This window comes from Flavobacterium arcticum, assembly GCF_003344925.1.
GTDB lineage: Bacteria > Bacteroidota > Bacteroidia > Flavobacteriales > Flavobacteriaceae > Flavobacterium > Flavobacterium arcticum.
Genome location: NZ_CP031188.1, coordinates 2,251,030 through 2,366,372, shown reverse-complemented (window position 1 = coordinate 2,366,372; position 115,343 = coordinate 2,251,030). Strand labels below are relative to the sequence as shown.

Below are 115,343 nucleotides of genomic sequence, written 5' to 3'. Positions count from 1 at the left end.
TATAATCTCTTTTGTGATAGTAGAACAGGACACTATTGTGAATAGTTTACCTTCAAAAGAGTGCGCTGCCGCGCGTATTTTTATAGCCTCTGCCATATTATAATCTGGCGGAGCAACTGGTAATGAAATATAATTAGCTACATGTATTAATTCGCCTTGTGAAAGCAGCGCATAGCGTGCCAAGGTATTGGTATTCTCTCCACAAGCTAATGTTCCTATAGGACCAATCTCTGTGTTATATACTTTAAGTGACGAACCATCGCCACCTGTCCATGTTAATTTTTCTGCCCAAGTAGGTACTAACTTGCGGTGCTTGCCTATTAGTTTTCCTTTATTATCTATAATAAGGTTGGTGTTATATATTTCGCCCATACTTTGCCCGCGTTCATTAACACCAATTACCACATGGCAATTATGTTCTTTTGCAGCTTCGCAAAGTCTGTCTGTTTCAGGACCTGGTACCGTTATAGAATTTAGATATAACTTTTCATACCATTTGCTACCCTGTATAGGTGTCATAATCCAGTTCCAGTAGGGATAGCCTGCTACAAATACTTCAGGAAATGCTACTAACGAAGCCCCATTTCTTGCTGCTTCGGCTATTATAGCACACGATTTTTCTACCGTTGCATCTACATCAAGAAAAACAGAAGAAGCTTGTACTGCGGCAGCTTTAAATTTTGGTAAATCTAACATTGATTATAAATTTTAAATCATACCATCGAACTGTATTCGTGGTACTATTATTTTTATCACTATTAAGTAATAATATATTTTTCTAATATTGTACGCATATCATCAGGGAATCCGCTTGCTTTTATGCCTTTTCTATCATCTGAAAACTCTACACGAACTAGGGTTACTTCTCCTTCAAGACAAGTAGAACCATCTTCATGTTCAAATTTAAACCCACAATGCATAGAAGCTCCACCAAGATTCTTAATCCAAAGAGACTTTGTTAGTTCATCGCCTAATCGTGCTGCTTTTTTAAATTGTATTTTTAAATCGACGGTAGGTATTCCGCCTGTTTCATGTAAATTTTTGAAAGGCATATTTAAAGCCTCTTCATAAAAATCTTCTACTAAGCAGTTCAACATCTCTAAAAAGCGAGGATAAAAAACTATCCCTGCATAATCTACATGCTGAAAGCGTACTTTTTCTTTTTTTATAAATGCGTTTTCCATTACGCTTGTATTATTTTTTTAAGTTTAAATCGTTGAATTTTTCCTGTCTCTGTTTTTGGTAATGCTTCCATATAACATATCTTTCGCGGATATTTATAAGGTGCTGCCGATGCTTTAAACCAGTCTTGTATTTCTTTTGTAAATACATCGTTAGCCTTGTCCTTTTCTTTAAGTACTATATAAGCACATACTAGCATACCGCGTTCCTCATCAGGTATTCCTACAACAGCACACTCTGTAATGGCATCGTGCATTAGTAACACATTTTCTACCTCTATTGCCGAAATATTATAACCTGACGAGATAATCATATCGTCGCCACGTGCTACAAACCAGTAATAACCATCTTCGTCTTTACGGAAAATATCTCCTGTAATATTCCATCCGTTTTCTACATATTTTTGCTGTCGCTCTTCATTAGCTAGGTATTTACAGCCTGTAACGCCACGCACGGCAAGCCGTCCTGCTTCTCCTGTAGGGGCTTCATTACCTTTAGCATCTACAATTTTGGCTTCATATCCACGAATAGGCAAGCCTGTGGCTCCTTTTCGCATCGTTTCTTCGTTCGAAGATATAAAGATATGGAGTATCTCGGTAGCACCAATACCATCTATTATTTTTAATCCTGTGGCATCGTGCCAGTCATCCCAAACTTTTATTGGTAATGTTTCACCTGCCGATACACATTTTCGTAATGACGAAATATCATAATCAACTACCTTAGTAGTAATTACACGCCAAGCAGTAGGGGCGGTAAAACAAATCGTTACCTTATAATCTTGTATTGCTTGAAGCAATGAATCAGGCGATGGTTTTTCTAGTAAAAAAGTAGATGCCCCAAAATAAAATGGAAACAATACCAATCCGCCAAGTCCGAAGGTAAAACCAAGTGGCGGGCTGCCTATAAATACATCTTCTGTTGTGGGCTGTAACGAATATTTAGGGAATGCCTCACATATCAATAAAATATCTTTATGATAATGCGCTGTCATTTTAGGTTTCCCTGTAGTACCCGATGTAAAACCGATTATCGCAACCGAATCTGATTTTGTAGTGTAGTTATTAAACGTTTTGGGTTTATTACCCATTAAAACCTCTAGTTTTGAAGTTCCTTGTCCAGTACCATTAAAAGAAATAACATGCTTTAAAAAAGGCGATTTTACGGCAAGTATATCATCTTCGAGTCTATAATCACTAAAGGCATGCGATATTTTGGCACTTTCAGTCATTACGCTAAGTTCTTTTTCGCGTAACAAAGGCATCGTTGCTACTACAACTCCGCCAGCTTTTAATATACCAAACCAACAGGCTACATACATAGGGTTATTAGCTGAACGTATCAATACTCTGTTTCCTGAAACAAAACCAAGATCGTCTTTTAATACATGTGCAATTTGATTCGCTTTTTCATATAAATCGTTATATGTCCATGTAATATCAAAAGTGCGAATAGCAACTTTATCTCCATTGCCTTCAGCAATATGTCTGTCTAGTAATTGCTCTACACAATTTAAGTTATCAGGAAATTCAAAATCTGAATGCCCTGTAAAACACTCTGCTTGTAATGAAGCGGGCGGTAAATTATCATGCGTAAAATTATCGTCGTAATGTTTCATCACTTTGAGTGTTACTTTTTATGCGTTAATGGTTTCAATGCTTTTTTCATGTTTTCAGCATTTCTACGTTGTCCCGCTATATATGGGTACAAGTGAGGTGTTGCCGACATATATGGTTTAGGTATTCCTAGCTCTTCTAAGTTTTTAGCCTTATGCTGTTCATAAGCTTGTGCATTACGCACAAAATAAGGATCTAATAACAGTGTTTTACCTAATGCTACTAAATCAGCACGACCATTAAGTAATATAGTGTTAATTTGATCTATATCTTGTATGTATCCTGCGGTAATAGTAGGTACATTTACCTCATTACGTACCATATCAGAGAATGGTGTTTGCCACATTCTACCAATAGCTGGTTTTTCATTTTCTACAGTTAATCCTGTAGATACATTTATTATATCTGCCCCAACTTGTTTAAAAGCTTCGGCAATAGCTAGGACATCATCTTCTGTTATACCATTTTCAGCCCAATCAGATGCCGAAATACGTACAGACATAGGCTTTCCTTTTGGGAATATTTCTCGCATGGCGTTAAATACTCGTAATGGGAATTTTAATCGGTTTTCGATACTTCCACCAAACTCATCCGCTCGAATATTAGTTAATGGAGATAAGAAAGAGGCTAATAAAAATCCATGATGCGCCTGTAGCTCTATCATATCAAAACCTGCTTCATCTGCATTTTTAGCAGCGTTAACAAACTCAGCAGTTATAGTATCCATATCAGCTATAGTCATCTCTCTAGGAATAGCCATGGTATCACTAAATGGAATAGGGGAAGCTGATAGTAATTCCCAAGCATTATCGATAGCTTTATTTTTAGCATCCCAATAAAATTGCATTGCGCCTTTTCGACCAGAATGCCCAATTTGTACCCCTATTTTAGCAGTACTATTTTGATGTACGAAATCAACAGTTCGTTTCCATGCAATAACCTGTTCTTTAGACCATATGCCTGCACAGCCTAAAGTTATTCTACCAGTAGGAGATATGGCAGTAGCTTCGGTTAAAATTAGACTCAAACCACCTGTAGCGCGCGAACCATAATGCATTAAATGCCAGTCGTTAACCAAGCCTTCTTCAGCAGAATATTGCTCCATCGGGCTCATTACAATACGGTTGTCAAGCGTCATATCTCGTAATGAAAATGGTGTGAATGCTGCTGTTGTATTAGGGTTTTTATTCCCTTCTTTCTCGTTAAATTCTGCCAGTACTTTTTGAGTAAACAAAGCATCGCGCAAACCTAAGTTTTCGAAAGTTACTTTTTTAGCACGTGTCATGGTGCTAAAAGCAAACTTCATAAAATCGTGTTGCATGTGCCTATCCATATGCTCAAACCAGTCAAGCGATACGTTAGCAGCGTGCTGTATCATTTCTACACGATTACGGCGTAGTTTTTCGTAATTTTCAAAAACAGCGGGTATATCATTTGTATGTTTTATTACTGAATCGGCTAGTGCAATAGCGCATTCCATAGCCAGCTTAGTACCCGAGCCTATAGAGTAGTGCGCCGTAGCCTTGGCATCGCCTAGTAATACTATATTGTCTTTATGCCAATTTTTATTAGTAACGGCAGGAAATTGTCTCCAATGTGAATGATTAGATATTAAACCGTGTCCGTCTAACTCTTCTTTAAATAGTTCTGATAATTTGGCAATGGTGTCTTCTTCATTGGTAACATCAAAACCAGCTTTTTGCCATGTTTCGTCTGTAGTTTCAAATATCCACGTACTCATACCTTCTTCATATTGGTAGGTATGGGCTACAAATGTACCATAAGGTGTACTTCTGAAAAAATAGGTAAACGCATCCAATGGGCGAGTAGAACCCATCCATACAAAGCGATTGCTTTTCATTTGTACTTCTGTGCCAAAATCGTCAGCATATTTCTCGCGGATGTTACTATTTATACCATCGGCAGCCACAATAATATCAGAATCTGAGAATTGAGATAAATCTTTTACATTAGCTTCAAAATTGAGGTTAACACCTACCTCTTTACAACGTTGCTGTAATAATTGTAATAAGGTTTTACGCGAACACCCACAAAAACCGTTACCGGTAATGCGTACTTTTTCGCCATCGCGTGCCACATCCAGTTCGTCCCAATAGGCAAAGCGACTGCGAATGAGGTCATACGAATCAGGGTCTCGGGTAAGGAATTCACTTAGGGTTTCATCAGAGAATACTACGCCAAAACCAAAAGAATCATCGGCTTTGTTACGTTCGTAAACACTTACATCATAATCAGGCATTGCCTTTTTCAAAAGAATGGAGAAATATAAACCTCCGGGACCTCCGCCTATTACTGTTATTTTCATTGTGTTATATTGGTCTTTTTATTGAAAAAATATCTCCCAAACCTGAGTAGTTAGACCCTGCTAATCGGGCAACAGGTTTGTAGGTTTCCATGTTTATTTTAAAGTCATCTAGCAGTATCAATTCATCTATATGAATCATTACAATCCTGCCTATCATTATTGTAGCACCACCGTTTTGATGCCCTTCAAGGCTGTAATGGTGTACCAGTTCGCACTCCATACTTACAGGGCTTTCCTGTACTCTGGGTGGTTTTATAACTACTGATGGCGCAGGAGTAAGCCCTGCAAAATCGAATTCGCTTTCGTTAGGAGGTAAGTTTGCCGAAGTATCATTCATTTTCTCGACAAGGTCTACCGTTGCTAAATTGACTACAAATTGCTTTGTGGCAAGTACGTTATTAAGTGTGTCTTTGTTTTTGTCGCCCGTGCGTACAGTAGAGAACATAATATGTGGCGGATCGTCGCCTACCATATTAAAAAATGAAAACGGGGCAAGGTTGGTTATCCCTTCTTCGCTGATGCTGGATACCCATGCTATGGGGCGCGGAATTATAGCTCCTGACAGGATTTTATAGATGTTTCTTTGACTTGTTTGCGACGGGTCAATTTGCATATACTTTGTATTTCTTACAAATTAAAGAAATTTTATTAGGTATATGTAAATTATATGCTAACTAAATTGCATTTTTTTAATTTTTCTGCAAACGGGATTGCGGATATTGTGGAACGCAGATAACACGGATCAGGCAGATGAGCACAGATTTTTGTTGAATAATTATTTATCACTTATACTTCTTAATTCACTTAATACAATATTACCTTCTTCAAATAGAGGAAGTAATAAAGAAGAACTATTTTCGAAATTTCTCATTTCTTCATGTAGCATAAAAATACCTTTATTAGTAAGTATATAAAATATTATATAGTCTTTTACAGGTAGTGGCATCTTTATAGCAGGTTTTTGTTCTACTATATAGTTTTCCGCTAATTCTACGAATTTTTTAGCAGCAAAATTAACATTAGTGTGTTGCCCTCCTCCGATAATACCTCCTCCAGAACTTAAATAGAGGCTTGCATCTCCATTTTTAAAAGAAACAATTGTAGCAATGGTATTATCATCTATTCCCCAATCCATTACTATACCATAAACAACTATGGAATCTTCCGGAATATCAATGCCCAATTGTTCAGGTTTAACAGTAAGTGCTCCATTTCTCATTTCATTATAAGAATTATCTTCTTTAAGAGATGCTTCTGCGGATTTTCCCTCTTCTTTTTTGCTATTGGATTTTCCTGAACAACCAAAGAGTGAAGAAAGACTCGTTAAAAAAATAAAAATTAAAGATGGTTTTGGAATATTCATATTTCTCATATTAGTTTAAATCTTCTCCTGTAACTCTTTAATCTCATCTCGCAACTTAGCAGCTTGTAAAAAGTCAAGGTCTTTAGCGGCTTTTTCCATGCTTTTACGCTTTTCGCGTATCAGCTTTTCTATATCGCCTTTAGCCATATAGGTAGTGTCGGGTTCGGCAGCAACTTTTGGGCTACTGTCATAATTATAAGCCACACTATTCCTACCCAGTGAGTTTTCTATTTTTTTGTTTAATGCCATAGGCACTAATCCGTGTTCAATGTTATAGTTATGCTGTTTTTCGCGTTTGTAGGTGGTATCATCCATAGTGCGTTGCATACTGTCGGTAATTTTGTCGGCATACATTATGGCTTTACCGTTCACGTTACGTGCCGCACGCCCAACGGTTTGCGTTAATGAGCGTGTACTACGCAAAAAGCCCTCTTTATCGGCATCCAGTATTGCTACTAATGATACTTCAGGTAAATCTAACCCTTCTCGTAGTAAGTTTACCCCAATTAGTACATCGAATATTCCTTTACGTAAATCTTGCATAATTTCTACCCGCTCTAGTGTATCTACTTCGCTGTGTATGTATCGACAGCGTATTGACAATTTCGTAAGGTATTTGGCAAGCTCTTCCGCCATACGTTTGGTAAGTGTGGTTACCAATACACGCTCGTCGAGTTCTACACGTTGTTGTATTTCTTCAATAAGGTCGTCTATCTGGTTTAGGCTGGGGCGTATTTCTATAATAGGGTCAAGTAATCCTGTAGGTCGAATTATCTGCTCTACATACACACCACCGCTTTTTTGCAGCTCATAATCGGCAGGAGTGGCACTTACATAAACCACTTGGTTTTGCATGGCTTCAAACTCCTCAAATTTTAAAGGGCGGTTATCCATAGCCGCAGGCAAGCGGAAACCATATTCAACCAAGTTTTCCTTACGGGAACGGTCGCCGCCATACATGGCGTGTACTTGGCTAATGGTTACGTGGCTTTCATCAATAACCATTAAATAATCGTCAGGGAAGTAATCCAGCAAACAGAACGGACGTGTACCGGGTTGCCTCCTGTCCAGATAACGTGAGTAATTTTCGATACCCGAGCAGTAGCCTAGTTCGCGTATCATTTCGAGGTCAAAATTGGTACGTTCTTCAAGGCGTTTTGCTTCGAGGTGTTTGCCTATTTCTTTAAAATAATCGACTTGTTTTACTAAATCCTGTTGTATTTCCCATATTGCCCCCTGCAATACATCGGGGCTTGTTACGAACATATTGGCAGGGTAGATGTTTAGTTTTTCATATTTCTCGATTACCTGTGATGTTTTTGCATCAAAAGCTTCGATTTCTTCGATTTCATCGCCAAAAAAATGAACACGGAACGGGTCGTCAGCATAACTTGGGAAAACCTCAACAGTATCGCCTTTTATACGGAATGTACCTGGTAAAAAGTCAGCTTCCGTACGGGAGTATAAACTTTGTACTAAACGGTGCAGTAGTTTGGTACGGCTTATTACTTGGTCACGCTCTATAGAAACTACGTTTTTTTGAAACTCGACAGGGTTACCAATACCATATAAACAGGATACTGATGCGACTACAATTATATCTCTACGCCCTGAAAGTAGGGAAGAGGTCGTGCTAAGTCGCATTTTCTCTAGCTCTTCGTTTATCGAAAGGTCTTTTTCTATATATAATCCGCTAACGGGTATGTAGGCTTCGGGTTGGTAGTAGTCGTAGTAGGATACAAAATATTCTACGGCATTATTCGGGAAAAACTGTTTGAACTCACTATATAACTGGGCAGCCAGTGTTTTGTTGTGTGCCAGTACCAGTGTGGGTTTTTGTACCTCTTCTATAACATTTGCCATAGTAAAGGTTTTACCTGACCCTGTAACCCCTAATAGTGTCTGGAATTTTTCTCCTGTATCGATGCCTGCGCTTAGTTGTTTTATTGCCGTAGGCTGATCGCCCGTAGGTTTATAATCTGATACTACCTGAAATTTCATATTTTCTTTTCGTGCTTTAGAACAAAGATAGCGAATAGTTTATAGTTGTAGTAGTCAGTTTTAAGTAACAGTAAATGGTTTTTTAGTCAAAGCACTCCATAAGTAATAAGTTACCCTCACGATGTTCTATTGTAACAATACCATCGTTTAAAGCTTCGTTGCTACTGCCTGTGCGATGCCCTATGGTTAAGGCTTCATCATTAAGCGGATATTTTAGGTTTTTTGTTATAATACCTTCTGCTTTACCAATGGGTATTAGTGATATTGGTGTAGCAGCAGTGTACCATTTTTCGAACTTTTTAGGAAGTTGAAAAATTTTGCTGTGATCGTCTAGCATTACAATTTTTAATTTTTCGCGATAGCGTACTATATTCGTAATATTAGTAATAGTATGGTCAGCACGACGTCCTGTTGCCCATATTACATTTACGGCAGGAAAACCACGATTTATAAGATAATCAAAGGCTTTTTCGAGATCGGTTTTATTTTGATCAGGTGTATGTACTATTTCAAGTGGGTATTGCATGTCGCGATACTGTTCAGGGTCAAAATCCCGATCAAAATCACCTAGTAGAACATCTATTTTAATACCTAAGTTTATCACGCGTTTTATAGCGCTATCTAGCACAATAACTAAAGGTGACCACTCTAGTAATTGCCCCATGAGTTCTTCACTGCATTCGGCCCCATTAGCTATTATTAATGCGGGTTCTTGGTCGTCGCGTACTATGTGGTGAGATGACATATTTGTTTAGTTTTTGTAAAAATAATACAAATAAAATTCTATATACTATAACGGCTATTACCAATTTATTGATAATAGCCGTTTTTTTGATACAAAAGTATTTTGAATAGTACTATTTATTGTACAGTATATTGTATATAATCTACTTCTGAAATATGGAAATAACCGTAAGGATAGTTATTTGTATTTGTTTGGTTTACAAAGTTTCCGCGAACAGCAGCAGGAGTTGTTTGGAATGGTCCGCTACCAGCTCCTCCTTCTATAATGGTAATAACTAATTCCATATAGTCATAATACCTTCTAGATGTTCCTGCTAGTCTAATATCTAACACATCACCTGTTTCTAAATCATCATCAATATAAAGTACCGACATTAAGTTACCATTGTTAAACTCATCATCTAGTGCAGTATATTCAGGATAAGGATATATATCGGTGTCAAATCGTGCTAGATAATAATTTTCTGTTATAGCATCATCTTGAAAAAACACTTCGATTTCCATAGAACTACCATCAAAACCACTTTCGTCGTCTTGTGTTATATTTTCTATACTAGGCACAGGATACATTTTTTCGGTAGCTATATATGTTTCGCCGTCATATATAACGGTGAGTTCATAATTATTATTTATAATAGGTTCAAAGTTAGTACATACATATTCTCCTGTACCCAGTACTGTTTCAACAAAGTTAAAAACAGCTCCGTTATCAGTATTAACAATAAAAACGGTTGCATCTGAAACAGTAGGTACTGTGGTTTCGTAATAACCAGCAGAGGTTGTAAGTTTTACTACTTGCTCATTACCAGTTGTACCTTTAACCCATATTATAGACGCATCTATTACAAGTTTTGGGTCTTCGGTATCTAAATCAAGATGAACTACTTCTTCACACGAAATGAAGAGTATAGTAGTTACAAATAATAAGATGAGTTTAATATTTTTCATAGTTATATATTTGAAATCCTTTTCTTCGATTTTATATTATTTAATCGAAGAAGAGGGGTGTTATTTAAAATTTAAAATTATAAGTTATACTAGGCACAACTCCAAAAATAGATGTTTTAACAGATTCGTTTATCCCTGTATTCTCATTTTGTCTAAATGTCATAGAAGCAGCATTTTGCCTGTTGTATAAATTATAGATACTAAACACCCATTCGCCTTGCCATCCTTTTTTCTTTTCAGGTTTTGGAGTATAGGTTGCAGAAATATCTAAGTGATGATATGCAGGAAGGGCGTCTCCATTTCTATTTCCGTAAATAGGGATGTTTACATCTCCATAGGTGTATTGTCCTTTAGGGTAAGTGGTAGCTCGCCCAGACTGTAATGAAAATGTTGTTCCAAACGACCATTTTTTATCTAACTCATAAGAAGCTGTAACCGAAAGATCATGTAGTTTATCAAACCCTGTTCTATACCAGTCACCATTGTTTATACCTACTTCTTCAGCAGTACGCCCCGGTGTTCTTTGTTCTGAACGCGATAATGTATAAGCAATAAAACCAGTTAATTTACCTTCGTTTTTGCGTAATAATAGCTCAAGTCCATAAGCTCTTGCTTCACCATTAAGTATCACTTGTTCTATAGCTTCATTAGCAATTAAGTCAGCCCCATCAATATAGTCTAATCTATTTTTTGTCTTTTTGTAAAATGTTTCTACTTCCAGACTGTATTTATCATCACTAAAGTTTCTGAAATAGCCTAGTGCTACTTGATCAAGTATTTGAGGATCTATATATAAACCACTAGGAGTCCAGATATCGAGAGGAGTAGGGGATGAAGTGTTCGATACTAAGTTAAGGTATTGAACCATTCGGTTATAACTTGCTTTTATTGACTGATTGTTGTTTAACTCATAAGCAAATGTTGCCCGTGGTTCTAGATTATTAAAATCAGCAATAGTTTGTCCACTACTATATCTTTTATTGCCTATCGGGTCTGCTTTTTCGTATATTTTGAGATCAGAGTCATAATTAACTGCCTGATTGTTTTCATATAAGTTAATAGTTTGAGCACCTAGTCTATAAAACATACTATAACGAACACCATAACTCATGGTTATTTTATCACTCAGCCTATGCTCTGCCTCAAGGTATATAGCGGGCTCAAAAGCATATTTCTTTTCCAGTTGTCTCTCGTTTATAGATGATTGACTGCCCGTTGGGGTTATTTTACCTGGGTTAAAGTCATAATAAATAGCATTAACACCATATTTTAATTTAAAATTGTTAGAGATGTAATGCTTTAGGTCGTACTTGAAATTATAATTTTTAATTCCAGAATCCCATTTAAAGTCTAAAATTCCAAGTTCTAGCCCGTAGTAATAATCGCTATATATAGTAGAAAAATTTGAGAACAACCTATCGCTAAATAAGTGATTCCAACGTAAGTTTACTACAGTATTACCGTATGTATTAGAGAATAAATCATCAATTTCAAAAAGGTCTCTACCAAAATATCCTGATAGGTATAAGTTGTTATTTTCGTTAAGTTTATAACTTAGTTTAGTGTTAAGGTCATAAAAATAAGCAGAGTTATCTTGATTAGCTAGTTTTAAAAACAGATGCGCATAAGAGGCTCTTCCGGCAATAAGAAACGATCCTCTATCTTTAGAGATAGGACCTTCTGCCATAACCCTACTAGATATTAGACCTATACCACCATTCATGTGAAATTCTTTACTATTACCTTCTTTTTGGTATATTTCTAATACAGATGATGTTCTTCCTCCAAAGCGTGCAGGAATACCACCTTTATAAAGTTTAATATCTTTAATAGCATCTGAGTTAAATACAGAGAAAAAACCAAATAGGTGAGAAGAATTAAATATGGTAGCCTCATCTAGTAAAATAAGGTTTTGGTCTGCACCACCACCACGTACATTAAAGCCCGATGCTCCTTCACCAGCATTGGTAACTCCAGGTAGTTGTAATAACGATTTTAATACATCTACCTCTCCGAGTACTACAGGCATTTTTTTTATTTCTTCTACAGATAGTGTGTTAACACTCATTTGAGGCTTTCTAATGTTTGCTCTCTTTTTATTTTCAGTGATAACTACTTCATTAAGTTCTTGAGTGTCTGTAGTAAGCTGGTAGTTTTCACGAATGTTTTGGTTAAGTATTACAGTTTTTTGTATTGTACTAAAACTAACATAGCTTATTTGTATAGTATAAGTACCTTCGGGTAGCGATATAGAGTAAAACCCATATTCGTTGGTAGAAACTGCTTTTTGTACTTCTACAATGTAAACACTTGCCCCGATAAGTGTTTCGTTACTTCCGACATCAGATATTGTGCCGCTGAGTGTAAATTTTTCCTGAGCAAATGCTACAGAGAAAATAAGCATAAAAAGTACAGTTAAGTACCTCTGTTTTAATAATGTCATGATGATTTGATTGTTTGTTTCGTTTTTTGATTAATGATTGATTTTTAAATTATTAGAATTCCTAACGGTCTCATAAACTATTTGTTGTACTTTTTAGGTTAAATATTATCTTACAATTTTAATATATTATAAATGCAGCGCAAAATTATAAAATACTATAAGTTAAGATTTATTATACTCGATTATTATTACTCATTTGTTATATTTAATAGACAAGTTGTATAATACTTGAGATAAACTGTATAGAATGAATAATCTATTTACAGTATCATTGCGACATAATCTTATTATTTATTATAAATAGCATAGGGGTATTGCATTATAATAAACCACTTTTATATTTAGGAGCAAATGTAAAATAAAAATTAAAAGTGAGAATTGACTTATATTAATTTTAGGTTTTTATTTTAATTTATTTCTTATACGACTTAAACGTTGAGGAGAAATACCTAAATAAGATGCGATATACTTTAATGGAATTTTATGTATTTCCTCTTGTTGCCTTTTATGTAATAAAAGATATATATGTTCGGCAGTATAAATTTTAAATTCGAGGTGTCTTTTTATTAATATCTCGGTATATCTGGCAAGCAAGTTCAGTATAAAATTATCCATTTCAGGATTTTCTGCTGCCAAATTATCAAAAGTACTTCGATGTATTTTTATAATCTTACTTTTTGTAATAGCTTCAATATTCTCTGTACTATGCTGTTTATTAACAAATGCATAGGGAGCTGTGTCTATATCTCCTTTAAATGAAAAGCCTATAATTACTTCATGATCATTAATATATCTATATGCTCTAAACGAACCCGAAACAACAATAAAAAAAAAGTCGCATAACTGTCCCTCTTTTATAATTGTTTGTCCTGACTCAATAGTCATTTCGGTTCCTGCTTCTTTAAGTAAATTAATTATTTTTAAAGAAACAACGTCTCCTATACTGTCAAATTGATTATTTGGATTAATATACATATACGTTTTGATTGATTATTGATTGATGATAGTACAAACGTATATTAAAACAAGGTATTGTTATCATAAAAAAAGACAGTCTTAAGACTGTCTTTTTAGTGTTATTAAAGTATGCGATTACTATTTTGTTAGCTTAGCAAGTATTTTATTAAGTGTCTCACTTGGTCGCATAGCTTTATCTGTTTTGCTAAAATTAGGGTGGTAGTAACCATCAATTTCTTGCGGTTTGCCCTGAGCAGCAATAAGTTCTTCGTTTATTTTAGCTTCGTTTTCGGTAAGATCTTTTGCAATTTCTTCAAACTGAGCTTTAAGTTCCATATCTTTAGTTTGTTTTGCTAAAGCCTGTGCCCAATACATAGCAAGGTAAAAATGTGAACCTCTATTATCGATACTGCCTAATTTACGGGCAGGTGATTTATCATTTTCAAGGAATTTCTCTGTAGCATCATCTAACGCTTCGGATAATACCAATGCTTTTTTATTGTCAAAATTTTGACCTAAATGCTCTAATGATACACCTAGTGCAAGGAACTCACCTAGTGAATCCCAACGCAGGTAACCTTCTTCAATAAATTGTTGTATGTGTTTAGGAGCAGAACCTCCTGCGCCTGTTTCAAACAGTCCGCCACCATTCATTAACGGTACTATAGAAAGCATTTTTGCCGATGTACCTACTTCCAGGATAGGAAAAAGGTCAGTAAGGTAATCTCTTAATACATTACCAGTTACTGATATTGTATCTTCTCCTTTAATAATTCTTTCTAATGTAAAGTTGGTAGCATCTATAGGGTTCATGATATGAATATCAAGTCCTGTAGTATCGTGATCTTTTAAGTATGTGTTTACTTTTTCTATAAGTTGTACATCATGCGCTCTATTTTCGTCTAACCAAAATACAGCAGGAGTGCCAGATAATCTTGCTCTTGTAACGGCTAGTTTAACCCAGTCGCGTATAGGAGCATCTTTAGTTTGACACATTCTAAAAATATCACCTGCTTCAACATTTTGTTCCATGAGAACAGTACCACTATTATCAGTAACACGTACTACACCATCAGCTGCAATTTGGAATGTTTTATCGTGAGATCCGTACTCTTCGGCTTTTTGTGCCATAAGCCCTACGTTTGGTACACTCCCCATTGTTGATGGGTTAAACGCACCATGTTTTTTACAAAAATCAATTGTAGCGCTATATACACCTGCATAACATCTGTCTGGTATAATAGCTTTAGTATCTTGCTGATTTCCTTCTGCATTCCACATTTGTCCAGATGTACGAATCATTGCTGGCATAGAAGCATCAATAATAACATCTGATGGTACATGTAGGTTGGTAATTCCGTTATCAGAATTTACCATTGCTAAATCTGGACTGTTTTTATAAACTTGGTCAATAGCAGCTTTTACTTCAGCTTCTTGTGGAGTACCAGCTATTTTAGCATATACATCGCCAAGACCATTACGGGTATCAACTCCTAATTCTTCAAATAATTGCCCGTATTTTTCAAATACATCTTTAAAAAACACTTCTACAAAAGCACCAAAGATGATAGGGTCTGAAATCTTCATCATGGTAGCTTTTAGGTGAACCGAAAATAGTACACCTTGTTGCTTAGCGCTTTCTACCTCTTTAGCAATAAAGCTTTTTAGGCTTTTCATGCTCATAACAGAGCTATCTATAATTTCGCCAGCTATAAGTGGAGTACTTACTTTTAATACAGTTACATTTCCACTTTTGTCAGTAAGCTCAATTTTAACGTCATTATTATCACTTACAGTAACTGATTTTTCACTTCCGTAAAAATCGCCACCGTTCATGCTTGCTACGTGAGTTTTAGAGTCAGATGACCAAGCTCCCATTCTGTGTGGGTGTGCTTTAGCATAATTTTTAACCGCCTTTGGAGCTCTTCTGTCAGAGTTCCCCTCACGTAATACAGGGTTTACAGCAGAACCTAATACTTTAGCATAACGAGCTTTTATAGCTTTCTCTTCGTCAGTTTCAGGATCTTCAGGAAAGTCAGGTATATTATATCCTTGCGATTGTAATTCTTTTATAACTGCTTTTAACTGTGGTACAGAGGCAGATATGTTTGGTAGTTTTATGATGTTAGCTTCGGGAGTTTTAGCTAGCTCGCCTAGTTCGCTAAGTGCATCATTTATTTTTTGGCTTTCAGTAAGATGATCAGGAAAGTTTGCAAGTATTCTTCCAGCAAGCGAAATATCTCTTGTTTCTAACGCAACACCTGCCGGTGCGGCAAAAGCTTGTACTATAGGCAGGAAAGAATGGGTTGCCAGCATAGGGGCTTCATCAGTTATCGTATAAATGATTTTTGATGCTTTTGACATTTTTTCAGTTTTTTTAAATTCCCCACCTTTAAGTAGAGGCAGGCAGATTATTAAATGAATTTAGATATTGTTTTTTAGCAGTTTTTAGAAATAAGTATTTTATATAATGATAAAAAACTTAAACTAAAAGCAAGGCTCGCAAATATAGCAAAATATCAGCATATTGCGTAGTGCGAATATGGCAAAAAAACGTTGTAGTTAGATTACTATTTTTAATATTCCTTGTTTTTTTTACTTAAATTAAAAACAATAAAAAAATCCCTTCGCATTGCGAAGGGATTTTATATAGATTGCAAAAAGAAAAATTATCTTCTTCTTTCTTTAATTTTTGCTTTTTTACCAGTAAGTTCTCTAAAGTAGAAGATACGAGCTCTACGTACTTTACCTCTTTGGTTAACTTCAACTTTTTGTAATGCTGGCATATTCATAGGGAAGATACGCTCTACACCTACAGAACCTGACATTTTACGGATTGTGAAGGTTTGTGTGATACCTGCACCTCTTTTTTGGATAACTACTCCTTTAAAGAACTGAGTTCTTGTTTTTTCACCCTCTTTAATTTCGTAGTACACAGTTATTGTGTCACCTGCATTAAATTCTGGGAAATCTTTTTTTGTTACAAATTCGTCTTGTACAAATTTTACTAAATCAGACATTTTGCTAATTGTTTAAGTTTGAATCAGAGTAACATTCACGAGTCTCGCCAGAGGTTAGTCCGAATTGGGTGCAAATATATAAATTATTTTAAAGCAACAAAGAAGTTTTTATATTAGTTTTTAAACTTTTAAGAACACTTTTTGATCGATTACTCTAGTAAGTCAGGTCGTCGGTTCTTAGTGTGTTCTAGTGCTTTATCTTCGCGCCATTGGTCTATCTTAGCAAAGTTACCACTAAGTAATACATCTGGAACTTTCCAACCTTTATACTCTGAAGGGCGTGTGTAGATAGGAGGGGAGAGCAAATCATCCTGAAAACTATCAGTAAGTGCCGATGTTTCGTTACTCAACACACCTGGTATAAGCCTAATAATAGCGTCAGATACTACGGCTGCTGCAAGCTCACCACCTGATAGCACAAAATCTCCAATAGAAATCTCTTTAGTTATATAATGGTCACGCACACGCTGATCTACTCCTTTATAATGACCACAAAGTATAATAATGTTTTTTAGTAATGACATTTGGTTTGCCATTCCTTGGTTTAGGGTTTCGCCATCAGGTGTCATATAAATTACCTCGTCATACTCGCGCTCTGCTTTTAGTTTGCTAATGCATAGGTCTATAGGTTCTACCATCATTACCATACCTGCGCCACCGCCAAACTGGTAATCATCGATACTTTTTTGTTTGTTGGTGCTATATTCTCTTAAATTATGAAAGTGTACTTCTACAAGTCCTTTATCTATAGCTCTTTTTAATATAGAGGTTTCAAAAGGACTTTTTATTAATTCGGGCAGTACAGTAATTATATCAATGCGCATATTATTTTTAATCAAAAAATTTTATAATTTGCAAATGTAACAATTCTGTAGCTACATTAAGAAGTTGATTAGTTATTACGTTTAAACCCCAAATTGTTTTAGATGATGGTCAAGGTGTTTCCATTGTAATATATCCCATTCTTCCATAGTCATCTCTCCAAAAAATGGATGTTTCGGGTTTTTTATACTTGCGTGTCCTTCGTTAGTAAAGGCTATAATTAAATCAATCAATTCTTTTTTAGTAGATTCAAAGTCAGGCTCATGTGCTATTCTAAATTCTTTTACGGTTGGCATACCATGTGCAAATGGTTTTGACTCTAACAGCTTTTTTTTCATCATTTTACCAAAAAGAAAACTCATCCAGTTAGACTTTAAGTTAAGTGTGCCATTAGCCACCTTTATAGGTTGCTGGCAATGTTCCATCATTTGACTAACAGTCATTTTACCCCACTGTGATAGTGTAATAGGGGTTAGTTTTTCTATTCTTGCAACTATTTTTTGATTACCCTGAGTATCGAAAACACTTTCCATAAGTATAATTTTTGAGTCAAATATAATGAATTATTACTATGGTTTTTTAGCGAGTAGGGCATATACTAAGGGTAATTTATCTACCATTTTTTTAATCCTAAATTTTCCTTTTTCTACTTCTTCCATACCTTCAAGGCAATTATAAGGACTATAATCATACTCATTAAGTACTTTTATTTGTAACCCTTTACTTATCAAGTTACCTACAACTTCGGCTATACTATGGTTCCAAGATATAATTTCGGTAGTAATATTAGCTTCATTATCAGTATAAGTCCCGTTTACTGTTTCATAAATGATTTCTTTATTAAAATAACTGTAAACAATCGAATCAAAATTATCATCAAACATCCAAACTACAGGGTGAAACTCTGCAAAAACAAATTGTCCTCCTGTTTTTAGGTAACGGTTTATAATACCTGTCCATTTTTCAATATCAGGTAGCCAGCCGATAGTGCCGTAACTGGTAAAAACAATATCAAATTCTTCATCCAGATAGTCGGGAAGGCTATAAATATCACAACAAATAAAACGTGCAGGTATATTTAGCGAGGCAGAAAGTTCTTCAGCTTTTTCAATTGCTTTGTCAGATAAATCTACTCCTGTTACTATAGCTCCCATTCGGGCTAAGGATAGTGTATCTTGCCCAAAGTGACATTATAGGTGCAATATCCTTTTATCTTTAATATCTCCAAGTAAGTCAAGTTCAATACTATTTAAACTAGATTTGCCTGCCATGAAAGAGGGCATATCATAAAAATCAGAATCAACATGTATAGCTGTTTTGCTGTTCCAAGCTTTTTTATTGATAGCTAAATAATCTTTTTCCATAATAATGTAAATAAGTACATTCAAATTTACATTATTGTTATGATTTATCGACTGGGCAGGTAGGAATTTTATTCGTAAATTTGCGGTTTACAAACAAAAACATTCATAATGGAAAACGGAATTTACGCAAAATTCAATACTACAAAAGGTGCTATACTGGTAAAACTTACATATGATAAAACCCCTGGTACAGTGGGTAATTTTGTAGGACTTGCTGAAGGTAACCTTGAGAATAATGAAAAGCCACAGGGTAAACCCTATTATGACGGATTGAAATTTCACCGTGTTATACCTGATTTTATGATACAAGGTGGATGCCCACAGAGTAGTGGTACTGGCGGACCAGGGTACAACTTTGATGATGAATTTCACCCAGAATTAAAACATGACAAGCCTGGAGTACTTTCTATGGCTAATGCAGGACCTGGTACTAATGGTTCTCAGTTTTTTATTACGCATGTAGAAACTCCTTGGTTAGATAATAAGCATACTGTTTTTGGTCATGTAATAGAAGGACAAGATATTGTTGATGCTATTGCACAAGGCGATACTATAGAGAACCTTGAAATAGTAAGAGAAGGAGAAGAAGCTAAAAACTGGAATGCTATAGAAGCTTTTAGAACATTTGAAGGTTCGCGTGAGAAACGTCTTGCTGAAGCTAAACAAATGGCAGAAGCAGAAATGGAAAAGCTAGCTGCTGGTTTTGATAAAACAGATAGTGGACTTCGTTATAAAATAATACAAAAAGGTGACGGTAAAAAAGCAGAGAAAGGTAACAAAGTATCTGTGCACTATAAAGGAACGCTTGATGATGGGCAAGTATTTGATTCATCTTACCAAAGAAAACAACCTATTGAGTTTCAATTAGGAGTAGGTCAGGTTATACCAGGTTGGGATGAAGGTGTATCTTTATTGCATGTAGGTGATAAAGCTCGTTTTGTAATACCATCAGATCTTGCTTATGGTTCACGTGGTGCAGGTGGTGTTATACCTCCAGATGCTACACTTATTTTTGATGTAGAATTAATGGATGTAAAATAAACATCGATACAATTATATTTAAAAAGCCGCCAGTGATGGCGGCTTTTTATTTGGAATACTTTTTGAAAGTAAGCATTTATAGTACTATTTTTACCAATATTTATTATAAGCTATGCGATACATTATTATATTTTTGTTATTATTTACGTTCTCTGCCAAGGCGCAGGTAATGCACTGTGGTTACGATTTCACATCTTATATTGTACTTGATGTGCATGAAGCAGGAAAAACAGAAAACATTAAGAATTTAAAAATAACCATTGTAGATAGTCTTGGCAGGAACGTTATAAATGTTAACAACCTTTATAGTTTTAAAAATGCTAATGCTCCATTACAATTTACATCGAACTATAAAATAGGGGATGATAATAAAAGACTTAAAGAGGATGAAGTAGCCAAAAAAGAACGTTGGTTTTTCCCTTTTGCTAAAGATAACTACCTGCTTTCTGTAGCCAATACTTTTCCTGCCGATAATTTTAGTATAAAAATTGAAGACATTGATGGGGCAAATAATGGAGGTGCATTTAAATCTGTAACGGTGCCATTATATAGTTATAACATGTATGTGTTATGCTCTAACGAAAGCCAGCAAGCAGCGGTGAAATTTGGGCGTAAAATGAACCGACCTATAGATGTAGTAGTAGAAAAAGAGTAGTTGTTTTTTTCTAGTATTAAATTAATAAAAACAGAATAATTAAATAGTATTATGCTTACTTGGGAAGAATTTGAAAAAACAGAAATGCGTGTAGGGACTATTATTGATGTAAATGATTTTCCTGAAGCACGAAAGCCAGCATATCAATTAACAATAGACTTTGGTACAGAAATAGGTATTCGTAAATCGTCGGCACAGATTACAAAACGATATACTAAAGAAGGTCTGCTAAACAGGCAAATTGTAGCAGTAGTAAACTTTCCTAAAAAACAAATAGGAAAATTCATGAGCGAATGCCTTGTTTTAGGAGCTGTAGGAACAGAAGGCGATGTAATATTACTCGCCCCAGACCTTAGGGTAGAAAATGGGTTACGGATATTATAAAAAAACAAAAAACTGCCATATGGCAGTTTTTTTATTTATATATCATCAAAGCTTATATCTGTAAAGCTTTCTGTAGTAACCGTTTCTTCATTTTTTTCACCAAATAACTTTTTAAAGTCTTTTTGATGTCTTTCAGATATTACTTCTTCGCCTTTATGGTCTAGCACGTAAGTAGTCATCTCTTCAAGAATTTCTTTGAATGCAGTAAAGTCTTCTTTGTAAAGATAGATTTTGTGCTTTTTGAAATGGAAAGAACCATCTTCTTCAGTAAACTTTTTACTTTCGGTAATGGTAATGTAATAGTCGTCAGCTTTTGTAGCTCTTACATCAAAAAAGTAAGTTCTTCTTCCTGCCCTTAGAACTTTAGAAAAGATCTCTTCCTTTTCCAACATATCATTTTCTCTCATAATCCTTGGTTTGGTTTGTATGATTTATGTACCAACCAAAAATCTAAAAAAAAACTATATAATCCAACGATTTACTGAATTTCTTTTTCTGAAAGTTGTTTTAGGTATAATTCTTTATAATAACCTTCGGTGTTTACCATTTGGTTGTGAGTACCTTGTTGTACTATTTTACCACCTTCTAGTATAATTATTTTATCGGCATTTTTAGCAGATGATACTCTATGGCTTACAATTATTGTGGTTTTATCTTTACAAAATTCTAGTAAGTTATTTAGTATAGCTTCTTCAGTTTCAGTATCTACTGCCGATAGTGAATCGTCTAGTAATAGTATAGGAGCATCTTTTATCATGGCTCTGGCTATAGATACTCTTTGTTTTTGCCCACCTGATAGGGTTATACCTCGCTCTCCTAATACTGTTTTGTATTGTTTATTAAAATTAATAATATTGTCGTGTACTACTGCTTTTTTAGCAACAGTAACTATTTCATCGTCTGTAGCATATTCATTACCAAATTTAATATTGTTTTCAATGCTGTCAGAGAATAAAAAGGCATCTTGGGGTACAAAACCCACGCTGTTCCGCAAATCGTTAAGGTTAATGTCTTTTATATTTTCGTTATCAACGAGTATCGCTCCTTTTTCTACATCATACAATCGGCTTATTAATGATAGTATTGTAGATTTTCCCGAACCTGTTTTTCCTAATATAGCGAGAGTTTCACCTTTGTTTACGGTAAAAGATACATCTTTTAATGCTGTGATATTAGTATCATCATAAGTAAAAGAGACATTATCAAAAGCAATTTTTCCTTCTATAGTAATGTGTTTCTCTTGATTATTTTTAATATCTGGTTCAGTTTTTAAAAATTCATTAATCCTTTTTTGCGATGCTTCTGCCTCTTGTACCATAGATGATATCCAGCCTAGCGATGCTACAGGCCAAGTAAGCATATTAATATAAAGGATGAACTTTGCAATAACTCCAATGTCAGGTATACTACCATTTATATACATTACGCCACCTGCATATATCACTACAAGGTTGCTAATACCTATTAGTAATATCATTAACGGTCCAAACTGTGCATTAACTTTAGCAAGGCGCATATTTTTCTTTTTGCTATCGCGTGATAGCTCAGTAAAATCGGTTTGCTTTTGCTTTTCTAAAGCATAGGCTTTTATAACTCTTATCCCCGAAAACATTTCTTGGGTAAATGTAGACAGGTTTGATAAGTTTTGCTGGTATGATGTACTACGTTTATTAATTTCTTTACTTATTTTAAAAATACTATACGATAGTATAGGTAGGGGGAGTAGACTATATAATGTTAGCTTTGGCGATATAATGTACATCTGTGTCATTACCACCGCAAATCGTATTATTGTATTTAAAGAGTACATTACCGCAGGCCCTACATACATACGCACCTTGTTAACATCTTCGCTAATACGGTTCATTAAGTCGCCTGTACGGTTACGTTTATAAAAACTTTGAGATAGGTTCTCATATTGCCTGAAAATTTCATTTTTAAGATCAAACTCTACATGGCGCGACATTACGATAAGTGTCTGACGCATCAAGAAAGTAAGCGCACCAGCAATAAGGGTGGTGGCAATAATAAGTAATATGTTAGTTAGTAGTTCATTTTTTATTACTTCGGCAGATATTCCTCCTTTATTTGTGAATTCTTCAATCGATTTAATAGAATTACCAATAAGTTCAGGGGTGAATAATGAAAATATCTGTGCTATTATAGTAATGGAGATTCCTATAAAAAATCGAAATTTATATTTTACAAAATACTTGTTTAAATACTGTAGTTCTTTCATTTAAATGTTAATATAAAGGTGTTTTTTTGTTTATTAATGTTAAAATAAAGGTTTTTTTATTAATTGTAGCTATCAGTAAATAATGCTTTAAATTATTGAATACATAAAAAAAAGCGTTTATATTGCTATATTTTAATTATATATGTATTTTTGTGACTTGTTTTTTGAATAAATTTCAATATTTAAAATTATTATCATGATAGCAGAAGTTATTAAAGCCAACGATCTTGCAAAAGTTGATCCTGTTTTTGGGCAGGCATCATTTAATGACCACGAACAAATTGTTTTTTGTCATGACAAAGATACTGGATTAAAAGCAATAATTGGTATTCATAATACCGTTTTAGGACCCGCACTTGGTGGTACGAGGATGTGGAAATATGCTAACGAATGGGAAGCTCTAAATGATGTTTTAAGGCTATCAAGAGGAATGACATATAAATCTGCTATTTCTGGATTAAATCTAGGTGGTGGTAAAGCAGTTATTATTGGTGATGCTAAAACAGAGAAAACTCCTGAGATGATGACACGTTTTGGGCAGTTCATACACTCACTTAGCGGTAAATATATAACAGCCGAAGATGTAGGTACTACTACACCAGATATGGATATTATTCGCGAAGTTACACCTCATGTAACAGGTATATCAGAAGCTAAAGGAGGATCGGGTAACCCATCTCCTGTAACAGCTTATGGTGTATATATGGGTATGAAAGCTGCTGCTATGTACAAGTTTGGTACAGATAAGCTACAAGGTAAAAAAGTATTAGTACAAGGTACAGGTCACGTAGGAGAAACACTTATAAGTTATCTTGCTAAAGAAGGCGCTCATGTAGAAATTACTGATATTAATGAAGTGAAAATGCAAGAAGTAGCAGCCAAATATGGTGCTCATATATATACAGGCGAAGATATTTATAGCGCCGATGTAGATATTTATGCTCCATGTGCTCTTGGCGCTACAGTTAATGATGAAACGATAGAGAGGCTAAAAGCTAAAGTTATAGCAGGTGCTGCCAATAACCAGTTAGCTAATGATGAGATACATGGTAGAATATTAAAAGAAAAAGGTATTGCTTATGCTCCTGATTTCTTGATTAATGCTGGAGGTATCATAAATGTATATGCTGAAATTGTAGGATATGATAAAGCAGAAGCAATGCGTAGAACAGAAAATATATATAACACTACGTTAGAGATATTTAGTCATGCAGAAGCTAATGGTATTACTACTCAAAAAGCTGCAATGTCTATAGCACAAAAAAGAATTGACGAAAGAAAGAAAGAAACCGCTAAATAATTAGCGATAAAAAAAATATTATTTTTAATTTTGCGAAGCGAAAGAATTTTTCTTTCGCTTCTTTAATTTTTAAAGTTCTTATAGACGAATGTTAAACAGAAGACATATTCGAGTTAAAGTGATGCAGTCAATATATGCTATGCATCAAAATGATTCAGACAATATGGAAAAGGAAGAAAAATTCCTTTTTCACAGTATAGAGAACATTCGAGACTTATATCTTATAATGATTTCGGCTCTTGTAGAGATAAGAGTTAGCGAGGAAGATTATATTGAAAAATCGTCTAAAAAGCATCTTGCTACAAGCGAAGAGCGTAATCCTAATAAAAAATTTATTAATAACGAAGTATTGCAACTGCTAGAAGAGAACAATTCGCTAAGTGTTGCAATGGCAGAACGTAAGATAAATAACTGGAAACAGAATGACGATTATATACTGGTTTTGCTTGAAGCAATTAAGCAAAGTGAAGTATATAATGACTATATAAAGGACAGCGAAAGTAGTTTTGAAAAAGACAGAGACTTTATAGCTTTACTTTTTACAGAAGTTATTGCGCCTAATGAGAAGTTGTATGAGTACCTAGAAGATTATAAGTTAACTTGGGTAGACGATATTCCGTTAGTAAATACAATGATAGCCAAGCAGCTAAAACAAATAAAGCCAGACGGTAACTCATTTTTTGTGCCAAGGTTATATAAAGATGCTGATGATAAGGATTTTGTAAAAAGCTTGTTTAGAAAAACAGTACTTAATGACAGAGAGCTAGCAAAGGAATTTATAGATAAAACCCCAAACTGGGATACTGAGCGTATAGCCGAAGTAGATGCTATAATATTAAAAATGGCAATATGCGAATTTTTAAAATTTCCGTCGATACCAGTAAAAGTTACTATAAACGAATATCTTGAGATAGCAAAAGAATATTCTACACCAAAAAGTAGTATTTTTATCAACGGAATATTAGATAACTTAATTAAGGATTATCAAACCAATAATAAATTAATAAAAACCGGAAGAGGTTTAATGTAAACAATTTTAAAACTATAGTTATGATAAAAAGAACAGCAGCTATGTTCGCCATAGCATCTTTAGTACTTACAACATCATGTAAAGAAAATGCAGCTTTGCGTATTGACGAAGAAACAGCTAAAGAGGCTGAATTAGCACATGCAGAAGCAGGTAAAGTAGCCGTAATGAAGTTTGAAGATACAAATTTTGACTTTGGGACTATCAATTCTGGTGATGTAGTAGAGCATACTTTTACTTTTACTAATGCAGGTTCATCTGATCTTCTTATAAGTGAAGCTAAAGCAAGTTGCGGTTGTACTGTACCGAGTTATACTAAAACGGCTGTAAAACCGGGTGATACTGGTGAGATAAAAGTATCTTTTAACTCTGCAGGAAAAAGCGGAAAACAAAACAAATCTGTAACTGTTACAGCAAATACAGAGAGTGGTAGTGAAGTACTTAAATTTACTGCTGATGTTACACCAAAAGCTGGTGTAGGCGTTAAACAAGAGAAAAAATAATATATGGATCAATTATCACAGTTTGCCCCGTTATTACTAATGTTTGTGGTTATCTATTTTTTAATGATTAGACCACAACAGAAAAGGCAAAAACAAGAAAAACAATTTGAAAGAGACCTTAAAGTAGGAGATAAGATTATTACTAAAAGTGGTATTCACGGCAAGATAGCTGAGCTTACAGAAACTGCTACGGTAATAGAAACTATGGCAGGGAAGTTAAAAATGGAGCGCTCGGCAATATCGCTAGAACTTAGCCAAAAATTAAACGCTCCTGCAAAATAAGATTAATACAATTAAATATAAAAAGTCCTCATCAGAAATGATGAGGACTTTTTATATTATTGTAATGAGGGGATATAGGTATTATTAATAAGGTTAATATTATCTGTATTTATCATTTAGCCCTTTACCTTCTAATATCATAAGACTACACTTTTCAATTCTAGAAAGTTTAGTAGCCTCTCTTTTTGCACTATCTATATATTCGCAATACTCACGTTGTTTATATGGTGATAAAGCATCGAAAGCCTTATTTAACTCAGTAGAATTATCAAGAACTATTTGTAAATGTTCGGGTACTACTGTCTGTTTTTTTTCGGGTTTTATTTCTAATCCATTTTTTTCCACTTCGATAGCTTCATAAATATATTGTAAAACCAGCTTTTCGTTTATCTCATCTTTAGATGTAAAACGCCATTGACGAAGCGATTTAGTGTTTTCTTCATTAGCATTAATTAATAAGCCGCCCTCGTCTTTAAGAAAAACACCTTTAAAGAACCAGATAGTAAAAAAATCTTTAAACCCGTTTACACCTAAAACATTCTTATTATTATAAGTAAAAACAGGACTATCCCATTTTGTGGTTTCAACTAGCCCCGTTTTATGTATTATAGATTTTAAAAAATCAAGCTCTTCTGCCCATAAGTGCGAGCTATCCAAGCTTTTTCCTTTTTTATCCATTGTATTTTATAGCAGTAAGTTCAGCAATTTTTACAATTACATCAGTAGCCTTTTGCATACTCTCTGCAGGTACATACTCATATTTACCATGAAAGTTATGACCACCAGCAAATATGTTAGGGCAAGGTAAGCCCATGTATGATAATTGGCAACCATCAGTACCGCCACGTATTGGCTTGATAAGTGGAGCTATTCCTAAATCTTTCATTGCTTGTTCGGCAATATCCACAATATGAAATACAGGTACTACCTTTTCTTTCATGTTATAATATTGATCTTTTATATCAGCAATTACAATAGGTTCGCCAAATTGTTTAAGGTAGCTTGCATTCATTTCTTCAGCAATTCTTGCTACATTTTCTTTTCTAGCCTCAAATTTTGCTTTGTCATGATCACGTATAATAAGTTGTACTGTACTTTCTTCAATACTTCCTGTAATACCTACTACATGATAAAAACCTTCATATCCGCTAGTACGCTCAGGAACTTCATTTTCAGGTAATGCAGCTATAAACTGGTTAGCAAGTAACATAGAGTTTATCATTTTACCTTTTGCATAACCAGGGTGTACACTTTTACCTTTAAAAGTAACCTTAACCCCAGCAGCATTAAAGTTTTCATATTCTAATTCACCTATTTGGCTACCATCCATAGTATAAGCCCATTCAGCACCAAATTTAGCAACATCAAATTTATGAGCACCACGACCAATTTCTTCATCTGGAGTAAAACCTACACGTATTTTACCGTGTTTAATTTCAGGATGCTGTATGAGGTACTCCATAGCACTAACAATTTCAGTAATACCTGCTTTATCATCAGCTCCTAATAATGTTGTACCATCGGTAGTGATAAGTGTTTGTCCTTTATACTGTAACATATCTTTAAAGTAAGAAGGAGAAAGTACTATGTTTTGCTCAGCATTAAGTACTATATCACCACCATCATAGTTTTTAACTATTTGTGGTTTTACGTTAGCTCCTGTAAAGTCGGGTGTAGTATCAAAATGTGCCACAAAACCAATAACAGGTACATCATGATCAACATTAGATGGTAAAGTTGCCATTATATAAGCATTTTCATCTATAGTTACATCTTCCATACCAATAGTTTTAAGTTCTTCTACCAGTTGGTTAGCAAGATCCCATTGTTTAGCGGTACTTGGTGTTGTTTCAGAGTTTGGATCAGATTCAGTGTCAACGGTAACATAGCTGACAAATCGGTCTATTATGTGCTGCATTTTTACGTTTTTATTAATAATGAAGCACAAATTTACAATTTATTTGAGAGTATTTTATATTTAAAGCAATGCTAATTCTTTAGCAATATTATTTCTAGCAATATCTTCATATTTATCTCTATAATAAGAGCTTTTAAAGATATAATCCATGTCAAGAAAGTGTTGTAATACCTTTTTACGCCCGGGGTTGTATAAAATGTCAGGATATATAGAATATTCTTTTCTTACCTGTCTATAATATTCAGTATAGTTTTCCCAATTACTACCTAATATAGAAAGGTCAATATCAGTAAAAAGATCAGTATCGTTATCACCAGTTGTTATATGGCTTTTTGTAGCAAGTATCTGTTTGTTACAATTAGAGATTCTTTCTTTATCAAAACCAATTGTATTTAATCGTTCTATTGCTATAATGGCGCTTTTTTCTTCATTATCTTTTTTCGTAGCATTATAAATAATATCATGATAGAATAGTGAAAATAGGATAGTATCCCAATCATTTATGAGTTCATGGCATTGGGTTAACTCATTATACATATTTTCTAAGTGCTTAAGTGTATGATAATGCCTTTTACTGTTAGAGTATTTAGTCTCTATTTCAGTCCAAAGTTCTTCAATCACATTTTTGTCACTGGTGTAGCTGTTTAATAGGCTATAAAAAGCATCTTTTATCATAAAAATGATATATGAATTATGGGTTTATATCAAATGTATTAATTATTGAGAAGATAATGCTATTTTTGCACTCACAACACAACAACTATGTACAAATCAGTTATACGACCATTGCTTTTTCGTTTCGATCCAGAAAAAGTACACCATTTTACATTCGATTCTATACGATTCATTAATAAAATCCCAGGTGCTTCTTCATTTTTAAGAGCTAAATACGGGGTTAATGATCCTCGTTTGGAACGTGAAGTATTTGGATTAAAATTTAAAAACCCAGTGGGTCTTGCAGCAGGTTTAGATAAAGATGCTGTGTTGTATAAAGAACTATCTAATTGCGGATTTGGATTTATAGAAATAGGTACACTAACTCCAAAACCACAAGATGGTAATCCTAAAAAAAGACTTTTTCGTTTACGAGAAGATAATGCTCTTGTTAACAGAATGGGCTTTAATAACGGAGGAGTACAAGATGCGGTAAAACGATTAAAATCAAACCCAAAAGGTAACGGTCATGTACTAATAGGAGGTAACATTGGTAAAAATAAAGTTACTCCTAACGAAGATGCAGTACAAGATTACGAAATTTGTTTTGATGCATTATACGACTATGTAGACTATTTTGTAGTAAATGTAAGCTCACCAAACACACCAAATTTACGTGAGCTGCAAGATAAAGAGCCATTAACAAGGTTATTACAAACATTACAAAATAAGAATGCTGCAAAACCAAAGCAGAAACCTATTTTACTAAAAATTGCGCCAGATCTTACTGATGAACAATTATTAGACATTATAGATATTGTAAAAACAACTAAGATAGCAGGAGTAATAGCTACCAATACTACTATATCTAGAGAAGGATTACAGTCTGAAAATAAAAAAGAAATGGGAGGGCTTAGTGGTAAACCATTGGCTAAACGCTCTACTGAAGTTATACGCTTCCTTTCAGAGAAAAGCAATAAAGCATTCCCTATCATAGGAGTAGGAGGGATTCATACCCCCGAAGATGCTATTGAAAAACTAGAAGCAGGAGCAAGCCTAATACAACTTTATACAGGTTTTGTATATGAAGGTCCAGCATTGGTTAAAGCTATCAATAAAAAGCTATTAGTAATGAATAAATAAGAAACTGATAAAGTACTCTTGTTTATTGAAGGGGATTTTACAGATATCATAAAAATAAAACGTTTTCGTAAGCGCTAAATTTTATATCTTTGAAATCTATGGAGCCAGTAAAAATTATCGAATGTCCGCGCGATGCTATGCAGGGCATTAAGACATTTATTCCTACAGAAAAAAAAGTAGCCTACATACAATCGCTATTGCGTATTGGGTTTGATACCATCGATTTTGGGAGCTTTGTTTCGCCTAAGGCTATTCCGCAAATGCAGGACACTGCCGAGGTATTGGCGCAACTTGATTTGTCTGAAACACGGAGTAAATTACTGGCTATTATTGCTAATACCAGAGGGGCAGAGGCAGCTTCGATACATCCTGAAATACAATATCTAGGTTACCCATTTTCTATATCAGAAAATTTCCAGATGCGTAATACCCATAAAACCATTGCTGAATCTATAGTTACATTACAGGAAATACTCAACATAGCTGATAAATCGAATAAAGAAGTAGTAGCCTATCTTTCTATGGGGTTTGGTAACCCGTATGGCGACCCATGGGATGTAGAAATAGTAGGTGAGTGGACAGAAAAACTGGCTGCTATGGGAGTAACGATACTTTCATTATCTGATACAGTAGGAAGTTCTACACCAGAAGTCATTAATTATTTGTTCTCAAATCTTATACCTAAATACCCTACTATAGAGTTTGGTGCGCACCTGCACACTACACCAGATAAATGGCATGAAAAAGTAGATGCAGCCTACAAAGCAGGCTGTACACGTTTTGATGGAGCTATACAAGGCTTTGGCGGTTGCCCAATGGCAAAAGACGACCTTACGGGTAATATGCCTACTGAAAAAATGCTTTCTTACTTTACAGCAGCCAAAGCAACCACAAATTTAAATGCACTTAGCTTTGAGAGTAGTTATAATGAGGCTACAAAACTGTTTGGGGAGTATCATTAATAGTATATACTATGACTTTACATGAAGCAATTATATCAATTTTAAAAGAAAATAGAGGAGCAATGACTTCAAAAGAAATAGCAGATAAGCTTAATGAAAAAAATATATACTTTAAAAGAGATAAATCTTCAATAAGTTCGAGTCAAGTTACTGCAAGAGTAAATAAATATTTAACTTTATTTGAAAAAGATAACTCTGTAAGCCCCTTGAAGATTTCATTAAAATAGTAGTACTTTTATTATTCTTTATTTCAATTATCATTAAAAAGCAGTATATTTGCATGCAATTTAACTACAAATTGCAACATGAAAGCACACATAAATAAAATCATCGGCGAAGGTCTTACTTACGATGATGTTTTGCTAGTTCCAAATTACTCCGAAGTACTACCACGCGAAGTAAGCATACAATCAAAATTTTCACGAAATATAACGCTAAACGTTCCTATTGTCTCGGCAGCTATGGATACCGTTACAGAGAGTGCTATGGCTATTGCTATGGCTCGCGAGGGTGGTATTGGTGTATTGCACAAAAATATGACAATAGCGCAGCAAGCTACAAAGGTGCGCAAAGTAAAACGAGCAGAATCGGGTATGATAATCGATCCTGTTACCTTACCACTTACTGCTAATGTAGGCGATGCTAAAAATGCGATGCGTGAATATAGTATTGGCGGTATTCCTATTGTAGATGAAAACGGAATATTGAAAGGTATTGTTACCAATCGTGATTTACGTTTTGAAAAAGTAAACAATCGTTCTATACTTGAGGTAATGACTTCTGAAAAGTTAATTACAGCAGGAGAAGGAACAACACTAAATACAGCCGAGAGCATACTACAAGAGCACAAAATAGAAAAGCTACCTGTTGTAAATGACGATTATAAACTAGTAGGGCTTATCACTTTTAGAGATATTACTAAACTTACCCAAAAACCGATAGCTAACAAAGATAAATTTGGTAGGCTTCGTGTTGCTGCTGCACTTGGCGTTACAGCCGATGTGGTAGAGAGGGCAGAGGCTTTAGTAAATGCGGGTGTAGATGCTGTAATTATAGATACAGCGCACGGGCATACGCAAGGGGTAGTAAAAGTACTAAAAGAGGTGAAAGCAAGGTTTCCTGAGCTTGATGTAGTAGTAGGTAATATTGCTACTCCAGAAGCTGCTTTATATCTTGCCGAAAACGGTGCTGATGCTGTAAAAGTAGGTATTGGTCCAGGGTCTATATGTACTACACGTGTTGTGGCAGGTGTAGGCTTTCCGCAATTCTCTGCGGTGCTAGAAGTAGCTGCAGCATTAAGAGGTACAGGTGTTCCTGTTATTGCTGATGGTGGTATCCGTTATACGGGTGATATACCTAAAGCAATTGCAGCGGGAGCAGATTGTGTAATGCTTGGGTCATTATTAGCAGGTACTAAAGAGTCGCCAGGTGAGACAATTATATTTGAAGGTAGAAAGTTTAAATCCTATAGGGGTATGGGGTCTGTAGAGGCTATGAAAGAAGGTTCTAAAGACCGTTATTTCCAAGATGTAGAAGATGATGTTAAAAAACTTGTACCCGAAGGTATTGTAGGTCGCGTTCCTTATAAAGGAGAATTAGTTGAGAGTATGCTACAGTTCATTGGCGGACTTCGTGCTGGAATGGGGTATTGTGGTGCTAAAGACATTCCGACACTACAGGAAACAGGTCGTTTTGTACGTATTACATCAAGTGGTATATCCGAAAGTCATCCGCATGATGTAACTATTACAAATGAGTCGCCTAATTATTCAAGATAATTATTGAAAACATATTATATAAAAAAAGCAGAAGTACTACTTCTGCTTTTTTTATTACTGATTATTTCTTGCTGCTGCTTCTGCTTGTTCTTTTTTAAGTTCGTCGCTTTCCCAAGCATGGTCATTAGCCCCTAACTGTGCATAAAGGTCATTTTTTATAAGTTGCTCTTGCAACTCTATTTCTTCTATTGCAGTAATAAGGTATGCTTTTTTATCATGACGTTTATGTGCCAACCTAAAGGTAGCTTGCTCATCATATTTAATAAAGCGTTGCCCTTGCCTTGTTGCAGTATAACGCCGATGTCCCATTGCTACCAATGCATCTACACCCAAGTGAACGGCACTATACAGGTTTTCTCTGTAAAAATTTTGAATACCCAAATCGACCATTTCAAAAGCATCGTTACGATTTCGCGCGCGCGCTAGTATTTTTAAGTGCGGGTAGTGTTTTTTTATCTTCTCTATTACGGTTAAATTCACACGAGGGTTATCAATAGCAGCAATAAATATTTTAGCATTTTCACATCCTGCGGCTTTTAATAACTCCAGTCTGGTAGCATCACCATAATATACTTTAAAGCCCATTTTTCGTAATGAATCTACACGCTCTGAGTTCATGTCTAATACCGTAGCAGGTATTCCGTTACTTTTAAGCAGTCGACCTATGGTACTACCAAAGTTTCCAAATCCTGCTATAATAACATCATTTTGTTCATCTTCATCAATAGTATCATACTCTTTTTTCGATTTTTTATCTTTTTTACCACCAAAGTGAGGGTCAATCCATTTTTCATTAATCAGGAGTAGAAACGGAGTTCCTATCATACTTATAGCAATAACAGCCATCATTTGGTCTCCTAGTACAGTAGGTATTAAGTTAATTTGATTAGCAAAAGCTAATATTACAAAACCAAACTCTCCTGCTTGGCTAAGCGCAAAAGCAAAAAGTAAATTTTTACTAGGGCCTTTTTTATATAACTTCCCTATACCAAATAGTACAAAGAATTTTATAGTATTAAAGATAATCGAAAATACAATAATGAAAGCAGGGTCGGCAATTATCAAACTAAAGTTAATAGATGCTCCTACACCTATAAAAAACAAGCCGAGAAGCAAGCCTTTAAAGGGTTCAATATCGCCTTCTAGTTCATGTCTGAATTCGCTATTCGCTAATACTACGCCTGCCATAAATGCGCCTAATGCAGGGCTAAGCCCTACGAGCTGCATTATAAAAGATACCGACATTACTAGTAAGAGTGCCGATGCAGTAAAAAGCTCTTGCAAGCGAGTTTTGGCTATTACGTGTAGTAATGGCACTATAATATAACGTCCGCTAAAGTATACTGCTGCTACTGTACCAATTACTATAGCGGCTTGCAACCATGCCGAGAAATCGCTAATAAGTGATTCTGAAAGGTTTTCATTCTGAATTTCCCCATCTGCCAAAAAAGGTAGTATAGCTAGTATAGGAATTACTGCAATATCCTGAAAGAGCAATACTGCAAAAGATGACCGCCCCATTGAGGTCTTGGTTAGGTTTTTCTCTTTTAGGGTTTGCATTACAATAGCTGTAGAGGATAGTGTTAATGCTAATGATATAGTAAGCGTTGTTTGCCATGTCCAGTCTAGTACAAGCGAGCAAGCCAGAAAAAGTATAACAGTAGTAGCTATAACTTGCAATCCGCCCATGCCTAAAATAAAACGTCGCATTCGCCAAAACTTATGCGGATCGAGTTCTAATCCAATTATAAAGAGCATCATAACCACACCGAATTCGGCAAAGTGCATAATGTCTTCGCCTTCCTGTCCTATAAACCCAAAGACATAAGGTCCTATAATAATACCTGCAAAAAGGTAACCTAATATAGAACTAAGCCCTAATTTTTTGGCAATAGGAACACATATTACCGCTGCGGTAAGGTAAATTATTGCCTGAAAGAAAAAACTGTCTTGCATAATTACCCGAGTTTAGTTTTAAACCAATCATTAAAATAAGTATATCCTGAAAGCTCATTAAGATTAATACCTCTGTTTTCAAGATATTCTAATAATGTATGGTAGTGTTTACCTGCTTTTTCATAATCTTTAGCCTCCATAGTATGTGTGCCATGTACTACATAAGGAGGGAGGTAGGTCAAGTTACATACTTTGGCGGTTTGGTTAAAGGGTTCTAATAGTTCCATTACAGTAAAGCGATCGCGCCCCATGGCACTATAGTTTTCTTTTTGCCCACCTGTAGTTATAACTTGTAATAATAGTTTACCCTTTAAAGCTTTACCTCCTTTACCATATGCCCATCCGTGTTCTAGTACAATGTCTATCCATTGTTTTAAGAGCGGAGGACAATTGTACCAGTACATAGGGTGGTGCCAAATAATAATGTCATGTAGCATTAGTAGCTCTTGCTCTCGTTTCATATCCACATCAAATTCCGGATACTCTTGGTATAAGTCATGGAACGTAATGTTAGGAGAACTAGGTATGTGCTTTACTAGTGCTGCATTAGCATTCGATTTTTCGAACAACGGGTGTGCAAAAAGAATGAGTATTTTATTTGGCATATATACATTTTACTGCTTTTAAAATTATGGATTTATTCCCAAATAATTAGCAGGAGTTATATGTAATAACTCTTTTTTAACTTCTTTAGATACATTAAGGTTGTTAATGAAGGTATGTATAGCATTTTTATCGATTACTGTATTGGTACGTGTAAGGTCTTTTAATGCTTCATACGGGTTCGGGTAGCTTTCACGACGCAGTATAGTTTGTATCGCCTCAGCCACTACCGCCCAGTTTTTTTCTAAGTCCTCAGCAAATTTACTTTCGTTAAGCAATAATTTGTTAAGCCCTTTCATAGTTGCTTCAAAAGCAATAAGCGTATGCCCTATGGGTACACCAATATTACGTAATACAGTACTATCGGTAAGGTCACGTTGTAGTCTTGATATAGGTAGTTTTGCCGATAAATGTTCAAATAAGGCATTAGCAATACCTAAGTTACCTTCTGAATTTTCAAAATCGATAGGGTTTACTTTGTGTGGCATAGCCGACGAACCTATTTCGCCTTCTTTTATACGTTGTTTAAAGTAATCCATAGACACATACGTCCAGATATCTCTATCGAGGTCAATTAATATTGTATTGATACGCTTTAAGGCATCAAAAAATGCTGCAAAATGGTCGTAATGTTCTATTTGTGTAGTAGGGAAGGAGTGTTTTAACCCCAGTTTACCTTCTACAAAATCATTTCCGAATTTTCTCCAGTCGGTAGCAGGGTATGCTACAAAATGGGCATTGAAATTACCAGTAGCACCACCAAATTTGGCTGCAAATGGTACATTGAATAACAAACGTAGTTGCTCTTCAAGGCGTTCTACAAATACACCAATTTCTTTGCCTAAACGGGTAGGCGATGCGGGTTGCCCGTGTGTACGAGCCAACATAGGAACATCTTTCCACTCTACGCTTAATTGTTTTAGTTTTGAGATAAGACCAATAAGCGATGGCATATATACATCTTCAAAAGCTTCTTTGGTAGAAAGCGGTATAGCCGTATTGTTGATATCCTGAGAGGTAAGCCCGAAGTGGATAAACTCTTTATAGGCTTCTAATCCTAATTTGTCAAAAGCTGATTTTATAAAGTACTCAACCGCCTTAACATCGTGGTTGGTTGTTTTTTCTATTTCTTTTATCTGAAGTGCATCCTCTGAAGTAAAGTTTTTATAAATATCGCGCAATGCGCTAAATGTATTTTTATCTACACCTTGCAGTTGTGGTAATGGCAACTCGCATAGCATGATAAAATATTCTACTTCTACCAATACGCGGTAACGTATTAGTGCTTCTTCAGAAAAATAGGCTGATAATGATACAGTTTTGCTTCTATACCTCCCATCTATAGGGGATATGGCATTCAGTTCAGATAAAATTTGCATTTGTTGTGTATTATAAATATGGTATAATCGCAAAGATAAGTTTTTATGCTGATTAATGAAATGGAGGAGTTTATAAAAAAATGTTCTGTGAAGGCCGAACACGAATTTTGTAGAAAGTTTACATTATTATACTTCCTATATTATTTAGGTAAACTTTGATTTTTTATATCATTTATTGCTTCTAAAAGTTTTATTGTTGCATTTCCATCGAGTGCGTCTCCATCATACCTGACCTCAAAAAGACCTTGGAGATTAGATGGTAGTTTTATCCCTTCTTTAACAAGTAGTATAAATCTCCTACCGTATAATGCCATCGCAGCCCCGATTTCAATTAATACATTGGGATTTATAATTACGTGTTCATTGGCTTTATCATCAATAAGCTTTAATTCATCTTCTACATGTATAATAGCTGAACCACATGATCTCATATCGTTCATTACTTTATCAGGAACAGGTTGAGAAATAGTTGTTTTTTCTACAGAAACCAAAGGTTGTAATTCTCCAAAACTCAATAATTTTTTGATTGGATCAATGAATTTTGTGTTTTTACCATGAGTTATAAATACTTTTTTTATTTTTTCATCATGTTTATTATCCTTATTTAAAGGGGGTACTTCTTTCTCATGTATATTACTATTATCAACATTTTCTTCCAAATTCTTAGGAAGTAAACTATCATCAGAAATATTAGTTTTAATATCTTTACTTTCTGTAGAATCAAAATTCTTAACTTCAAGTTGAATATACTTCTTACCTTTTAAATCAATGATTAAACCAAGACTTTCGCCTTCTAAAATCATTGACTCAAGTACGCTATTTGTTTTATCACTTGGGACACCTATTTGCTCTAAAACATTCTTAGCAATATCATCTCTGGGAATTGCAGCTCCATTATAACGATTGAAGAATTCATTAAATACTCTCGGTTTTAAAAATGCTTCTATTTTAGCTGTAATATCTTCGTCTTCTATTGTTGGCTTTAGTATTTTATTTGCTAATGGCTCTAATGAAATTTCTGATGCGTTATATCCCCCCTTTGTTAAACCATATGCTATAGATGCTCCACAGAGCATTCTAAAACCACCAGAACTAGGGGTAACGTTTAATGCTTGAGCTAATTGCAAAGGCTTTATGGGGGCACCCGCATAATTATCTATAATTGCTTGTGATACTTTTAGTGCTTTATCCAGTGTAACACTAGGTACGTCTGTCTGATTTAGACGCGCGGATTTTTTTGTTATATTCTTTTTCTCTTCTTTTTTAGAGTTTTTTTTATTTGTCATTTAATTATCAATTTTTTAGCTTAAATACAAATATAATAATATTTTAACAAATTATTTAATCTAAAAAATAAATATTTTAACGCTGAGTTGTTAATAAATGTTTACTTATAACTTCCATCCCCTCACTAGCCTTTAAAGGAAATATCTCAAGAGGATTTCGCAAATTAGGTATATGTGCGGGTTTAAGGTCTATGTAGTAAATAGGAGCATTGGGTGAAGCATAATCTATAAGCCCTGCTGCGGGGTACACTTGCATACTCGTGCCTATTACAATAATATAATCAGCCTGTTGTACAACTTCCATAGCAGGCATTATAGCGGGTACAGCTTCACCAAACCATACTATGTGTGGACGTAGCTGTTTTGGGTAGCAGGGTGCAGTGTGCCTTCGGCTATGTCGCCTGTCCAGTCTATAATTGCGGTTTCGCTTGTAGTACAACGCGCCTTTAGTAGTTCGCCATGCAAGTGCAGTACATTGGTACTTCCTGCACGTTCGTGTAGGTCATCTACATTTTGGGTAATAACAGTTACGTCAAAAGTATTTTCAAGTTCGGCAATAATAGTATGAGCTTTATTGGGTTGCACTTCTTTTAGCTGCTGTCTTCTTTTATTATAAAAATCTAGCACAAGTGCGGGGTTTTTACGAAAACCTTCGGGCGATGCTACTTCCATTATATCATGACCTTCCCATAAACCGCCTGCATCGCGAAAAGTATCTATACCGCTTTCGGCACTCACACCTGCACCGCTAAGCACTACGAGTTTTTTTTTCATTCGTTTTTATGCTTTATTTGATAAAAGATTTTGTTTCTGTTTTTTGTAAATTTGTCCTAATTTAATAAAAGATTTATAACATTGGCATTTATAATGAAAAATACATTTGATATTGATTACCTTACTTATATTGAGAGTTTTATTACAGAAGATAGGCAACAGCGATTTCTGGATGTATTAAAAAATCGTACTAAACACTTTACAGTAGCTATAGAAGATGTTTTTCAGTTACATAATACTAGTGCTGTAATGCGTACTTGTGAAGTGTTTGGCATACAAGAGCTTAATGTGATAGAAGAGAGATTTGGTAAAGATATTGATAAAGAAATAGCTATGGGTGCCCAAAAATGGGTAGATGTAAACCGTTTTAATAGTACCGCTGCTTGTATAAATAATTTAAAAGAAAGAGGTTATAAAATAATAGCTACTTCGCCACATGAGAGTTCAAGTCCACTAGATACATTTGATATAACTGAGCCTGCTGCTTTGTTTTTTGGTACAGAAAAATCGGGGCTTTCGGATGAAGTTATTAAAGCTGCTGATGGTTTTGTACATATACCTATGGCAGGTTTTACAGAGAGTTTAAATATATCTAACTCTGCCGCTATAATTATACAAGATATAGCAAACAGATTGCGACAATCTGATATTAAATGGAATTTATCTGAAAAAGAGATAATAGATAAACGTATTGACTGGACACGAAAAACAGTAAAAGATATTGATTTTATTACCCAAAAATATCTAGAAGGAGTAGTTTAGTTATCTCTGTTAAGTACTTTATACTCTTCATAACAACCGCTTATGGCATCCATAATTTGTAGGTCATTAGCTGTGGTTATAAAAGCTTCGGAGTAGTTACAACGCTCTAATATATCGGCTATTTCATCTTTAGTAACACCAAGTAATGCTGCAAGTGTTTCTCTGTCAAATTTAGAAGCCAATGCGTTCCTCACGGTATCATCTTTTTTCATTTCCCTTAGCCTACGCATTTCGGCAGGTTTTTTACCAAATATATTATGTAGTAAATCGGCAGGGTTAAGCACAGAGCTTACAATACGCTTAAAAGCATTAGGTGAATTTTGTCCGCCCTCATAGCCTTGCGGTAATCCTGATATACTATAACGGTAATTATTCTCTTTAATAGGTGCTAATTTAGAGTCAATTTGCAAATAGCCTGTAAGGTTATATTTGTTTATAATTACTTCCTCTAAAGTATAAGCCCTTTCTGTAAGTGGTATTTTGGTTGTAGTGGTATTGTTTATCCAGTCATTAGTTACTCTCACTTTTATAGACTGGTAACCTATTAAGGATATATGAAGCGTGTCATTTACACTTGCTTCTATGGTAAAGTTTCCTTTTAGGTCGGTAAGAGTTCCTTTAACCTTATTAATATTAATAATATTAACGTTAACTGCTGGTTTTAGTGTACCATCGTTAATGATAATCCCCGAAACGGTTTCTTCCTGTTGCGCAAAGCTGCAAATAGAAAAACTTAAAAATAAAAAAACTACAAAATATCTCATTGACTGTTTATATGACGTAAAAGTAATAAACAAACGCGATATTTTGTAGTTAGTATACAATTATGAAGAAATTTTTATGTTAACTTCTTCTTGGTCTTCTTTCTCTAGAGTCACTTCTGCCTTCACCTCTTCTTGCAGGACGCTCAGAAGAGCTCTCTCTTCTATTACTTTTTCCTGCTCCAAAAGACTGGCTTCTACGACCTCCGCCGCCACTTCCACTTCTTCCGTTGTGGTCCCTACGTCGGTTGTTAGATCCACCATCATTTTTGGATATTTCAACATTTATTTTGCGTCCTTCAAGTTGCACGCTGTTTAAAGTATCTAAAACTGCTTGTGTATGCTCAGCATTCGTATTAAAGAAAGAAAAACCTTCTTTTACATCTACTTTAAATACATCATCACGACCTAAGCCAAGTGTATCACGAAGGAAATCTTTAAGACTCATCCAGTCGAAATTATCTCTCGACCCAATGTTTACAAAATAGCGAACTGCTCCGCTATTGTTGCCTATATGGTCGCCACCATCACGTCTGTCGCCAGCAGCTTGTGTAGAAAGATCTCTATTTTTCTTGTAGTAGTTAATAAATCTATTAAACTCTACCGATACTATTTTCTGAATAAGTTCTTCTTTAGAAAGATCTTTCATTACTTCATAAATAGCAGGAAGGTAAGAGTTTATTTCATGATCTACTTCTACGTCTTTTATCCTATTGGCTAAATGAAATAGTTGTATTTCGCATATTTCCATACCTGATGGTATAGTCTTTTCTTCAAACTTTTGCTTAATTATTCTTTCGATAGAAGTAATCTTGCGTAGTTCGCTTTTAGTAATAATAACAATAGATGTACCTAATTTACCAGCACGACCTGTACGTCCACTACGGTGGTTGTAAGTTTCTATTTCATCAGGAAGTTGGTAGTTAATAACGTGTGTAATGTTATCTACATCTATACCCCTTGCAGCAACATCAGTTGCAACAAGCATTTGTATTTGTCTATTTCTAAACGATTTCATTACTGAGTCACGCTGTGCCTGCGATAAATCACCATGTAATGCAGCAGCGTTATATCCGCTATCAATTAGTTTTTCGGCAACAGCTTGTGTATCTCTTTTTGTACGACAGAATACAACCGAGAAAATATCTGGGTTAGCATCTGCAAGACGTTTTAATGCTTCAAAACGGTCACGTGCATTTACTAAGTAAAATTCGTGAGAAACGGTAGATGAACCTGAGTTTTTATGTCCCACTGTTATTTCGAGTGGTTTTCTCATGAACTCTTTTGCAATACGCGATACTTCTTGTGGCATTGTAGCCGAGAATAACCATGTACTCTTATTTTCTGGCGATGTAGAAAGTATCGAAACGATATCTTCATAAAAGCCCATATTAAGCATTTCATCTGCTTCATCAAGTATACAATAATCAATTTTAGAGATGTTTACTAAACCTCTATTAATCATGTCTTGCATACGCCCTGGAGTAGCAACAATAATTTGTGCTCCTCTTTTAATTTCTCTTGCTTGGTCTGTAATGCTAGCACCACCATATACCGCTACGGTATGAAGCCCTTTTACGTATTTAGCGTAAAGTTTAATCTCGTTTGTAATCTGTAGGCAAAGTTCACGCGTTGGTGATAATATAAGTGCCTGTGTGTTTCTGTTCTCCGGGTCTATTTTCTGGATAAGCGGAAAACCAAAAGCAGCGGTTTTCCCTGTACCAGTCTGTGCTAATGCTACAATATCTGTATCTTTTTCCAATAATAGGGGAATCGCTTTTTCCTGTACTTCTGACGGATTTTCAAATCCTAGATCGTTTATCGCCTTCAGAAGCGATTCATTCAATCCTAATTGTTCAAATTTATTCATATATAATTTTAAAATAGCTGCAAAGGTACTGTTTATTAGTGAGATATGCTAATGAGTTGCAGAGTTTTATTTTAAGTAAATAAATTGAAAATCAGATAGTTATTTTTTAAGGAAGTCTAGTAACTGTGTTACAGCTTTACCACGATGGCTTAGTATGGTCTTTTCTTCGAGTGAAATCTCTGCAAAAGTTAAGTTTTTTCCTTCAGGTTTAAAAACTGGGTCATAACCAAAGCCTTTATTGCCTGACCTGTCTATTGTTATTTCACCTTTTGCTATACCTGTAAATAAATACTGTTTACCGTTAAGATTGAGTGCAATAACGGTTTTAAAGTTTGCTTTTCTATTGGTTATACCATTTAACTCGTTAAGTATTTTATTTATATTATCGTTAGCATCTTTTTGATCGCCAGCATAACGTGCCGAATATACTCCAGGTGCACCGTTTAGAGCATCAACTTCAAGTCCTGTGTCATCGGCGAAGCAATCATAACCATAGTTTTTAGTAACATAGTTTGCTTTTAATATTGCATTACCCTCTATAGTATTGGCGGTTTCGGGTATATCTTGGTTACAACCAATATCTTCAAGGCTTAGTAACTCAATATCTACAGGAAGTTGGTGTTTTATTTCTTGTATCTTGTTTTTATTATTAGAGGCAAAAACGAGTTTCATATTTAGTATATTCTATATGGATCTTTATTTTTTTTACTGCATAGCATATCGGTAATATTGGCAATTAAAAACCAACGTACGTTTTCGCCTTTACCTACTTTTGAAGCGGTTATTATTACAGCAAAAAACTCTACAATATTAAATAATATAACTCCAAAAAGATATATGCTATAATATAGTGTAGGCTCTTTTTTGTCTAAAATAACGGCTAATGTCCAGCCCCAAGCAAGACTGTTAAAAGGAATCATAATAGTTTGTGCTAGTATTGCTTGTATGCAGTGCCATCTTACAAAATAAGAAGATTTTAAACTGCCTAAATAATACATAAGCGATGCTATAATATTAATAATAGGAAGCGGAAGCCCTACAATTACTGCTACTATAGCCATTAGGTAGCTATTAGAGGCACGTTCGTAATCGTTTGGGTGTATTGTTTGTTCTTCTGTTATAACCCTTTCTGTATGTTCCATATCCAGTTTGCAATTAGTAGTATAATTAATACTATAGCTATAGGTTTAATTTTTATTGTTTTTTCAAAATACAAGTAGCTTTTGTGTAGTGTATTTTTTTTTAGACTGATGTCATATAATAACCAAAATGGGAAAATGAACATTATACCTGCAACTATAAATCCTAAAGGGTTTATAAATATAGCATTATTAAAATTACCTTTTATTAGCGAAAGTATCGATCGGGTATTACCACAAGAAGGGCAGGGTACTCCTGTAATGTTTTTAAAAAAACAAGCTGACATACTACTGTGCTTAGGGTTATCCTGAAGCAATATATATGTCAGCCAGCTATATCCAGCTATTAGTCCTAGGGTAATAATAAGATATAGCTTTTTTTTATTCATTATCTATGCAAGGAATTGCTGTACTTTTTCCATGTTTTTGTCACGAGTAGCATCCATAATAAGGAATAAATCTACAAGAGCCCATATACCAGCACCACCACAAGTTAATAACTTAGCTACCCCAAGTCCTGTATCGCCTATCATAAAACGATCTATACCAAGACCACCTGCAAGTATAGAAACAATAAGAATAGTTGTTGGGTCTTTTAATTCTACGCTTTGTAGCATACTCCATTTAGAGTCATCCATAGCTAACATTCTTTCGCGAATGTAGTTTAATTGCTGACTTTTGAAGTACTTAGCGTTTGTCATGACATACATGTCCACTTTTTGTGAGTCCATTTTTTTTTTGTTTTTGGTTGATTTATCCTGTAAAACTAAAAAAATATTTGATTTGATTGTAATTCTGCTCATTTTTAATTTGGGAGAAATACAAATCAACTTCTGTAGGTTACAAAATATTTTTTTATGAAAAGCGAGGGGTAATCAATGTTTAGAATAAAAAATTATTATGATACAAGCAATTTAATAACTACTTTTGATGCGTTTTTATGACACTGAAAATTTTGATATAATGGTAAACGATTTATTTGAAAGGATACAAAAGAATAAAGGTCCTTTAGGGAAATGGGCTTCTCAGGCAGAAGGGTATTATGTTTTTCCTAAATTAGAAGGTCCCTTGTCAAACCGCATGATGTTTCATGGGAAAGAGGTTATTAGCTGGAGTATAAACGATTACCTTGGCTTGGCAAACCACCCCGAAGTAAGAAAAGTAGATGCCGAAGCAGCAGCAGAATATGGATCTGCGTACCCGATGGGAGCAAGAATGATGAGTGGGCATACATCGGTACACGAGCAGTTAGAGCAAGAGCTTGCCGCTTTTGTAAAAAAAGAATCAGCATATTTACTTAACTTTGGTTATCAAGGTATGGTATCTATTATAGATGCTTTGGTGTCTAAAAATGATATTATAGTATATGATGTAGATTCTCATGCTTGTATTATAGATGGTGTTCGTTTGCACATGGGAAAACGATTTACTTATAAGCATAACGATATAGAGAGCCTTGAGAAAAATCTAGAGCGTGCTACTAATATGGCAGAGCAAACAGGTGGTGGTATACTTGTTATTACTGAGGGTGTATTTGGTATGCGAGGACAGCAAGGTAAACTAAAAGAGATTATAGCTCTTAAAGAGAAGTATAATTTTAGATTATTAGCAGATGATGCGCATGGTTTTGGTACACTAGGTAAAACAGGAGCAGGAGCAGGAGAGGAGCAAGGATGCCAAGATGGTATAGATGTTTACTTCTCTACTTTTGCAAAATCTATGGCAAGCATAGGGGCATTTGTTGCTGCTGATAAAGATGTTATTGATTTCCTTAAATATAATTTGCGTTCGCAAATGTTTGCTAAATCATTACCAATGCTCTTAGTAAAAGGTGCGCTTAAGCGTCTTGATATGCTTAGAACAATGCCAGAACTTAAAGCTAAACTTTGGGAAAATGTAAATGCATTACAAAACGGGCTAAAAAGCAGAGGTTTTAATATAGGTGATACTAACACTTGTGTAACTCCTGTTTATCTTGAAGGTAGTATTCCTGAAGCAATGGTTATGGTAAATGACCTAAGAGAAAATTATGGTATATTCTTATCAATAGTAGTATATCCTGTAATTCCTAAAGGTATTATATTACTACGAATGATACCTACTGCTACACATACTATGGAGGATATAGAGCTTACATTAAAGGCCTATGAAGCTATACGTGAAAAACTAGAAAGTGGTACTTACAAGAAAATTGCTGCCGAAACTACAGTTGATGTTTCTGCTGAATAAATTGTAATACTCTTTAAAATAATAATAAAGCCCATACATTCATTTTGTATGGGCTTTATTATTATTTTAAATATCTTTTCTATATGTCCTCCTGCGCTTGTGTACTACAGGATCAAAGTGTTTCCATAGATTATGCATGGCAAAGTTGTCTTCAAGTTCAGGGGTTCTAATACAGTTTTGAATTTTGTTTTTGCTGAAAATTTTATAATATTCATCAAATATTATAGCTGTAACACCCTTGTTTTGGTATTCAGGGTCTATGCCTATTAGGTAAAACACCACATCTTTACTATGCTTTTTAGCTTTTAGTAAGTGTAAAAATCCAAAAGGGAAAAGTTTTCCGTTAGCCTTTATAAGAGCTTTTGCAAATGATGGCATTACAATGCTAAAGGCTACTAAGTTCCCATCCTTATCCTCAACAAATTTTATATATTCAGGGTTGATAAGACCTATGTATTTTTTCTTGAAGTATTCTTTTTGTACTTCTGATACTGCTACAAAAGAAGCTAGTTTTTCATAACTTTTATTAAACAGGTCAAACATTTTATCAACATATGGCATGACCTCGGCAGTAGTAGAAAAACTTATAGCTTTAAGCTCATACCTTCTTTTAACAAGGTCTGTAGCTTTTCTATAAGCTTCAGGTTTAACATTTTCAAAAGGAAATATACTTTCTATATATTCTTTTTCTTTTACAAATCCTAGTTTTTCAAAATGCTCTATATAATAAGGGTAATTATACCATGTTATAGCAGTACCTATTTTATCATACCCCTCAGTAAGTGCTCCTACTTTGTCTAAATTAGAAAAACCAATAGGGCCTTCGGCATATTCCATATTATGTTCTCTACCGTATTCATAAACCTTTTCTAATAAGGCTTTAGTTACTTCTATATCATCTATAACATCAAACCAACCAAAACGCACTTTATTTTTATGTTGTATTTTTACTTCTTGCCAGTTTATTATTACGGCAGTTTTACCTACAATTTTATTATCACGATAAGCAAGATAAAATTTGGCATCGGCATGAGCAAAGGCAGGGTTTTTTGTTACATCAAAATTTTCAAGTTCGTCATTTATTATGGGAGGTATCCAGTAAGGACAATCTTTATATAATTTAAAAGAAAATTTAATAAATTCTTTTATTTCTTTTTTAGTCTTTGCTTCTTTTATGGTTATCATTTAGTATTAATTTCCGTCAAGTTCTACTTCATCAAGACGTTGATTTTTCTTCTTTTTTCGCTCTTCTCTTTCTTTATCTTTTTTCTCTTTCTTCTTTTTCTGCTCTTCATTATACTCATCTTCACGTTCGCCTTTACCGGCTACAAGTATATCTTTATAGTTAGCATCAAATCGCCAAGAAAACCCAATACTACCATATAATATAGAGGGAGTATCTTTAAAGTTACCCGTTATTGATGCATCTATTTGCATAGTGTCGCTTAATAGGTGAGCTGCACCCAGTCTGCCTAAACCATCGGCATAGTAGTCGCTACTAAACCCTTGAAATTCGATAAACCCTGACCATTTTTCGTTAAATCCGCGTGTAAGCGTAGAAATAACGCCAATACTAGGATAGTCCGTAGGGAACTTGTCAAATATTATATTGTTAACCCATACCCATTTACCAAAATGGTTTTGTGTTATAGCTGCTATTTTAGCACTTATTTGATCTTCGGGAAAAGTATAAGGGTTATCCCCACCAATAAGATTTACCCCTCCATATACTGCAAATGCAGGTATAAGATTTCTCCATTTAAATTTATGATTCGCTTTCCAGCTATATAAGTTTAGCTCTGGTTTATAATTCTTATCAGGGTCATATATAAGATATTTAGCCCCAACGGTAAACTGTTTAAAATCGTTTCTATTGGTTATGTATAATGCATCTTCTTGCTGATCGAACTGATACTGCATATCAACCACGAATTCTAACTCTTCCATAAAAGCACCATAGCGTAAAGAAAGGTCTACTCCCATACCGCGTGTTTCATAGTTAAGTATACTATGCTTTTCCATTATTCCATAAATACCTGTTTCTACTTGTGCGATAGTTTTACCAACGGCGAATGCCGAAACAGAAAGCCCAGGACGGTTAGAATTTATCTGATCGGTGTATTGAGCATTTATTACACAGTAGCTTAATAGAAAAATATAAGTAGTTATCTTTTTTACAATATTCATATTTGGCTTGTTTATTATTGGCAACCGTTTAGGTTTCTTCAAAAATACTACATTTTATTATTATTTTAAGAACACTTATTTAATTTTAAACATCAGATTGTTTATTTTTGAAGAAATTTTAATAATAATGGTAACGGCATCTCTTACAGGAATACTGCGTACAATATTTATATTAATACTTGTTTATTATGCAGTTAAGTTTTTACTTCGCCTTTTTGCCCCTGTTTTAATGCAACAGGTAGTTAAAAAAGCCGAACAAAATTTTTATAACCAACAACAATTCAATCAACAGCAAAATAATAACCAACAGCAGGCTTCACGAAACGAAAATAAAAAGCCTAAGGAAAGTAAAAAAGTTGGCGAATATATTGATTTTGAAGAAATTGATTAAAGTATTATAAAGCTCCTCTACAAGAGGAGTTTTATATTTTAATGCCCTTATTTATTAAGGTTAAATATTACTACTTTTAGGGAAATTAAGTATCTTCACGGCGTTTTTATAGTTATAAAAAGATAATCGTTACATGAAGAACATTAATAAGCTCTACCCACATCTTCTTGCCATAATAGGTTTTGTAGTCATTTCATTAATTTATTTTTATCCTGTATTGCAAGGTAAAAAAATATACCAGTCAGATATTGCACAATATACTGGTATGGCAAAAGAGCAAAATGATTTTAGAAAAGAAACCCAAGAAGAACCTTACTGGACAAATAGTGCTTTTGGTGGAATGCCTACCTATCAGTTAGGAGCTAAATATCCTCATAATTATATTAAAAAAATAGACTCGGTACTACGTTCACTACCACGTCCAGCCGACTATTTATTCCTTTATTTTATAGGGTTCTACATATTGATGTGTGTATTAAAAGTTGATCCACTCAAAGCTTTTTTTGGGGCGCTTGCCTTTGGTTTTTCGACTTATCTGGTTATAATATTGGGCGTAGGGCATAATGCCAAAGCCCATGCTATAGCCTATATGCCTATGGTATTAGCGGGAGTACTGCTCGTGTTTAAGAAGCGCTATATAGTAGGAGGATTGCTCACCATGATTGCAGCAGCACTAGAAATTAATGCTAACCATTTCCAAATGACATATTACCTGTTACTATTACTATTAGTTATAGGTATCTATTACATTATACAAATAGTTAAAGAAAAAGACTTTAAACATATAGGACTACTATCGGGTACTTTTATTATTGCAGCAATACTTGCTATAGGGGCTAATGCTACTAACTTGATGGCTACCGCAGAGTATACCGATTTTAGTATTCGGGGGAAAAGCGAACTTACTATAAACCCCGATGGCTCTGCAAATACTACTAACTCTGCTATGGATTATGATTATATTACAGAGTACAGTTATGGTATAGCGGAGAGTTTTAACCTTATTGCTCCAAGATTATTTGGTGGTGGTGCACGTGAAAATGTAGGTGAAAACTCAGTAATGTATGAGTTTATATTAGAGCAAGGAGCAAACCCGCAAGAAGCGAAAAATTTTGTTGCTAATGTGCCAACTTATTGGGGCGAACAACCTATCGTAGAAGCTCCTGCCTATATAGGCGCGGTGGTTTTCTTTTTGGCGTTATTAGGGTTATTTTGCGATAAAAGAAAAATTAAATATGCTTTTCTTGCAGGAGCATTATTGTCATTATTACTATCGTGGGGTAAAAATTTCCCTGCACTCACTACCTTTTTTATAGATTATATCCCAATGTATGATAAATTTAGGGCAGTATCATCTATACAAGTTATACTAGAACTTTGTTTCCCTATACTTGCTTTAATGGGGCTGCAATCATTCTTTAAAACAGGTAAAGAAGAACAATGGAAAGCTTTAAAGTTAGCAGCAGGTACAGCTTTAGGTATTATTACCTGTCTATTCTTGTTTAAAGGTTCATTTAATTTTTCAGGAATGATGGACGGGCAACTTAGACAAATGTATGGCGAGATAGGTCCTGCATTTGTAGATACCTTAAAAGAGCAACGTATGAGTATGTACACATCCGATTTATTACGTTCGGGTTTTCTTATCGTGGCAGTAGCAGGAATTTTATGGGCATTTAAAGAGAAAAAACTACAAGCTACTTTAGCTACTATTTTAGTAGGTGTACTTATGGTGGGTGACCTTTATTTTATAGATAGAAATTATGTTAACAAAGAAGATTTTGTTAATGCTCGTGAGGTAGACGCTCCGTTTCAGGCTACACCTACCGATTCATTTATACTACAAGATACTTCATTTTATAGAGTATATGAGCCACAATTAAGGTTACAAGGGCGTACATCGTACTTCCATAACTCGGTAGGAGGATATAGTGCAGTACGACCACGACGAATGGATCAATTATTCAATTACATTGTAGACCCGCAAATACAGGCTATGATTGAAACAATTAACCCTGAAGAAATGGCATTGGGTCAAAAATTCCCTGTACTTAACCTGCTTAATGTAAAATATATGATTTTACAAGCAGGTGAGGGGCAAGAAGTACCTATTACCAACCCATATGCTAATGGAGCTGCTTGGTTTGTACAAGATGTAAAAACAGTAAGTACTGTAGATGAAGAACTTTTAGCATTAAATGAATTGGATAGTAAAAATGAGGTGGTTATTAATAAAAATGACTTACCCGAAATATTACAAAAATCAACTTTTGTAAAAGACAGTACTGCCACAATTACATTAAAAACACATGAACCTAATTATTTGAAATATGAATCAAATAATAAAAATGAAGGACTGGCAGTATTTTCAGAAATGTATTATACTAATGGTTGGAATGCTTATATAGATGGTAAACTGATACCGCACTTTAAAGCTGATTTTGTATTGCGTGCAATGGAGGTTCCTGCGGGTAAACATACTATAGAGTTTAAGTTTGAACCACAGGTTATTACTACAGGTAGTACCATAGCTTTGATTAGCTTTATATTTATGCTATTATTTTTAGTATGGGGTATATATATGGGAAATAAAAAAGAGACTGAACACCCAAAAGGGGAATAATAACTGATTTTAAGTTGAAAAAAGTTTTAATTATAAGCTATTATTGGCCACCAGCAGGAGGACCTGGTGTACAACGTTGGCTTAAATTTGTAAAATACTTACCTGATTACGGTATTGAACCCATAGTATATATACCCGAAAACCCTACTTATCCGTTGCTTGATGATAGCTTAGTTAATGAAGTAAATGAAAAGGTTACAATACTAAAGCATAAAATTACTGAACCATACAATTGGGCTTCGGCATTTTCTAAAAGCAGTACTAAAAAAATAAGTTCGGGTATTATACCCAATAAAAAAAAGCAGTCATTAATGCAACGGCTCATGCTATGGGTGAGGGGTAACCTTTTTATTCCAGATGCACGGGTATTGTGGGTAAAGCCATCTATTAGTTATTTAACTGATTATATACAGAAAAACAATATAGATACTGTTATTACTACAGGCCCCCCGCATAGTTTACATTTAATAGGACTGGGGCTTAAAAAGCAGTTGAATATAAAATGGTTTGCCGACTTTCGTGACCCTTGGACTACCATTGGCTATCATAAAGAATTAAAACTATCTAAAAGCGCTGCTAAAAAGCATAAAGAGCTAGAGCGAGAAGTACTTACTACTGCCAACCAAATTATTGTAACCAGCCCAACTACTAAAAAAGAGTTTGAAGCTATAACCGACAAACCTGTTACAGTAATAACCAATGGTTATGATGTAGAGAAAATAGAGAAACAGCCACTAGATGAAAAGTTTACGCTAGCACATATAGGTTCTTTCTTATCTGAACGTAATCCTACATTATTATGGCAAGCAATTTCAGAGCTTATTAATGAAAATCAGGATTTTAAAAAATCATTTCAATTAAAATTTATAGGTGCTGTAAGCCAAGAAGTATTGAGTACTATAACTGGTTTTGAACTCGATAGCTATGTCGATAATTTAGGATACATATCGCATACCGAAGCATTAGTACAGCAACGAAAATCACAAGTTTTATTATTGGTTGAAATTGACTCACCCGACACTCGATGTATTATACCAGGTAAGTTATTTGAATATATGGCTGCCGAACGCCCTATACTTGCTATAGGTCCTAAAGGAGCCGATTTTTCAACTATTATAACAACTACCAATACGGGAGTATTTGCAACATATACCGAAAAAGAAAAGATTAAAGAAACGTTGTTAAACTACTTTAAACAATACCAGCAAGGTAACCTGAAAACAAATGCTATAGGACTACAACACTACTCGCGTAAAAACCTAACGGGGCAACTAGCTACTTTACTAAATAACTAACAGTATTAGTATATATAAAATGTAAATCCCGCCTTTCTCTTATGAAAGAAAGACGGGACTTAACAAACCAACCAACCAATTATTAACAAATCTCAAAAAAGTATCATGAGATTCTATATATCAATAATTGCAAGTTGTGTGCCAAAGTTGATTTTAGTATAATTTATTTTATTACGGTTTAATTTTTGAGTTATTCTATTTCTAAAACGATAAAAATAAACTCTTACCTTATGGTACTATAATTTTTGTATGGAAGCTTTTCTATTTCAAGAACAAGATGTTTATGGCTAACTTCAATAATATAATAATGTGTAGGTCGGCTATTTGATTTGGAGCGGGTTGTAAAAATAGTATCCTCATCAATGTGCCAATATCCACTAAAAGAGGGTTTTTTAACTCTATAATCATTACCACATCGTCTTGGGTAGTTAGGTTCTACGGTTTTAGTAATAAGTATTCCATCCCTACTGATTATATAATATCTTCCTACAGAAAAAATATCGGTTGTACGTTCAAAATAAATCCTTCTGTTATCAGATTTAACTATTTTCCATTGACCGGGCAGGTAGGCTGAGATAGTTTTGGCATCAGCTTCTGTACGGTTTTGAGCATAGCTATTGCTTATACAGATATAAGCAAAAAAGTAAGTAAGGTAAATTTTTTCATGTAGCATGGATTTATTGATATAAAAATACTTCCAAATACCGTGCTAAAAAGTACACTCTGGATATTTTAAATTTTTTTAAACTCCCCAAAGTGCCACAGAATACCCGAAGGGTCGTGTACAAAACACTCTTTGCCCCAATCCATTATACGAATAGGAATGAGTTTTACACTTTCATATTTTTTGTCTAAATCTAAAGTGATGAGTTCTTTCCAAAATATATCCACACTCTCAACTTCCATAAAAATCATAGTGTTATCTACCCAGTCTTTAACATAAGATTCCTGAAGGTAAAATGCATGATTACCAGATTTAAAAACGGATAAGTTATGAGAAAGTATATTTTCCTCAAAGCCTAAGTCGTTATAAAAGTTACGTGATATTTCAAAATTTTTAGCTCCTATAAACGGACGGATAGATTTGGCATTATGTTTCATAATTTTGACTTTAAATTGAAATAGAATTTTTTAAGTAGCACACTATTTATACTCCTTTATTAAAAGCCATAAATAATATAAAAAATACAATTATTATAAATAATAATATCGAAGCAATCGAAGGTTTTTCTTCTTCTATCGCAACGGGTTTTGCATCTTCTAAGTTACTTTTTTTGATATTAAATAGTTCAATTTTTGCTACAAGTCTAGGATCACCGTTTGCTAATTTTAAAAGTTTAGGATAAAGTATAGACTTTAAAGAATCGCTAATAAACATACACGATGTTAAGATATCGTCTAGCATAAGATTTTTTGCAACAACATCTTCTACAAGAATTAAAGATTCAATATTTTTATCAGACAGTAAGTCGTTAATTACCTTAAAGAGTGCCTGTTCGTTAACATAGCCATTAGCATTAAGTACGCTGTTTTTTATTTTCCTGAAGAGTAGTAAAAATGTTACCAGTGTAGATTCTTGACTACTTGTGTTGTGCCGAGTATTGCTTTTTTGCTGTTTTTTAGTATAGTCATACGCATTTCGCTTTGCCGTATCGCCTAGTACAATATATGCCTCAGATATCGCTTTAAAACGCTCTTCACTTGCTTTATCACCACCGTTTTTATCTGGGTGGTACTGTACTGCCAATAACCTGTAAGCCTTCTTTATCTCAGCTTGTGATGAAGTAGTAGTAACACCTAATATTTTGTAGTAGTTGGTCATTTAAACATTTTAAAATTCAAATTATGATTTATTACTGAATTCAACTCTTTTTAGTTTTCCTTTTCTCCAAATTTCAGATTTTATAAGACTACCATCTACATTAAAATAAAAATGTTCCCCAGTTTGTTTACCGTTCTTAAATTGCCCCATATATTTTGCGTTCCCATTTTCATAATATTCATAGTAATTCCCAACTCGATAATTGTCTATAAGAGTTTCTTCCAATTTTATAAAACCGTTTTGATAGTACTCTATAATATGTTCTTTTGTTTCATCAGGGAAATCTTGTAAATCTGAACGCTTTTTTAGAGTACCATCTTCGTAAAATTCTATCTTTGATTTATTTTCTAAATCACGGTATTTCTCAGGGCAATATATGTAGGAGTATATTTCTAATGTTGAAAAACTACCGTCTTCTAAAAATTCATGTGAAGTAATTAACTTACCTGCATTATAAAATTCTTGAAACCAAACTTTTCCATTTGAGTAGTAAGCAATTGATTCTCCTTGTTTTACATCGCAGTAATAATTTTCTGAAAAATCTAAATTACCATTTTCATAATAATATTCCCATAAGCCATTCTTTTTCCCATAACTAATTTTGTTTTGAAGTTGATGTCGCCCGACTGAGCAGCTAAATAAACTAATGTGGGTTACATTAGTTTTATATTCACAATCTCTATAACTTCCTTTTGTTTTTATATTTCCATTTTCATAATATTCAAGATAACTACCATCTAAAGTATTATCTTTCACAAATGCTTGAATTTTGAGTTGTCCATTATCATACTTTTCAATATATGGTTTTTGTGAGTAGCATAGAATAGTTATAAAAAAACACAGAATAAGAAAGCCTTTTGTTTTCAAAATTTTAGATTTTAAAATGAAATGAATTTTAAAGATATAAAATACTTTATAACTTCTCCCTTAGGTATTCTCCAGTAACTGATTTCGGGTTTTTAGCCACTTCCTCAGGTGTACCAAACGCAACCAAATGTCCGCCGTTTTCGCCACCTTCAGGACCAATATCTATAATATAATCGGCACACTTAATAAGGTCAAGGTTATGTTCTATAACAATAATAGAATGTTCTTTATCCAGCAAGGCTTCAAATGAAGCTAACAGCTTTTGTATATCATGAAAGTGCAGTCCTGTGGTGGGCTCGTCAAATACAAATAGTACTTTATCTTTAGTAGTACCTTTTACCAAGAACGAGGCAAGTTTAATACGCTGTGCCTCACCACCCGAAAGGGTAGAAGAGGACTGCCCCAACTGTACATAGCCCAGTCCAACATCTTGCAACGGTTGTAATTTTTGGGTTATTTTGGTTTGCTTATGTTCAGTAAAAAAGGCTACGGCATCATCAATAGTCATGGTGAGTATATCATCGATGTTTTTGCCTTCAAAAGCAATTTCCAGTATTTCTTTTTTAAAGCGTTTGCCATTACAGGTTTCGCACTCCAAATGTACATCTGCCATAAACTGCATCTCGATAGTCACTTCGCCTTCGCCTTTACAGGTTTCGCAACGCCCGCCATCTACATTAAACGAGAAGTGTTTAGGTTGATAACCACGCACTTTCGATAGTTTTTGTTTTGAATACAAATCCCGAATATCATCGTACGCTTTAATGTAGGTAACGGGGTTAGAGCGCGAACTGCGCCCAATAGGGTTTTGGTCAACATACTCCACGTGTTTTATGTGCGAATAGCTCCCTTGCATATCAGTAAATTGTCCTGCTTTTTCACCCACGCCTGCCAGTTGTTTTTGTAGTGCAGGATACAGTATTTTTTTAACGAGCGTACTCTTACCACTACCCGAAACCCCTGTTATTACCGTAAGGCAATCGAGCGGAAAAGTAACATCTATATTTTTTAGGTTGTTTTCGCGTGCACCCAATACATCAATATGGTGCTTGAACTTGCGACGTTTTTTAGGTACGCTTATTTCTAAATTTCCATTTAAGTACTTAGCTGTAAGCGAGTCTGATTTCAAAATTTCGTCATATGTGCCTTGTGCTACCAGTTCACCACCAAAAGTCCCTGCCTCAGGACCTATATCTATAATCATATCGGCGGCTTTCATAATATCCTCGTCGTGTTCTACCACAATTACGGTATTGCCAAGGTTACGCAGATTTTCGAGTACTTTTATAAGCCTTTCGGTATCTTTTGGATGTAGCCCTATACTTGGTTCATCGAGTATATACATAGAGCCTACAAGGCTACTGCCTAATGATGTAGCAAGGTTTATACGTTGCGATTCTCCACCCGAAAGTGTAGCCGATTTACGATTTAGCGTTAAATAACTTAACCCAACTTCCTGCAAGAAATGCAAGCGGTTATTAATTTCAATCAACAAACGTTTTGCTATCTGTTGATCGTATTCATTTAGCGTTAAGCCATCAAAAAAATCAATCAGGTTTTTTATTGGTAAGTCAACAAGGTCAGATATGGTGCTATCAGCTATTTTTATATAATTTGTTTCCTGTCTTAGGCGTTTACCACCACATACATTACACTTGGTTTTACCTCTGTAACGGGAAAGCATTACACGGTTTTGTATCTTATAGTTTTTCTCTTCCAGTTCGGCAAAAAAGGCATCAAGTCCTGTAAAGTATTTGTTTCCTTTCCATATAAGCTGTTTGTCTTTTTCAGATAGTTCAAAATAAGGCTTATGTACAGGGAAGTCAAATTTATGACTATTATTAACCAACTGGTCGCGGTACCAGCCCATGCTTTCGCCCCGCCAAGGGTATATAGCATTTTCAAAAACCGATAGCGCTGTGTTAGGTACTACTAGCTCTTCATCTATCCCGATAATGCTGCCGTAACCTTCGCATGCAGGGCAAGCTCCATAAGGGTTATTAAAACTAAAGAGGTGTACGTTTGGTTCAAGAAAAGTAATACCGTCCAATTCAAAGTTGTTACTAAAAGGTATTCGGTTGCCTGTGCTTACTTCTTGTAAGTAGCACGTGCCTTTACCCTCATAAAAAGCCGTTTGCACTGCATCGGCAAGCCGATTGTAAAACTCTTCTTCATCTTTAACCACAACACGGTCAACTACAAGGAGTACTTCTTTCTTTTTAAAGTCGATATCGGCTATTTCGTCAAGACGTACAGTTTCATTATCTACCAAAATACGGATGAATCCTTGTTGGAGTAACACACCTAGTTTTTCTTCTATGGTGCGTCCTTTCTCGATATGTACAGGCGATAGCAATAACCAACGGCTGCCTTCTTCTTGCTGCTTTACGGTGGTAACTACATCGGTAACGGTATCTTTTTTTACTTCACGCCCCGAAACAGGGGAGTAGGTGCGCCCCACACGCGCAAAAAGCAACTTCATGTAATCGTATATCTCGGTGCTTGTCCCTACGGTACTACGGGCATTGGTAGTGTTTACCTTTTGTTCTATGGCAATGGCAGGAGCAATACCCTTTATATATTCGACTTTGGGCTTGTCTAGTCGTCCTAAAAACTGACGGGCATAGCTCGATAAACTCTCTACATAACGGCGTTGTCCTTCAGCATACAGCGTGTCAAACGCAAGGCTCGACTTACCCGAGCCAGAAAGCCCTGTTACCACCACCAGTTTGTTACGCGGAATGGCGACATCTATATTCTTGAGGTTGTGCAGTTGTGCACCTTTTATAAGTATATTTTTCTTAGGTTCGAGCGTAGAAAAATCTGTTTTTATCATAGCAAAAATCGTAATGTGCAAAGATACGTTTTTCGTAGGAAGTTTTTGTTAAGAGGATGAAGAGGGATTTGTTATATTTGAATAATCAAAACGATAAATATGGCATTATATAATTTACTAGGTGATTTTAAACTTATCAAAGAAACTCCTTTCAAGTACGAAAAAGAAATACAATCACTAATTGAAAGTAATTTGCAATCACTTTTAAAATTAGATTATATAAGATCTGAATTTTCTCATAATAATTTCCGAGTAGATACTTTAGCTTTTGATAATGAATCCAAATCATTTGTTATAATTGAATTTAAGAGAGAAAAGAATTTTAGTGTAATAGATCAGGGATATGCATATTTATCTCTCATGTTGAATAATAAAGCTGATTTTATATTAGAATATAATGAGAGAAAAGATATACCTCTTAAGAGAAGTGATGTTGACTGGACACAGTCAAAAGTAATTTTCATATCACCTCATTTTACGACGTATCAAAAAGAAGCGATTAATTTTAAAGATTTACCTATTGAATTATGGGAAATAAAAAAGTATGAAAATAATACCATAAGTTTTAATCAATTACAAAAAACTTATGCTAATGAAAGTATAAAGACGATATCGAATAAAGAAACCGTTAAAAATGTAAGTAATGAAGTTGTGGTATATACAGAAGAAGCACATTTGATTAAAACTGATTTTGAAACAAAAGAACTATACGAATCATATAAAGAGGGAATCTTAAATTTAGAAGATAACATTGAACTTAACCCTAAAAAGCATTATATAGGGTTTAAAATTGATGGAAATACTTTTTGTGATATAGTTTTTCAAAATAAAACCCTCAAAATTTTCATTAACTTAAAGTATGGTGAATTAAATGATGGAAAAGATTTAGCTCGTGATGTGTCTAATATAGGACATTGGGGTAATGGAGCTTATGAAATAAAAGTATCGGATACAGAAAATCTTGAATATATACTTAGCCTTATTAAACAATCTCTTAGGAAAAATAAAGGTTAACATGTCTTTTAAACTACTTGCTAACAAAACCTACCTTCTTGAAAAATTTTCTGGTAAGGGCGGGTGGACTTATGCCCAGATACCAGAAATAAAACCCGATACATCAGCACCATTTGGGTGGGTTAGGGTGAGAGGTACTATTGATGATTATGAAATAAAAAATTATCGCCTAATGCCTATGGGCAATGGTAAGTTATTTTTACCTGTAAAGGCAGAGATACGTAAGAAGATAAAAAAGCAGGCAGGCGATTATGTTCAAGTAATACTTTATTTAGACGATACTCCTGTCGAATTACCTGAAGAATTGAAGCTATGCTTACAAAACGAACCGAATGCTTATGAAACCTTTTGCAGCTATACCGATGGCGAGCAAAAAGCATTTATTGACTGGATATATACAGCCAAGAAAGAAGAAACTAAAGTAGAACGAATTATAAAACTGCTGAAAAAGCTCGAAAAAAGTGAGCGTTTATAGAATGCTAAAAAAACTCTTCTTTTAAACTTTTCAAGACTGTTTTTGAGAACTTATATATACAAACAAGGCTATCCATTATGGATAGCCTTGTTTGTATTATTATAAAATATAATTGTATGCTATGTTCTAGTTTTAAACATCAGTGTCATCCTCATCCTCTTTATTACTACCTTTAAATTTTCTAATGATAAATGAAAAAGCAGCTACAGCACCTATAGCAATAAATTTCCAAAACTTTAATAGCAATGTAAAAAAACCAGTTTTTGCAAGTATTTTTCCAGCTACAAGTCCACCAATAGTCCATGCTGCAACACTGTCTGTTGATGAGTCAAAGTCTTCATACCTGTATCCTTCATTAAACTTAACAATATCGAGTACTTGAGGAATATCTTTTTCTACTAACGAAAGTTCAGGCATTGATGAAATAGCATTTAGTACTAGTACTCCTTTTCTACCTAAAACACGTACATTATAGTTAAGTGTATTTATTTCACTTTCTTCAAACTGTATTTCTTTAGCCCAGTGTAATATTTTTCTATCCTTGTCATAATAAGGGTTAGCTGCCCAACCTATCATTTTTATAGATCCATATCCTAACTCAGTTCGTTCTTTATTTTCTTCTACGACGTCTTTTTTCAATTCTTCCATTAATTCATCATAATCAATATCATCAGCATCATCGTCTTCTACATAGCCTATTTCGTCATATTGGATATTAAATACATAGCCATTATCATCTAGTATCCCTTGGTTTTCTGGTAATATCAATCCAAGTGTGATGTCTTCACTTGTAGGATTTCCCCAAAGGTCTACTAATACAAATTCTGATTGTTCAGGATCAAGGTATTTAAATCCGTCTGGGACAGAAATTTCTCCAATTCCGTTTTTAAGACTGATTTTTCCATGCTGGTACGTAAATGAATTTTCGATAGAATCGAGATCAATTAGTACTTCTTCTTGTATGTCTTCCTGAGCAAATAAAACTGTTGAAAAGAGAGTTAATAAAAGAAGCCCGGTAATTTTTTTCATTTGAAAATTAGTGATTATTATTTTTTTCAAATATAGTTATTAGATGATCTTTAACAAATAATTAGTACTATTTATCTTAATGTATTTTTCATCTATAAGATTTTACCAATTAATGTTTAAGAAGTAAATATAATTAGCATATTTTAACACGTTATGTTGTGCTTTAAATGTTAAAGTTTAAATTATCTTTTGTATTTAATGTTTTTTTTATGTTATATTTGGCTTATAATTAATTCAAAATTAACACAGCCTATACAAAAAACTACTTTTTAGGAACTCAGTTTCTGATTTTATCGAGAACCAAATTCAAGAACACTAAAAAGTTGTGCTATGGCTAATGTTGTAATCCCAGACCCAGTCTTGGTTAAGAGTTATATAGACGGAGATGAAAATGCTCTTGCTATCTTAATTAAAAGACACCAATCAAAAATTTACGGTTTTATCTATTCTAAAGTTACTGATAGGGATATTGCAGATGATATCTTTCAGGATACTTTTATTAAGGTAATAAAAACACTGAAATGTAATGCTTATAACGAGGAGGGTAAATTTTTACCTTGGGTTATGCGTATAGCACATAATCTTATTGTAGATCATTTTAGGAGAAATAAAAAGATGCCAATGTTTCGCGAAACAGAAGAGTTTTCTATTTTCTCTATTATGAGTGATAATAACCCTAATATAGAGAGCAGGATTATTACCCAGCAGGTAGAAAATGATGTAAAGCGACTTATTGAAGAACTTCCTGATGATCAAAAAGAAGTACTACAAATGCGTATGTATCAAGATATGAGCTTTAAAGAAATTGCCGATACCACAGGTGTTAGTATTAATACGGCTCTAGGCAGGATGCGTTATGCACTTATGAATTTGAGAAAAGTTATAGAAAAAAATAATATTATTTTGACTAATTAGGCAATAATAGGAAGTTGCTTTGCGTTGTATAGAAAACAAATAACATTCTATACATGGCAAAAATCTACTCTAAAAAGAAATTAGCAACTACCGAAATGTTACCTAAAAAAGAAACCATAGATTTTTTACTAAATTATTCTAAAGCATTAACAATAGTAAAAACAAGTAATGGTACGTTCGAAAATATAGCTAATTAAAAGTACAAACCTCTCGTAACCTAACGAGAGGTTTTTTTATAGTATTCATCTAATATCGTTTTTCGACCAATGGTTCGGGTAATGACATCTTTATCTAAATTCCAGCCACGAGCAGGCGAGTATTCACGTCCGTACCATATAATTTGCAGGTGTAGTTCATTCCATAGCTCTTCAGGGAATAACCGCTTAGCATCTTTCTCCGTTTGCACTACATTTTTCCCATTACTTAAATTCCAGCGGTACATTAATCTATGAATATGGGTATCTACAGGAAATGCAGGTATGCCAAAGGCTTGACTCATTACTACACTTGCTGTTTTATGCCCTACGGCTGGCATGGCTTCTAGGGCTTCAAAACTTGCAGGCACTTCGCCGTTATACTTTTCTATTATTATTTCAGATAATCCGTGTATCCCTTTTGCTTTCATGGGGGATAACCCTACAGGTTTTATAATTTCACGTATTTCTTCTATAGATAGTTTTACCATATCATAGGGGTTATCAGCACGTTCAAAAAGTAGAGGCGTAATTTGGTTGACCCGAACATCAGTACTTTGTGCCGACATTAATACCGCAATAAGTAGGGTATAAGGGTCTTTATGGTCTAAAGGTATGGGGATGGTAGGATAGGTTTCTTTTAACGTATCTATAACAAATTGAACCTTTTCTGCTTTGGTCATTTTTAGTAATTTTATGAAAAACAAATATACCATTATGACGACATTAAAAAAAGGAGATAAAGCGCCCGAGTTTTCAGGAATTGACCAAGACGGAAATAAACATATATTAGCTGATTATAAAGGAAAAAAACTAGTAGTGTTTTTTTACCCTAAAGCAAGTACACCAGGCTGTACTGCTGAGGCTTGTGATCTTCGCGATAATTTTGAACGTTTTCAGGAAAAGAACTATGCATTACTTGGCGTTAGTGCTGACTCTCAAGCCAAACAAGGAAAGTTTAGAGATAAATATGATTTCCCCTTTCCGTTAATTGCAGACGAAGATAAAAGTGTTATTAATGCTTTTGGTGTATGGGGACCCAAAAAGTTTATGGGTAGAGAGTATGACGGTATTCATCGTACTACTTTTGTGATTAATGAAGAGGGTATAATTGATGAAGTAATTGAAAAAGTAAAAACTAAGGCACATGCCGAGCAGATATTAGGATAAAAAAAGCAGCCATTTGGCTGCTTTTTTTATTATGCATAATTTTAATTGCTACTGTCTTTTCTTATAAAAAATATACCGATAGCTCCTGTTGCTATACCTTGTAAAGGAGCTAAATAAATATTTGACTGCTGAAGCCATGCAATAGTAGAAGTTTTTGAAAAAGGTTGAGTTAGTATTACACTAATCACTACAAGTAAGTAAAATATAGAGATAAAAAAAGCGATGTTAAAATGAAACTTATCTACTGTTTGATTATTTTCTTTATTAGCAGTATTATCAAAAATAAATACTGATATAATAAGCGAAAGTGTAGGTAAAATATTTTGACAAAACCACCCCCAAGCTTCACTCACTTTATTTTCAAACTTACCATTTATGGTTTGTATGAACAGTAATGCGAATATAGTAGCTGCAAAAATAAACCATACTATTGCAATTCTCTTTTTGGCGGTTTCAAATTGTATTTTCATCGTCTTAAAGTTGTTTTTATTCCTGAAAGTGTTAAGTGTTGCCCTGGCGTTGCTGTAGGTCTTATTATTAACGCCTCTTCATTATTTTCTGATTTTTTAAACTGATAGATAAGCGCAGTAACTCTATGTTGTGATGTATATGGTATATTACTTATAGCATCGGGTAGGTAAGTACCTCCGTCATAAATAAGGCTATCTGTCCAATCGGTTGTTGTTTCACTATTATCAGAGAATAACAAAGGTTCTTTATTGATTACTATTACAATACAGCGATAATAACCTACCCGTGCATTGAATAATGCACTTATATACTCTGACAAAGAAAAACCCTCGTTACTATATATATCTTTTGTCCATCGATTTTCTCCTAGTATTGTTTTGCCTTGTTCATCAGTTTGTTCGAGTTGTGTAATAACAGCGAAACCATCTTTTACATAAAAATAACTCTTGCGAGTATATCCGTTTGTATTTAATGCGTTACTAATAATATCGTTAATATCTCCTAATTTTTGACAATTACTAAAATATGTTCTATATATATCTTCTACGTCAGATGGTCGAGGTGGTTTTTTTGGAAATGCTGGTAATGGAGGTCTTTGCATGGGGTTACCTACCTCTGGGCAACCTAAATTAGCAGTTGTACCAGGTGTATCAGGACAAAGGTCATCTTTGTCAGGAATACTATCTCCGTCACTATCTGCCCACGGGCAGCCTTTATTTTCTTTAGGTCCAGGGATATCAGGACAATCATCTTCATTATCAGGAACACCGTCTCCATCACGATCGGGGCATCCAGATAGCGCTATAGTGCCTGCTGCATGAGGGCAGTTATCATATATATCAGCTATACCATCGCCATCTGTATCTAACTCAGTTAATGATTGTGTGCTTTTACATCCTATAAGGCTAATACTAATGAAAAATATAAAAATATATTTATTAATTACTTTCATATATAAATAGTTACAATTATAAATGTAGTCATTCCTATTGTTGTTTATTTGTAAAAGATAATAAAAGTATTGAATTTTTATATTTTAAATATACCTAGTAATGATGATTTTTATAATAAATGAAAGTATGTAAAACTAAAAAAAGCAGCCATTTGGCTGCTTTTTTATTGATTCTATTTGTGTTCTGTTAATTCATTTTCAGGATGATACCCAAATAGGTTATTTTTTTTAATAAGCTCTGCAATACCAGCAGGTAGCATATCTTCCCAGCCTGTTTGCCCTTTACTTATCATTTTAAGTACTTCGCGAGAGAATATATTAAGATGATCTTCGTGTACATCAGGAATATCAATTACTTTCCCATTAAACTTAAAGAATTTATATAACTCTTTCATTCTTGGGTGTACTTTAAGATTTTCAGAGTTTATTATAGTACCGTCTTCATCTTTCATGGGGTATAAAAATACCTTTAAATCACGATAAAATAATTTACCAAACGCTTCTAATATTCCTCCACTAAGGTGGCGGTAGTATTTTTCGTCGAATATATCTACAAGGTTATTTACCCCCATAGCAAGCCCCATACGGGCTTTGGTGTAGCTAGAGAAATACTCTACAACTTTATAGTATTCCTGAAAGTTAGATATCATAACTGTTTGCCCAAGAGAACAAAGCAGTTCTGCTCTGTCCATAAAATCTCTTTCATTAATTTCACCTTCAGACCTAAGGTTAGAAAGCGTAATTTCAAAAACAACTAATGTTTTATTCTTATCTACTTTATTTTCTTCAATAAACATCTTATGCGATTTTTCGAGCATATCGATGTTTACTTTGGTAACAGGTCGAAAGCTACCCCTTAGGGCAAGTATGTTTTTCTTGTATAAAATAGCAGCAGGTAAAACGTTTTTTCCTTGTGGGTTAAACATTACTGCATCGGTCATACCATTTTTTACGAGTTGCAAACTCATAAGACGATTATCTACATCGGCAAAACGAGGACCAGAAAAGTTAATAGTATCTATTTCAAGCTGATCTTTATCAAGATTATCATATAAATAACGTAGTAACTTCTTAGGATCATTATATTTATAGAAAGCTCCATATACAAGGTTTACCCCAAGTATACCTAATGTTTCTTGTTGTAATCGTGCATCATTTTCTTTAAAGCGTATGTGTAGCGTTATCTCGTTGTAATCTTCATCAGGTTCTACCTGATATTTTATACCTACCCAACCATGTCCTTTAAACTGTTTTGCAAAATCGATAGTTGCTACCGTATTAGCATAGCTAAAAAACATTTTGCTAGGGTGTTTATCTCTTTTTAGTCTGTTTTCAATAATATGCACTTCGTGCATAAGCATCTTTTTTAAACGACTTTCGGTTACATACCTAGCATCATCTTCAATGCCGTATATAGCATCACTAAAATCTTTATCGTATGCCGACATAGCCTTGGCTATGGTACCCGATGAACCACCAGCTCTGAAAAAGTGGCGTACAGTTTCCTGTCCTGCACCTATCTCAGAGAAAGTACCATAAACGTTCTCGTTAAGATTTATACGTAGCGCTTTATCTTTGGTAGAAGGAACGTGTTCAATTATTTTATCTCCCTTTAAGGTTATATCCTTTTCAGTTAATTTCATAGCAGTGTGTTGATATACTTGCAAAGTTAAAAATTCAGTCAGTTTAATAAAACAAATAATGTTATTTTTGTAAAAAATAAACAATTTTGAAAGTTTGGTTTTTAGGTACAGGAACATCACAAGGAATACCCGTTATAGGCTCAAGTCATCCCGTTTGTTTGAGTAATGACCATAAGGATAAGCGTCTTCGTGTCTCTGTATGGATACATTGGGATAATTATTCTTACGTTATAGACTGTGGTCCAGATTTTAGGCAGCAAATGTTGGTGTCAAAATGTCCGCAGGTAGACGGTATATTATTTACCCATGAGCATGCAGATCATACTGCTGGCTTAGATGATATACGACCTTTTTTCTTTAAACAAGGTGATATTCCTATTTATGCAAACAAAAGAGTAATAGAAAACTTAAAAAGGCGTTTTGATTATATTTTTGAACAAGAGAATAAATACCCAGGAGCACCATCAGTACACGTAAAAGAGGTTAAGAGTAATCAACCATTTACTATTGGTAATAAAATAGTACAGCCATTTGTAGCTTTGCATGGTAGTTTAGAGGTAATGGGATATAGAATAGACGATTTTGCTTACCTTACTGATGTTAAAACAATTGCAGACGAAGAGATAGCGAAATTGAAAGGGGTTAAGGTAATGGTAGTTAGTGCACTTAGGGTAGAGCCACACCCTACTCATTTTAACCTTGAAGAAGCTCTTGATTTTATTAAAATAGTACAACCAGAAAGGGCTTATCTTACGCATATTAGTCAACATATGGGCTTTCATGAAGAAGTACAGAAACAATTACCTGAAAATGTGTTTTTAGCTTACGATAATTTAGAAATAACAATTTAATATAATTATGAAGAAGAATGTTTTATTATACCTGTTCATTTTTTCTATACTGATAAATGTATTTACCTATGTATACTTTACTAACAAAGAAAAGTATGATATAGAGAAAGAAGAAAATTTAACTGAAAGAATAACAAACCTTAAAGATAGCCTTGCAGTAACAACTGATAAAATGGAAAGAGCCGATTACTTTTCGTTGTTACAGAACCTAAATGCACGTAATTATTTTAGAGGACAAGATGTTGAAGCTTTAGAAATAAAAGTAAGGGATGGTATTTATGCTAAAAATAAAAATACTGAGGGTAATCCGCTTATACAATATCCGCCAATAGATGGTAAACCTTACAAGATTAATAAAATAAAAATTCTAAATAACCGTTGGATTATAGCCGATTTTACTAATGGTAAGTTATGGGGAGAAGTGCTTATTAAGTACTTTGTAGAAGAAAACGGCGATGTAACATATGAAACCGTAGAAACATTACTGCACGTAAACAGTATGTATTAATATTTTTTGTAAATTTAATATTCAATTTTACCGATATGAAAAAGCTATTTCCATTGGCAGTAATGATGTTTTTTTTCGTTTCGTGCGAGCAAATACTCAAGAACCCTAAAAATGAGGATGCCGTGGAGAAGACCAATAAAAAAGTAGTACTGGGTAATGATAAAGATGCTAATGGTTGTGTTACATCTGCAGGATATCGATGGTCTTCTATAAGAAATAAATGCATTCGTATTTTTGAAGAAGGTTATCGCCTTAATGCCATTACTGAACTGAAAAGTGAAGGTACAGCAAAAAGTGCCTTTGTTATTTTTGAAGAAAAAGGAAACAGAGCAGAACTCTATTTACCTAATACTACTTCAAGTATATTACTGGAGCGTGAAAAAGAGGGCAATCATTATCAGAATACTACATGGTCGTTACAACTTAATGATGGCTACTCACTTTTAAAAAATGGTGAACCACAATATGCAGGTGCTACTATAGAAGAAAAACAAATAACAGGAAGCGATAAACAGGAAAATTAGTTTTTAGTATTCTTCGCTATTTATTTAACCAAGCCAGCATATCATAAAAATTTTGTGGCGCTACACCATGCCCTACAGGATATTCATGATACTCGGTCTCGATACCTAAATTTTTAACGAACTCAGGTGCTTTGCGTGCCCACTCTACAGGAATAACTTGGTCTACACTGCCGTGCGATATAAAGAATTTTAGTTTATTAATATTTTCTTTATTGGCATTTTCACCTATAATATCTTCGTTTACATATCCACTAAGGGCAGCCACTCTGTTTATTTTTTCAGGATAAGTAAGTGCTACAGCATAGCTTAATATACTACCTTGGCTAAAGCCTACCAATGTAACATTGTCTTTATCCATTGGATAAGTAGCGATAAGCTCATCAATAAATTTTACAATAAGATCGCGCGACTGTATAGCCTGCTCGTTATCAGAAAATTTATTCATATCAGCATCAAAGTTAATAGCATACCAAGCATTACCATGAGGGGGTAGGGCATAAGGTGCTCTTGCCGATACTATAAAATATTCGTCGGGCAACTGTGCAGCAAAAGAAAAAAGGTCTTCCTCATTACTACCATAGCCATGCAAAAGCAATATTAACGGGTTTTTATCTTTTTTTATTTTAGGTTCTCTTACTAAGTGGTATAGTGATAAATTTTGTTGCATTATAAACTTTTAAATATTTTTTGAAATAAAGGACCAAGTACAGGGATTACGTACATTTTTCCTTGAATAGCACCCATAAACCCGTAAACCCACAGTATAAAGAAAAATACATAAAATGCAGATGAAACCATCCAGCTATCAAACATTCCTACGGGGTATCCCAAAATAAAAAAAGTAAGAATAATGCCCAGTGCCTGACGTATATGGAAAGATGTAAAATAATTTTTCTTTTCGCTATTCATAACCATTGCTATAATAGTACCAAATATAGTTATGTAACTAACTATAGCCATTGTTTTTCCTTCTTCAACAGTAGAATTCATATTCTTTAATTTCTTTATTCTTAATTATTTTTCAGGATAAGTTTTCCATTATTATAGATACCATAAGCTTTTCCTTGTAGCTCTATTCCTAAAAATGCTGAATTTTTAGATTTAGAAAGTATATCTTGTTTTGTAAATGTATATTTTGCTTCAGGATTAAATAATGTAAACGATGCGGGTTTGCCTTCGCCTATAACGTGGTCTTGTACTGCAAATAGTTGTTTCCCTGTTGTAAGTTTCTCGATAACCATTTCTAGAGGCAATACAGTAAGTAATGCGCCAAAAGCAGATTCTAAACCTATAGTGCCATCCTTAGCAAGGTCAAACTCCATTTTTTTATTCTCAATATCAATAGGGTTGTGGTCAGATGTAATGAGGTCGATAGTACCGTCAAGTACTCCTGCGATAAGTTCTTTTATATCAGCTTTAGGGCGTAGTGGCGGAGCAACCTTATAGCGTGTATCAAAGTCAATCAATACTTCATCAGTGAGTAATAAATGATGTACAGCTACACTACACGTAACATTAAGTCCTTTTGCCTTAGCTTCTTTTACCAGTTGTACAGACTTTGCAGTCGATATGGTAGGTATGTGCATTTTACCCCCTGTATATTCCAATAAAAATAAATTGCGCGCTATTTGCAATTCTTCGGCAAGGGCAGGAATACCTTTAAGTCCCAGCCTTGTGCTTACTGCACCTTCGTGTACTACACCTTTACCTTTTATTTTATCATCTTGCGCATAAGCAATTACCAAACCGTCAAAATCCTGTACATATTGTAGTGCTATTTTTGCAATATTAGCATCAGGAATAGCTTTATTATAATCGCCAAAAGCGACTGCACCAGCATTTTTCATATCAAACAGTTCGGCTATATCGCTTCCGTTACTGCCTTTTGTCAATGCACCTATAGGGTGTACAGATGTTGCTGTATTTGATGCTTTCCCTAAAAGAAAGTGAATATCAGCTTGAGTATCGGTTATAGGGTTGCCGTTGGGCTGTACTGCAACATTGGTAAAACCGCTTATTGCTGCTGTGTTTAAACCATTGGCAAGTGTTTCCCTATCTTCATAACCAGGCTCACCAAAACTCACTGAGCTATCAAACCAACCTCGCGAAATATGCAGGTTTTCCAGTTCGATCACTTCAAAATGTGGTACGGCAGTAATATTATTTCCTATTTGTTTTATAATACCTGCTTCAACCTTTATATCTACAGCCTTATTATTATATTGGCTATGTTTATCTATTATAATGGCGTTTTTGAATAGTAGGTTCATTTTATTTTACAAATTTTTGAATAAAGAGTTCCAATAATAAAAAGATGAGTGTACCGATAACAAACCATTTCCACAGTTCGTCAGCAGTCCTTTCAGACTGTATATCATTATATACTGTAGCTACAGATTTGGTTATCGTAAATTTATCAAGTATTGCTTTATTTTGCAACGCTAAATTACTTTCGCTACGGGCATAGTTAAAGCTTATGTTTTTTAAGTTTTGGTCACTTTTATAAACAGCATAATTTCCTGCTTCTTCAGGGTAATCACCAAAAGATAGCTTTACTTTATTACTCAAAACTTGTTGCATAGGTATAAAGTCGGTATCTTCATTACGTACCGTTACCACTTCATCTTTAGTAAGCAGTGCATCCAGTATAAGGCTTTCACTTGCACCTATAGTTATAGCACTTATACCTGTTTTACTACTATTTTGTGCCATATTGTAGAAAGTGGGCACAATAAGCGGTGAGTTCTGAAAATTACTATTCGTTTTATTGATGGGTGCAGCAAACACATAAGCATTTCCTAAACTATTAGTAAGTGATGCCACGAATGGTGTTCCATCATCATATTTTAGTACAGGTAAGGCACCACCTGAAAGGGTAAAGCTGCTATTTACTTTAGGGTATTGAAAATTACTTGTTTTCTTTTCAAAAACGGTATTATATAATGGGTGGTTAAACCCTATTTGCGTTACCTGCTTTTCAGTACTATTTATAGAACTGTATATTGCATTTCCAAAGTTAGTAAGGAGTGCGTTTAGGTTTTGAGAGTTACTATCAGGTGATGGTATAATTACTACATTACCACCTTTATCATAAAATGATTTTAGGGTAGTAGCTAATGCTTGTGGTATTTCCTGCAACTCATTTAAAATAATGGCATCTTGTTTTTCTAATGCATTATAATCTAAAGTTCTTAGTTCTGATGCGATAAAATTGAAATCCTCGGGAGTGTATATCCTTGACAAGAATTTATTTTTATCAGTATCGCCTATAGCAATTACATTTGATTTTTGTGGTTTCGATATACTGAAATAGTAGGTGTTATCATAAGTCAAACTATTGTCACTTACTTCTATATAACCATGAAAATCAGCCTTAGGTATAGTAAATACAGCCGACTGTTTTGGAATATCAAAATTTACAACCGTTTTTGCTGTTAAGTCTTTACCGTTGTATAATGCTATAGGTATTTCATTTTCAATAGTACCATAGGCTTGCATCTCTACTTTGATTTCATAAAAGTTATCGAGTACTTGTGCTATATATACACTGTCTATAGCTATGTTGTTTTTATTCTCTGCTTCAGGAATGATGCTATATACAGGGCTGTCAGTCTTAAAGGTATTAATGTCTTTACTGTTTAGGTTTACAGCATCTGTAATAATAACGATGTCTTTACCTGTACTCGGCTTTTTTGACTCTGCTTTAATAAGTAGGAAATCAGGACGGAAAGGAACATCAGTATATTGTATATTCTGTAGCTCTTTTTGTATAGATTTACTATCGGTATCCCAAAAAGCACCTGTATTAGTAAGTAATGAGAACTGTTGATTTTCGGGTGTATTTTCAAGTATATCTTGTACTACGCGCTTTAATAACTCACCTTTATTGCCTTTTGCTTGCATAGAGAACGAGTTATCTAGCAGTATAACCATTTCGTTGCTCGTGTTCTCACTATCCTGAGCATTAAAATAGGGTTGTGCAAAAGCAGTAATAATTAATGCTAGTAATACTAATCGGGTAATCAATAAAAGCCATTTTTTTATAACAGAACTTTTACGCGTTTGCATATTTAGCTCTTTTAAAAAACGTACATTGGTAAAGTACTGTTTCTGGAAACGGCGTAATTGAAATAGATGTACTAGAATAGGGATTACCAGCAGGAAAAGAAAGTAAAGGATTTCCGGATGTTTAAACTGCATTCGCTTTCAAAGTTTGTCAAAAATACTAATTTTTATTCTAATGCGTGAAGTTATTAACAGCCTTAAATTTTAAATACAGTTTTAATTGCTACTTTTGTTTTTACTATTAAACTATTTATGATGAAACTATACCGTTTACTTATTTTATTTGCAGTAATAACAGCTAATGCACAAGGTAATTATAAACTTCTTGTAGGTACTTATACTAATGAGTGCAAAAGCGAGGGAATATATATATATGATTATAATGCTACCGACGGAGGATTAAAATTAAAAGGAAGCTCTGAAAAAGTTATTAACCCCAGTTTTCTTACGGTATCAAATGATGGAAAGTATGTATATAGTGTAAACGAAAACGGAACTAAAAGCACTGTAAGCTCTTTTAAATATACTCCAAGTAGTGATACAGTAGACCTTATTAATAAAAAAGATGCTAAGGGTATGGATCCTTGTCATATTATTACCGATGATACTAATGTAATAGTGGCTAACTATAGTAGTGGCTCTATAACAGTATATGGTAAAAAAGATGATGGTGCTCTTACTAACTCTAAACAAGTTATCGCTCATACAGGTAGTGGTAGCTTAGCACCACAGCAAAAAGACTCGCACATACATATGGTGCAATTTTCGCCAGATAAAAACTATGTAATAGCTACTGATCTTGGTGCTAACAAAATGTATGTTTACAATTATAATCCAAAAGGAGATAAGGAAACACTTGTATTAAAAGAAGAGAAAATAATTGCTAAAGTAGGAAGTGGTCCAAGACATTTTGTATTTAACCCTAACGGGTCATTTATGTACCTTATACAAGAACTTGATGCTACTTTAACGGTGCTATACTATGGTGAAGGGAAAATGGCAACTATACAGGAACTAAGCATAGCGCCTGAGGATAAGGATGCAGAGAATAGTGCTGCCGATATTCATATTACTAAAGACGGTAAGTTTTTATATGCAACAAATAGAGGAGAGGCAAACAGTATTACTGTTTTTCAAGTACATGCTAACGGAAAGGTAAGTAAGGTTCAAGAAATTTCTACAGAAGGTATTGCACCACGTAACTTTGCCATAGATCCTGATGAAAATTTTGTATTGGTAGCTAACCAAAAAAGTAATAACATAGTAATCTTTAAAAGAGATAAAACTACAGGAATGCTTAGCGATACAGGTAACAGAGTAGAGGTATGCCAACCTGTTTGTTTAGTGTTTACAAAAGTTAAATAATAACTTTTATTATGTTTAAAAAAGGTAAATAGAATTTAATTCTATTTACCTTTTTTTCGTTTTGCAGCTCTTGTTTTTTCTACACCTCTATTACGAGGTTTAGTTTTACGAGGTTTGGTTTTACCTGGTCCCCCAAGATTTACTTTTTTATTTTTTTCTTTCTTTTCATGAAAAGCTTCACCACCTTCTTGTTTAGGACGTTTAAGTAGTACTTTTCTTTTCTGCTTTTCTTTTTCAAAGTCTAGCAAACGTTCTACTATTTCTACCTCTTCTGGTATTGGTAAAAGTTTAAGCTCTTTTTCCATTAACATTTCGGCTTCTATTTGCAGTTCTTGCTCTTTAGGACTTATTAGGCTTATAGCAATACCTGTTTTATCAGCACGTCCTGTTCGCCCTATACGGTGAATGTATTGTTCTGGCACTTCTGGAAAATCAATATTAATAACGTGTGTAACATCAGTAATATCAAGACCACGTGCCATAACATCGGTAGTCACAATACCTCTAAGTTCACCCTGTTGAAAGGATGCCATAGTATTAAGACGGTAATTTTGCGATTTGTTAGAGTGTATTACACCAAACTGATCAGGATAATCTTCTTCAAGACTTTCCATTACTAAATCGGCAGTACGTTTATTGTTTACGAAAACAAGTACACGGTCATAACCATCTGTTTGTAGTAACTGCTTTAATAGGTTTATTTTTGTAAGGAAATTAGGGACATGATAACCTAGTTGTTCTATTTTTTCTAGAGGTGTACCTGAAGCTGCCAATGATACTTCTTCAGGGAAATCAAAAAAGTCATTAAGCATTTCATCTACATCATCCGTCATTGTTGCCGAAAAGAGGATACTTTGTCTTTTTAACTTCATCATTGATAGTACAGATGTTATCTGAACGCGAAACCCTAGGTTAAGTATTTCGTCAAACTCATCAATAACTAGCTTTTGCATAGCATCAAATCGCACTACGTTATCAAGAGCAAGGTCCATTAATCTTCCAGGAGTGGCAACAAGTATATCTACACCTTCATATACGCGTTTTCTTTGTGTGTTTATATTTACACCACCATATATACCCAATGTACGTACAGACATATAGGCTGTAAGTTTTTCTACTTCTTCGGCTACTTGTACTACTAGCTCTCTCGTAGGAACCATAATAACAACACGAGGGGTCTCGGTTTTTGCAAATTTCCACTGCTTTAATATAGGCAATAAATAGGCAAATGTTTTACCAGTACCTGTTTGGGCAATACCCATCATATCGCGCCCCGATAGTATTACGGGCATAGCACGTTCTTGAATAGGAGTAGGGGTAACAAATCCCATTTCGTCTAATGCTTTTTGTAATGATTTGGGTAAGTTGAAATCTAGAAAAGTGGTCATTTAGGTATATTTTATGCAAAGATAGCGAATTGCGAGGTGACTTATAGAATTATCCTATTTCACATTAGATATTAGGTACAATATAGCAATAAACAGGAATATTTTTTAGCATTGGAGTTAAAGTGCTGTACAATAAGTTGTAAGCGTTAAAATTTAGAAGATATACCTATGGTTAAATTTTAAACATTGAGAAATAAACAACATAAAGTGTATTTTTATGCTAATCTAATCATAAATATGTAAGGTATTATTGCAATTTAAAGATATAAAAGTATAAATTAGTCACTTTAAAGTTTACACTATGACAGCAGGCATTATCTTAGTACTATGTTTACTTGTACTACTAGCTTATATATTTGATTTAACCTCTTCGAAGACTAAGATACCCTCCGTGCTGCTTCTGCTAGCTCTTGGTTTTTTAGTTCGACAGCTATGCAATTTTTTTGGTATCAATTTAATAGATTTACAAAATGTATTACCTATATTGGGTAGTATTGGTTTGATATTAATTGTTTTAGAAGGAGCATTAGAGCTGGAGCTTACTAAAGATAAAATACCTGTCATAAAACGTTCGGTTCTTATTGGCTTTTTACCACTTATTGTATTGGCACTAATACTTGCTTTTGCGTTTCACTACATTACTGGTGTCGATTTTAAAATATGTCTTATTAATGCAATACCATTATCTATTATTAGTAGCTCTGTAGCGATACCTAGTGTACGTAGTTTTATGAAAACAGACAGAGAGTTTGTAATTTATGAAAGTAGTATATCTGATATTATAGGGGTAATATTATTTAATTTCGTTACCCTTCACGAAAGCTTTGGTTTTATGGCTTTTGGCTCTTTCTTTATTCAGCTTCTTATTATTATAGTAGTTTCATTTATTGCAACAGGTATGTTATCTTTTATGTTAAGTAGGCTAGAGCATCAAATAAAATTTGTACCTATTATCTTTCTTGTAATACTTATTTATGAGATATCAAAAGAGTTTCACCTTCCATCACTTGTGTTTATCTTGGTGTTTGGGCTATTTCTTAATAACCTTAATGAGATTCGACATATTAAATGGATACAAAAATTAAAACCGAGAGTATTGAGACGAGAGGTACATAAATTTAGAGAGATAACTATTGAAGCTACTTTTCTTGTTCGTGCTTTATTTTTCTTATTATTTGGTTTCTTAATAGAGGTAAGTGAAGTACTTAATACAGAGGTTTTAATCTATTCTGTTAGTATAACAGCAGGTATCTATTTAGTGAGAGTAATAGCATTAAAGTTAGCAGGAACAAAGCTAGTACCATTATTATTTATTGCTCCTAGAGGGTTAATAACTATTTTGTTATTCCTTTCAATATTACCTCAAAAACTGCTCCCGTTTATGAATAAATCTCTTATTATTCAGGTCATCATTTTAACTTCATTAGTAATGATGATAGGAACTATTTCTAGCAAAAAAGAACCTACTGGAGATAAAGATGATGAAACTACTAAAGAAAGTAAAACTACATAAAGCTTTTAAATAATATTCTTATACCTACAAGTATAAGGCATACAGCAAGTGCTTTAATAATAAAAGTACCTTTTATTTTATGTGATAGCATTGCACCTATTTGTGCACCTGGTACTACACCAAGTGCTAATAATAGTATCATTTTAACAGTGGCAGGATCATCATAAGTACCATTAAAGGCATGTACTAAAACACTTACAGTAGTCATTACAGCTAATATAAAATGAGAAGTTGCCGTAGCTATATGTACAGGGAACTTTAATAAATTAACCATAGCAGGTACATGTATTATACCTCCGCCAATGCCTAATAGTGGTGATATATAGCCTACAATAATACTTATAAAATTACCTAGTTTACTATTATAGCTATAATTATAAACAGTCCCGTTATTATCAGTAATTAAACGTTGTTTATAGCCTTTTTTTACAATAGGTTTTGTTGCCGCAAAAATTGCATTTTTATTTTTGTATAATAGATATGCCGAGAGTAACAGCAGTAATATACCGAATATAATATTAAACAGTCTTTGAGGTATATACTGTACTGTATATACGCCTAAAATAGAACCAGGTATGGTGAAAAGTGCAAATGTTACTCCTGCCTTATAATCAACACGTCCTGAACGGGCATAAGCAAAAGTACCAGATATAGCATTGGCAGATACAACCGCCATAGATATAGCTGTAATTATTTCGGGACTAAATTCAGGGTAAAAAATGAGTAAAAGAGGAACAAGGATAAAACCGCCGCCAGCGCCTATTAATGTTCCTACTGTTCCTATTAATAAACCGACGGTTATTAGTATAATTGAATTTTCCAATAAAAATAGATTAAACGAGAGATGGGTTAATTTATTATATTCTACGAGTTATCAATATTACTCATAATATTCATTAATTTCCAACTCTGATTAAATATTTTTTTATCAAGATATATTTTAGAATGTAATAAAATTAATATCGGTATAGGGTAGCGAGAACCAATCGGCAATAGACTTGTTAGTAAGTAGCCCGTGATAAAAATAAATTCCGTTTTTAAAACCATTATTACAGCGTATAGAGCTTTCGAGCCCTCCGTTTTCTGCCATTTGTAATAAAAAAGGACTTATTATATTACTCAAAGACATAGATGCCGTTTTAGAATAGCGCGATGGTATGTTGGGTACGCAGTAGTGTACTACATTATTTTTAACAAAAGTAGGTTTTTCATGCGTTGTTATTTCAGAGGTTTCAAAACAGCCTCCAGTATCAATACATACATCCATTATTACAGCACCTCTTTTCATATGCTCTACCATTGTTTCACTTACAATAATAGGAGTACGATTTTTGCCGCGCATAGCACCAATAGCTACATCGCAACGCATAAGCGCTTTTAATAATGATTTCTCTTGTATGGTAGAAGTAAATATTCGTTGATTTAAATTATTTTGGAGTCTACGTAATTTAGTAATCGAGTTATCAAAAACTTTTACGTTTGCCCCAAGTCCTATGGCTGTTCTAGCAGCAAACTCGGCTACTGTTCCTGCACCAATAATTACCACCTCTGTAGGGGGTACACCTGTTATATTACCTAGAAGAAGCCCTTTTCCTATTTTTTGATTTATCATCAACTCAGCAGCAATAAGTACTGATGCTGTACCTGCAATTTCGCTTAATAGTTTTACAGCAGGGTAGGAGCCGTCTTCATCTTTTATAAATTCAAAAGCCATTGCTGTTATTTTTTTAGCAGCAAGAGCTTCAAAATATTCTTTTTTTTGTGTTTTTAGTTGTATTGCAGAGATGAGAAGTGTTTCATGCTTCATCATTTCAATTTCTTTTTCAGTAGGCGGCTCTACTTTTAGTATAACAGGGCAACTAAATACTTTTTTAGTATCCATTGTTATCTCTGCACCAGCATCACTATACTCTTTATCGCTATAGCTAGAGCTTTCGCCTGCTTCAGATTCTATCATTACTCTGTGCCCATGTGCAGTTAATGAGTTAACAGCATCGGGTGTTAAGCAAATTCTTCTTTCCTGATAAGATGTCTCCTTAGGGATACCAATAAAAAGGTCACTCCGCTGTCTGCTTACTTCTAGCTTCTCTTCTTGCGGCAATAATTGTTGTTTGGTAAAAGGTGTTAGTGACATGATTTTTATCTGATAATTGGCACTAATTTACAAAAATAAAGCGGATGCAAAAATTATTTCAGCGTTACGTGGCGTCTGCCATCTGCTAATTGTTTTATAGAAATAGAGGAGTGGTCTAGCGGTATAAGATTTGGTGTTTTTTCTGGCCATTCTATGAGGCACATATTTCCTGAATAAAAATATTCATCTATGCCCATATCATAGGCCTCCTCTTCAGTGTTCAGTCTGTATAAATCAAAATGAAATAACGGTTTTCCGCCTGCTGTTTCATATTCATTTACTAAAGAAAATGTAGGGCTAGATGTTATATCTTTAACCCCCATTTGACGGGCAATAGCCTTAATAAGTGTGGTTTTTCCTGCACCCATAGATGCATGAAAAACCACTATTTGTTTTAAGTCTGCTGCAAGTAGTTGTTTTGCAGTAGCATCTATTTCCTCTAGAGAGAAAGTAATTTCCATATATTTACGAGCTTCTTATTTTGGATTAAATACTAAAAACGGAATAATCATTTCCTCTAATGATATACCTCCGTGCTGATATGTATTCCTGTAATAACTAACATAATGATTGTAGTTATTTACATAAGCAAGAAACAAATCATTTTTCGCAAATATATAAGAACTACTCATGTTTATAGTAGGTAATTGTACACTCTTTGGGTCTTTTACATGGTAAACTTCTCTATCTTCAAAAGTAAGGCTACGTCCTGTTTTATACCTCAGGTTAAGACTGGTATTTCTATCGCCAATTACTTTGCTAGGGTTTTTTACATTTATAGTACCATGATCTGTAGTTAATATAAGTTTAAAGCCCATTACCTGCGCTTGTTGTATCATTTCGAGCAATGGGGAGTTTTTAAACCAGCTTAGAGTAAGTGAGCGGTATGCTTTATCGTTACTAGCAAGCTCTTTTACAACTTCCATTTCTGTTTTAGCATGCGATAGCATATCTACAAAGTTATATACTATTGTAGTAAGGTCGTTATCTTTAAGTCCTTTAAAATTGTCTACGAGTTTCTTACCATCTTTAAAGTTGGTTATTTTATAATATTCTTGTTTTATATTTAATCCTAGTCGTTTTAAGTGTTCGGTAAGAAAATCAGCCTCATATAAATTTTTACCACCTTCTTCAACATCGTTTTTCCAATAAGTAGGATGCTTTTTTTCCATTTCTAATGGAGTAAGCCCTGAGAATATTGCATTACGAGCATATTGAGTAGCTGTAGGTAAAATAGAGTAGTAAGCCGATTCTTTTTCTAGTTTATAATGGTTCGTTATTACACTCTGGAAAGCCTTCCACTGGTCGTAGCGTAAGTTATCTATAACTACAAAAAGTATAGGTTGTTTTTTTACTATTTCGGGCACTACCAGCTCGCGGAAAAGATTATGCGACAGCACAGGTTTATCTGCATTAGGTTTATACCAGTCGGCATAATTTTTTTCTATAAACTTCCCAAACTGAGAGTTTGCTTCATGCTTTTGCGATTCTAGTATCTCTACCATGCTTTGGTCTTCAATGTTTTCAAGCTCCATTTCCCAAAACACGAGTCTTTTGTACATATCTACCCAGTCTTCCCAACTGTTTACCATAGCCATATCCATAGCTATTTTGCGAAACTCTTTTTGATAATCAAGCGTTGTTTTTTCTGATACCAATCGTGAATGATCTAAGTTCTTTTTTAAGCTTAGTAATATTTGGTTTGGGTTTACGGGCTTTATAAGGTAATCGGCTATTTTAGATCCTATAGCCTCTTCCATTATATACTCTTCCTCACTTTTGGTTATCATAATTACAGGAACAGACGATTTTAGTTCCTTAATTTCTGATAATGTTTCCAGTCCGCTAAGTCCTGGCATATTTTCATCTAAAAATACAATATCAAAATTTTCATTTCTAAAAATGTCTATCGCATCCTGACCGTTATTAGCTGTAGTTACATTATAATTTTTCTTTTCAAGGAAAAGTATGTGGGGTTTCAGCATGTCTATCTCATCGTCAACCCAAAGTATCTTAATCTCATTCATGTTATGAGTGAATTTTTGTTCGTAAATTAATATGCAAGTTAAATGTATTTAACGATATTTATCTTAATTATTGCATAAAAGTTCTCAATTCTACTTGTTTTATTCGGCTCATTTTTTTCATAAAATAGTAAGCTTTCTAAAACAAAACACTATGTTTACTATATTTGTTAAAAAATTAGCCTACTGTGAGCGAAATTAATAAGCTTAAAATATTGAACGACCCTATATATGGGTTTATATCTATAACAAATCCACTGGTTTACGACCTTATTCAACATCCTTACTTTCAAAGATTACGACGCATTTCTCAAATGGGAATGTCATATCTTGTATATCCAGGGGCACACCATACTCGTTTTCACCATGCCTTAGGGTGTATGCATATAATGCAAAAAACCATTCAGGTATTAAAATTTAAAGGCATAGCGATTTCAGATGAAGAAGAAAATGCTTTAAGTATAGCTATATTATTGCATGATATAGGTCACGGACCATTTTCTCATGCTATGGAGCATAGTATTGTAGAGCGTGTAAACCATGAAGCTATTTCACTTCGTTTTATGGATAAGCTTAACGAAGAATTTGATGGTAAACTATCATTGGCAATAAAAATATTTAAAGGAGAGTATCATAGAAAATTCATGTTGCAATTGATATCTAGCCAAATGGATATGGATAGAATGGATTATCTGAAACGTGATAGTTTTTATAGTGGTGTAGCTGAAGGAAATATCAACTCGGAAAGGTTGATACAAATGATGAATGTATACAATGATATACTAGTTATAGAAGAGAAAGGAATTTACTCTGTAGAGAAATTTTTAGTAGCACGTAGGCTCATGTACTGGCAGGCATACTTGCACAAAACAAGTGTAGCAGCAGAGATGATATTGACTAAAATACTGAAACGCGCAAAAGAATTGACTCAAAAAGGTGAAATATTATTATGTAGTAAACCTTTACAGTTTTTTCTTCAGCAAAAAATAGAACTTGACGATTTTAATGACCAAGTATTAGAAACTTTTTCAAGACTCGACGATTTTGATGTAATGAGTGCTATAAAAGAATGGCAATATCACGATGATTTTATATTAGGCGAATTGAGTAGGATGATTATTAATAGAGATCTCCCAAAAATAAGATTACGATCTGAAAAAGTAGAAAAGAAAACGGTAGAAAACTTAAAAGCTGAATTAATGAAAGTCTATAATATAAACGAGAAAGAGACAGACTATTTCGTTTTTAAGGGTAAAATTAAAAATCAAGCCTATAATAAGTCAGGTGAACCTATACATATATTAAAGAAAGATCGTACAGTAGAGGAGGTCGCAGCAGCATCAGATCAGTTGAATTTAAAGGCATTATCTAAGCCAGTTACTAAATATTATATATGTTTTCCAAAAGTACTTTTGGAAAAAGCAGTCATTTAATATAATTTTATATTTTTGTCGGGATGAAATTTACAGCAGAACAAATAGCAGGAATACTAGAAGGCGAGGTAGTAGGTAACCCAAATGCCGAAGTACACAAGCTATCGAAGATAGAAGAAGGAACAAAAGGGTCGCTTACTTTTTTAGCAAACCCTAAGTATCAACAATACATATATTCTACAGAGGCTACTATAGCTATAGTTAATAAATCTTTTGAACCAGAGAGCCCTATAAGCACTACTTTAATAAAGGTAGAGGATGCTTATAAATCGTTTTCAAAATTACTTGAATATTATAATCAAGTAAAATTAATGAAATCGGGAATAGAGCAACCATCTGTTATAGGAGATGATGTAGTATATGGAGATAACCTATACCTTGGAAGTTTTTGTTACATAGGTAAAAATGTGAAAATTGGTAACAATGTAAAAATATACCCTAACAGTTTTGTGGGCGATAATGTTACCATTGGCGATAATACTATACTATTTGCAGGAGTACGCATTTACTCAGAATCAGAGATAGGTAATAACTGTACTATACATTCAGGAGTTATTATAGGTTCAGATGGTTTTGGTTTTGCCCCAAATGAAGAAGGAGTGTATAGTAAAGTACCACAAATAGGTAATGTTATATTAGAAGATAATGTAGACGTAGGCGCATGTACTACTATAGATAGAGCTACACTAGGTTCTACAGTAATAAAGAAAGGTGTAAAACTTGATAATCAGATACAAATAGCGCATAACGTAGTTATAGGAGAAAATACAGTGATTGCTTCGCAAACAGGTATTGCAGGTTCGACCAAAATCGGGAAAAACTGTATTATAGGTGGGCAAGTAGGTATTGTAGGTCATATAACTATTGGTGATAATGTAAGAATACAAGCCCAATCAGGTGTTGGTAAAAATATTCCTGATGGTGTAGCTATTCAAGGTACACCTGCATTGGGTTATACTGATTTTAATAAATCGTATGTTCATTTTAGGAACTTACCAAAAATAGTAGCAGACGTACACGAGCTTAAAAAAAAATCTAAACAACAAAACTAAAAATATCAGATAATGGTTAAACAAACCACAATCAAAAGTGAGATCTCCTTAAAAGGCGTAGGACTCCATACAGGTAAAGAGGTTACAATGACTTTTAAGCCAGCTCCCGTTAATAACGGATATGCTTTTGTAAGGGTAGATTTAGAAGGGCAACCTATTGTAGAGGCAGATGCTAACTATGTGGTTAACACTCAGCGAGGTACTAACCTTGAGAAAAAAGGAGTAAAAATACAAACATCAGAACATGTACTTGCAGCATTTGTAGGGTGTGATGTAGATAATGTTATCATTGAACTTGATGCCTCAGAGCCGCCGATTATGGATGGTTCTTCTAAATATTTTGTTGAGGCCATAGAGAAAGTAGGCGTAGTAGAACAAAATGCTGAACGACAAGTATATGTTGTAAAAGAAGTAATATCATATACTGATGAGGTTACAGGAAGTGAAATAATAGTAATGCCTGCTAATGATTACCAAATAACTGCCATGGTAGATTTTGGCACTAAAGTATTAGGTACTCAAAATGCAACATTAAAAAATATAGGTGATTTTAAAACTGAAATTGCCGATTCTCGTACTTTTAGTTTCCTTCATGAACTTGAAGCTTTACTAAATAACGGACTTATTAAAGGAGGAGACCTTAATAACGCCATTGTATATGTAGATAAAGAGATATCTGAAAAAACAATGGAAAATCTTAAAGTAGCCTTTGGTAAAGAAAGTATTACTATAAAACCAAATGGAATATTAGATAACCTTACCTTACATTACCCTAATGAGGCTGCACGTCACAAACTACTAGATGTAGTAGGAGATTTGGCACTTGTAGGTATGAGAATAAGAGGTAAAGTTATAGCTAATAAGCCGGGTCATTTTGTAAATACTCAGTTTGCTAAAAAACTGTCTAAAATTATAAAAATAGAACAACGCAACCAAGTTCCTGTATATGACTTACATAAGGAACCATTAATGGATGTTAATAAAATAATGAGTATGCTACCGCACAGACCACCGTTCTTGTTGGTAGATAAAATACTCGAGATGTCACAAAATCATGTAGTGGGGGTTAAAAATGTTACCATGAACGAAAATTTCTTCGTTGGACATTTTCCAGGTGCTCCGGTTATGCCAGGGGTACTTATCGTAGAGGCTATGGCACAAACAGGAGGTATATTAATACTTAGCTCTGTTCCAGATCCTGAAAACTACCTTACTTATTTTATGAAAATTGACAATGTAAAGTTCAAACAAAAAGTATTACCAGGCGATACACTTGTGTTTAAGTGTGAGCTTATTTCTCCTATAAGGAGAGGTATTTGTCATATGCAAGCTAACGCATATGCCAATGGGAAACTTGTTGCCGAAGCCGAATTAATGGCACAAATTGTCAAAAACAGTTAAAAAAAATTGTATGAATCAACCATTAGCATATGTACACCCGGGCGCAAAAATCGCTAAAAATGTAGTAATAGAGCCTTTTACCACAATACATAATAATGTGGAAATAGGAGAGGGAACTTGGATAGGTTCTAACGTTACTATAATGGAAGGAGCCCGAATAGGTAAAAATTGTAATATATTTCCAGGTGCAGTAATCTCTGCCGTACCTCAGGATTTAAAATTTGGAGGTGAAGATTCACTTGCAATAATAGGAGATAACTCTACTATAAGAGAATGTGTTACAATAAATAGAGGCACTGTAGCATCTGGCGTTACCAAGCTAGGTAAAAATTGTTTGGTTATGGCTACTGCACACATAGCTCATGATTGTCATATTGGCGACAATGCAATTATTGTAAACGGTGTAGCTCTTGCGGGTCATGTTACTGTAGGTAGTTTTGCTATTATAGGGGGGCTTGCAGCAATACATCAGTTTATAAGTATTGGCGATCATGCCATGATATCAGGTGGCTCATTAGTACGAAAAGATGTTCCACCATATACTAAAGCAGCAAAAGAGCCATTATCTTATGTAGGTATTAATTCTATTGGACTGAGAAGAAGAGGTTTTTCTCCTGATAAAATAAGAGAGATACAAGATATTTACAGAATATTATATCAAAAAAACTATAATACTACACAAGCATTAAGTATTATTGAAGCTGAAATGGAGGCTACACCTGAGCGAGATGAGATAATATTATTTATTCGTAACTCTTCACGTGGAGTAATGAAAGGTTATACAGGAATTTATTAAAAAAATAAGTAACTTGGTAATCTGTTATGTTTTTTTAATAAAATAGCAGGTTATATTATAAACAGACAAATATAAATACAATATAATGGCAAGTACATCAGATATTAGAAATGGTTTATGCATTAAGTATAACCATGACATTTATAAAATCATTGAATTTCTTCATGTTAAGCCAGGGAAAGGACCTGCATTTGTAAGAACAAAACTTAAAAGCCTTACTAACGGAAAAGTATTAGATAATACTTTTTCTGCTGGACATAAAATTGAAGATGTAAGAGTAGAAACTCATAAATACCAGTTTTTATATCCTGAAGGTGACCAGTATCACTTTATGCATACTGAAAATTATGAGCAAATATCACTACTTAGAGAAATTCTTGACGCACCAGACTTGCTTAAAGAAGGAGAAGTAGTAATGGTAATAGTTAATACCGAAACAGACTTACCACTTTCTGTAGATATGCCAGCCTCTGTAGTCCTTGAAGTTACTTATGCAGAACCAGGAGTGAAAGGAAATACAGCAACTAATGCTACTAAGCCTGCAAAAGTAGAAACAGGAGCATCTGTAAATGTGCCTTTATTTATTAATGAAGGAGATAAAATTAAAATAGATACTACTACAGGAGCTTATCAAGAGCGAGTAAAAGAGTAGATTAATATTATTTATACAATGAGCAGTACTAGTACTGCTCATTGTATAAATAAACATATAGATATAAAGGTATGAAGTTCCCAAAGGCATATGCTTTAAAGGATATCGCTAAGATTATTAATAGCGAATATGTTGGTAATGATGATTTTCCTGTTTATGGCATGAACGAAATTCATGTTGTAGAGTCAGGTGATATTGTTTTTGTAGATCATCCAAAATACTATGATAAAGCACTTCAATCTGCTGCGACAATTGTACTTATTAATAAAAAAGTAGATTGTCCAGAGGGTAAAGCATTACTTATATCTGATGATCCGTTTAGAGACTTTAATACATTAACAAGACACTTTAAACCGTTTTTAGCTTCTAGCACTTCTATTGCGTCTTCTGCCAAAATAGGAGAGGGAACTGTAATACAGCCCAATACTTTTGTTGGTAATAATGTTACAATAGGCAAAAATTGTCTTATACACTCTAATGTGTCTGTATATGATAATACTGTAATTGGCGATAATGTAATAATACATGCAGGTACAGTATTAGGAGCCGATGCTTTTTATTATAAAAAACGTCCCGAAGGTTTCGATCAGTTATTGTCAGGAGGTAGGGTAGTAATACATAATAATGTAGGGATAGGAGCTTTGTGTACTATAGACAAAGGTGTTACAGGCGATACAACCATTGGAGAAGGTACTAAAGTAGACAATCAGGTACATATAGGTCATGATACTGTTATAGGTAAAAAATGTTTAATTGCTGCTCAAACAGGTATTGCAGGATGTGTTATTATAGAAGATGAAGTTACTATATGGGGACAAGTAGGCTTAGCAAGCGGTATTACCATTGGTAGTAAAGCTGTACTTTTAGCACAGTCAGGCATTGGTAAATCACTTGAAGGCGATAAAGCATATTTTGGTTCTCCTGCCGAAGAATCAAGAGAAAAAATGAAACAACTGTTTAACGTGAAGCGTATTCCTGAAATTTTGGAAAAACTAAAAGAGTAAAAAATATGGATGCAAAAGAATTAGTAACAGCATACTATAAATCTGATGCTTCTGGTAACCCTGAAGTTGCGGATCGTTTTGTACACAAAGATATTGTTATGGAATGGCGAAGTTCTAAGGGTTTTTTACAATTAAATAAAATTGAACTTTTAGAGCTTATTACAGGACTTAAAAAAGCTTATTCTTCATACAGGCTTCAAATTAATCATATTATTTCTGATGGAAATAAAGCTTCTGTTCGTTATACTCATTATGTAAATGCTTTCGAAAACCCTGAAGATGAGGTTATACTAGGGCATTTTGTAGCTATTTGGGAAGTAAAAGATAACAAGCTTTATAGAGGTTATCTTATGAGTCAGTTAGACTAATGACAAAAAAATAATGCTATAGTTATAGGATAAGATATATCACCTTTGCTGCTTAAAAAACATAAGCAGCTTTTTTTTGCAAATTTGATATACAAATATGGGAAAAAGCTTTATATATTTTAAGTAAAAAACTATTTTTGCATTGCTATTATAAATAATTTAAAAAATATATCCATGAGTGTTTTAGTTAATAAAGATTCCAAAATAATTGTTCAGGGATTTACAGGAAGCGAAGGTACTTTTCACGCTACCCAAATGATTGAATATGGCACCAATGTAGTAGGTGGTGTAACACCTGGAAAAGGTGGTACAACTCACTTAGATCGTCCAGTTTTTAATACTGTTAGAGAAGCAGTAGAAAAAGCGGGTGCTGATACAACCATTATATTCGTTCCGCCTGCATTTGCTGCTGATGCAATTATGGAAGCAGCTGAAGCTGGCATTAAAGTAATTATTACAATTACTGAAGGTATTCCAGTTGCCGACATGATTAAAGCTTATGATTATATTCAAGATAAAGATTGCCGACTTATAGGTCCTAACTGTCCCGGTGTAATTACACCAGAAGAAGCTAAAGTAGGTATTATGCCAGGTTTTGTATTTAAAAAAGGTACAGTAGGTATTGTATCTAAATCAGGTACTCTTACATATGAAGCAGCTGACCAAGTTGTAAAACAAGGTTTAGGTATTACAACAGCTATAGGTATTGGTGGTGACCCAATTATTGGTACTACTACTAAAGAAGCTGTAGAACTATTAATGAATGACCCTGAAACTAAGTGTATTGTAATGATAGGGGAGATAGGCGGACAGCTTGAAGCTGATGCTGCTAAATGGATAAAAGCTGATGGTAATAGAAAACCTGTTGTAGGATTTATTGCAGGTGAAACAGCTCCTAAAGGACGTACAATGGGGCACGCAGGTGCTATTGTAGGTGGTGCTGATGATACTGCTGAAGCAAAGAAACGTATTATGAGAGAAAACGGTATACACGTTGTAGACTCTCCAGCAGAGATAGGTAAAAAAGTAAAAGAAGTATTGGGATAATTTTTCATTACTAAAACTATAAAAAAGGTTCTTCCTATCGTAATACTCGATAAGAAGAACCTTTTTTGATATATATATTTTATATCATGAAAAAAGCTTTTCTGCCAATTATTTATCCTGATTCCTCTATAATTATTTTGGGCACTATGCCTGGCGAAAAATCATTAGAGTTACAGCAATATTATGGTAATAGAGGTAATCAGTTTTGGAAATTATTATATACTATATTCAATCAGCCTTTTACTACAGATTATGAGAAAAGGAAAGGTTTATTAAAAAACTACGGTATTGCTTTATGGGATGTATTACAGTATTGTGAGCGCGAAGGTAGTTTGGATAGTAAAATAAAAAATGAACAGCCTAATGATTTTAATACTTTTTATAAAGAGTTTCCAAATATTAAAAATGTTCTTTTTTCTAGTAAAAATGCTGCTAAATATTATAATAAATACATGACATATGAGGGTGGAGTATCTTATGATGTTTTACCTTCGCCTAGCGGTGCAAATGCATCTATGTCTTTTTTACAAAAGCTAGATATATGGGAGAAAAAAATTATACCACTTGTTGGGAGTAACAACGATCCATAATAATATAAAATATTTGATGCCTATTTATTTAAGTCATAAAATATTTTTGAAGTTTTCGTTGTCTATAGGTCCTTATATGTACTTGTATTATATACTTTAATCTGTTTTTTAAAACTTTAATTTTCATAATTACATCTTTTTAATTGTTACTGCAATTTCCTGCTTTTATATTGGACTAAGTTTAATTTTATATTAAAACTCTATTAAAAATAAGTTACTTATTATGTTGATAATTAGTTGGTTGTGAATATAGTTGACTTGAAAGGTAGTGCGGTAAATATTTCATAATTAAACATTTAGTTGTTAAAGTGATTAATATTTGTATTATATTTGAGAGTCTTCATTAGTATAAATGTTACGTCTATGAAAAAGGTAATATTCTTTTTTTTATTCTCAATTTCCTGTTTTGCACAGGTACACAATTTTTATGTAAAGAATAATTCCCTAGTATGGGAAAATGTTATTATAACTAATCAGGATAACATTCCAGAGTTTATAGCTCATCATCCAAGGTTAAGTATAGCATCGAGTAATCATTCATATAAAGGAAAAGGGACAGAAATAAGACATACCTGTGAAGGATGTTCTTCGTATATGGATAATGAACTGTCTTTTGATTTTGAAATAAAATTGAGAGAAGGTAAATATAGTATAATAGTATATAATTTGATTTATACAGTAATGTCTCAGGAAAATCATAGAAAAATAATTATAGCAGATAGTATTATGCTTAAAAAAGGGGGGATTCGAAATGATCTAAATAAAGACCTTACTTGTTTAGATATATACTTTAATAGGATATTTAGTATGACAGGGATATATAAAAATAAGCTATAGAGATTTTTTTATAAATTATTTTTTCGAGTATAATGCTTTGAAAAATCAATACAAAAATTTAGTAAACCAATCATTTTGCCAGAAGTATTAAAAATAGGCTTAGGGTTACATTCTACATAAAACCGTTTTCCACTCTCGGTTTCTAAAATTATTTCATCACAAAAAGACTTTTGATGCGTTAAAGCCATGGCTATAGGTGTTTTTTCTATAGGGAGTGGTGTACCCTCTATAGTAAAGGTAGTCCACCCTGTATGATAGAAATCTTTTCCTAACTCAGGTTTTCCTCCCCAAAAAGCAGCAGCAGCTTTATTATAATAGGTAATTCTACCTTTAGTGTCACAAGTATATATTATAGCTGGTGTATATTCGATAAGCCTTGTGAAATATTCTTCCTTTATTATTGATACATGATCTTTATTTTCTTCGAGATTATCCGATTCGCTAAAATATCCTAGTAGTCTATCCATTTTAGTACTTATTTAATTAATTTTTTTATCAGAAAAAAAATGTAAAATTTAATGAAGCTGTCATAAATTTACGCAAAAAATGCCTTTTTTTTATGAAATAGTGAATTTTAAACATAAAAAACTTAAAAACACAGAATATTAACATTTAACATATTTATCTTATGTAAATTACTTTTTTAGTTAATTATTTGTTTTAATAATAATTTGAATGTAAGAAATAAGTATTGGTTTATAATAAAAAAGGCTACTAAATTTAATTAGTAGCCTTTATGTTATTAGAGATAAATATTTTATTTACTCTGATTTTTCATTTCTTTTTCTATCATATCATAAAACTGATCAATTTTAGGCAATACAAGTATTCTTGTTCTTCTGTTTCTTGCCCTTCCTTCAGCAGTAGTGTTTTCTTCAAGTGGTATATATTCACCACGTCCTGCAGCAACAAGACGTTTAGGGTCAATACCATAATCGTTTTGTAAAACCCTTACTATAGAAGTAGCTCGCTTAACACTCAAATCCCAGTTGTCTACAAGTACAGAATTATTAACAACAGGAACATTATCAGTATGTCCTTCTACCATACACTCAAAGTTAGGTTTGTCTTTTACAATAGCAGCAACTTTACCTAATATTTGTTTAGCCTTATCGGTAACCTCATATCGTCCGCTTTTAAACAGTAGTTTATCTGCAATAGAGATGTATACTACTCCTTTTTCAACATTAACCTCAATATCAGGGTCATCTACTCCTACAGCTCTTTTAATACTTGTTACCAAAGCAAGAGTAACCGAGTCTTTACGAGTAATGGCATCTTGTAATCTAGAAATTTTAAGATCTTTTTCTTTTAAGCTTTCAAGCGATTTTTCGATGTTTTCAGCACCTTTTGTAGAAAGTGTAGCAAAATTATCTCTTGTTTTAATAAGGTCTTGATTAGAGTTCTTAAGATCCTCTATGCGTGTAGCCATACCTTGTTTTTCAGCTAAACAAGTATTAAGCTTTAGCGTTGTGCTATTCAGCATATCCTGAATCTCTTTATTTTTGCTTTCAAGTTCTGCAATTTTCTTCTTGGTTCCACAAGAAGTAAGAGTTAGAGCTGCCAATGACAGTGTGATGATGATTTTTTTCATAAATTTCAGGATTTAAATTTCTACAAAATTAGTTATTAATAAGAAAAAGATTAATTAAAATGCTGATAAACTATTGTTAAAGTTATTTACCAAATATCTTGCCATTTAAAGCAAAATAACGCGCCACAATACTGCGGTTTTTATAGTATTTTTTATACTGATTTGACTGTCTTTTATTTAAGAAATAAAATAGTTTTAAATAAAAATAAAAATGTGATTTCATTATGGCGAAAAAATGAGAAAACTTTCCTTTTGCAAGAAATCGCCATCCAGCAATGCCGTCCAGAGTAAGCCTTATGAACAGTACAGGAAAGAGTTGATTTGTAGGTAAGTTTTTTAGCAGCATCCATAGTGAGTTTCTGAAGTTGAGAAACGTTTTATGTGAGCTACTATTTTTGAGTGTTGCGCCACCTACATGATATATTACCGAGTCGGCACAAAACCTTACTTTATAATTAGAGTTAAAAGCCCTCCAACAAAGGTCTATTTCTTCTTGATGAGCAAAAAAATCGTCATCAAACCCGCCAAGTTTCCAGAAAACTTCTTTTCTAATAAAGAAACACGCTCCTGATGCCCAAAATATTTCAGTATTACCATATTGTCCGTTATCTCTTTCTATGGTATTAAAAATACGTCCTCTACAATACGGAAATCCATATTTATCAATAAATCCACCTGCTGCACCGGCATACTCAAAATGGTCTCGCCTGTAATAATCTAATATTTTAGGCTGTATAATGGCTGTTTGAGTATCTTTTTCAAAAAGTGATATAATAGGAGAAAGCCAGCCTTCAGTAACTTCAACATCCGAATTTAGTAATACATAAATATCCTCTTCAACTTCTTTTAAAGCCTTATTATAGCCTCCTGCATAGCCATAGTTCTTTTTATTACTTATAATAGTAACATCAGGATAATATTCTTGTAAAAAATTAACAGAATCGTCACCCGAAGCATTATCAGCAACATATATAGTAGCTTCAGGAGAATAGTTAACCACAAAAGGTAAAAATTCTTCTAGCAACTTTTTGCCATTCCAGTTTAGTATTACTATTGCTATACTCTTCATTACTGCGCTTTAAAATCAGGAAGGTCACGCAAAAAAATATATTTTTCCTGCTCATAATCCATTTGGCAAAAGTAATGATTTAACCCATTCGTTACCATCATATATTGTGCTTTTGCCACCATATTATAACGTGCAATTTGATCGAAAGTATTTTGCGATATTGCTACATTTGGAGCTTTACATTCTATAAGTAAAAATATTTCCCCATTTGGCTGAAATACAACTACATCATATCGTTTAGTTAAACCATTTATTTTAATTACTTTTTCAACATTTACATACGATTTTGGGTACTGTCTATTTTCTAATAATAAGCGTACTACATGTTGTCGCACCCATTCTTCAGGAGTGAGTACAATAAATTTTTTACGAATTTCATCAAAAATAGCTACCTTATTTTCACTATTTTTGAATCGAAATGTATAATCTGGAAAATTCAATTTTTGCATCACACAAATGTATGTTTTTTTAGATGTTCATTACAATACCATACAACAGAATATATAAATACATCATATATAGTGGACGAAGCTTTAAAAATAGTTAACGAAATAAAAGCAGGTATAATAAAACCCATTTATTTTTTCATGGGCGAAGAGGCTTACTATATTGATAAGTTAACCGAATATATTGAAGATGCAATACTTACCGAAGATGAAAAAGGCTTTAACCAATCGGTACTTTATGGTAAAGATGTAAGCATAGAAGATGTAGTTGCAAGTGCAAGGCGTTACCCGATGATGGCAGAAAGACAGGTAGTTATTGTAAAAGAAGCACAAGAGTTATCGCGAACTATAGATAAGCTTGAAAAATATGCCGAAAACCCTCAGCCTACTACAGTGCTTGTTTTTGCTTATAAATATAAGACCCTTGATAAACGTAAAAAAATAACCAAATTGCTTAATAAAGCTGGTGTAGTTTTTGAAAGTAAAAAGCTTTACGAAAATCAGGTAGGCGACTGGTTAAAGCGTGTGCTTTCGGGCAAAGGGTATACTATAGAACCTAAAGCAGCAGCCATGCTGGTAGAATTTTTGGGTAATGATCTCAGTCGTATTAATAACGAACTAGATAAATTAACCATAATATTGCCCAAAGGAAGCACCATAACACCAAAGGTTATCGAAGATAATATAGGTATTAGCAAAGATTATAATGTATTTGAGTTGCGAAAAGCAATAGGAGAGCGCGATCAGCTAAAAGCTTATAAAATAGCCGATTACTTCTCGCAAAACCCTAAAGATAACCCACTGGTAATGACTACAGGACTTGTATTTGGTTTTTTCTCTCAATTACTTCAATATCATGGATTAAAAGATAAAACACCGGCTAACGCAGCTAAAATATTACGCGTGAATCCTTATTTTATGAAAGATTATGATGTTGCTCTTAGAAACTATCCTATGAGAAAAGTAAGTAGTATAGTAGCCACATTGAGAGATATAGACGTAAAAAGCAAAGGAGTAGGGGCAAATGCCACACCGCAAAGCGATTTATTGAAGGAGATGCTGGTAAAGATTTTTAATTAGACAATTAATCCCGATATTTGCTTTCTGAATAAATTTAGAAAAACATTATCATGGGAATGAACAAAAACACCATCTTTGGGTGGGCATCCTTTATACTCTTTCTTATTGGGGCTGCACTTATACTGCTTGGTGTACTTAAATATAAAGATTACGCTATAGGGTTCTCTGTAGTAGGCATAGGTTTTTTTGCCATATCTTGGGCATTTAATGCACTAAAAGGCAGAATATAATAATATATTACATCACAATTTTAATTACACATAAATGTCAGACGATAAGAAAGTAATATTTTCAATGTCCCGCGTTAGCAAAGCCTATCAAGGGAGTAATAAGCAAGTTTTAAAAGACATCTATCTAAGTTTCTTTTACGGAGCCAAAATAGGTATTTTGGGTCTAAATGGTTCGGGTAAATCGACTTTGCTAAAAATTATAGCAGGAGTAGAAAAAAGCTTTCAGGGCGATGTAGTTTTCTCTCCAGGTTATACTGTAGGTTACTTAGAGCAAGAACCACAGCTTGATGAAAGTAAAACAGTTATAGAAATAGTTAAAGAAGGTGTAGCTGAGACAGTTGCTCTACTTGATGAATTCAATAAAATAAATGACAGTTTTGGGCTTCCTGAGGTATATGAAGATGCCGACAAGATGCAAAAGCTAATGGACAGGCAAGCAGAGCTTCAAGATAAAATAGATGCTTCTAACGCTTGGGAACTAGATACCAAGCTAGAAATAGCAATGGATGCTTTACGTACTCCTGAGCCTGATACGCCTATTAATGTATTATCTGGTGGAGAGAAAAGGCGTGTGGCACTTTGTCGCTTGCTTTTACAACAACCAGATGTATTACTACTAGATGAGCCTACCAATCACCTTGATGCAGAGAGTGTGCTGTGGTTAGAGCAGCATTTACAACAATATAAAGGAACAGTAATAGCTGTAACGCACGACCGTTACTTTTTAGATAATGTTGCTGGATGGATTTTAGAGTTAGATAGAGGAGAGGGCATACCTTGGAAAGGAAATTACTCTTCTTGGCTTGATCAAAAATCTAGTCGTATGAAGCAAGAAGAAAAAACAGCTTCTAAACGTCGTAAAACACTTGAACGAGAGCTAGATTGGGTAAGACAAGGTGCTAAAGGACGACAAACTAAGCAAAAAGCACGTTTGCAAAACTATGATAAGCTCTTGAACGAAGACCAGAAAGAGCTTGACGAAAAACTAGAAATATACATCCCTAATGGTCCAAGGCTAGGTACTAATGTTATAGATGCAAAAGGAGTAGCTAAAGCATTTGGAGATAAATTACTCTATGAAAATCTTAACTTTACTTTACCACAAGCAGGTATAGTAGGTATTATTGGTCCTAATGGTGCTGGTAAAACTACTATATTTAGAATGATAATGGGCGAAGAAACTCCTGATAAAGGAGAGTTTACAGTAGGAGAGACTGTAAAAATTGCTTATGTAGATCAATCTCATACTAATATTGATCCTGAAAAAACTATCTGGGAAAACTTTTGTGATGGGCAGGAACTTATTATGATGGGAGGAAGGCAAGTAAACTCTCGTGCTTACTTAAGTCGTTTTAATTTTAGCGGTAGCGAACAAAATAAAAAAGTAGCAGCACTTTCTGGTGGAGAACGAAACAGGCTACACCTAGCTATAACACTTAAAGAAGAAGGTAACGTTTTACTATTAGATGAGCCTACCAATGATCTTGATGTTAATACATTACGAGCTCTTGAAGAAGGTTTAGATAACTTTGCAGGATGTGCAGTAGTAATATCTCACGACAGATGGTTTTTAGATAGAGTATGTACACATATACTTGCTTTTGAAGGAGACTCTGAAGTATATTTCTTTGAAGGTAGTTTCTCTGAATATGAAGAAAACAGGAAGAAACGACTTGGAGGTGATCTTACTCCAAAACGTATTAAATATAAAAAACTAATAAGATAATAATCTTATTACAAATTATAAAAAAAGCGACTTAAATATTTAAGTCGCTTTTTTTATATCAATTAGTTATTAAAATCTATATCGAATACCAAGTGCAATATCAGGTCCAAAGTTATCATCTCTAAAATCATCACCAAAGTATATCTCAGGTCTCATGTCTAACGATAGCTGTAATGGTATATCAAAGTTATATTCTATACCAATATTACCACCTACAAATAAGAAAGTTCCATTATCATCATCAAAATCTTCACTATAGCGATCATCATTGTGCTCCCATGTACCTAATCCACCTGCAATACCTGCATACCAGTTAAAACCTCCATCAATATTCCAAATCCATTGGTATATTCCTGTTAATTTAATAGCATCATAGTGGTCTGAGTTACGCCACCCTAAATCAAATTCGAGTCTATTATCTGAGCTAATAAAGCGTTGATATGATACCTCACCACCAAATCCGTCATTATCTCCAAGACGTAAACCTATTGCATTTGTATAATCTTGCGCCTTTGCACTAAATGATAAACCTACTAATATAATAGCGGTTAAAAATACTTTCTTCATAATATTATTGGTTTTAGTTATCTAAAAACAAAGATATATGAGTCTTTTTTATAAGGAAATATACTGTTAAATTATTAACAGCTATAGTTATGTTAAAATTATTCTACAGAATAACTTGTTAACACTTCATTTTGTGATATAGCTACAGATTCTGGGATAGGCACCTCTATAGGATATTGTGATAAATCTGATAATTGATATTCTAAATCAGTTGTTACATGTACAACTCCTATATTTTCGGCATAATATTGTGTTGATACTACAACATCTTGTTGTGGCATAATAGTAATAGGTAATGGTATTCCGTTAAAATCATATTGTAAAATAGCATTAAGGTTTAACTTAATTTCCATCGATTTTACATTTGCATATGTTTCTCCATTAATCGAGTATGTATCTAAATTTTCTTTAGCTGTAGTAGTTAATTCATATTGAAATGCTATAACATACCCTTCATATTCTTCTTCAATAACACCGTTTAGTGTACCTATAACTTGGTTATTAGTAGCGTTTTCTTTAAATATAACAAGGTTTGTAGCATCTATAGAGAAAGGAAGTTCTTCAGAGAAATTAAAACTAGCTGTACCTGTAAGTAATAATTCGTCACCTGATTTTCTTACTCCGTTATTTGATAAAGCATTAGAAAAGAATCCAAAAGCAAGGTCTTCAGTTTTAAATTTTTTATAAGTAATAGTACCTATAACTGTATCATTGGCTATATAAAGGTAATCGTTACCAACACCGTCCTCTGCATCGCTTGTTACATCATATGACCAATAGTTAGCATCGCTTAAAGGTAAAAAATCAGTAACAGATTCTACAGATGGAGAACTATCATCGCTAGAACATGATAGTACAAAAAGGCTAAGTCCAAAAAGTAAAAGTTTATTTTTCATTATAAATTAGTTAAGTTAGTGGCGCTAATATAACTAATTTTAGATGTTTTTTATGCTTTTATTATAAAGTAACGAAGTAATTAATTGATTACCTAGTTCGGTTTCCATTTCAAAATACTCTTCTTCTTTTATTTTTATTTCATCAGTATGTCGGTACATTTTCCAGCGTTTTTTATTATATTCTAATGCGGTAAGGTTTTCTATCCAATCACCTGAATTTAAGTAAATAACACTTCCTTTCTTATTTGTTATTGTTTCAATTTTAGGCTCATGTATATGTCCGCAAATAACATAGTCATATTCATTTTCAATTGCAAGTTCGGCTGCTGTAGTCTCAAAATCAGAAATAAATTTAACTGCTTTTTTTACACTCGATTTTATTTTTTTGGAAAGAGAGTAGGGTTCTTTCCCCATTTTTACTAATAACCAGTTTATAAAACGATTTAAGAGAATTAAATAATCATAACCAATACCGCCAAGTTTGGCAATCCATTTGGCATGTGTTATAGAGCTATCAAATACATCACCATGAAAAAACCATGCTTTTTTTCCATCAAGTTCTAATACAACCTTGTCAACTATAGAAAAGTTTCCCATAGATGTATCACTAAATTTTCGTAACATTTCGTCATGATTACCAGTAATATAGTATACTTTAGTTCCTTTGGAAGCAAAATCAAGCAATTTCTTTATTACTTTAAGGTGTGGTTTTGGAAAGTAAGATTTTCTAAATTGCCAAATATCAATAATATCACCATTAAGGATAAGTATTTTAGGCTTTATTGTAGATAGATAAGCTAAAAGCTCCTTAGCATGACATCCGTAAGTGCCTAAATGTACATCTGAAAGAACTACAAGATCAACAATTCTTTTTTTCATGGGATGTTTTCTGCAAAATACAACTGTTTATGTAAACTACAGTTTATGTAATCATTACAAAAAGGTTGCCTTTTAAATATTTATATAGTTGACTTATAATTTATATTATGTAAAATAAAGTAAAAAAGTATAAAAAAACAGACACATTATTAATGTGTCTGTTTATATCTTGTAAAGGGTAAATTGATTTAAAAATTATTTAATCATTACCGGAATATCCCAATTCTCCCAACTTAAAGTTATATTGTTTTTATTTATAGTATAAACTAGTCTTTCATTCATTTTTTTAGATTTTTTAGGAGTCACTTTTACACGTAACTGATCTTTCTCTTCATTATATTTATAAGCTCCCCATTGTTTTGCCTCTTTATTAAATATTATTGTTGCCGAATCTTTTTCAGGAATAACAAAAAAAGAATATGTTCCTGCAGGTAGTTTTTTCCCTTCAATCAATATAGCTTTATCAGTTGTAAAAGTTGTAGCATCATTAGCACCTGCACGCCATATCTTACTATATGGTACAAGCCCACCCCAAATTTCACGACCTTTAACCGATGGACTACTATATTCAATAGTAATATTTGCGTCGTTTATTGTTCCCTTTTCTGTTACTGCTGGGCTTGCTTTTTTACCTTGAGCACTCGCAATTCCAGTAAGTAATAGCATTGTAATAAACAGCGTAATTTTTTTTAGATTTTTCATATTTTTAAATTTGATTGTTAATGTCTTGTAAAAATATGAGTCTTATTTAAACATTGTTAGATTTTAACAAACCTTTACAATACTATCTTTTATACATAATATAATCAGAAATTAAAGGTATGCCTCCCTCCTGTTTATAATATGTAGCTATTTGTCCTCTATGATAAGTAGAATGATTTATAATATGAAATAAAATATCTTTTACAGAATTTTCAAAATTTTGACTCTTACTATTAGTATACTGTATAATGCTATTTACATCATGAGTTTCTATTATTTGTAAGGAACATTTATAATTAGCTCTATTTTGTTCTTCTAAATCTATTATCGGTCTTATTTCCCATACTCCTGTTGTACATGCTTTTCCTATTATTCGAGCATTCCATATTTCATGAGCATTAATAGTATGATTTAGCAATACTATTAGTTTATCATTAATTTTACCTTCATTATCATCTATAAAAGAGGTAATAATTTTATTGTTATAATGATAAGTATAATCAAAAAAATCTTTATAAAATGACTCCATTTTCATCTAGAAATTACTATAATTAAACTGATTTTACCTTTTGATAACGAAATAGTTAGCTATAAATTGAAAAGCAAATATACCTAAAGCATATATTATCATAGGAATAGCAAAAAGAGTATCGGTTGTAAACGTTGTTACTACTGCCAATAGTCCTACTAATAGCATAATTAGTGTGTATGATATAAATAAGGCTTTAGGTTTATTAAACATACTACTAAAGGGTATCATCATTGTAAAGCTAACAACGGCAAGTGTAATAAAACCTTCATTACCTATGGAGTAGTAACTAACACCGCTTAATAAGGCTGTTAGTAAACAAATACCTGTAGCATAAGAACTTATTTTTTCTTCTTTATTAAGTAAATGTTTGCCAAAAGGATTAAGCAATAAGAGTAAGTTACCTATTGGGTTAATTATCCATGTAGAAATAGCAATTATAAACAATAGTCCGATGATGGGATAAAGAAACGGTGCTAAAGCAGCATTACTTTTAGCAATTCCTCTTAATAATTTAGTTCCAAAATAAAAACCAAGAATAAATAACCATTGATATTTAGAGGTCATATTACCAATCCAGAAAGAATATTTTAAAAACCATCGATATACCATAAAACGAGCCTTTAGGGCTTCTATCATTCCTGCTTGGGCATGTGGTGAATTAGGGTCATTTTTTAATGATTCAGAAAAGTGGTTCAAAGCGCTTTTAACATCTCCTTTTTCCAGAAGTCCCCAGCCGTGATTAGCATGTGTATAGGCATTATTAGGGTCTTCATTCAAAGCCTCAGCTACGGTATTATAAGACTCTTCTTTTCTGCCTAGTTTTAATAATGCTGTACTGCGAGTATTTAACGCAAATATATTAGTCGAATCAATAGCTAATGCTTGATTAGCAATATTTAACGATTCTTCATATTCTTTATTAAATAATTTAATATGTGCCCAAAAAGCAAAATAAGCCGCTTCATAAGGGTAGATAGCTATTGCTTCTTTAATATAGCGCTCTGCCTCTACTTTATTTTCTTTTAAAAGATAAAGTCTTGCTTTAAAATAAAAGTGGTCACTTTCTTCAGGAGACAAGGCAATTGCGCTATCTATCAACTCTTCAGCTTTTACATAATCTTCTTTTTGAAGGTTTATTTCACTTAATAAATATAACAAATAATCATTATTAGGGTGAATACTCATTAACTCCCCTATTATTTTTTCGGCTTCGTCATAACGGTCTTGGTTAATCAGTACCCTAGCTCTTGCAAGTAAGCCTTCATCAATCATTATTTCTTTATTTTTAAGTAAGATAACACATCATTATATAAGCCAGACTCGTTAGCATATAGCGCAAAATTTTTAGCTGATACAAACCATTCTTTTGTACTTGCATTATGCTTTTTCATGGCTTTTGCCAAATCTTTTTCTTCTATAGGCTGCGGAACTCCTGTTTTAAAAGAAGTCTCTAGCTTCTCTTCTATTGCTATGTCTATAGCAGCTTCTATATCGGCACCCGAATAATCAGTAGCCAATTTGGCAAGTTTTTTATAATTAATAGTACTCGTAGGCTTACCTTTAAGTTTAATTTGGAGTATCGACTCTCTAGCCCCTTCATCTGGAGGAGGTATAAATATAATTCTATCAAACCTACCCGGTCTTCTAAAAGCCGTGTCTAAATGCCAAGGAGCATTTGTAGCTCCTAAAACTAAAATACCATCATTATCAGACTCTATACCGTCAAGCTCTTGTAAAAACTGATTAATAAGGTGTCGAGAAGAAGAGTTTTTCATATCATTTCTACTCGCTCCTAATGCATCTATTTCATCAAAAAATAATACACAAGGTTTGTTAGCTCGTGCTACTTCCAATATCTCGTGTAAGTTTTTCTCGCTATTACCTATCCACATATCCAAAATATCATTAAGCGATACGTTTATAAAATTAGCATTTATTTCGCCTGCCGTTGCTTTTGCAATATATGTTTTACCACAACCTGGAGGTCCATACAGTAATATTCCTCCTCCTGTTTTTTTACCATATGCTTTATATAAATCAGCATGGTTTAATGGTTGTATTATTTTTAAATCTATCTCTTTTTTTATATGCTCCATCCCTCCTACATCACCAAAATTTAATTTCGGTTTATCTAGTAATTGGCTATGGCTTTCATCCTGTTCATATTTATGTGGAATAGCATTTACTCTTAATTCTGTATCAAGTTCTTCATCTTTATATCCAGGTATTAGAGCTAGTACTTTACTATAATATTCCTGTGCTTGATCTATTAAGTTTTCGCGTAATAGTGTTTTAGAATATAATACTAAAAGATTAATATTGTTAGGTTCATTCTTTAAAGAGTCTTCAAGAAGTACACTACAAGTACTATATTGTTCTTGCTTAAAATATACCTGTGCTAACCCGTAGCGTATAGCTATAGTGTCTTGTAAAGCTAGTAATTCCTTATATTCTTGTTCTGCCTCTATAAGTCTATCCATGTTTAGTAAACTTTCGGCAAGGTGTGATTTTAATGGTATATTATCAGGTGAAAACTTTAAAGCTTCTTTAAGATTGTTTATTGTATTGTCATCCATTGTAATAAGATATATGCTGATATGATTTTGAAATATAAAATTATAATAACAAATTTGATTTTATAGCTTACAGGTATTATTTTTCAGTGTTAAATAAAATAAGCAGCTTTATCAAAGCTGCTTATTAAATGATATTATATAAATATGCTTATAGCTTGCCTTCTTTTATTTCCTCTACAATTTCAGGATTTAAAAGTGTAGAAATATCTCCAAAGTTCGAATAATCACCTTCGGCTATTTTACGTAATATTCTACGCATAATTTTACCTGAACGAGTTTTAGGTAAGCCTGATACAAACTGTATTTTATCTAGTTTTGCAATAGGTCCTATATGGCTAGAAACATGTTCGTTTATCTCTTTCATTAGGTTATCTCTATCACGCCCCTCACCTGTTTCTTTTAGAATAATAAAGCCATAGAGCGCATTACCTTTTACATCGTGTGGGAAACCTACAATAGCCGATTCTGCTACTGCAGGATGCTCATTAATAGCATCTTCAATAGGAGCTGTACCCAAGTTATGCCCCGATACAATAACAACATCGTCTACACGTCCTGTAATTCTGTAATATCCTACCTCGTCACGCAATGCACCATCTCCTGTAAAATATTTACCAGGAAATGCCGTAAAGTATGTTTCTTTAAATCGTTGATGATCGCCCCAAATAGTTCGTGCCATACCTGGCCATGGGAATTTTATACATAGGCTACCCACTACTTGGTTACCTTCTATCTCGTTACGTTTATCATCCATTAAAACAGGTTGTACACCTGGTAATGGTAATGTAGCATAAGTAGGTTTTGTAGGTGTTATAAATGGTAATGGCGATATCATAATCCCTCCTGTTTCTGTTTGCCACCAAGTATCTACAATAGGCGATTTTTTCTTACCTACGTGGTCATTATACCAGTGCCAAGCTTCTTCATTAATAGGTTCTCCTACAGATCCTAAAACTTTAAGAGAAGAAAGGTCATACTTATTTACCCATTCCCAATTTTCTTTGGCAAGTGCTCTTATTGCTGTAGGTGCTGTGTAAAACTGTGTTACTTTATGTTTATCTACTACTTCCCAAAAGCGACCAAAATCAGGATAAGAAGGAACACCTTCAAAAAGCACAGTTGTAGCGCCGTTTAATAAAGGTCCATATAAAATATAGGAGTGTCCCGTAATCCAACCAATATCAGCTGTACACCAATAAACATCATTCTCTTGGTAAGCAAAAACATTTTTAAAAGTATATGCCGAATAAACCATATAACCTGCTGTAGTATGTAGCATTCCTTTTGGTTTACCTGTAGATCCTGATGTATAAAGAATAAACAAAGGGTCTTCGGCATCCATAATTTCAGCTACATTATTAGGCTGTGCTTCTTCTAGTAATGGTTGTAACCATTTATCGCGCCCTTCTTTCATGTTTATTGTAGTGTTGGTTCTTTTAACAACCAAAACATTCTCTACAGTATCACATTTTTCAAGAGCTTCGTCTATAATTCCTTTTAGATCAATGGTTTTGCTACCACGAAAACCACCATCGGCAGTAATTACCATTTTACAACCACTATCATTTACTCTGCTTGCTACTGCTGAGGCAGAAAAACCTGCAAATACAACAGAGTGTATAGCTCCTATTCTAGCACAAGCTAAAACAGCTATAGCAAGTTCGGGTATCATTGGGAGATATATACATACCCTATCCCCTTTTTGAATACCTTGATCGCGCAATACATTTGCCATTTTACAAACCCTGTCATACAGTTGGTTATAAGTAATATGTTGCGCTTCTTCTTCAGGGTTATTAGGTTCAAATAGTATAGCAGTCTTATCTCCTCTTTTTGCAAGATGTCTATCTATACAGTTTTTAGTAATATTTACTTTAGCATTCAAAAACCATTTAACTTCGGCTTCCTGCATATCAAACTCTACTACTTTATCCCATTTTTGATACCAGGTAAAATTTTCATCAGCTATTCTGTCCCAAAACTTTCTCGGTTCTCTTAACGATTTATTGTAATGTTTAAAATATTGTTCTAAACTGCCTACCTGATAATAACTCATGCGATTAAAGTATTTTGATGTTTTTCTGAATGTAAATATATTAATGATATAATATAATTCCTATATGTTTATTATAAATATACAAGCACTAAAGTAGTTCTTTTCTATATTTAAAACATAAAGCAAATGTTTTATAACTATTAATATCAAATATACTAATTTCGTTACTTTTTATTACCTTAGTATGTTTTCTAATTTACTTTAAATGAAAAATATTTTTCGCACACTTATAGCAATTATACTATTAATCTCTACTATTAATGTAACTGCACAAGCAGATACTATAGCTATAAAAAATGATTCGCTTACGAGTGTAAATATTAATCAGTATAAAGAAAAACTGGTAGTACTAGAGCAGCAACGTATAGCCGATTCTATCAAAAAAATAGGATTACAAAAGCAATTAGAGTCGTTACAAACTACCGATAATTTTAAAAAAGAAGAGTTACAAAAACAGTTATCTGATTTAAATAATCGTGAAGCACAAAGGCTTGCTGAAAAAAAAGCCAAAATAAATTCGCTGCGTGCTACAGCAAAAGGATATCCTGTAACGGGTTTCTTTAACGATACACTCTTTACTCTATATAGTAAACTAGGGAGTTTTTCGGCACATGATAGAGCTAAGGCTATATCAGAAAGAATACATGTATTAGGCGAAAATTATAGCTTTATAGCTGATTCTATTAAAATAGTAGATGCCGAAACCACTACAGATATTATAATAGGCGAAAGCATTATTATGAGTGTTTGCGAAAATGATGCTATCTGGAATAATACTTCACAACATGAATTGGCTAAAAGTTATAGTATTATAATTGGTAGTGCTGTAGTGCATTATAAAGATGAGACTAGTTTTATCACTTTAGCAAAAGAGATTGGTCTTGCTATACTAGTGTTATTAGTTTTAATTGTTATTATACGCTATTCAGGAAAATTATTTAAATGGACAGAACAGAAAGTTAAAGAGCAAGAAGGCAAGCGGATAAAAGGTATTACTATAAAAAATTACAACCTTTTTGATGCTCAGCGACAAATAAGAATTTTATTAATGCTAAATACATTAATAAAATGGCTAGTAATACTTATCCTTATATATATAGCATTGCCTATACTTTTTGGTATTTTCCCTTGGACACAACATTTTGCCGAAGCATTATTTAGTTATATACTTACTCCTGTAAAAAAGATAGCTTTTGGTTTTTGGAGCTACCTACCCAACCTTATAACTATAATCGTTATTATTTTTGCATTTAGATATGTACTTAAGTTTGCCCGTTTCCTTAAAAATGAAATTGAAGATGGTAGCCTTACCCTAAATGGGTTTTATAAAGATTGGGCAAACCCTACTTTCCAAATTATTAGGGTGCTTATTATTGCTTTTATGATAGTAGTAATATTTCCTTATCTACCTGGTAGCGATTCACAAATATTTAAAGGAGTATCTGTCTTTTTAGGCTTCTTATTTACTTTTGGGTCTATGGGGTCTTTGTCTAATGTTATAGCAGGTTTGGTATTAACTTATATGCGTTTGTTTAAAATTAATGATCGCGTAAAAATTGGAGATGTAGTAGGCGATGTTATAGAGAAATCACTTTTAGTTACCCGAATACGAACGATTAAAAACGAAATTATATCAATACCTAACTCTACCGTAATGAGTAGTCATACTATAAACTATAGTAGTGATACTGTAGAGAAAGGACTAATAATGCATACAACCGTTACATTAGGGTATGATGTGCCTTGGAAAAAAGTACATGAAGCTTTACTTACTGCTGCCAATAGAACAGAAATGTTATTAAAAGAGCCTACTCCCTTTGTGTTGCAAACAAGCCTTGACGATTTTTATGTGTCATATCAAATAAATGCTTATACAAAAGAAGCCAACAAACAAGCTTCTATATATTCTAAATTACACGAAAATATACAAGATTGCTGTAACGAAGTAGGTATAGAAATACTCTCTCCTCATTATAGAGCAGCACGCGATGGTAGTATGACTACAATACCAGAAAACTATTTAGATAAAGATTATAAAGCTCCTCCATTTAACATTAATATTAATAAGCAAGAGTAGTTAATATACATTAAACTATAATTATGATATGGAAGATAATATAAAAGACATATTATATAACCCTATAGTAGGAAAAATAGCTTTTCTTGCATTAGGTGTTGGTATTATATGGTTTATAATACGATTGATAAAACACAATTTATTTTCGCGAATAAAAGAAAATGATAATCGCTATAAAGCAGGGAAATTTGGAAGTTTTGTAGGTTATTTTTTTACCATAGTACTAATAACAATCGTTTTTAGTGATAAACTGGGCGGACTAACAGTTGCTTTTGGTGTAGCGGGTGCAGGTATTGCCTTTGCATTGCAAGAGGTAATAGCCTCTTTTGCAGGATGGCTTGCTATAATGTTTGGAGGTTTTTATAAAACAGGCGACAGAGTACAACTAGGGGGTATGAAAGGCGATGTTATGGATATAGGTGTACTGCGAACTACACTTATGGAAACAGGACAATGGGTAGATGGCGATTTATATAACGGGCGTATTGTACTGGTAGCTAATAGTTTTGTTTTTAAAGAACCAGTATTTAACTATTCAGGCGATTTTCCTTTTTTATGGGATGAGTTAAAAATACCTATACAATATGGTAGTAATTATGAAAAAGTAAACGAAATATTATTAAAAGCAGGTAATGAAGTTGCAGGAAACCTCTCGGAAGAATCGCATGAAAAATGGATAGCATTACAACGTAAATATATACTAGAAGATGCACAAACAACCCCAATGATATCGCTTGTTGCTAATGATAATTGGGTAGAGTTTACACTACGCTATGTGGTAGATTATAAAAAACGTAGAGCTACAAAAACAAAAATGTTCACTTATATTTTAAAAGAAATAGAAGCTACAAATGGCGAGGTAAAATTTGCTTCGGCAACCTTCCAGTTAGTAGAACCATCAAACCTGAATATTAATATAAAAAACAAAGATTTCCCTCCCAAAATTTAATTGTGTTGAGCACGAAAAAGAGCCAACAATATTTCAGGGTCGACTAAGCCACTTGGCGATTTTTGCATCTCTGCCAGCACGCTACGCATAGCATAAGGGCTAAGCCCCATATTTACTCCCATTTCTCGAATGGCAATTTGTTCATTTTTATGCAATATACCATCGGCATGCATTAATAGTGCTAAACGATAAAATTGCATTATGCGCTCATGTTCTGATTTTATTACAATCTTCTCTGCTTTTTTGTCAAAAAGCTCTTCAAAAACAGTTTCTTCAATGCCAAGTTGCGAAGCCACAATAGTCAATAGTTGATGCTCTCGCTCGTGTACCTGCCCATCAATTTGTGCAAAAGCAATCATTTCTGAAAGTAGGCTTAATTTTTCTTCGTAAGTAGCCATCAATTAATTTTTTTAGCTAATTTATTCTTTTGTAGCTTAAAAACAAAGTATTAATGGTATACCTATTATTTTTTATATCATTAATTTTAGTAAATATCACTCATATAATTCATTGTTAAAAAAGAGTTTACGGATGCTTACTTATAGCTAGTAGAAAGGCAATAAATAATAAGTATCTTTGCTAAAAATTAGCAAAGATGAATAATAACGATGTGTTTAAAAAATTGCGTGTAGCACTACAATTACGCGACGATCAAATAGTAGAAATATTAGAGCTTGTAGATTTCAGGATATCTAAAGCAGAGCTTGGGGCTTTCTTTCGTAACCCCGACCATCCTAACTATATGGATTGTGGCGATCAAGTATTGCGTAATTTTCTTAACGGGCTTATTATTCACTTAAGAGGTACAAAAGAAGACCCTAAAAATGCACAGGATGTCATTGCTCAAAATAAAGCGACCTTAAACCTACAAAAAGGGAATGCAAAGCCTAGTACTCCAACTAATAAAGTAAGCTCTAGTACTAAAAAACCTGCACCTAAAAAGAATCATAAAGCTAAAAAAGTAGAACCTATAGTAGAGAAGGTAAGATTTAATAACGGTAAGAATAAAAAGCAGTAAACCGTTGCATAAACTAGATAACATTAATTATTTAAGTTTAGGTAATACCTTACAGCAAAAGGCTTACAGGATACTAACGTTTTACAAGATTATGCATTATTTACAGGATTTTACACCTATACTAGTAGGTACTATTCCTCTGGAAATAAATATTGACGGCAGTGACCTTGATATTGTTTGTTATTGGCAAGATAAACAACTATTTACAGATAGCATCAATCAACACTTTTCAGAGTATAAAAATTACAATATACATGAGGTTGAAGTTAACGGGCGCCTGTCGGTTATTGCTAATTTTTTTATAGAAGATTTCGAAATCGAAATTTTCGGACAAAATATTCCCATTACACAGCAATATGGCTACCGCCACATGATGATAGAACATGATATACTGCTACAAGAAGGGGGTGATTTCAGAAACAGTATAATAGAGCTCAAAAAACAAGGGTATAAAACCGAACCTGCTTTTGTATTACTACTAGGTATTGAAAACAATAATCCTTATGACGCCTTGTTGAATTATGAGGTACATAAAAATTAAATACTATTTTTATCAGATACATAAATCGTACTTAATTATATGTTAACTAACTTTTTAGTAACAAAATAAAGGTTCTTTGTTTTGTAAATTTGAGAAGAACAGTTCCTCCTATTCTTCTCTTTAGGAAGGCAAAAAACCTTACATGAAAATTATTACCGTTTCTTACCGATTACCATTATCAATAAAAAAAACTAAGGGAAAAGCAAAAATTACACAAAGTGCCGGAGGGCTTGCTACCGCAGTACTCTCCTATTCGGCAAAAAGTAATGTAAACCTTACTTGGGTAGGTGTTGCAGATTTTGATAAAGCAACTTGGGATGAGAATAAAGATAATTATGATAGGAATTTTGACATAGAACCTGTTTTTTTAGAAAAACAACTTAATCGAAAATTTTATAATGTTTTTAGCAACTCGGTATTATGGGCATTATTTCATTATTTTCCTTCTTTTGTAGAGTATACCGATGAAGGATTTGAAGCCTATAAAAGAGCCAACGAAATAGTTGCCGAAAAAATAAATAGTATTTATGAACCTGGCGATGTTATTTGGATACATGATTATCATTTTTTAGGACTACCTAAATTACTACGTGAATATCAACCTAATGCCAAAATAGGCTACTTTTTACATATCCCCTTTCCTAACTTCGAAATTTTTAGAATTCTTCCTAATAAAGCTAAAAAGTATATCCTTGAAGGTATTCTTGGTAGTAATGTAGCAGGATTCCACACTTGGGATAATACAATACACTTTACAGAGTGTATCGAAAAAATATTGGGTATACCACATAAAAACTTCCTTTTTAGTCAAGAATCACACCGTACAAAAGCAGGCTCTTTCCCTATTAGTATCGATTTTGATAAATTTCATGACGCTTATGATAAAGAAAATGTTGTTGCGCTGCGCAATGAGATAAAAGGTTTATATGGCGATAAAAAAATAATATTCTCAGTAGATAGGCTCGATTATACTAAAGGGATAACGAATAGATTAAAAGCTTTTGAGAAATTTTTAGAAAAGTATCCTGAATGGAGTGAAAAGGTAGTATTTCTGCTAGTACTTGTCCCCTCTCGAGAGGAGATAAAAAAATATGGTGAACGAAAAAAATTAATAGAGCTTAACGTAGGGCGTATTAATGGTAATATGGGGAACTATAAGTGGACACCTATTGTTTATCAATATCAGCCTGTAAATTTTGATAAGCTTATAGCACTTTATACAAGTGCCGATGTAGCTCTTATATCGCCTGTGCGCGACGGTATGAACCTTGTTGCTAAAGAATATGTAGCGTCACGAAAAGATCTTAGGGGAGGACTTATTTTAAGTAGTATGGCTGGTGCTGCCAAAGAGCTTAAAGAAGCTATTACTATAAACCCATTTGATGCCGAAATGATTGCCGAAAAGCTATATTATACCCTAAATATGGGTGAAGAGGAACAAGAACGAAGACTAGAGCGTATGCAGCGCTATCTTAAAAAACATGATGTTTTTAGATGGGCAGAAAAATTTTTAACAGAAATAGAAACTATTTACCAACATGATACTAAAGCAAGTGATATGAAAGGAGATGCACAAACCATACTATCAGAAAAATTTGAAGCAGCAAATACTAGGTTACTACTATTAGACTTTGATGGTACTTTGGTTAATTTACAATCGAGACCAGAATTAGCAATCCCGAGTGAAGAAGTATTGAGCGTATTAGAAAATCTTTCGGCAGACCCTAAAAATGAAGTATGGATTGTAAGTGGACGCAATAGGCAGTTTTTAGAACAATATATGGGACACTTGCCTATTGGTATGGTAGCCGAACATGGTGGTTATATTAAAAACCCAGAATGGCAACCTGTTATTAAAGGAGAGCCAGAATGGAAAGACCAAGTTATAGAGATTATGCAAGATTATGTAGATACCAACGCAGAGAGCTTTATTGAGATAAAAGAGTTTGGTATTGCTTATCACTATCGTAATGTAGACGAAAAACAAGGTTTTAATACATCGCGAGAGTTATTAATGTTACTTAAAAACCATATGTATAACACCCCTACCCAAATTATAGATGGTAATAAGGTTATTGAGGTTAAACATTTTATGGCACATAAAGGTATGACGTGTAAAAATTATGTATTAACAGGAGAACATGATTTTGTACTCGCTATTGGTGATGATAAAACAGATGAAGATTTATTTGAAATGCTTACTGGAGAAAAAGAATTTTCAATAAAAGTAGGCGAAGGTAATACTGCTGCTAAATACAGACTGAAAACGGTAGAAGAAGTACTGGAGTTTCTTAAAGGATTGGAATAAATTTCTATTGAGTTAGAATAACGTACTAACTTCCAATAAAAAGTATTATGTTTTCAATAATAATGGTTAACCAATTCCTTTTAGACTTTTCTTTTTTCCCCATATATTTATTATTATTAAAAGCCCTTATAAATTTATAAGGGCTTTTAATATATAAAATTTTACTTTTTAGCTCAAAGCATTTTTAACTTGGTCTGCAGCTTCTTGGAATAAAGTAGCAGAAAGTATAGGCATACCTGAGTTATCAATAAGTTCTTTAGCAATCTCTGCATTAGTACCTTGTAAACGTACAATAATAGGCACTTTAATAGAGTCTCCCATGTTTTTGTAAGCATCTACTACACCTTGTGCAACACGGTCACAACGAACAATACCACCAAAGATGTTAATAAGGATAGCTTTTACATTAGGATCTTTTAATATAATTCTGAAAGCTGTTTCTACACGCTTAGCATCTGCAGTACCACCTACATCAAGGAAGTTAGCTGGCTCAAAACCTGCATATTTAATTAAGTCCATTGTTGCCATTGCAAGTCCTGCACCATTTACCATACAACCTACAGTTCCGTCAAGATCTACATAGTTAAGACCAACTTCTTTAGCCTCAACTTCAATAGGGTTCTCTTCGCGAATGTCGCGCATTTCAGCATATTCTTTTTGTCTGTATAATGCGTTGTCATCAAGATCAACTTTAGCATCTACAGCTATTATTTTATTATCAGATGTTTTTAATACGGGGTTAATTTCAAACATCGAAGCATCACTTTCAGTATATGCTTTATAAAGAGCGGCAACAAATTTCACCATTTCTTTAAATGCATTACCAGAAAGACCAAGATTAAAAGCAATTCTTCTTGCTTGGAAACCTTGAAGCCCTACAGCAGGGTCTATTTCTTCAGTAAAAATAAGATGTGGTGTTTTTTCTGCCACTTCCTCTATATCCATACCACCTTCGGTAGAATACATTATCATGTTACGACCTTTACCTCTGTTTAATAAAACAGATACATAAAACTCAGAAGTTTCACTTTCTCCAGGATAGTACACATCTTCGGCAATAAGTACCTTGTGTACTCTTTTACCTGTAGGAGGTGTTTGTGGTGTAATAAGATCCATACCTATTATTTGACCTGCAATCTCTTCTACTTCTTGTAGATTTTTAGCAAGTTTAACACCACCACCTTTTCCGCGTCCACCTGCATGTACCTGTGCTTTAATCACATGCCATCCTGTTCCAGTTTCGTCAGTAAGTTTTTTAGCAGCAGCTACAGCTTCCGCAGGATTGTTAGCAACAATACCGCGCTGTACACGTACTCCGTGGCTTGCAAGTATTTCTTTTCCCTGATATTCGTGTAAATTCATAATTAATGCATTTATCTTATTAAAAGTGGAACAAAAATAGCAAAATACATCCAATGACTAAAAGTATTTTTAAATTTTTTCCTTTAGAAAAATATATTTATAAAATTAGCTGTTCATAGCAAACGCAACCTAAATATACTATCTGTATCTATAGTATATAAAAAACACTTTTGTTATGAAAAAAATTATATTCTTAAACCTTATTTGTGTACTGTTTTGTTTTGCCTGTACACAAGATGATGATGTATCAATAGACTATACATATGATAGTTGGAGTCTTATAAATGTAAGTGGTTCTTTAGCTGGGATAGACCAAGATATTGAAGAAGGGGATATTATTTGGACTTTTAATGCTTCTGAAAATACTGTGACTGTTGTAAATACTACTACTGATGAAGATATTACTGATTTTCTTGATTCAGGAACCTATAACTATAGTTATATTAACAATAATGCAGAGACAGAGTTATGTTCTGAAAGCTTAGTTATAGATAATATTGATTTTGGATGTGTAACTATCGAAGGCAATACTATGAGATTATCTAATACTTGGTTAGATGGCTATCAACTTACCTTTGTAAAATAGTGTATTCTGTACAACTAAAGTTATATATTTAACAATTTGTTATATTTTGTTATACTTACACTTGCTTATTGTTTAGAGAATATTTCGAAAGTATTTTTGCATAAATAATTTATGATAAAAATGGAAACGAATCAGCTATTGGAGTTATCTGAACAATTTGAAAGTCCTCTATACGTATATGATGCCGAGAAAATACAATCGCAATACCACAGACTAGAAAAAGCATTTAGCAAAGTAAACAGTTTGCGAATTAACTATGCTGTAAAAGCGTTAAGCAATATATCTATTTTAAAATTATTAAAACAGTTAGGTTCAGGCTTAGATACTGTTTCTATACAAGAAGTACAATTAGGGCTTATGGCAGACTATCCTCCCGAAAAAATTATTTACACACCTAACGGTGTTTCTATGGAGGAAATAGAAGAAGTTGCTGCTCTTGGGGTTCAAATAAATATAGACAACCTATCTATACTGGAACAGTTTGGTGCTAAGCACCCCACTACCCCTGTTTGCATACGTATTAATCCACATGTTATGGCAGGTGGTAACAGTAATATATCTGTGGGGCACATTGATAGTAAATTTGGTATATCAATACATCAAATGCCACACTTATTACGTATTGTAGAAAATACAGGTATGCATATTAATGGCATCCACATGCATACAGGATCGGATATATTAGACATTGAAGTATTCTTATATGCTGCCGAAATATTGTTTGATACAGCAATGCATTTTAAAGAGCTTGAGTTTCTCGATTTTGGTAGTGGTTTTAAAGTGCCTTATAAAAAAGATGATATAGAAACTGATGTGGAAGAACTGGGTAAAAAGCTAACAAAACGCTTTACCAAATTTTGTAGCGAATATGGCAGCGAGCTTACCTTGTGTTTTGAGCCAGGTAAATTTTTAGTAAGCCAATCGGGTTATTTTTTAAGCAAAGTTAATGTGGTAAAACAAACTACCTCTACTGTGTTTGCGGGGATCGATAGTGGATTCAATCATCTTATTCGTCCAATGCTATATGGCTCTTATCATCATATCGAAAATATATCTAACCAAAAGGGTAAAGAGCGCTTTTACAGTGTAGTAGGCTACATTTGTGAAACTGATACTTTTGCAGGAAATAGAAGAATCGCTGAAATTACCGAAGGTGATATATTATGCTTCCGCAATGCTGGAGCTTACTGTTTCTCGATGGCAAGTAATTATAATTCTCGTACTCGACCTGCCGAAGTATTATGGTATGAAGGCAAAGGACATCTGATACGCGAAAGAGAAACATTTGACGATATTATCCGCAAGCAAGTAATAATGGATTTTAACTCTACTCCTGTAGCGGTTTAACTGCATACAAATTTCAGGTTATATGTTTTTTGTTATTTAGAAAAGTCTCGTTCCTTGTAGCGAGACTTTTTATTTCCTAATGCATACTATATATAATAACTCTATATAGTACTAACTTTAAAATAACATCAAGTAATATTCAGTATTAATAAATTGTTTATATTTTTGAAGAAACTAGATTTATACTGATGGATAGAAGAAAATTTTTTAGGAATGGTTCGATGGCAGCCATAGGTACAGCCGTTTTAAACCCTTTTAAAGCTGCTGCTGGTACACTTGATTTTGATATTATAAACAAAAACAAGAAAGCTAAAAATATTATATTCCTTGTTAGTGACGGGATGAGTTCAGGAACATTAAATATGGCTGACTTATACCTTAACCGTAAAATGGGGAGAAGCTCTAACTGGATGCAACTTTATAAAGACCAACGAGTATCACGTGCCCTTATGGATACAGCTTCGGCAAGCTCTATAGTAACTGATTCGGCAGCAGGATCTTCATCTTGGGGAGGTGGATTTAGAGTAAACAATGGTTCGCTTAATGTAGGGGCAAATGGAGAAGAATACCTGCCAATACTACAAAAATTTAAACAATCAGGTAAAAAAGTAGGCTGTGTTACTACTGTACCTATTACCCATGCTACACCTGCTGGTTTTTGTATTAATAGTAATAGTCGTAACTCACAGGCTGAAATAGCCGAAGATTACCTGAGAATAGGTTTTGATATTATGATGGGTGGTGGTAACAAATACTTTAGTGCCGAAACCAGAAAAGATAAAAAAGATCTTTATGCAGCATATAAAGCTAAAGGATGGCAAATAGCTCGCACTACACAAGAAATGGCACAAACTACCGAAGGTAAACCTGTACTGGGTGTTTTTAGTGAAGATGCAATGCCTTATAGTATAGACCGTAAGAGTAGTAAAGAACTTAGTGATAGTACCCCTACCCTTGCCGAAATGACGCAAAAAGCCATCAACCATATGAAAGATGGTAAAAATGGTTTTGCACTACAGGTAGAAGCTGGTAAAGTAGATTGGGGTGCACATTCTAATGATATTGGAGCATTATTATACGATCAGGTAGCTTTTGATGATGCTATTAAAGTTGCCATAGACTTTGCAGAAAAAGATGGTGAAACATTAGTTATTATAACTACTGATCATGGTAATGCTAACCCTGGTGTTATATACGGAAAAGAAGCTAACAATAACTTTGATAGTTTGCAAAATTATACACAAACGAACGAGTGGATACTTAATGAAATTAAACCTACTTCATCTATAGCACAAGTTCGTGAAATTGTAGAGTATGGTAATGCTACAACAATTACCGAAGAAGAAGCAAAAACGATATTAGGCTATTATACAGGTACTTTTGGTAAACAAGACGGATTATATAACTACAAGAATATTCCATTTGAAGCATATGCTCAAATACAAAAAAAATATAATTCTGTAGGCTGGATTAGTATGCAACACTCAGCAGATTTTGTTGAACTTGCCATGTTTGGGCCTGGTAGTGAACTACTAAAACCATTTGTTAAAAATACCGACTTGCACTACCTTATGTTACAAGCTGCAGAGGTAGAAAATAAGTTTTAATTACAACTGAGATTTTAAACAAAAAAGATGCCTTAATAGGCATCTTTTTATATTTCAAAATTCACATTTAAGCATGAAAAAAATAGTATTCATAACTCTAATCATATCTTTTACACTATTATTATTAAACTGTAATGACAACAGTAATATAAATTATGATGTTTTAAATAATGGTGATATAATTTTTCAAACTTCTACCTCAGCACAAAGTAAAGCTATTCAATTAGCAACAAAATCAAAATACTCTCATTGTGGTATCATCTATAAAGAAGGGAATGATTATTTTGTTTATGAAGCTATACAACCTGTACAAAAAACACCTTTATCT

General features: G+C 33.7%; 112 protein-coding genes and 3 pseudogenes (2 of these 115 only partly in view). 48 read left to right on the top strand and 67 right to left on the bottom strand.

The features are described 5' to 3' along the window. The 16 genes and pseudogenes from DVK85_RS10690 to DVK85_RS10615 all read right to left on the bottom strand — a co-directional run. Nucleotides 1-696: the 5' portion of a carbon-nitrogen hydrolase family protein gene (locus DVK85_RS10690; protein WP_114678429.1), read on the bottom strand. It extends 285 nt beyond the left edge of the window; the window shows 696 of its 981 coding nt (coding positions 1-696); its start codon is at nucleotides 694-696; its stop codon lies off the left edge, out of view. A gap of 62 nt (nucleotides 697-758) precedes the next feature. Next, nucleotides 759-1,184 (bottom strand): acyl-CoA thioesterase, encoded by a 426-nt coding sequence (locus DVK85_RS10685; protein WP_114678428.1) that lies wholly within the window; start codon nucleotides 1,182-1,184, stop codon nucleotides 759-761. Further along, nucleotides 1,184-2,800 carry an AMP-binding protein gene (locus DVK85_RS10680; RefSeq protein WP_114678427.1) on the bottom strand — a complete coding sequence of 539 codons (1,617 nt, stop codon included), beginning with the start codon at nucleotides 2,798-2,800 and terminating at the stop codon, nucleotides 1,184-1,186. Before DVK85_RS10680 ends, DVK85_RS10685 begins: the two co-directional genes overlap by 1 nt. An 11-nt stretch (nucleotides 2,801-2,811) precedes the next feature. Beyond that, nucleotides 2,812-5,124 (bottom strand): oxidoreductase, encoded by a 2,313-nt coding sequence (locus DVK85_RS10675; protein WP_114678426.1) that lies wholly within the window; start codon nucleotides 5,122-5,124, stop codon nucleotides 2,812-2,814. Nucleotides 5,125-5,128: 4 nt separating this feature from the next. Further along, nucleotides 5,129-5,737 (bottom strand): flavin reductase family protein, encoded by a 609-nt coding sequence (locus DVK85_RS10670; protein ID WP_114678425.1) that lies wholly within the window; start codon nucleotides 5,735-5,737, stop codon nucleotides 5,129-5,131. Between the two features lie 162 nt (nucleotides 5,738-5,899). After that, nucleotides 5,900-6,487, bottom strand: a complete 588-nt coding sequence (locus tag DVK85_RS10665) for a hypothetical protein (protein ID WP_114678424.1) — start codon at nucleotides 6,485-6,487, stop codon at nucleotides 5,900-5,902. A 15-nt stretch (nucleotides 6,488-6,502) separates the two neighbouring features. After that, a complete protein-coding gene (uvrB, locus tag DVK85_RS10660) occupies nucleotides 6,503-8,488 on the bottom strand; it encodes an excinuclease ABC subunit UvrB (RefSeq protein ID WP_114678423.1) in 1,986 nt (661 codons plus the stop codon). Nucleotides 8,489-8,570: 82 nt separating this feature from the next. Further along, nucleotides 8,571-9,233, bottom strand: a complete 663-nt coding sequence (locus DVK85_RS10655) for a thiamine diphosphokinase (RefSeq protein WP_114678422.1) — start codon at nucleotides 9,231-9,233, stop codon at nucleotides 8,571-8,573. A gap of 116 nt (nucleotides 9,234-9,349) precedes the next feature. After that, complete coding sequence (locus tag DVK85_RS10650; RefSeq protein ID WP_114678421.1) at nucleotides 9,350-10,180, bottom strand: DUF4249 family protein; 831 nt, start codon at nucleotides 10,178-10,180, stop codon at nucleotides 9,350-9,352. A gap of 64 nt (nucleotides 10,181-10,244) precedes the next feature. After that, nucleotides 10,245-12,623, bottom strand: a complete 2,379-nt coding sequence (locus DVK85_RS10645; RefSeq protein ID WP_114678420.1) for a TonB-dependent receptor — start codon at nucleotides 12,621-12,623, stop codon at nucleotides 10,245-10,247. Between the two features lie 402 nt (nucleotides 12,624-13,025). After that, nucleotides 13,026-13,598 carry a Crp/Fnr family transcriptional regulator gene (locus DVK85_RS10640; protein WP_114678419.1) on the bottom strand — a complete coding sequence of 191 codons (573 nt, stop codon included), beginning with the start codon at nucleotides 13,596-13,598 and terminating at the stop codon, nucleotides 13,026-13,028. 120 nt (nucleotides 13,599-13,718) lie between these two features. Beyond that, nucleotides 13,719-15,944, bottom strand: a complete 2,226-nt coding sequence (locus DVK85_RS10635) for an NADP-dependent isocitrate dehydrogenase (RefSeq protein ID WP_114678418.1) — start codon at nucleotides 15,942-15,944, stop codon at nucleotides 13,719-13,721. A gap of 305 nt (nucleotides 15,945-16,249) precedes the next feature. Continuing rightward, on the bottom strand, nucleotides 16,250-16,600 hold the full coding sequence (gene rplS / locus DVK85_RS10630; protein WP_114678417.1) for a 50S ribosomal protein L19: 351 nt from the start codon (nucleotides 16,598-16,600) through the stop codon (nucleotides 16,250-16,252). Between the two features lie 149 nt (nucleotides 16,601-16,749). Further along, a complete protein-coding gene (gene trmD, locus DVK85_RS10625; RefSeq protein ID WP_114678416.1) occupies nucleotides 16,750-17,424 on the bottom strand; it encodes a tRNA (guanosine(37)-N1)-methyltransferase TrmD in 675 nt (224 codons plus the stop codon). An 81-nt stretch (nucleotides 17,425-17,505) separates the two neighbouring features. Beyond that, nucleotides 17,506-17,955, bottom strand: a complete 450-nt coding sequence (locus DVK85_RS10620) for a DUF1569 domain-containing protein (RefSeq protein WP_114678415.1) — start codon at nucleotides 17,953-17,955, stop codon at nucleotides 17,506-17,508. Nucleotides 17,956-17,991: 36 nt separating this feature from the next. Next, nucleotides 17,992-18,786, bottom strand: a pseudogene (locus tag DVK85_RS10615) (class I SAM-dependent methyltransferase). A gap of 108 nt (nucleotides 18,787-18,894) precedes the next feature. Between DVK85_RS10615 and DVK85_RS10610 the strand changes: the two are divergent. The 3 genes from DVK85_RS10610 to DVK85_RS10600 all read left to right on the top strand — a co-directional run bounded on the left by DVK85_RS10610 (nucleotide 18,895) and on the right by DVK85_RS10600 (nucleotide 20,866). Beyond that, nucleotides 18,895-19,827 carry a peptidylprolyl isomerase gene (locus DVK85_RS10610; protein WP_114678414.1) on the top strand — a complete coding sequence of 311 codons (933 nt, stop codon included), beginning with the start codon at nucleotides 18,895-18,897 and terminating at the stop codon, nucleotides 19,825-19,827. Nucleotides 19,828-19,939: 112 nt separating this feature from the next. Further along, on the top strand, nucleotides 19,940-20,482 hold the full coding sequence (locus tag DVK85_RS10605; protein WP_127960583.1) for a hypothetical protein: 543 nt from the start codon (nucleotides 19,940-19,942) through the stop codon (nucleotides 20,480-20,482). A 51-nt stretch (nucleotides 20,483-20,533) separates the two neighbouring features. Continuing rightward, nucleotides 20,534-20,866, top strand: a complete 333-nt coding sequence (locus DVK85_RS10600) for a tRNA-binding protein (RefSeq protein WP_394338153.1) — start codon at nucleotides 20,534-20,536, stop codon at nucleotides 20,864-20,866. Nucleotides 20,867-20,901: 35 nt separating this feature from the next. On the opposite strand, the gene DVK85_RS10595 is transcribed toward DVK85_RS10600, so the two are convergent. Next, nucleotides 20,902-21,273, bottom strand: coding sequence for a PUR family DNA/RNA-binding protein (locus tag DVK85_RS10595; RefSeq protein WP_114678411.1), 372 nt, complete (start codon nucleotides 21,271-21,273; stop codon nucleotides 20,902-20,904). Between the two features lie 71 nt (nucleotides 21,274-21,344). Further along, nucleotides 21,345-23,105 (bottom strand): ABC transporter ATP-binding protein, encoded by a 1,761-nt coding sequence (locus DVK85_RS10590; protein WP_114678410.1) that lies wholly within the window; start codon nucleotides 23,103-23,105, stop codon nucleotides 21,345-21,347. A 196-nt stretch (nucleotides 23,106-23,301) separates the two neighbouring features. Here DVK85_RS10590 and DVK85_RS10585 point away from each other — a divergent pair, with 196 nt between their 5' ends. The 4 genes from DVK85_RS10585 (at nucleotide 23,302) to yajC (ending at nucleotide 26,217) form a co-directional block, all read left to right on the top strand. Beyond that, nucleotides 23,302-24,405, top strand: a complete 1,104-nt coding sequence (locus DVK85_RS10585) for a Glu/Leu/Phe/Val dehydrogenase dimerization domain-containing protein (RefSeq protein ID WP_114678409.1) — start codon at nucleotides 23,302-23,304, stop codon at nucleotides 24,403-24,405. An 88-nt stretch (nucleotides 24,406-24,493) separates the two neighbouring features. Beyond that, nucleotides 24,494-25,435, top strand: coding sequence for a transcription antitermination factor NusB (gene nusB / locus DVK85_RS10580; protein WP_162845288.1), 942 nt, complete (start codon nucleotides 24,494-24,496; stop codon nucleotides 25,433-25,435). Between the two features lie 20 nt (nucleotides 25,436-25,455). Next, the gene (locus tag DVK85_RS10575) at nucleotides 25,456-25,935 is read left to right on the top strand and encodes a DUF1573 domain-containing protein (RefSeq protein ID WP_240339569.1); all 480 of its coding nucleotides are present in this window, start codon (nucleotides 25,456-25,458) and stop codon (nucleotides 25,933-25,935) included. A 3-nt stretch (nucleotides 25,936-25,938) separates the two neighbouring features. After that, nucleotides 25,939-26,217, top strand: coding sequence for a preprotein translocase subunit YajC (yajC, locus tag DVK85_RS10570; RefSeq protein WP_114678408.1), 279 nt, complete (start codon nucleotides 25,939-25,941; stop codon nucleotides 26,215-26,217). 99 nt (nucleotides 26,218-26,316) lie between these two features. Here the strand turns inward: yajC and DVK85_RS10565 are convergent, their stop codons facing one another. The 3 genes from DVK85_RS10565 to DVK85_RS10555 are packed head-to-tail and all read right to left on the bottom strand — an operon-like array spanning nucleotide 26,317 to nucleotide 28,810. After that, the gene (locus DVK85_RS10565) at nucleotides 26,317-26,895 is read right to left on the bottom strand and encodes a YdeI/OmpD-associated family protein (RefSeq protein WP_114678407.1); all 579 of its coding nucleotides are present in this window, start codon (nucleotides 26,893-26,895) and stop codon (nucleotides 26,317-26,319) included. Then, nucleotides 26,888-28,135: a peptidase T gene (pepT, locus tag DVK85_RS10560; RefSeq protein WP_114678406.1), complete on the bottom strand. Its 1,248-nt coding sequence runs from the start codon at nucleotides 28,133-28,135 to the stop codon at nucleotides 26,888-26,890. The genes DVK85_RS10565 and pepT overlap by 8 nt, the downstream gene beginning before the upstream one ends. A 60-nt stretch (nucleotides 28,136-28,195) precedes the next feature. Further along, the gene (locus DVK85_RS10555; protein WP_114678405.1) at nucleotides 28,196-28,810 is read right to left on the bottom strand and encodes an HD domain-containing protein; all 615 of its coding nucleotides are present in this window, start codon (nucleotides 28,808-28,810) and stop codon (nucleotides 28,196-28,198) included. 87 nt (nucleotides 28,811-28,897) lie between these two features. Here DVK85_RS10555 and DVK85_RS10550 point away from each other — a divergent pair, with 87 nt between their 5' ends. The 4 genes from DVK85_RS10550 (at nucleotide 28,898) to guaB (ending at nucleotide 32,672) form a co-directional block, all read left to right on the top strand. Next, complete coding sequence (locus tag DVK85_RS10550; protein WP_114678404.1) at nucleotides 28,898-29,932, top strand: quinone-dependent dihydroorotate dehydrogenase; 1,035 nt, start codon at nucleotides 28,898-28,900, stop codon at nucleotides 29,930-29,932. Nucleotides 29,933-30,030: 98 nt separating this feature from the next. Then, entirely contained in the window at nucleotides 30,031-30,894 is an 864-nt protein-coding gene (locus DVK85_RS10545) for a hydroxymethylglutaryl-CoA lyase (protein WP_114678403.1), read from the top strand. Between the two features lie 11 nt (nucleotides 30,895-30,905). Next, nucleotides 30,906-31,121, top strand: a complete 216-nt coding sequence (locus DVK85_RS10540; RefSeq protein WP_114678402.1) for a hypothetical protein — start codon at nucleotides 30,906-30,908, stop codon at nucleotides 31,119-31,121. Nucleotides 31,122-31,199: 78 nt separating this feature from the next. Then, the gene (gene guaB, locus DVK85_RS10535) at nucleotides 31,200-32,672 is read left to right on the top strand and encodes an IMP dehydrogenase (RefSeq protein ID WP_114678401.1); all 1,473 of its coding nucleotides are present in this window, start codon (nucleotides 31,200-31,202) and stop codon (nucleotides 32,670-32,672) included. A 54-nt stretch (nucleotides 32,673-32,726) separates the two neighbouring features. On the opposite strand, the gene DVK85_RS10530 is transcribed toward guaB, so the two are convergent. From DVK85_RS10530 to DVK85_RS10510, 5 genes and pseudogenes are all read right to left on the bottom strand, one after another. Further along, entirely contained in the window at nucleotides 32,727-34,628 is a 1,902-nt protein-coding gene (locus DVK85_RS10530) for a monovalent cation:proton antiporter-2 (CPA2) family protein (RefSeq protein ID WP_114678400.1), read from the bottom strand. 2 nt (nucleotides 34,629-34,630) lie between these two features. Beyond that, nucleotides 34,631-35,233, bottom strand: a complete 603-nt coding sequence (locus tag DVK85_RS10525; RefSeq protein WP_114678399.1) for an NAD(P)H-dependent oxidoreductase — start codon at nucleotides 35,231-35,233, stop codon at nucleotides 34,631-34,633. 24 nt (nucleotides 35,234-35,257) lie between these two features. Further along, entirely contained in the window at nucleotides 35,258-36,610 is a 1,353-nt protein-coding gene (gene purB / locus DVK85_RS10520; RefSeq protein ID WP_114678398.1) for an adenylosuccinate lyase, read from the bottom strand. A 140-nt stretch (nucleotides 36,611-36,750) separates the two neighbouring features. Further along, entirely contained in the window at nucleotides 36,751-37,896 is a 1,146-nt protein-coding gene (locus DVK85_RS10515) for a TIR domain-containing protein (RefSeq protein ID WP_114678397.1), read from the bottom strand. 76 nt (nucleotides 37,897-37,972) lie between these two features. After that, nucleotides 37,973-38,670: pseudogene (locus tag DVK85_RS10510) on the bottom strand (SIR2 family NAD-dependent protein deacylase). 93 nt (nucleotides 38,671-38,763) lie between these two features. Between DVK85_RS10510 and DVK85_RS10505 the strand changes: the two are divergent. After that, nucleotides 38,764-39,432 carry a TrmH family RNA methyltransferase gene (locus tag DVK85_RS10505; protein WP_114678396.1) on the top strand — a complete coding sequence of 223 codons (669 nt, stop codon included), beginning with the start codon at nucleotides 38,764-38,766 and terminating at the stop codon, nucleotides 39,430-39,432. Here DVK85_RS10505 and DVK85_RS10500 read toward each other — a convergent pair. The 6 genes from DVK85_RS10500 to DVK85_RS10475 form a co-directional block, all read right to left on the bottom strand. Further along, nucleotides 39,429-40,196 (bottom strand): carboxypeptidase-like regulatory domain-containing protein, encoded by a 768-nt coding sequence (locus DVK85_RS10500; protein ID WP_114678395.1) that lies wholly within the window; start codon nucleotides 40,194-40,196, stop codon nucleotides 39,429-39,431. The genes DVK85_RS10505 and DVK85_RS10500 overlap by 4 nt on opposite strands. 79 nt (nucleotides 40,197-40,275) lie before the next feature. Beyond that, on the bottom strand, nucleotides 40,276-42,063 hold the full coding sequence (locus DVK85_RS10495) for a DEAD/DEAH box helicase (protein WP_114678394.1): 1,788 nt from the start codon (nucleotides 42,061-42,063) through the stop codon (nucleotides 40,276-40,278). A gap of 99 nt (nucleotides 42,064-42,162) precedes the next feature. After that, complete coding sequence (locus DVK85_RS10490) at nucleotides 42,163-42,735, bottom strand: non-canonical purine NTP diphosphatase (protein WP_114678393.1); 573 nt, start codon at nucleotides 42,733-42,735, stop codon at nucleotides 42,163-42,165. Nucleotides 42,736-42,737: 2 nt separating this feature from the next. After that, on the bottom strand, nucleotides 42,738-43,205 hold the full coding sequence (locus tag DVK85_RS10485) for a hypothetical protein (RefSeq protein ID WP_114678392.1): 468 nt from the start codon (nucleotides 43,203-43,205) through the stop codon (nucleotides 42,738-42,740). After that, nucleotides 43,181-43,591, bottom strand: a complete 411-nt coding sequence (locus DVK85_RS10480; protein WP_114678391.1) for a DUF2752 domain-containing protein — start codon at nucleotides 43,589-43,591, stop codon at nucleotides 43,181-43,183. The genes DVK85_RS10485 and DVK85_RS10480 overlap by 25 nt, the downstream gene beginning before the upstream one ends. Nucleotides 43,592-43,594: 3 nt before the next feature. Continuing rightward, nucleotides 43,595-43,933 carry a TM2 domain-containing protein gene (locus DVK85_RS10475; RefSeq protein WP_114679043.1) on the bottom strand — a complete coding sequence of 113 codons (339 nt, stop codon included), beginning with the start codon at nucleotides 43,931-43,933 and terminating at the stop codon, nucleotides 43,595-43,597. A 232-nt stretch (nucleotides 43,934-44,165) separates the two neighbouring features. On the opposite strand from DVK85_RS10475, the gene DVK85_RS10470 reads away from it, so the two are divergent. Then, on the top strand, nucleotides 44,166-45,431 hold the full coding sequence (locus DVK85_RS10470) for an aminotransferase class I/II-fold pyridoxal phosphate-dependent enzyme (protein WP_114679042.1): 1,266 nt from the start codon (nucleotides 44,166-44,168) through the stop codon (nucleotides 45,429-45,431). A gap of 66 nt (nucleotides 45,432-45,497) precedes the next feature. Here the strand turns inward: DVK85_RS10470 and DVK85_RS10465 are convergent, their stop codons facing one another. Together DVK85_RS10465 and DVK85_RS10460 are read right to left on the bottom strand one after the other, a co-directional pair. Then, a complete protein-coding gene (locus DVK85_RS10465) occupies nucleotides 45,498-46,616 on the bottom strand; it encodes a GTP cyclohydrolase (RefSeq protein ID WP_114678390.1) in 1,119 nt (372 codons plus the stop codon). A 6-nt stretch (nucleotides 46,617-46,622) separates the two neighbouring features. Next, a complete protein-coding gene (locus tag DVK85_RS10460; RefSeq protein ID WP_114679041.1) occupies nucleotides 46,623-47,618 on the bottom strand; it encodes a transporter in 996 nt (331 codons plus the stop codon). 97 nt (nucleotides 47,619-47,715) lie between these two features. Here DVK85_RS10460 and DVK85_RS10455 point away from each other — a divergent pair, with 97 nt between their 5' ends. From DVK85_RS10455 to DVK85_RS10445, 3 genes are all read left to right on the top strand, one after another. Continuing rightward, entirely contained in the window at nucleotides 47,716-48,009 is a 294-nt protein-coding gene (locus tag DVK85_RS10455; RefSeq protein ID WP_240339570.1) for a DUF4834 domain-containing protein, read from the top strand. A gap of 133 nt (nucleotides 48,010-48,142) precedes the next feature. After that, nucleotides 48,143-50,632 (top strand): YfhO family protein, encoded by a 2,490-nt coding sequence (locus DVK85_RS10450; RefSeq protein ID WP_114678389.1) that lies wholly within the window; start codon nucleotides 48,143-48,145, stop codon nucleotides 50,630-50,632. A 14-nt stretch (nucleotides 50,633-50,646) separates the two neighbouring features. After that, nucleotides 50,647-51,927, top strand: a complete 1,281-nt coding sequence (locus DVK85_RS10445; RefSeq protein ID WP_114678388.1) for a glycosyltransferase family 4 protein — start codon at nucleotides 50,647-50,649, stop codon at nucleotides 51,925-51,927. Between the two features lie 223 nt (nucleotides 51,928-52,150). On the opposite strand, the gene DVK85_RS10440 is transcribed toward DVK85_RS10445, so the two are convergent. From DVK85_RS10440 to uvrA, 5 genes are read right to left on the bottom strand one after another with little or no spacing between them, the layout of a single operon-like run. Then, nucleotides 52,151-52,600 (bottom strand): hypothetical protein, encoded by a 450-nt coding sequence (locus DVK85_RS10440; RefSeq protein ID WP_114678387.1) that lies wholly within the window; start codon nucleotides 52,598-52,600, stop codon nucleotides 52,151-52,153. A 59-nt stretch (nucleotides 52,601-52,659) separates the two neighbouring features. Next, complete coding sequence (locus DVK85_RS10435) at nucleotides 52,660-53,028, bottom strand: VOC family protein (RefSeq protein ID WP_114678386.1); 369 nt, start codon at nucleotides 53,026-53,028, stop codon at nucleotides 52,660-52,662. A gap of 46 nt (nucleotides 53,029-53,074) precedes the next feature. After that, nucleotides 53,075-53,749, bottom strand: a complete 675-nt coding sequence (locus tag DVK85_RS10430) for a J domain-containing protein (RefSeq protein ID WP_114678385.1) — start codon at nucleotides 53,747-53,749, stop codon at nucleotides 53,075-53,077. Between the two features lie 21 nt (nucleotides 53,750-53,770). Next, nucleotides 53,771-54,616: a toxin-antitoxin system YwqK family antitoxin gene (locus DVK85_RS10425; protein ID WP_114678384.1), complete on the bottom strand. Its 846-nt coding sequence runs from the start codon at nucleotides 54,614-54,616 to the stop codon at nucleotides 53,771-53,773. Nucleotides 54,617-54,662: 46 nt separating this feature from the next. Continuing rightward, complete coding sequence (uvrA, locus tag DVK85_RS10420) at nucleotides 54,663-57,452, bottom strand: excinuclease ABC subunit UvrA (protein WP_114678383.1); 2,790 nt, start codon at nucleotides 57,450-57,452, stop codon at nucleotides 54,663-54,665. A gap of 99 nt (nucleotides 57,453-57,551) precedes the next feature. Between uvrA and DVK85_RS10415 the strand changes: the two genes are divergently transcribed. Together DVK85_RS10415 and DVK85_RS10410 are read left to right on the top strand one after the other, a co-directional pair. After that, a complete protein-coding gene (locus DVK85_RS10415) occupies nucleotides 57,552-58,466 on the top strand; it encodes a DUF5655 domain-containing protein (protein ID WP_114678382.1) in 915 nt (304 codons plus the stop codon). A 1-nt stretch (nucleotide 58,467) separates the two neighbouring features. Further along, the gene (locus DVK85_RS10410) at nucleotides 58,468-58,941 is read left to right on the top strand and encodes a YdeI/OmpD-associated family protein (RefSeq protein WP_114678381.1); all 474 of its coding nucleotides are present in this window, start codon (nucleotides 58,468-58,470) and stop codon (nucleotides 58,939-58,941) included. A 132-nt stretch (nucleotides 58,942-59,073) separates the two neighbouring features. Here DVK85_RS10410 and DVK85_RS10405 read toward each other — a convergent pair whose 3' ends face one another. Further along, nucleotides 59,074-59,970: a DUF2167 domain-containing protein gene (locus DVK85_RS10405; RefSeq protein ID WP_114678380.1), complete on the bottom strand. Its 897-nt coding sequence runs from the start codon at nucleotides 59,968-59,970 to the stop codon at nucleotides 59,074-59,076. A gap of 330 nt (nucleotides 59,971-60,300) precedes the next feature. Here DVK85_RS10405 and DVK85_RS10400 point away from each other — a divergent pair, with 330 nt between their 5' ends. Both DVK85_RS10400 and DVK85_RS13580 read left to right on the top strand, forming a co-directional pair. Beyond that, nucleotides 60,301-60,885, top strand: coding sequence for an RNA polymerase sigma factor (locus DVK85_RS10400; RefSeq protein ID WP_114678379.1), 585 nt, complete (start codon nucleotides 60,301-60,303; stop codon nucleotides 60,883-60,885). Between the two features lie 53 nt (nucleotides 60,886-60,938). Next, nucleotides 60,939-61,082, top strand: coding sequence for a hypothetical protein (locus DVK85_RS13580; RefSeq protein ID WP_162845289.1), 144 nt, complete (start codon nucleotides 60,939-60,941; stop codon nucleotides 61,080-61,082). Between the two features lie 20 nt (nucleotides 61,083-61,102). Here the strand turns inward: DVK85_RS13580 and DVK85_RS10395 are convergent, their stop codons facing one another. After that, nucleotides 61,103-61,762: an endonuclease III domain-containing protein gene (locus DVK85_RS10395; RefSeq protein ID WP_114679039.1), complete on the bottom strand. Its 660-nt coding sequence runs from the start codon at nucleotides 61,760-61,762 to the stop codon at nucleotides 61,103-61,105. Nucleotides 61,763-61,796: 34 nt separating this feature from the next. Here DVK85_RS10395 and bcp point away from each other — a divergent pair, with 34 nt between their 5' ends. Beyond that, entirely contained in the window at nucleotides 61,797-62,249 is a 453-nt protein-coding gene (bcp, locus tag DVK85_RS10390) for a thioredoxin-dependent thiol peroxidase (RefSeq protein WP_114679038.1), read from the top strand. A gap of 41 nt (nucleotides 62,250-62,290) precedes the next feature. Here bcp and DVK85_RS10385 read toward each other — a convergent pair whose 3' ends face one another. The 3 genes and pseudogenes from DVK85_RS10385 to DVK85_RS10375 form a co-directional block, all read right to left on the bottom strand. Further along, complete coding sequence (locus DVK85_RS10385; protein WP_114678378.1) at nucleotides 62,291-62,719, bottom strand: hypothetical protein; 429 nt, start codon at nucleotides 62,717-62,719, stop codon at nucleotides 62,291-62,293. Between the two features lie 611 nt (nucleotides 62,720-63,330). Next, nucleotides 63,331-63,615 (bottom strand): annotated as a pseudogene (locus DVK85_RS13750) (thrombospondin type 3 repeat-containing protein); the annotation flags it as partial. Nucleotides 63,616-63,845: 230 nt separating this feature from the next. Then, a complete protein-coding gene (locus DVK85_RS10375; protein ID WP_114678376.1) occupies nucleotides 63,846-65,315 on the bottom strand; it encodes a TonB-dependent receptor in 1,470 nt (489 codons plus the stop codon). 86 nt (nucleotides 65,316-65,401) lie between these two features. Here DVK85_RS10375 and DVK85_RS10370 point away from each other — a divergent pair, with 86 nt between their 5' ends. From DVK85_RS10370 to DVK85_RS10360, 3 genes are read left to right on the top strand one after another with little or no spacing between them, the layout of a single operon-like run. Further along, nucleotides 65,402-66,166, top strand: a complete 765-nt coding sequence (locus tag DVK85_RS10370) for an MBL fold metallo-hydrolase (RefSeq protein WP_114678375.1) — start codon at nucleotides 65,402-65,404, stop codon at nucleotides 66,164-66,166. 7 nt (nucleotides 66,167-66,173) lie between these two features. Further along, on the top strand, nucleotides 66,174-66,674 hold the full coding sequence (locus tag DVK85_RS10365) for a hypothetical protein (protein ID WP_114678374.1): 501 nt from the start codon (nucleotides 66,174-66,176) through the stop codon (nucleotides 66,672-66,674). 35 nt (nucleotides 66,675-66,709) lie between these two features. Continuing rightward, nucleotides 66,710-67,198, top strand: a complete 489-nt coding sequence (locus DVK85_RS10360; RefSeq protein ID WP_114678373.1) for a hypothetical protein — start codon at nucleotides 66,710-66,712, stop codon at nucleotides 67,196-67,198. 16 nt (nucleotides 67,199-67,214) lie between these two features. Here the strand turns inward: DVK85_RS10360 and DVK85_RS10355 are convergent, their stop codons facing one another. Genes DVK85_RS10355 through DVK85_RS10340 form a run of 4 tightly spaced genes read right to left on the bottom strand, consistent with a single transcriptional unit; the run spans nucleotide 67,215 to nucleotide 71,398 of the window. Further along, on the bottom strand, nucleotides 67,215-67,865 hold the full coding sequence (locus DVK85_RS10355) for an alpha/beta hydrolase (RefSeq protein WP_114678372.1): 651 nt from the start codon (nucleotides 67,863-67,865) through the stop codon (nucleotides 67,215-67,217). Then, the gene (locus DVK85_RS10350) at nucleotides 67,865-68,188 is read right to left on the bottom strand and encodes a DUF4870 domain-containing protein (RefSeq protein ID WP_114678371.1); all 324 of its coding nucleotides are present in this window, start codon (nucleotides 68,186-68,188) and stop codon (nucleotides 67,865-67,867) included. Before DVK85_RS10350 ends, DVK85_RS10355 begins: the two co-directional genes overlap by 1 nt. 20 nt (nucleotides 68,189-68,208) lie before the next feature. After that, the gene (locus tag DVK85_RS10345) at nucleotides 68,209-69,468 is read right to left on the bottom strand and encodes a dihydroorotase (protein WP_114678370.1); all 1,260 of its coding nucleotides are present in this window, start codon (nucleotides 69,466-69,468) and stop codon (nucleotides 68,209-68,211) included. Between the two features lies 1 nt (nucleotide 69,469). Continuing rightward, on the bottom strand, nucleotides 69,470-71,398 hold the full coding sequence (locus tag DVK85_RS10340) for a vWA domain-containing protein (protein ID WP_114678369.1): 1,929 nt from the start codon (nucleotides 71,396-71,398) through the stop codon (nucleotides 69,470-69,472). A 117-nt stretch (nucleotides 71,399-71,515) separates the two neighbouring features. Between DVK85_RS10340 and DVK85_RS10335 the strand changes: the two genes are divergently transcribed. Then, nucleotides 71,516-72,628, top strand: a complete 1,113-nt coding sequence (locus DVK85_RS10335; protein ID WP_114678368.1) for a lactonase family protein — start codon at nucleotides 71,516-71,518, stop codon at nucleotides 72,626-72,628. Nucleotides 72,629-72,669: 41 nt separating this feature from the next. Here DVK85_RS10335 and DVK85_RS10330 read toward each other — a convergent pair whose 3' ends face one another. Continuing rightward, complete coding sequence (locus tag DVK85_RS10330; protein ID WP_114678367.1) at nucleotides 72,670-74,016, bottom strand: DEAD/DEAH box helicase; 1,347 nt, start codon at nucleotides 74,014-74,016, stop codon at nucleotides 72,670-72,672. A gap of 301 nt (nucleotides 74,017-74,317) precedes the next feature. On the opposite strand from DVK85_RS10330, the gene DVK85_RS10325 reads away from it, so the two are divergent. Continuing rightward, nucleotides 74,318-75,529, top strand: a complete 1,212-nt coding sequence (locus DVK85_RS10325) for a cation:proton antiporter (protein ID WP_114678366.1) — start codon at nucleotides 74,318-74,320, stop codon at nucleotides 75,527-75,529. Here DVK85_RS10325 and DVK85_RS10320 read toward each other — a convergent pair. From DVK85_RS10320 to porX, 4 genes are all read right to left on the bottom strand, one after another. Then, on the bottom strand, nucleotides 75,522-76,352 hold the full coding sequence (locus DVK85_RS10320; RefSeq protein ID WP_114678365.1) for a sulfite exporter TauE/SafE family protein: 831 nt from the start codon (nucleotides 76,350-76,352) through the stop codon (nucleotides 75,522-75,524). The two genes, DVK85_RS10325 and DVK85_RS10320, sit on opposite strands and share 8 nt — an antisense overlap. A 117-nt stretch (nucleotides 76,353-76,469) precedes the next feature. Then, the gene (locus DVK85_RS10315; RefSeq protein ID WP_114678364.1) at nucleotides 76,470-77,663 is read right to left on the bottom strand and encodes an alanine dehydrogenase; all 1,194 of its coding nucleotides are present in this window, start codon (nucleotides 77,661-77,663) and stop codon (nucleotides 76,470-76,472) included. A gap of 53 nt (nucleotides 77,664-77,716) precedes the next feature. Further along, nucleotides 77,717-78,124, bottom strand: coding sequence for a tRNA (adenosine(37)-N6)-threonylcarbamoyltransferase complex ATPase subunit type 1 TsaE (tsaE, locus tag DVK85_RS10310; RefSeq protein WP_114678363.1), 408 nt, complete (start codon nucleotides 78,122-78,124; stop codon nucleotides 77,717-77,719). Nucleotides 78,125-78,139: 15 nt separating this feature from the next. After that, nucleotides 78,140-79,690 (bottom strand): T9SS response regulator signal transducer PorX, encoded by a 1,551-nt coding sequence (gene porX / locus DVK85_RS10305; RefSeq protein WP_114678362.1) that lies wholly within the window; start codon nucleotides 79,688-79,690, stop codon nucleotides 78,140-78,142. A 185-nt stretch (nucleotides 79,691-79,875) separates the two neighbouring features. Here porX and DVK85_RS10300 point away from each other — a divergent pair, with 185 nt between their 5' ends. From DVK85_RS10300 to DVK85_RS10255, 10 genes are all read left to right on the top strand, one after another. Beyond that, nucleotides 79,876-81,120, top strand: a complete 1,245-nt coding sequence (locus DVK85_RS10300) for an HD domain-containing protein (protein ID WP_114678361.1) — start codon at nucleotides 79,876-79,878, stop codon at nucleotides 81,118-81,120. Between the two features lie 23 nt (nucleotides 81,121-81,143). After that, on the top strand, nucleotides 81,144-82,172 hold the full coding sequence (lpxD, locus tag DVK85_RS10295; RefSeq protein ID WP_114678360.1) for a UDP-3-O-(3-hydroxymyristoyl)glucosamine N-acyltransferase: 1,029 nt from the start codon (nucleotides 81,144-81,146) through the stop codon (nucleotides 82,170-82,172). A 12-nt stretch (nucleotides 82,173-82,184) separates the two neighbouring features. Next, complete coding sequence (locus DVK85_RS10290; protein WP_114678359.1) at nucleotides 82,185-83,573, top strand: bifunctional UDP-3-O-[3-hydroxymyristoyl] N-acetylglucosamine deacetylase/3-hydroxyacyl-ACP dehydratase; 1,389 nt, start codon at nucleotides 82,185-82,187, stop codon at nucleotides 83,571-83,573. Nucleotides 83,574-83,583: 10 nt separating this feature from the next. Then, a complete protein-coding gene (lpxA, locus tag DVK85_RS10285; RefSeq protein WP_114679037.1) occupies nucleotides 83,584-84,369 on the top strand; it encodes an acyl-ACP--UDP-N-acetylglucosamine O-acyltransferase in 786 nt (261 codons plus the stop codon). 85 nt (nucleotides 84,370-84,454) lie between these two features. Further along, nucleotides 84,455-85,021: an elongation factor P gene (gene efp, locus DVK85_RS10280; protein WP_114678358.1), complete on the top strand. Its 567-nt coding sequence runs from the start codon at nucleotides 84,455-84,457 to the stop codon at nucleotides 85,019-85,021. 71 nt (nucleotides 85,022-85,092) lie between these two features. Next, on the top strand, nucleotides 85,093-86,025 hold the full coding sequence (locus tag DVK85_RS10275) for a UDP-3-O-(3-hydroxymyristoyl)glucosamine N-acyltransferase (RefSeq protein WP_114678357.1): 933 nt from the start codon (nucleotides 85,093-85,095) through the stop codon (nucleotides 86,023-86,025). Between the two features lie 5 nt (nucleotides 86,026-86,030). Beyond that, a complete protein-coding gene (locus DVK85_RS10270) occupies nucleotides 86,031-86,393 on the top strand; it encodes a nuclear transport factor 2 family protein (RefSeq protein WP_114678356.1) in 363 nt (120 codons plus the stop codon). A 174-nt stretch (nucleotides 86,394-86,567) separates the two neighbouring features. Further along, entirely contained in the window at nucleotides 86,568-87,440 is an 873-nt protein-coding gene (sucD, locus tag DVK85_RS10265) for a succinate--CoA ligase subunit alpha (protein ID WP_114678355.1), read from the top strand. Between the two features lie 86 nt (nucleotides 87,441-87,526). Beyond that, nucleotides 87,527-88,030, top strand: a complete 504-nt coding sequence (locus DVK85_RS10260; protein WP_114678354.1) for a DNA-deoxyinosine glycosylase — start codon at nucleotides 87,527-87,529, stop codon at nucleotides 88,028-88,030. 363 nt (nucleotides 88,031-88,393) lie between these two features. Continuing rightward, nucleotides 88,394-88,867 carry a hypothetical protein gene (locus tag DVK85_RS10255; protein WP_114678353.1) on the top strand — a complete coding sequence of 158 codons (474 nt, stop codon included), beginning with the start codon at nucleotides 88,394-88,396 and terminating at the stop codon, nucleotides 88,865-88,867. Nucleotides 88,868-88,875: 8 nt separating this feature from the next. On the opposite strand, the gene DVK85_RS10250 is transcribed toward DVK85_RS10255, so the two are convergent. The 4 genes from DVK85_RS10250 to DVK85_RS10235 all read right to left on the bottom strand — a co-directional run bounded on the left by DVK85_RS10250 (nucleotide 88,876) and on the right by DVK85_RS10235 (nucleotide 91,979). After that, nucleotides 88,876-89,334, bottom strand: a complete 459-nt coding sequence (locus tag DVK85_RS10250) for a PAS domain-containing protein (protein ID WP_114678352.1) — start codon at nucleotides 89,332-89,334, stop codon at nucleotides 88,876-88,878. Nucleotides 89,335-89,624: 290 nt separating this feature from the next. After that, nucleotides 89,625-90,461 carry an OmpA family protein gene (locus DVK85_RS10245; protein WP_114678351.1) on the bottom strand — a complete coding sequence of 279 codons (837 nt, stop codon included), beginning with the start codon at nucleotides 90,459-90,461 and terminating at the stop codon, nucleotides 89,625-89,627. Nucleotides 90,462-90,543: 82 nt separating this feature from the next. Beyond that, entirely contained in the window at nucleotides 90,544-91,530 is a 987-nt protein-coding gene (locus DVK85_RS10240; RefSeq protein WP_114678350.1) for a glycosyltransferase family 2 protein, read from the bottom strand. Beyond that, a complete protein-coding gene (locus tag DVK85_RS10235) occupies nucleotides 91,530-91,979 on the bottom strand; it encodes a type I restriction enzyme HsdR N-terminal domain-containing protein (RefSeq protein WP_114678349.1) in 450 nt (149 codons plus the stop codon). The genes DVK85_RS10240 and DVK85_RS10235 overlap by 1 nt, the downstream gene beginning before the upstream one ends. Before the next feature lie 72 nt (nucleotides 91,980-92,051). On the opposite strand from DVK85_RS10235, the gene holA reads away from it, so the two are divergent. Genes holA through ettA form a run of 3 tightly spaced genes read left to right on the top strand, consistent with a single transcriptional unit; the run spans nucleotide 92,052 to nucleotide 95,012 of the window. Then, nucleotides 92,052-93,056: a DNA polymerase III subunit delta gene (gene holA, locus DVK85_RS10230; protein ID WP_114679036.1), complete on the top strand. Its 1,005-nt coding sequence runs from the start codon at nucleotides 92,052-92,054 to the stop codon at nucleotides 93,054-93,056. Between the two features lie 50 nt (nucleotides 93,057-93,106). Next, nucleotides 93,107-93,286, top strand: coding sequence for a CAL67264 family membrane protein (locus DVK85_RS10225; RefSeq protein ID WP_114678348.1), 180 nt, complete (start codon nucleotides 93,107-93,109; stop codon nucleotides 93,284-93,286). 34 nt (nucleotides 93,287-93,320) lie between these two features. Further along, entirely contained in the window at nucleotides 93,321-95,012 is a 1,692-nt protein-coding gene (gene ettA / locus DVK85_RS10220) for an energy-dependent translational throttle protein EttA (protein WP_114678347.1), read from the top strand. Nucleotides 95,013-95,081: 69 nt separating this feature from the next. On the opposite strand, the gene DVK85_RS10215 is transcribed toward ettA, so the two are convergent. The 8 genes from DVK85_RS10215 to acs all read right to left on the bottom strand — a co-directional run bounded on the left by DVK85_RS10215 (nucleotide 95,082) and on the right by acs (nucleotide 103,220). After that, on the bottom strand, nucleotides 95,082-95,579 hold the full coding sequence (locus DVK85_RS10215) for a hypothetical protein (protein WP_114678346.1): 498 nt from the start codon (nucleotides 95,577-95,579) through the stop codon (nucleotides 95,082-95,084). Between the two features lie 98 nt (nucleotides 95,580-95,677). Then, nucleotides 95,678-96,475 (bottom strand): hypothetical protein, encoded by a 798-nt coding sequence (locus tag DVK85_RS10210; RefSeq protein ID WP_114678345.1) that lies wholly within the window; start codon nucleotides 96,473-96,475, stop codon nucleotides 95,678-95,680. A 39-nt stretch (nucleotides 96,476-96,514) separates the two neighbouring features. Continuing rightward, complete coding sequence (locus DVK85_RS10205) at nucleotides 96,515-97,354, bottom strand: UDP-2,3-diacylglucosamine diphosphatase (RefSeq protein ID WP_114678344.1); 840 nt, start codon at nucleotides 97,352-97,354, stop codon at nucleotides 96,515-96,517. A gap of 195 nt (nucleotides 97,355-97,549) precedes the next feature. After that, nucleotides 97,550-98,056: a DUF2911 domain-containing protein gene (locus DVK85_RS10200; protein ID WP_114678343.1), complete on the bottom strand. Its 507-nt coding sequence runs from the start codon at nucleotides 98,054-98,056 to the stop codon at nucleotides 97,550-97,552. A gap of 82 nt (nucleotides 98,057-98,138) precedes the next feature. Continuing rightward, nucleotides 98,139-98,591, bottom strand: a complete 453-nt coding sequence (locus DVK85_RS10195; protein ID WP_206501534.1) for a DinB family protein — start codon at nucleotides 98,589-98,591, stop codon at nucleotides 98,139-98,141. A 27-nt stretch (nucleotides 98,592-98,618) separates the two neighbouring features. After that, nucleotides 98,619-99,860: a tetratricopeptide repeat protein gene (locus tag DVK85_RS10190; RefSeq protein WP_114678341.1), complete on the bottom strand. Its 1,242-nt coding sequence runs from the start codon at nucleotides 99,858-99,860 to the stop codon at nucleotides 98,619-98,621. Next, entirely contained in the window at nucleotides 99,860-101,164 is a 1,305-nt protein-coding gene (locus DVK85_RS10185; protein WP_114678340.1) for an ATP-binding protein, read from the bottom strand. Before DVK85_RS10185 ends, DVK85_RS10190 begins: the two co-directional genes overlap by 1 nt. Before the next feature lie 148 nt (nucleotides 101,165-101,312). Beyond that, nucleotides 101,313-103,220 carry an acetate--CoA ligase gene (acs, locus tag DVK85_RS10180; protein WP_114678339.1) on the bottom strand — a complete coding sequence of 636 codons (1,908 nt, stop codon included), beginning with the start codon at nucleotides 103,218-103,220 and terminating at the stop codon, nucleotides 101,313-101,315. 205 nt (nucleotides 103,221-103,425) lie between these two features. On the opposite strand from acs, the gene DVK85_RS10175 reads away from it, so the two are divergent. Both DVK85_RS10175 and DVK85_RS10170 read left to right on the top strand, forming a co-directional pair. After that, nucleotides 103,426-105,297 carry a mechanosensitive ion channel family protein gene (locus DVK85_RS10175; protein WP_114678338.1) on the top strand — a complete coding sequence of 624 codons (1,872 nt, stop codon included), beginning with the start codon at nucleotides 103,426-103,428 and terminating at the stop codon, nucleotides 105,295-105,297. A gap of 28 nt (nucleotides 105,298-105,325) precedes the next feature. Continuing rightward, a complete protein-coding gene (locus DVK85_RS10170) occupies nucleotides 105,326-106,246 on the top strand; it encodes a mechanosensitive ion channel family protein (protein ID WP_114678337.1) in 921 nt (306 codons plus the stop codon). On the opposite strand, the gene DVK85_RS10165 is transcribed toward DVK85_RS10170, so the two are convergent. Further along, the gene (locus DVK85_RS10165) at nucleotides 106,243-106,644 is read right to left on the bottom strand and encodes a TerB family tellurite resistance protein (RefSeq protein WP_114678336.1); all 402 of its coding nucleotides are present in this window, start codon (nucleotides 106,642-106,644) and stop codon (nucleotides 106,243-106,245) included. The genes DVK85_RS10170 and DVK85_RS10165 overlap by 4 nt on opposite strands. Nucleotides 106,645-106,841: 197 nt before the next feature. Here DVK85_RS10165 and DVK85_RS10160 point away from each other — a divergent pair, with 197 nt between their 5' ends. The 3 genes from DVK85_RS10160 to DVK85_RS10150 all read left to right on the top strand — a co-directional run bounded on the left by DVK85_RS10160 (nucleotide 106,842) and on the right by DVK85_RS10150 (nucleotide 110,113). Beyond that, on the top strand, nucleotides 106,842-107,264 hold the full coding sequence (locus DVK85_RS10160; RefSeq protein ID WP_114678335.1) for a DUF1456 family protein: 423 nt from the start codon (nucleotides 106,842-106,844) through the stop codon (nucleotides 107,262-107,264). Nucleotides 107,265-107,268: 4 nt separating this feature from the next. Next, the gene (locus DVK85_RS10155) at nucleotides 107,269-107,805 is read left to right on the top strand and encodes a DUF4269 domain-containing protein (protein WP_114678334.1); all 537 of its coding nucleotides are present in this window, start codon (nucleotides 107,269-107,271) and stop codon (nucleotides 107,803-107,805) included. 142 nt (nucleotides 107,806-107,947) lie between these two features. Then, nucleotides 107,948-110,113: a bifunctional alpha,alpha-trehalose-phosphate synthase (UDP-forming)/trehalose-phosphatase gene (locus tag DVK85_RS10150; RefSeq protein WP_114678333.1), complete on the top strand. Its 2,166-nt coding sequence runs from the start codon at nucleotides 107,948-107,950 to the stop codon at nucleotides 110,111-110,113. A 168-nt stretch (nucleotides 110,114-110,281) separates the two neighbouring features. Here DVK85_RS10150 and sucC read toward each other — a convergent pair whose 3' ends face one another. Further along, nucleotides 110,282-111,475 carry an ADP-forming succinate--CoA ligase subunit beta gene (gene sucC, locus DVK85_RS10145; RefSeq protein ID WP_114678332.1) on the bottom strand — a complete coding sequence of 398 codons (1,194 nt, stop codon included), beginning with the start codon at nucleotides 111,473-111,475 and terminating at the stop codon, nucleotides 110,282-110,284. Between the two features lie 175 nt (nucleotides 111,476-111,650). Between sucC and DVK85_RS10140 the strand changes: the two genes are divergently transcribed. The 4 genes from DVK85_RS10140 to DVK85_RS10125 all read left to right on the top strand — a co-directional run. Then, nucleotides 111,651-112,061 carry a hypothetical protein gene (locus DVK85_RS10140; protein ID WP_114678331.1) on the top strand — a complete coding sequence of 137 codons (411 nt, stop codon included), beginning with the start codon at nucleotides 111,651-111,653 and terminating at the stop codon, nucleotides 112,059-112,061. A 120-nt stretch (nucleotides 112,062-112,181) separates the two neighbouring features. Beyond that, entirely contained in the window at nucleotides 112,182-113,408 is a 1,227-nt protein-coding gene (gene lysA / locus DVK85_RS10135; RefSeq protein ID WP_114678330.1) for a diaminopimelate decarboxylase, read from the top strand. A gap of 188 nt (nucleotides 113,409-113,596) precedes the next feature. After that, nucleotides 113,597-115,015 carry an alkaline phosphatase gene (locus DVK85_RS10130; protein WP_114678329.1) on the top strand — a complete coding sequence of 473 codons (1,419 nt, stop codon included), beginning with the start codon at nucleotides 113,597-113,599 and terminating at the stop codon, nucleotides 115,013-115,015. 73 nt (nucleotides 115,016-115,088) lie between these two features. Beyond that, a protein-coding gene (locus DVK85_RS10125) for a YiiX family permuted papain-like enzyme (RefSeq protein WP_114678328.1) crosses the window boundary here: on the top strand, nucleotides 115,089-115,343 show its 5' portion. It continues 375 nt past the right edge of the window; 255 of the gene's 630 nt are visible here — the first part of the coding sequence; it begins with the start codon at nucleotides 115,089-115,091; its stop codon lies off the right edge, out of view.

Excerpts from the sequence above, each read along its gene's own strand:
- DVK85_RS10250 (WP_114678352.1), bottom strand. The coding sequence starts at position 89,334 with ATGGATAGACTACTAGGATATTTTAGCGAATCGGATAATCTCGAAGAA.
- DVK85_RS10210 (WP_114678345.1), bottom strand. The coding sequence starts at position 96,475 with ATGAAAAATAAACTTTTACTTTTTGGACTTAGCCTTTTTGTACTATCA.
- DVK85_RS10460 (WP_114679041.1), bottom strand. The coding sequence starts at position 47,618 with ATGAATATTGTAAAAAAGATAACTACTTATATTTTTCTATTAAGCTAC.
- DVK85_RS10610 (WP_114678414.1), top strand. The coding sequence starts at position 18,895 with ATGGAAAACGGAATTTACGCAAAATTCAATACTACAAAAGGTGCTATA.
- DVK85_RS10175 (WP_114678338.1), top strand. The coding sequence starts at position 103,426 with ATGAAAAATATTTTTCGCACACTTATAGCAATTATACTATTAATCTCT.
- DVK85_RS10555 (WP_114678405.1), bottom strand. The coding sequence starts at position 28,810 with ATGATAAAAGATGCTTTTTATAGCCTATTAAACAGCTACACCAGTGAC.
- DVK85_RS10335 (WP_114678368.1), top strand. The coding sequence starts at position 71,516 with ATGATGAAACTATACCGTTTACTTATTTTATTTGCAGTAATAACAGCT.
- DVK85_RS10205 (WP_114678344.1), bottom strand. The coding sequence starts at position 97,354 with ATGAAAAAAAGAATTGTTGATCTTGTAGTTCTTTCAGATGTACATTTA.
- DVK85_RS10635 (WP_114678418.1), bottom strand. The coding sequence starts at position 15,944 with ATGTCAAAAGCATCAAAAATCATTTATACGATAACTGATGAAGCCCCT.
- DVK85_RS10530 (WP_114678400.1), bottom strand. The coding sequence starts at position 34,628 with ATGCAAGACAGTTTTTTCTTTCAGGCAATAATTTACCTTACCGCAGCG.
- DVK85_RS10235 (WP_114678349.1), bottom strand. The coding sequence starts at position 91,979 with ATGCAAAAATTGAATTTTCCAGATTATACATTTCGATTCAAAAATAGT.
- DVK85_RS10405 (WP_114678380.1), bottom strand. The coding sequence starts at position 59,970 with ATGAAAAAAATTACCGGGCTTCTTTTATTAACTCTCTTTTCAACAGTT.
- DVK85_RS10545 (WP_114678403.1), top strand. The coding sequence starts at position 30,031 with ATGGAGCCAGTAAAAATTATCGAATGTCCGCGCGATGCTATGCAGGGC.
- DVK85_RS10505 (WP_114678396.1), top strand. The coding sequence starts at position 38,764 with ATGAAAAATACATTTGATATTGATTACCTTACTTATATTGAGAGTTTT.
- DVK85_RS10275 (WP_114678357.1), top strand. The coding sequence starts at position 85,093 with ATGAAGTTCCCAAAGGCATATGCTTTAAAGGATATCGCTAAGATTATT.
- bcp (WP_114679038.1), top strand. The coding sequence starts at position 61,797 with ATGACGACATTAAAAAAAGGAGATAAAGCGCCCGAGTTTTCAGGAATT.
- rplS (WP_114678417.1), bottom strand. The coding sequence starts at position 16,600 with ATGTCTGATTTAGTAAAATTTGTACAAGACGAATTTGTAACAAAAAAA.
- DVK85_RS10525 (WP_114678399.1), bottom strand. The coding sequence starts at position 35,233 with ATGCCAAATAAAATACTCATTCTTTTTGCACACCCGTTGTTCGAAAAA.
- nusB (WP_162845288.1), top strand. The coding sequence starts at position 24,494 with ATGTTAAACAGAAGACATATTCGAGTTAAAGTGATGCAGTCAATATAT.
- DVK85_RS10620 (WP_114678415.1), bottom strand. The coding sequence starts at position 17,955 with ATGGAAAGTGTTTTCGATACTCAGGGTAATCAAAAAATAGTTGCAAGA.
- pepT (WP_114678406.1), bottom strand. The coding sequence starts at position 28,135 with ATGCAGCACATAATAGACCGATTTGTCAGCTATGTTACCGTTGACACT.
- DVK85_RS10590 (WP_114678410.1), bottom strand. The coding sequence starts at position 23,105 with ATGAAAGAACTACAGTATTTAAACAAGTATTTTGTAAAATATAAATTT.
- DVK85_RS13580 (WP_162845289.1), top strand. The coding sequence starts at position 60,939 with ATGGCAAAAATCTACTCTAAAAAGAAATTAGCAACTACCGAAATGTTA.
- ettA (WP_114678347.1), top strand. The coding sequence starts at position 93,321 with ATGTCAGACGATAAGAAAGTAATATTTTCAATGTCCCGCGTTAGCAAA.
- DVK85_RS10345 (WP_114678370.1), bottom strand. The coding sequence starts at position 69,468 with ATGAACCTACTATTCAAAAACGCCATTATAATAGATAAACATAGCCAA.
- tsaE (WP_114678363.1), bottom strand. The coding sequence starts at position 78,124 with ATGGAAATTACTTTCTCTCTAGAGGAAATAGATGCTACTGCAAAACAA.
- DVK85_RS10240 (WP_114678350.1), bottom strand. The coding sequence starts at position 91,530 with ATGAAGAGTATAGCAATAGTAATACTAAACTGGAATGGCAAAAAGTTG.
- DVK85_RS10685 (WP_114678428.1), bottom strand. The coding sequence starts at position 1,184 with ATGGAAAACGCATTTATAAAAAAAGAAAAAGTACGCTTTCAGCATGTA.
- DVK85_RS10290 (WP_114678359.1), top strand. The coding sequence starts at position 82,185 with ATGGTTAAACAAACCACAATCAAAAGTGAGATCTCCTTAAAAGGCGTA.
- DVK85_RS10330 (WP_114678367.1), bottom strand. The coding sequence starts at position 74,016 with ATGACCACTTTTCTAGATTTCAACTTACCCAAATCATTACAAAAAGCA.
- DVK85_RS10200 (WP_114678343.1), bottom strand. The coding sequence starts at position 98,056 with ATGAAAAATCTAAAAAAAATTACGCTGTTTATTACAATGCTATTACTT.
- trmD (WP_114678416.1), bottom strand. The coding sequence starts at position 17,424 with ATGCGCATTGATATAATTACTGTACTGCCCGAATTAATAAAAAGTCCT.
- lysA (WP_114678330.1), top strand. The coding sequence starts at position 112,182 with ATGGAAACGAATCAGCTATTGGAGTTATCTGAACAATTTGAAAGTCCT.
- DVK85_RS10495 (WP_114678394.1), bottom strand. The coding sequence starts at position 42,063 with ATGAATAAATTTGAACAATTAGGATTGAATGAATCGCTTCTGAAGGCG.
- DVK85_RS10225 (WP_114678348.1), top strand. The coding sequence starts at position 93,107 with ATGGGAATGAACAAAAACACCATCTTTGGGTGGGCATCCTTTATACTC.
- DVK85_RS10140 (WP_114678331.1), top strand. The coding sequence starts at position 111,651 with ATGAAAAAAATTATATTCTTAAACCTTATTTGTGTACTGTTTTGTTTT.
- DVK85_RS10400 (WP_114678379.1), top strand. The coding sequence starts at position 60,301 with ATGGCTAATGTTGTAATCCCAGACCCAGTCTTGGTTAAGAGTTATATA.
- DVK85_RS10215 (WP_114678346.1), bottom strand. The coding sequence starts at position 95,579 with ATGAAGAAAGTATTTTTAACCGCTATTATATTAGTAGGTTTATCATTT.
- DVK85_RS10170 (WP_114678337.1), top strand. The coding sequence starts at position 105,326 with ATGGAAGATAATATAAAAGACATATTATATAACCCTATAGTAGGAAAA.
- sucD (WP_114678355.1), top strand. The coding sequence starts at position 86,568 with ATGAGTGTTTTAGTTAATAAAGATTCCAAAATAATTGTTCAGGGATTT.
- DVK85_RS10410 (WP_114678381.1), top strand. The coding sequence starts at position 58,468 with ATGTCTTTTAAACTACTTGCTAACAAAACCTACCTTCTTGAAAAATTT.
- DVK85_RS10675 (WP_114678426.1), bottom strand. The coding sequence starts at position 5,124 with ATGAAAATAACAGTAATAGGCGGAGGTCCCGGAGGTTTATATTTCTCC.
- DVK85_RS10395 (WP_114679039.1), bottom strand. The coding sequence starts at position 61,762 with ATGACCAAAGCAGAAAAGGTTCAATTTGTTATAGATACGTTAAAAGAA.
- DVK85_RS10550 (WP_114678404.1), top strand. The coding sequence starts at position 28,898 with ATGTACAAATCAGTTATACGACCATTGCTTTTTCGTTTCGATCCAGAA.
- DVK85_RS10475 (WP_114679043.1), bottom strand. The coding sequence starts at position 43,933 with ATGGACTCACAAAAAGTGGACATGTATGTCATGACAAACGCTAAGTAC.
- DVK85_RS10470 (WP_114679042.1), top strand. The coding sequence starts at position 44,166 with ATGGTAAACGATTTATTTGAAAGGATACAAAAGAATAAAGGTCCTTTA.
- DVK85_RS10585 (WP_114678409.1), top strand. The coding sequence starts at position 23,302 with ATGATAGCAGAAGTTATTAAAGCCAACGATCTTGCAAAAGTTGATCCT.
- DVK85_RS10355 (WP_114678372.1), bottom strand. The coding sequence starts at position 67,865 with ATGCAACAAAATTTATCACTATACCACTTAGTAAGAGAACCTAAAATA.
- DVK85_RS10515 (WP_114678397.1), bottom strand. The coding sequence starts at position 37,896 with ATGACAAATAAAAAAAACTCTAAAAAAGAAGAGAAAAAGAATATAACA.
- DVK85_RS10375 (WP_114678376.1), bottom strand. The coding sequence starts at position 65,315 with ATGAAATTAACTGAAAAGGATATAACCTTAAAGGGAGATAAAATAATT.
- DVK85_RS10165 (WP_114678336.1), bottom strand. The coding sequence starts at position 106,644 with ATGGCTACTTACGAAGAAAAATTAAGCCTACTTTCAGAAATGATTGCT.
- lpxD (WP_114678360.1), top strand. The coding sequence starts at position 81,144 with ATGAAATTTACAGCAGAACAAATAGCAGGAATACTAGAAGGCGAGGTA.
- DVK85_RS10490 (WP_114678393.1), bottom strand. The coding sequence starts at position 42,735 with ATGAAACTCGTTTTTGCCTCTAATAATAAAAACAAGATACAAGAAATA.
- guaB (WP_114678401.1), top strand. The coding sequence starts at position 31,200 with ATGAAAGCACACATAAATAAAATCATCGGCGAAGGTCTTACTTACGAT.
- DVK85_RS10325 (WP_114678366.1), top strand. The coding sequence starts at position 74,318 with ATGACAGCAGGCATTATCTTAGTACTATGTTTACTTGTACTACTAGCT.
- acs (WP_114678339.1), bottom strand. The coding sequence starts at position 103,220 with ATGAGTTATTATCAGGTAGGCAGTTTAGAACAATATTTTAAACATTAC.
- DVK85_RS10500 (WP_114678395.1), bottom strand. The coding sequence starts at position 40,196 with ATGAGATATTTTGTAGTTTTTTTATTTTTAAGTTTTTCTATTTGCAGC.
- DVK85_RS10650 (WP_114678421.1), bottom strand. The coding sequence starts at position 10,180 with ATGAAAAATATTAAACTCATCTTATTATTTGTAACTACTATACTCTTC.
- DVK85_RS10150 (WP_114678333.1), top strand. The coding sequence starts at position 107,948 with ATGAAAATTATTACCGTTTCTTACCGATTACCATTATCAATAAAAAAA.
- DVK85_RS10600 (WP_394338153.1), top strand. The coding sequence starts at position 20,534 with ATGCTTACTTGGGAAGAATTTGAAAAAACAGAAATGCGTGTAGGGACT.
- DVK85_RS10190 (WP_114678341.1), bottom strand. The coding sequence starts at position 99,860 with ATGATTGATGAAGGCTTACTTGCAAGAGCTAGGGTACTGATTAACCAA.
- DVK85_RS10595 (WP_114678411.1), bottom strand. The coding sequence starts at position 21,273 with ATGAGAGAAAATGATATGTTGGAAAAGGAAGAGATCTTTTCTAAAGTT.
- uvrA (WP_114678383.1), bottom strand. The coding sequence starts at position 57,452 with ATGATAAAAACAGATTTTTCTACGCTCGAACCTAAGAAAAATATACTT.
- DVK85_RS10670 (WP_114678425.1), bottom strand. The coding sequence starts at position 5,737 with ATGCAAATTGACCCGTCGCAAACAAGTCAAAGAAACATCTATAAAATC.
- DVK85_RS10440 (WP_114678387.1), bottom strand. The coding sequence starts at position 52,600 with ATGCTACATGAAAAAATTTACCTTACTTACTTTTTTGCTTATATCTGT.
- DVK85_RS10565 (WP_114678407.1), bottom strand. The coding sequence starts at position 26,895 with ATGGATAAAAAAGGAAAAAGCTTGGATAGCTCGCACTTATGGGCAGAA.
- DVK85_RS10360 (WP_114678373.1), top strand. The coding sequence starts at position 66,710 with ATGAAAAAGCTATTTCCATTGGCAGTAATGATGTTTTTTTTCGTTTCG.
- DVK85_RS10160 (WP_114678335.1), top strand. The coding sequence starts at position 106,842 with ATGAATAATAACGATGTGTTTAAAAAATTGCGTGTAGCACTACAATTA.
- porX (WP_114678362.1), bottom strand. The coding sequence starts at position 79,690 with ATGAATGAGATTAAGATACTTTGGGTTGACGATGAGATAGACATGCTG.
- DVK85_RS10260 (WP_114678354.1), top strand. The coding sequence starts at position 87,527 with ATGAAAAAAGCTTTTCTGCCAATTATTTATCCTGATTCCTCTATAATT.
- DVK85_RS10340 (WP_114678369.1), bottom strand. The coding sequence starts at position 71,398 with ATGCAGTTTAAACATCCGGAAATCCTTTACTTTCTTTTCCTGCTGGTA.
- DVK85_RS10575 (WP_240339569.1), top strand. The coding sequence starts at position 25,456 with ATGATAAAAAGAACAGCAGCTATGTTCGCCATAGCATCTTTAGTACTT.
- DVK85_RS10450 (WP_114678389.1), top strand. The coding sequence starts at position 48,143 with ATGAAGAACATTAATAAGCTCTACCCACATCTTCTTGCCATAATAGGT.
- DVK85_RS10605 (WP_127960583.1), top strand. The coding sequence starts at position 19,940 with ATGCGATACATTATTATATTTTTGTTATTATTTACGTTCTCTGCCAAG.
- DVK85_RS10385 (WP_114678378.1), bottom strand. The coding sequence starts at position 62,719 with ATGAAAATACAATTTGAAACCGCCAAAAAGAGAATTGCAATAGTATGG.
- efp (WP_114678358.1), top strand. The coding sequence starts at position 84,455 with ATGGCAAGTACATCAGATATTAGAAATGGTTTATGCATTAAGTATAAC.
- DVK85_RS10645 (WP_114678420.1), bottom strand. The coding sequence starts at position 12,623 with ATGACATTATTAAAACAGAGGTACTTAACTGTACTTTTTATGCTTATT.
- DVK85_RS10430 (WP_114678385.1), bottom strand. The coding sequence starts at position 53,749 with ATGACCAACTACTACAAAATATTAGGTGTTACTACTACTTCATCACAA.
- DVK85_RS10485 (WP_114678392.1), bottom strand. The coding sequence starts at position 43,205 with ATGGAACATACAGAAAGGGTTATAACAGAAGAACAAACAATACACCCA.
- DVK85_RS10365 (WP_114678374.1), top strand. The coding sequence starts at position 66,174 with ATGAAGAAGAATGTTTTATTATACCTGTTCATTTTTTCTATACTGATA.
- DVK85_RS10640 (WP_114678419.1), bottom strand. The coding sequence starts at position 13,598 with ATGTATATTAATCCAAATAATCAATTTGACAGTATAGGAGACGTTGTT.
- purB (WP_114678398.1), bottom strand. The coding sequence starts at position 36,610 with ATGCAAATTTTATCTGAACTGAATGCCATATCCCCTATAGATGGGAGG.
- DVK85_RS10255 (WP_114678353.1), top strand. The coding sequence starts at position 88,394 with ATGAAAAAGGTAATATTCTTTTTTTTATTCTCAATTTCCTGTTTTGCA.
- DVK85_RS10540 (WP_114678402.1), top strand. The coding sequence starts at position 30,906 with ATGACTTTACATGAAGCAATTATATCAATTTTAAAAGAAAATAGAGGA.
- DVK85_RS10415 (WP_114678382.1), top strand. The coding sequence starts at position 57,552 with ATGGCATTATATAATTTACTAGGTGATTTTAAACTTATCAAAGAAACT.
- DVK85_RS10185 (WP_114678340.1), bottom strand. The coding sequence starts at position 101,164 with ATGGATGACAATACAATAAACAATCTTAAAGAAGCTTTAAAGTTTTCA.
- DVK85_RS10350 (WP_114678371.1), bottom strand. The coding sequence starts at position 68,188 with ATGAATTCTACTGTTGAAGAAGGAAAAACAATGGCTATAGTTAGTTAC.
- DVK85_RS10270 (WP_114678356.1), top strand. The coding sequence starts at position 86,031 with ATGGATGCAAAAGAATTAGTAACAGCATACTATAAATCTGATGCTTCT.
- sucC (WP_114678332.1), bottom strand. The coding sequence starts at position 111,475 with ATGAATTTACACGAATATCAGGGAAAAGAAATACTTGCAAGCCACGGA.
- DVK85_RS10130 (WP_114678329.1), top strand. The coding sequence starts at position 113,597 with ATGGATAGAAGAAAATTTTTTAGGAATGGTTCGATGGCAGCCATAGGT.
- DVK85_RS10655 (WP_114678422.1), bottom strand. The coding sequence starts at position 9,233 with ATGTCATCTCACCACATAGTACGCGACGACCAAGAACCCGCATTAATA.
- lpxA (WP_114679037.1), top strand. The coding sequence starts at position 83,584 with ATGAATCAACCATTAGCATATGTACACCCGGGCGCAAAAATCGCTAAA.
- DVK85_RS10245 (WP_114678351.1), bottom strand. The coding sequence starts at position 90,461 with ATGAAAAAAATCATCATCACACTGTCATTGGCAGCTCTAACTCTTACT.
- DVK85_RS10665 (WP_114678424.1), bottom strand. The coding sequence starts at position 6,487 with ATGAATATTCCAAAACCATCTTTAATTTTTATTTTTTTAACGAGTCTT.
- DVK85_RS10480 (WP_114678391.1), bottom strand. The coding sequence starts at position 43,591 with ATGAATAAAAAAAAGCTATATCTTATTATTACCCTAGGACTAATAGCT.
- DVK85_RS10435 (WP_114678386.1), bottom strand. The coding sequence starts at position 53,028 with ATGAAACATAATGCCAAATCTATCCGTCCGTTTATAGGAGCTAAAAAT.
- uvrB (WP_114678423.1), bottom strand. The coding sequence starts at position 8,488 with ATGAAATTTCAGGTAGTATCAGATTATAAACCTACGGGCGATCAGCCT.
- DVK85_RS10195 (WP_206501534.1), bottom strand. The coding sequence starts at position 98,591 with ATGAAAATGGAGTCATTTTATAAAGATTTTTTTGATTATACTTATCAT.
- DVK85_RS10315 (WP_114678364.1), bottom strand. The coding sequence starts at position 77,663 with ATGTCACTAACACCTTTTACCAAACAACAATTATTGCCGCAAGAAGAG.
- DVK85_RS10465 (WP_114678390.1), bottom strand. The coding sequence starts at position 46,616 with ATGATAACCATAAAAGAAGCAAAGACTAAAAAAGAAATAAAAGAATTT.
- yajC (WP_114678408.1), top strand. The coding sequence starts at position 25,939 with ATGGATCAATTATCACAGTTTGCCCCGTTATTACTAATGTTTGTGGTT.
- DVK85_RS10680 (WP_114678427.1), bottom strand. The coding sequence starts at position 2,800 with ATGAAACATTACGACGATAATTTTACGCATGATAATTTACCGCCCGCT.